This is a genomic window from Hyphococcus formosus (assembly GCF_046736345.1).
GTDB classification, from domain to species: Bacteria; Pseudomonadota; Alphaproteobacteria; order Caulobacterales; family Parvularculaceae; genus Hyphococcus; species Hyphococcus formosus.
Genome location: NZ_CP157210.1, coordinates 1,523,422 through 1,638,764 on the forward strand (window position 1 = coordinate 1,523,422; position 115,343 = coordinate 1,638,764).

94 protein-coding genes and 3 tRNA genes (2 of these 97 only partly in view) are annotated in these 115,343 nt (G+C 51.7%); 39 read left to right on the forward strand and 58 right to left on the reverse strand.

The annotated features are described in order from the left end of the window. Both ABFZ83_RS06915 and ABFZ83_RS06920 read left to right on the forward strand, forming a co-directional pair. A protein-coding gene (locus ABFZ83_RS06915; RefSeq protein ID WP_411818706.1) for an ATP-dependent RecD-like DNA helicase crosses the window boundary here: on the forward strand, positions 1-910 show its 3' portion. Its footprint begins 179 nt before the window's first position; 910 of the gene's 1,089 nt are visible here — the last part of the coding sequence; its start codon lies beyond the left edge, outside the window; it ends in the stop codon at positions 908-910. A gap of 61 nt (positions 911-971) precedes the next feature. After that, positions 972-1,358 carry a DUF805 domain-containing protein gene (locus ABFZ83_RS06920; RefSeq protein WP_411818707.1) on the forward strand — a complete coding sequence of 129 codons (387 nt, stop codon included), beginning with the start codon at positions 972-974 and terminating at the stop codon, positions 1,356-1,358. A 37-nt stretch (positions 1,359-1,395) separates the two neighbouring features. Here the strand turns inward: ABFZ83_RS06920 and ABFZ83_RS06925 are convergent, their stop codons facing one another. Next, complete coding sequence (locus ABFZ83_RS06925) at positions 1,396-2,370, reverse strand: DUF3137 domain-containing protein (RefSeq protein WP_411818708.1); 975 nt, start codon at positions 2,368-2,370, stop codon at positions 1,396-1,398. A gap of 207 nt (positions 2,371-2,577) precedes the next feature. Here ABFZ83_RS06925 and ABFZ83_RS06930 point away from each other — a divergent pair, with 207 nt between their 5' ends. Beyond that, positions 2,578-6,087, forward strand: a complete 3,510-nt coding sequence (locus ABFZ83_RS06930; protein ID WP_411818709.1) for a response regulator — start codon at positions 2,578-2,580, stop codon at positions 6,085-6,087. Here the strand turns inward: ABFZ83_RS06930 and ABFZ83_RS06935 are convergent. Next, positions 6,084-7,910: an ABCB family ABC transporter ATP-binding protein/permease gene (locus ABFZ83_RS06935; protein WP_411818710.1), complete on the reverse strand. Its 1,827-nt coding sequence runs from the start codon at positions 7,908-7,910 to the stop codon at positions 6,084-6,086. The two genes, ABFZ83_RS06930 and ABFZ83_RS06935, sit on opposite strands and share 4 nt — an antisense overlap. A 174-nt stretch (positions 7,911-8,084) precedes the next feature. On the opposite strand from ABFZ83_RS06935, the gene ABFZ83_RS06940 reads away from it, so the two are divergent. After that, positions 8,085-8,462, forward strand: a complete 378-nt coding sequence (locus ABFZ83_RS06940; RefSeq protein ID WP_411818711.1) for a PilZ domain-containing protein — start codon at positions 8,085-8,087, stop codon at positions 8,460-8,462. On the opposite strand, the gene mmsB is transcribed toward ABFZ83_RS06940, so the two are convergent. The 10 genes from mmsB to ABFZ83_RS06990 form a co-directional block, all read right to left on the reverse strand. Further along, the gene (mmsB, locus tag ABFZ83_RS06945) at positions 8,459-9,349 is read right to left on the reverse strand and encodes a 3-hydroxyisobutyrate dehydrogenase (RefSeq protein WP_411818712.1); all 891 of its coding nucleotides are present in this window, start codon (positions 9,347-9,349) and stop codon (positions 8,459-8,461) included. The genes ABFZ83_RS06940 and mmsB overlap by 4 nt on opposite strands. 22 nt (positions 9,350-9,371) lie before the next feature. Beyond that, on the reverse strand, positions 9,372-9,788 hold the full coding sequence (locus ABFZ83_RS06950; RefSeq protein WP_411818713.1) for an EVE domain-containing protein: 417 nt from the start codon (positions 9,786-9,788) through the stop codon (positions 9,372-9,374). A gap of 13 nt (positions 9,789-9,801) precedes the next feature. Beyond that, positions 9,802-10,860 carry an enoyl-CoA hydratase/isomerase family protein gene (locus ABFZ83_RS06955; protein WP_411818714.1) on the reverse strand — a complete coding sequence of 353 codons (1,059 nt, stop codon included), beginning with the start codon at positions 10,858-10,860 and terminating at the stop codon, positions 9,802-9,804. After that, a complete protein-coding gene (locus tag ABFZ83_RS06960) occupies positions 10,850-11,113 on the reverse strand; it encodes a hypothetical protein (protein ID WP_411818715.1) in 264 nt (87 codons plus the stop codon). Before ABFZ83_RS06960 ends, ABFZ83_RS06955 begins: the two co-directional genes overlap by 11 nt. Before the next feature lie 11 nt (positions 11,114-11,124). Continuing rightward, positions 11,125-12,273: an isobutyryl-CoA dehydrogenase gene (locus ABFZ83_RS06965; RefSeq protein WP_411818716.1), complete on the reverse strand. Its 1,149-nt coding sequence runs from the start codon at positions 12,271-12,273 to the stop codon at positions 11,125-11,127. 4 nt (positions 12,274-12,277) lie between these two features. Beyond that, the gene (locus tag ABFZ83_RS06970; protein ID WP_411818717.1) at positions 12,278-12,919 is read right to left on the reverse strand and encodes a DedA family protein; all 642 of its coding nucleotides are present in this window, start codon (positions 12,917-12,919) and stop codon (positions 12,278-12,280) included. A gap of 41 nt (positions 12,920-12,960) precedes the next feature. Next, positions 12,961-13,386, reverse strand: a complete 426-nt coding sequence (locus ABFZ83_RS06975; protein WP_411818718.1) for a GFA family protein — start codon at positions 13,384-13,386, stop codon at positions 12,961-12,963. Positions 13,387-13,388: 2 nt separating this feature from the next. Next, entirely contained in the window at positions 13,389-14,885 is a 1,497-nt protein-coding gene (locus tag ABFZ83_RS06980; protein ID WP_411818719.1) for a CoA-acylating methylmalonate-semialdehyde dehydrogenase, read from the reverse strand. A 195-nt stretch (positions 14,886-15,080) separates the two neighbouring features. Beyond that, the gene (locus ABFZ83_RS06985; protein ID WP_411818720.1) at positions 15,081-15,584 is read right to left on the reverse strand and encodes a hypothetical protein; all 504 of its coding nucleotides are present in this window, start codon (positions 15,582-15,584) and stop codon (positions 15,081-15,083) included. Between the two features lie 137 nt (positions 15,585-15,721). Further along, positions 15,722-16,174: a hypothetical protein gene (locus tag ABFZ83_RS06990; RefSeq protein ID WP_411818721.1), complete on the reverse strand. Its 453-nt coding sequence runs from the start codon at positions 16,172-16,174 to the stop codon at positions 15,722-15,724. A 504-nt stretch (positions 16,175-16,678) separates the two neighbouring features. On the opposite strand from ABFZ83_RS06990, the gene ABFZ83_RS06995 reads away from it, so the two are divergent. From ABFZ83_RS06995 to folB, 3 genes are read left to right on the forward strand one after another with little or no spacing between them, the layout of a single operon-like run. Next, the gene (locus ABFZ83_RS06995) at positions 16,679-17,653 is read left to right on the forward strand and encodes a calcium/sodium antiporter (protein WP_411818722.1); all 975 of its coding nucleotides are present in this window, start codon (positions 16,679-16,681) and stop codon (positions 17,651-17,653) included. A 3-nt stretch (positions 17,654-17,656) separates the two neighbouring features. Continuing rightward, complete coding sequence (locus ABFZ83_RS07000) at positions 17,657-18,418, forward strand: SDR family oxidoreductase (RefSeq protein ID WP_411818723.1); 762 nt, start codon at positions 17,657-17,659, stop codon at positions 18,416-18,418. A 3-nt stretch (positions 18,419-18,421) separates the two neighbouring features. Further along, complete coding sequence (gene folB, locus ABFZ83_RS07005; protein WP_411818724.1) at positions 18,422-18,829, forward strand: dihydroneopterin aldolase; 408 nt, start codon at positions 18,422-18,424, stop codon at positions 18,827-18,829. Here folB and ABFZ83_RS07010 read toward each other — a convergent pair. Then, on the reverse strand, positions 18,826-19,308 hold the full coding sequence (locus ABFZ83_RS07010) for a DUF3592 domain-containing protein (protein ID WP_411818725.1): 483 nt from the start codon (positions 19,306-19,308) through the stop codon (positions 18,826-18,828). The two genes, folB and ABFZ83_RS07010, sit on opposite strands and share 4 nt — an antisense overlap. 173 nt (positions 19,309-19,481) lie before the next feature. On the opposite strand from ABFZ83_RS07010, the gene uvrC reads away from it, so the two are divergent. From uvrC to ABFZ83_RS07045, 7 genes are all read left to right on the forward strand, one after another. Continuing rightward, positions 19,482-21,407, forward strand: a complete 1,926-nt coding sequence (gene uvrC / locus ABFZ83_RS07015) for an excinuclease ABC subunit UvrC (protein WP_411818726.1) — start codon at positions 19,482-19,484, stop codon at positions 21,405-21,407. A 23-nt stretch (positions 21,408-21,430) separates the two neighbouring features. Beyond that, positions 21,431-22,216, forward strand: a complete 786-nt coding sequence (gene speB / locus ABFZ83_RS07020; protein ID WP_411818727.1) for an agmatinase — start codon at positions 21,431-21,433, stop codon at positions 22,214-22,216. A gap of 92 nt (positions 22,217-22,308) precedes the next feature. Further along, positions 22,309-23,190 (forward strand): RnfABCDGE type electron transport complex subunit D, encoded by an 882-nt coding sequence (locus ABFZ83_RS07025; RefSeq protein WP_411818728.1) that lies wholly within the window; start codon positions 22,309-22,311, stop codon positions 23,188-23,190. Between the two features lie 13 nt (positions 23,191-23,203). Continuing rightward, positions 23,204-24,577 (forward strand): DUF2330 domain-containing protein, encoded by a 1,374-nt coding sequence (locus tag ABFZ83_RS07030; protein WP_411818729.1) that lies wholly within the window; start codon positions 23,204-23,206, stop codon positions 24,575-24,577. Positions 24,578-24,640: 63 nt separating this feature from the next. Further along, positions 24,641-25,189: a CDP-diacylglycerol--glycerol-3-phosphate 3-phosphatidyltransferase gene (pgsA, locus tag ABFZ83_RS07035; protein ID WP_411818730.1), complete on the forward strand. Its 549-nt coding sequence runs from the start codon at positions 24,641-24,643 to the stop codon at positions 25,187-25,189. After that, on the forward strand, positions 25,186-25,884 hold the full coding sequence (locus tag ABFZ83_RS07040) for a response regulator (protein ID WP_411818731.1): 699 nt from the start codon (positions 25,186-25,188) through the stop codon (positions 25,882-25,884). Before pgsA ends, ABFZ83_RS07040 begins: the two co-directional genes overlap by 4 nt. Before the next feature lie 4 nt (positions 25,885-25,888). Continuing rightward, positions 25,889-27,199: an ATP-binding protein gene (locus ABFZ83_RS07045; RefSeq protein ID WP_411818732.1), complete on the forward strand. Its 1,311-nt coding sequence runs from the start codon at positions 25,889-25,891 to the stop codon at positions 27,197-27,199. Here ABFZ83_RS07045 and proC read toward each other — a convergent pair. From proC to ABFZ83_RS07060, 3 genes are all read right to left on the reverse strand, one after another. After that, the gene (proC, locus tag ABFZ83_RS07050; protein ID WP_411818733.1) at positions 27,196-28,008 is read right to left on the reverse strand and encodes a pyrroline-5-carboxylate reductase; all 813 of its coding nucleotides are present in this window, start codon (positions 28,006-28,008) and stop codon (positions 27,196-27,198) included. The genes ABFZ83_RS07045 and proC overlap by 4 nt on opposite strands. 38 nt (positions 28,009-28,046) lie before the next feature. After that, entirely contained in the window at positions 28,047-28,550 is a 504-nt protein-coding gene (locus tag ABFZ83_RS07055; RefSeq protein ID WP_411818734.1) for a YbjN domain-containing protein, read from the reverse strand. A 136-nt stretch (positions 28,551-28,686) separates the two neighbouring features. Next, positions 28,687-28,929 (reverse strand): accessory factor UbiK family protein, encoded by a 243-nt coding sequence (locus ABFZ83_RS07060; RefSeq protein ID WP_411818811.1) that lies wholly within the window; start codon positions 28,927-28,929, stop codon positions 28,687-28,689. A 113-nt stretch (positions 28,930-29,042) separates the two neighbouring features. Here ABFZ83_RS07060 and lgt point away from each other — a divergent pair, with 113 nt between their 5' ends. The 4 genes from lgt (at position 29,043) to ABFZ83_RS07080 (ending at position 32,820) form a co-directional block, all read left to right on the forward strand. Beyond that, on the forward strand, positions 29,043-29,912 hold the full coding sequence (lgt, locus tag ABFZ83_RS07065) for a prolipoprotein diacylglyceryl transferase (RefSeq protein WP_411818735.1): 870 nt from the start codon (positions 29,043-29,045) through the stop codon (positions 29,910-29,912). Further along, on the forward strand, positions 29,909-31,024 hold the full coding sequence (locus ABFZ83_RS07070; protein WP_411818736.1) for a class I SAM-dependent methyltransferase: 1,116 nt from the start codon (positions 29,909-29,911) through the stop codon (positions 31,022-31,024). The genes lgt and ABFZ83_RS07070 overlap by 4 nt, the downstream gene beginning before the upstream one ends. Continuing rightward, positions 31,021-31,791, forward strand: coding sequence for a peptidoglycan editing factor PgeF (gene pgeF, locus ABFZ83_RS07075; protein WP_411818737.1), 771 nt, complete (start codon positions 31,021-31,023; stop codon positions 31,789-31,791). Before ABFZ83_RS07070 ends, pgeF begins: the two co-directional genes overlap by 4 nt. 84 nt (positions 31,792-31,875) lie before the next feature. Next, positions 31,876-32,820, forward strand: coding sequence for a ribose-phosphate pyrophosphokinase (locus tag ABFZ83_RS07080; protein WP_411818738.1), 945 nt, complete (start codon positions 31,876-31,878; stop codon positions 32,818-32,820). On the opposite strand, the gene ABFZ83_RS07085 is transcribed toward ABFZ83_RS07080, so the two are convergent. The 6 genes from ABFZ83_RS07085 to ABFZ83_RS07110 all read right to left on the reverse strand — a co-directional run bounded on the left by ABFZ83_RS07085 (position 32,817) and on the right by ABFZ83_RS07110 (position 38,689). Then, positions 32,817-33,194, reverse strand: coding sequence for a VOC family protein (locus ABFZ83_RS07085; protein WP_411818739.1), 378 nt, complete (start codon positions 33,192-33,194; stop codon positions 32,817-32,819). The two genes, ABFZ83_RS07080 and ABFZ83_RS07085, sit on opposite strands and share 4 nt — an antisense overlap. 112 nt (positions 33,195-33,306) lie before the next feature. Then, positions 33,307-34,917 (reverse strand): ATP-binding protein, encoded by a 1,611-nt coding sequence (locus tag ABFZ83_RS07090; protein WP_411818740.1) that lies wholly within the window; start codon positions 34,915-34,917, stop codon positions 33,307-33,309. A gap of 99 nt (positions 34,918-35,016) precedes the next feature. Then, entirely contained in the window at positions 35,017-35,922 is a 906-nt protein-coding gene (gene rimK / locus ABFZ83_RS07095) for a 30S ribosomal protein S6--L-glutamate ligase (protein ID WP_411818741.1), read from the reverse strand. A gap of 18 nt (positions 35,923-35,940) precedes the next feature. After that, complete coding sequence (locus ABFZ83_RS07100) at positions 35,941-36,405, reverse strand: ATP-dependent zinc protease (RefSeq protein ID WP_411818742.1); 465 nt, start codon at positions 36,403-36,405, stop codon at positions 35,941-35,943. Then, on the reverse strand, positions 36,402-37,526 hold the full coding sequence (locus tag ABFZ83_RS07105) for a CaiB/BaiF CoA transferase family protein (RefSeq protein ID WP_411818743.1): 1,125 nt from the start codon (positions 37,524-37,526) through the stop codon (positions 36,402-36,404). Before ABFZ83_RS07105 ends, ABFZ83_RS07100 begins: the two co-directional genes overlap by 4 nt. Before the next feature lie 77 nt (positions 37,527-37,603). Then, positions 37,604-38,689: a PAS domain-containing protein gene (locus ABFZ83_RS07110; RefSeq protein ID WP_411818744.1), complete on the reverse strand. Its 1,086-nt coding sequence runs from the start codon at positions 38,687-38,689 to the stop codon at positions 37,604-37,606. Positions 38,690-39,007: 318 nt separating this feature from the next. Here ABFZ83_RS07110 and ABFZ83_RS07115 point away from each other — a divergent pair, with 318 nt between their 5' ends. From ABFZ83_RS07115 to ABFZ83_RS07135, 5 genes are all read left to right on the forward strand, one after another. After that, positions 39,008-40,216, forward strand: a complete 1,209-nt coding sequence (locus tag ABFZ83_RS07115) for a pyridoxal phosphate-dependent aminotransferase (RefSeq protein WP_411818745.1) — start codon at positions 39,008-39,010, stop codon at positions 40,214-40,216. Between the two features lie 123 nt (positions 40,217-40,339). Beyond that, positions 40,340-40,813, forward strand: a complete 474-nt coding sequence (locus tag ABFZ83_RS07120) for a Dps family protein (protein ID WP_411818746.1) — start codon at positions 40,340-40,342, stop codon at positions 40,811-40,813. A 100-nt stretch (positions 40,814-40,913) separates the two neighbouring features. Beyond that, positions 40,914-41,858: a hydrogen peroxide-inducible genes activator gene (locus tag ABFZ83_RS07125; RefSeq protein ID WP_411818747.1), complete on the forward strand. Its 945-nt coding sequence runs from the start codon at positions 40,914-40,916 to the stop codon at positions 41,856-41,858. A 274-nt stretch (positions 41,859-42,132) separates the two neighbouring features. Beyond that, a complete protein-coding gene (locus tag ABFZ83_RS07130; RefSeq protein ID WP_411818748.1) occupies positions 42,133-42,804 on the forward strand; it encodes a carbonic anhydrase in 672 nt (223 codons plus the stop codon). A gap of 24 nt (positions 42,805-42,828) precedes the next feature. Then, positions 42,829-44,505, forward strand: coding sequence for a SulP family inorganic anion transporter (locus ABFZ83_RS07135; RefSeq protein ID WP_411818749.1), 1,677 nt, complete (start codon positions 42,829-42,831; stop codon positions 44,503-44,505). Here ABFZ83_RS07135 and ABFZ83_RS07140 read toward each other — a convergent pair. The 6 genes from ABFZ83_RS07140 to ABFZ83_RS07165 form a co-directional block, all read right to left on the reverse strand. Further along, on the reverse strand, positions 44,478-45,668 hold the full coding sequence (locus ABFZ83_RS07140; protein WP_411818750.1) for a M20/M25/M40 family metallo-hydrolase: 1,191 nt from the start codon (positions 45,666-45,668) through the stop codon (positions 44,478-44,480). The genes ABFZ83_RS07135 and ABFZ83_RS07140 overlap by 28 nt on opposite strands. A gap of 290 nt (positions 45,669-45,958) precedes the next feature. Beyond that, positions 45,959-46,633 (reverse strand): SDR family NAD(P)-dependent oxidoreductase, encoded by a 675-nt coding sequence (locus ABFZ83_RS07145; protein WP_411818751.1) that lies wholly within the window; start codon positions 46,631-46,633, stop codon positions 45,959-45,961. Between the two features lie 64 nt (positions 46,634-46,697). Further along, positions 46,698-46,994, reverse strand: a complete 297-nt coding sequence (locus ABFZ83_RS07150) for a hypothetical protein (protein ID WP_411818752.1) — start codon at positions 46,992-46,994, stop codon at positions 46,698-46,700. A 90-nt stretch (positions 46,995-47,084) separates the two neighbouring features. Then, positions 47,085-50,015: an autotransporter outer membrane beta-barrel domain-containing protein gene (locus ABFZ83_RS07155; RefSeq protein ID WP_411818753.1), complete on the reverse strand. Its 2,931-nt coding sequence runs from the start codon at positions 50,013-50,015 to the stop codon at positions 47,085-47,087. A 425-nt stretch (positions 50,016-50,440) separates the two neighbouring features. After that, a complete protein-coding gene (locus ABFZ83_RS07160; RefSeq protein WP_411818754.1) occupies positions 50,441-53,023 on the reverse strand; it encodes a TonB-dependent receptor domain-containing protein in 2,583 nt (860 codons plus the stop codon). Between the two features lie 75 nt (positions 53,024-53,098). After that, positions 53,099-55,912 (reverse strand): hypothetical protein, encoded by a 2,814-nt coding sequence (locus ABFZ83_RS07165; RefSeq protein ID WP_411818755.1) that lies wholly within the window; start codon positions 55,910-55,912, stop codon positions 53,099-53,101. A gap of 828 nt (positions 55,913-56,740) precedes the next feature. Here ABFZ83_RS07165 and ABFZ83_RS07170 point away from each other — a divergent pair. Next, positions 56,741-57,079 (forward strand): hypothetical protein, encoded by a 339-nt coding sequence (locus tag ABFZ83_RS07170; protein ID WP_411818756.1) that lies wholly within the window; start codon positions 56,741-56,743, stop codon positions 57,077-57,079. 329 nt (positions 57,080-57,408) lie between these two features. Here ABFZ83_RS07170 and ABFZ83_RS07175 read toward each other — a convergent pair whose 3' ends face one another. From ABFZ83_RS07175 to ABFZ83_RS07185, 3 genes are all read right to left on the reverse strand, one after another. Further along, on the reverse strand, positions 57,409-57,549 hold the full coding sequence (locus ABFZ83_RS07175) for a hypothetical protein (RefSeq protein WP_411818757.1): 141 nt from the start codon (positions 57,547-57,549) through the stop codon (positions 57,409-57,411). Positions 57,550-57,693: 144 nt separating this feature from the next. Then, positions 57,694-58,236 (reverse strand): NADPH-dependent FMN reductase, encoded by a 543-nt coding sequence (locus tag ABFZ83_RS07180; protein WP_411818758.1) that lies wholly within the window; start codon positions 58,234-58,236, stop codon positions 57,694-57,696. A gap of 27 nt (positions 58,237-58,263) precedes the next feature. After that, positions 58,264-59,139, reverse strand: a complete 876-nt coding sequence (locus ABFZ83_RS07185; RefSeq protein WP_411818759.1) for a pirin family protein — start codon at positions 59,137-59,139, stop codon at positions 58,264-58,266. 116 nt (positions 59,140-59,255) lie between these two features. On the opposite strand from ABFZ83_RS07185, the gene ABFZ83_RS07190 reads away from it, so the two are divergent. Beyond that, a complete protein-coding gene (locus ABFZ83_RS07190; RefSeq protein ID WP_411818760.1) occupies positions 59,256-60,158 on the forward strand; it encodes a LysR substrate-binding domain-containing protein in 903 nt (300 codons plus the stop codon). A 441-nt stretch (positions 60,159-60,599) separates the two neighbouring features. On the opposite strand, the gene ABFZ83_RS07195 is transcribed toward ABFZ83_RS07190, so the two are convergent. From ABFZ83_RS07195 to ABFZ83_RS07215, 5 genes are all read right to left on the reverse strand, one after another. Continuing rightward, complete coding sequence (locus tag ABFZ83_RS07195) at positions 60,600-61,079, reverse strand: hypothetical protein (RefSeq protein WP_411818761.1); 480 nt, start codon at positions 61,077-61,079, stop codon at positions 60,600-60,602. Between the two features lie 112 nt (positions 61,080-61,191). Further along, complete coding sequence (locus ABFZ83_RS07200; protein WP_411818762.1) at positions 61,192-61,413, reverse strand: RHS repeat-associated core domain-containing protein; 222 nt, start codon at positions 61,411-61,413, stop codon at positions 61,192-61,194. Positions 61,414-61,462: 49 nt separating this feature from the next. After that, a complete protein-coding gene (locus ABFZ83_RS07205; protein ID WP_411818763.1) occupies positions 61,463-61,912 on the reverse strand; it encodes a hypothetical protein in 450 nt (149 codons plus the stop codon). A 214-nt stretch (positions 61,913-62,126) separates the two neighbouring features. Beyond that, complete coding sequence (locus tag ABFZ83_RS07210) at positions 62,127-63,560, reverse strand: tetratricopeptide repeat-containing sulfotransferase family protein (protein ID WP_411818764.1); 1,434 nt, start codon at positions 63,558-63,560, stop codon at positions 62,127-62,129. A 162-nt stretch (positions 63,561-63,722) separates the two neighbouring features. Further along, positions 63,723-65,570, reverse strand: coding sequence for a sulfotransferase (locus tag ABFZ83_RS07215; RefSeq protein WP_411818765.1), 1,848 nt, complete (start codon positions 65,568-65,570; stop codon positions 63,723-63,725). A gap of 151 nt (positions 65,571-65,721) precedes the next feature. Here ABFZ83_RS07215 and ABFZ83_RS07220 point away from each other — a divergent pair, with 151 nt between their 5' ends. Beyond that, complete coding sequence (locus ABFZ83_RS07220) at positions 65,722-67,305, forward strand: alpha/beta fold hydrolase (RefSeq protein WP_411818766.1); 1,584 nt, start codon at positions 65,722-65,724, stop codon at positions 67,303-67,305. 71 nt (positions 67,306-67,376) lie between these two features. Here the strand turns inward: ABFZ83_RS07220 and ABFZ83_RS07225 are convergent, their stop codons facing one another. Both ABFZ83_RS07225 and ABFZ83_RS07230 read right to left on the reverse strand, forming a co-directional pair. Then, positions 67,377-68,780 carry an alanine/glycine:cation symporter family protein gene (locus tag ABFZ83_RS07225; RefSeq protein WP_411818767.1) on the reverse strand — a complete coding sequence of 468 codons (1,404 nt, stop codon included), beginning with the start codon at positions 68,778-68,780 and terminating at the stop codon, positions 67,377-67,379. 248 nt (positions 68,781-69,028) lie between these two features. Beyond that, positions 69,029-71,215 carry a TonB-dependent siderophore receptor gene (locus ABFZ83_RS07230; protein WP_411818768.1) on the reverse strand — a complete coding sequence of 729 codons (2,187 nt, stop codon included), beginning with the start codon at positions 71,213-71,215 and terminating at the stop codon, positions 69,029-69,031. A 550-nt stretch (positions 71,216-71,765) separates the two neighbouring features. Here ABFZ83_RS07230 and ABFZ83_RS07235 point away from each other — a divergent pair. Continuing rightward, complete coding sequence (locus ABFZ83_RS07235; protein ID WP_411818769.1) at positions 71,766-72,716, forward strand: fatty acid desaturase; 951 nt, start codon at positions 71,766-71,768, stop codon at positions 72,714-72,716. A 17-nt stretch (positions 72,717-72,733) separates the two neighbouring features. Continuing rightward, positions 72,734-73,570, forward strand: coding sequence for a sugar phosphate isomerase/epimerase family protein (locus ABFZ83_RS07240; RefSeq protein ID WP_411818770.1), 837 nt, complete (start codon positions 72,734-72,736; stop codon positions 73,568-73,570). Between the two features lie 95 nt (positions 73,571-73,665). On the opposite strand, the gene ABFZ83_RS07245 is transcribed toward ABFZ83_RS07240, so the two are convergent. Both ABFZ83_RS07245 and ABFZ83_RS07250 read right to left on the reverse strand, forming a co-directional pair. Beyond that, positions 73,666-74,172 carry an Lrp/AsnC family transcriptional regulator gene (locus tag ABFZ83_RS07245; protein WP_411818771.1) on the reverse strand — a complete coding sequence of 169 codons (507 nt, stop codon included), beginning with the start codon at positions 74,170-74,172 and terminating at the stop codon, positions 73,666-73,668. A 342-nt stretch (positions 74,173-74,514) separates the two neighbouring features. Next, positions 74,515-74,590 (reverse strand) — tRNA-Thr (locus ABFZ83_RS07250). Positions 74,591-74,674: 84 nt separating this feature from the next. Between ABFZ83_RS07250 and ABFZ83_RS07255 the strand changes: the two genes are divergently transcribed. After that, on the forward strand, positions 74,675-75,088 hold the full coding sequence (locus tag ABFZ83_RS07255) for a c-type cytochrome (RefSeq protein ID WP_411818772.1): 414 nt from the start codon (positions 74,675-74,677) through the stop codon (positions 75,086-75,088). A 3-nt stretch (positions 75,089-75,091) separates the two neighbouring features. Here ABFZ83_RS07255 and ABFZ83_RS07260 read toward each other — a convergent pair whose 3' ends face one another. Further along, positions 75,092-75,925, reverse strand: coding sequence for a class II aldolase/adducin family protein (locus ABFZ83_RS07260; protein WP_411818773.1), 834 nt, complete (start codon positions 75,923-75,925; stop codon positions 75,092-75,094). Positions 75,926-75,995: 70 nt separating this feature from the next. Continuing rightward, entirely contained in the window at positions 75,996-77,306 is a 1,311-nt protein-coding gene (gene egtB / locus ABFZ83_RS07265) for an ergothioneine biosynthesis protein EgtB (protein WP_411818774.1), read from the reverse strand. Between the two features lie 8 nt (positions 77,307-77,314). Between egtB and ABFZ83_RS07270 the strand changes: the two genes are divergently transcribed. Both ABFZ83_RS07270 and ABFZ83_RS07275 read left to right on the forward strand, forming a co-directional pair. After that, positions 77,315-78,181, forward strand: a complete 867-nt coding sequence (locus ABFZ83_RS07270; protein WP_411818775.1) for an NAD kinase — start codon at positions 77,315-77,317, stop codon at positions 78,179-78,181. Between the two features lie 178 nt (positions 78,182-78,359). Continuing rightward, positions 78,360-80,432, forward strand: a complete 2,073-nt coding sequence (locus tag ABFZ83_RS07275; protein ID WP_411818776.1) for an EAL domain-containing protein — start codon at positions 78,360-78,362, stop codon at positions 80,430-80,432. A 13-nt stretch (positions 80,433-80,445) separates the two neighbouring features. Here ABFZ83_RS07275 and ABFZ83_RS07280 read toward each other — a convergent pair whose 3' ends face one another. Then, the gene (locus tag ABFZ83_RS07280) at positions 80,446-81,846 is read right to left on the reverse strand and encodes a carotenoid oxygenase family protein (protein ID WP_411818777.1); all 1,401 of its coding nucleotides are present in this window, start codon (positions 81,844-81,846) and stop codon (positions 80,446-80,448) included. 11 nt (positions 81,847-81,857) lie between these two features. Continuing rightward, positions 81,858-83,111: a response regulator gene (locus tag ABFZ83_RS07285; RefSeq protein ID WP_411818778.1), complete on the reverse strand. Its 1,254-nt coding sequence runs from the start codon at positions 83,109-83,111 to the stop codon at positions 81,858-81,860. Between the two features lie 235 nt (positions 83,112-83,346). Between ABFZ83_RS07285 and radA the strand changes: the two genes are divergently transcribed. The 3 genes from radA (at position 83,347) to purF (ending at position 87,064) form a co-directional block, all read left to right on the forward strand. Further along, the gene (gene radA, locus ABFZ83_RS07290; RefSeq protein WP_411818779.1) at positions 83,347-84,708 is read left to right on the forward strand and encodes a DNA repair protein RadA; all 1,362 of its coding nucleotides are present in this window, start codon (positions 83,347-83,349) and stop codon (positions 84,706-84,708) included. A 101-nt stretch (positions 84,709-84,809) separates the two neighbouring features. After that, positions 84,810-85,496, forward strand: coding sequence for a CvpA family protein (locus ABFZ83_RS07295; RefSeq protein WP_411818780.1), 687 nt, complete (start codon positions 84,810-84,812; stop codon positions 85,494-85,496). A 131-nt stretch (positions 85,497-85,627) separates the two neighbouring features. After that, on the forward strand, positions 85,628-87,064 hold the full coding sequence (gene purF, locus ABFZ83_RS07300) for an amidophosphoribosyltransferase (RefSeq protein ID WP_411818812.1): 1,437 nt from the start codon (positions 85,628-85,630) through the stop codon (positions 87,062-87,064). 22 nt (positions 87,065-87,086) lie between these two features. Here the strand turns inward: purF and ABFZ83_RS07305 are convergent, their stop codons facing one another. The 6 genes from ABFZ83_RS07305 to ABFZ83_RS07330 form a co-directional block, all read right to left on the reverse strand. Next, a complete protein-coding gene (locus ABFZ83_RS07305; protein ID WP_411818781.1) occupies positions 87,087-89,852 on the reverse strand; it encodes a valine--tRNA ligase in 2,766 nt (921 codons plus the stop codon). A 105-nt stretch (positions 89,853-89,957) separates the two neighbouring features. Continuing rightward, positions 89,958-92,024, reverse strand: a complete 2,067-nt coding sequence (locus tag ABFZ83_RS07310; protein ID WP_411818782.1) for a prolyl oligopeptidase family serine peptidase — start codon at positions 92,022-92,024, stop codon at positions 89,958-89,960. A 118-nt stretch (positions 92,025-92,142) separates the two neighbouring features. Continuing rightward, the gene (locus ABFZ83_RS07315) at positions 92,143-92,661 is read right to left on the reverse strand and encodes a DUF2497 domain-containing protein (protein WP_411818783.1); all 519 of its coding nucleotides are present in this window, start codon (positions 92,659-92,661) and stop codon (positions 92,143-92,145) included. A 170-nt stretch (positions 92,662-92,831) separates the two neighbouring features. Further along, positions 92,832-94,172, reverse strand: coding sequence for a TolC family outer membrane protein (locus tag ABFZ83_RS07320; RefSeq protein WP_411818784.1), 1,341 nt, complete (start codon positions 94,170-94,172; stop codon positions 92,832-92,834). Between the two features lie 229 nt (positions 94,173-94,401). Continuing rightward, the gene (locus tag ABFZ83_RS07325; RefSeq protein ID WP_411818785.1) at positions 94,402-95,049 is read right to left on the reverse strand and encodes an RBBP9/YdeN family alpha/beta hydrolase; all 648 of its coding nucleotides are present in this window, start codon (positions 95,047-95,049) and stop codon (positions 94,402-94,404) included. Between the two features lie 97 nt (positions 95,050-95,146). After that, complete coding sequence (locus ABFZ83_RS07330) at positions 95,147-95,800, reverse strand: protein-L-isoaspartate O-methyltransferase family protein (RefSeq protein ID WP_411818786.1); 654 nt, start codon at positions 95,798-95,800, stop codon at positions 95,147-95,149. Positions 95,801-95,988: 188 nt separating this feature from the next. On the opposite strand from ABFZ83_RS07330, the gene ABFZ83_RS07335 reads away from it, so the two are divergent. The 5 genes from ABFZ83_RS07335 to ABFZ83_RS07355 all read left to right on the forward strand — a co-directional run bounded on the left by ABFZ83_RS07335 (position 95,989) and on the right by ABFZ83_RS07355 (position 102,585). Continuing rightward, positions 95,989-96,062: transfer RNA gene (locus tag ABFZ83_RS07335), tRNA-Cys, on the forward strand. A gap of 320 nt (positions 96,063-96,382) precedes the next feature. Then, positions 96,383-97,831 carry an efflux transporter outer membrane subunit gene (locus ABFZ83_RS07340; protein WP_411818787.1) on the forward strand — a complete coding sequence of 483 codons (1,449 nt, stop codon included), beginning with the start codon at positions 96,383-96,385 and terminating at the stop codon, positions 97,829-97,831. Position 97,832: 1 nt separating this feature from the next. After that, a complete protein-coding gene (locus tag ABFZ83_RS07345) occupies positions 97,833-99,053 on the forward strand; it encodes an efflux RND transporter periplasmic adaptor subunit (protein ID WP_411815900.1) in 1,221 nt (406 codons plus the stop codon). Positions 99,054-99,056: 3 nt separating this feature from the next. Further along, positions 99,057-102,254: an efflux RND transporter permease subunit gene (locus tag ABFZ83_RS07350; RefSeq protein WP_411815901.1), complete on the forward strand. Its 3,198-nt coding sequence runs from the start codon at positions 99,057-99,059 to the stop codon at positions 102,252-102,254. 255 nt (positions 102,255-102,509) lie between these two features. Next, positions 102,510-102,585: transfer RNA gene (locus ABFZ83_RS07355), tRNA-Asn, on the forward strand. 487 nt (positions 102,586-103,072) lie between these two features. Here ABFZ83_RS07355 and gabT read toward each other — a convergent pair. The 8 genes from gabT to ABFZ83_RS07395 form a co-directional block, all read right to left on the reverse strand. After that, positions 103,073-104,389: a 4-aminobutyrate--2-oxoglutarate transaminase gene (gene gabT, locus ABFZ83_RS07360; protein WP_411815902.1), complete on the reverse strand. Its 1,317-nt coding sequence runs from the start codon at positions 104,387-104,389 to the stop codon at positions 103,073-103,075. Next, a complete protein-coding gene (locus tag ABFZ83_RS07365) occupies positions 104,386-105,837 on the reverse strand; it encodes an NAD-dependent succinate-semialdehyde dehydrogenase (RefSeq protein WP_411815903.1) in 1,452 nt (483 codons plus the stop codon). The genes gabT and ABFZ83_RS07365 overlap by 4 nt, the downstream gene beginning before the upstream one ends. 90 nt (positions 105,838-105,927) lie before the next feature. Next, positions 105,928-107,115: an MFS transporter gene (locus tag ABFZ83_RS07370; RefSeq protein WP_411815904.1), complete on the reverse strand. Its 1,188-nt coding sequence runs from the start codon at positions 107,113-107,115 to the stop codon at positions 105,928-105,930. Then, complete coding sequence (locus ABFZ83_RS07375) at positions 107,105-109,258, reverse strand: hypothetical protein (RefSeq protein ID WP_411815905.1); 2,154 nt, start codon at positions 109,256-109,258, stop codon at positions 107,105-107,107. Before ABFZ83_RS07375 ends, ABFZ83_RS07370 begins: the two co-directional genes overlap by 11 nt. 54 nt (positions 109,259-109,312) lie before the next feature. Then, positions 109,313-110,713 carry a tetratricopeptide repeat-containing sulfotransferase family protein gene (locus tag ABFZ83_RS07380; protein WP_411815906.1) on the reverse strand — a complete coding sequence of 467 codons (1,401 nt, stop codon included), beginning with the start codon at positions 110,711-110,713 and terminating at the stop codon, positions 109,313-109,315. Between the two features lie 207 nt (positions 110,714-110,920). Continuing rightward, positions 110,921-113,293, reverse strand: coding sequence for a TonB-dependent receptor (locus tag ABFZ83_RS07385; RefSeq protein ID WP_411815907.1), 2,373 nt, complete (start codon positions 113,291-113,293; stop codon positions 110,921-110,923). Positions 113,294-113,338: 45 nt separating this feature from the next. Then, positions 113,339-114,262 (reverse strand): carbon-nitrogen hydrolase family protein, encoded by a 924-nt coding sequence (locus ABFZ83_RS07390; RefSeq protein ID WP_411815908.1) that lies wholly within the window; start codon positions 114,260-114,262, stop codon positions 113,339-113,341. A 133-nt stretch (positions 114,263-114,395) separates the two neighbouring features. Continuing rightward, a protein-coding gene (locus tag ABFZ83_RS07395) for a PLP-dependent aminotransferase family protein (RefSeq protein WP_411815909.1) crosses the window boundary here: on the reverse strand, positions 114,396-115,343 show its 3' portion. 900 nt of this gene lie beyond the right edge of the window; only the last 948 of its 1,848 coding nucleotides appear in the window; its start codon lies beyond the right edge, outside the window; its stop codon occupies positions 114,396-114,398.

A 115,343-nucleotide genomic window follows, 5' to 3' on the forward strand; every position in this document is an offset into this window, starting at 1 on the left:
TGCCCATGTGATGCGCCAGAAAGGCTGCGTCGGTGCCTCGACCATCCACTCATTGATCTACCGCCCGGCGAGCGATGAAGGTGACGAAGGCGAACCCGCTTTTACCATCCGCCATGACGCGCCCGCTTCGACGGCTGACCTCATTATCATTGATGAATGTTCGATGGTGGACGAAGATCTCGGCCGCGATCTTCTTTCCTTTGGCAAGCCTGTTTTGGTTTTGGGTGATCCGGCGCAGCTTCCCCCGGTGAAAGGCGGCGGCTATTTCACCGAAGGCGAGCCGGATTTCATGCTGACCGAAATTCACCGCCAGGCTGCGGACAATCCGATTATCCGCCTGTCGATGGCGATTCGCGAAGGCACCGAGTTTGATGAACAATCGGACGAATGCCGAATTTTATCCCGGCAAGAAATTTCAACCGATGCAATCATGGAAGCGGATCAAATTCTGGTCGGCGCAAACCGCACCCGCAAGCGCTATAATGACCGCCTGCGCGAATTACATGGTTATACCGACCCTTCGCCCGAAAGCGGCGAAAAACTTGTCTGCCTACGGAACAATAAAAAGAAGGGCCTGTTGAATGGCGGCCTTTGGAATGTCGATCGGCGTATGAGCCCGCGCGGCGGCCGCGTGCGTTTCTCGGTTCGCCCCGAAGAAGGCGGCAAAGCCGTGACGGTTACGGTGCCGCGCGCCTTTTTTACGGACGGTCCCGAAAATGTTCCATGGACCCAGCGCAAAGGCGCAGACGAATTTGACTATGGCTATGCGCTTACCGTTCACAAGGCACAGGGTTCGCAATGGGATAACATCGTTCTCTTTGACGAGAGCTACATGTTCCGCGAACACCGTGCGCGATGGTTATATACGGGCGTAACCCGCGCCGCAGAACGACTGACGCTCGTTCGCTAATGGCTTGCAGCAAAAACAAACATTGTTAGACTCAGCGTTTCAGCAACGAAGGGAGCGGCTCATGGATATTCAGCAGTCGGTAAAAACCGTTCTAAGCAACTATGCCAAATTTGAAGGTCGTTCCGGCCGGCCTGAATATTGGTGGTGGGTTCTAGCCTATATTATCGCCGCCGTAATTATAAATGTTGTCGGTTCGATCGTTGGGCTCGGCGAGATTTTGGTCAATTTATTTGCCCTTGCGGTTCTCATACCGAATATTGCGGTTAGCGTTCGCCGATTTCACGATATCGGCAAATCCGGTTGGTGGGTACTCATCGGTTTGATTCCACTTGTCGGTTGGATTGCCTTTATCTATTTCGCGGCCCAGCCATCTGTCGGCCCGAATGAATATGGCGAAGGCCCACAAGGCCCAGTTACGACGAGCAATCCAGACAATATTGTCGGCTAAATTGTTTGCGGAAACAGGCGTAATTGTTTCCGCAACGCTATTTCCCGCGAATAGCATCAACCGAAAAAGCTCCATCAAGACGGCCGTCGACGCGTTTTAAAAGAACGTCCATCAAGTCGAAGATCAAATCAAATTCCTTCAGGATTTTCTCGACGCGCTCCGGCCCGGCAAGCGGTTTGAACATCGAACCCATATTCAGCTTGTCACCCGTTTTCATCGCAATATAGAGCTTCCCGCCAGTAAACGCCGCACAAAGCTCTGCGCCATCAAAGAGGCGATTGAGCTCCTCAAAGCGCTCAAGCACCAGCGGGTCTAAAAGCTCCCTCGCCTCAACTTGATCCGTAGACCATGCTTCGAAGATTTTTTCGAATTTGGGTGATGTAATTCCGACTTGCTGAAAGTTTTTACCCGGCTTGCCAAAACGATTGAAAATACCAACATCGCGTTTGATCACCGTTTCACCGAGAAAGCGTTTTTTATAATCGATAACGAGCAATTGACCGTGAAAAACAGTTCTGGTGCTGCTGTTTTTGCCTGATGATTTATATTTTAGATGCGCTTCGCAAAAAACAAAATCAGCGCCATTTCGCGCCCCCGTGACCTCATCTTCCCAGCTTTGACGATTATAACTCGGCAATAGCTTTAGCCGATCATAGACCGCGCAATAATCCGGGCGGCTCATTTTCTGTCTATAATCGAATTGTAATTGCCCACAAACCCGTTCGAGCAACCCATTGGTGATATCTGCGCTCGTATGGGCCAGCCGCCACCCACAGGCGACAAAACCAAGGACCAGGATAATCCCGGCAACCATGATATTGTCGTCGCCAAAGGGAAGCTTCAAAAATGCAGCCGGGGCCAGAACCGCAACCCCAATGGCGATCAGCCCCACATGCATGACGGCCTGCTGGCGCGCATCTTCTTTGGATTTGAGAAATGGCAGGATCTCGGTTTCGTAATAGCTTGGAAATCCCGAAAATTCTTCTCGCGAAGATGGCAAAGCAATTGTCATTTTGTCCCCTCAGCTCGTCGAAAAGTGCGCAGTGCGCGCACATTAAATCGATAATAGGAAAGTCTTAACCAATCTTACCAATTTGATCACGCTAATGACGGTGTGCGCCAAAATTTTCCCCCGGTATTTTTTCGCAATCGTCCTAATTACACTTGCTATTAACTAAGATTTTTCATGCTCCATGTCTGAAAGTGGAGCAGAATACCGATGAAGAGGTTATCGCGGCAATTCGAGCGCTGGTTTAGCGCCGCCGACCAATTTGCACCTGAAATCGTTGTTGATAGACAATTGCGCGAACTGAAGCAGCAGCTTCCGCGTGAAATGATTGGCGTCGCAGTATGTTGCGTCCTCGTCTATTTCCGATTTGTGCAGGAAGCCCCGGTCTTTGTAATTACCTGTATCGGCCTACTGATCGCAGTCGTCGCCTTTGGCGCATATCGCTGGGCGTTTCTCGATATCGACTCGATGGACGCGCCGAAAAAGCGAAAGACACTGAATTCTGTCATTTCGCTCGTTTACTGCCTCTGTGCGCAGAACATCGTCAGCACGATTTATCTTTATCGCTTCGCCGATAACCAAGGGGTTATTCTGCTTGCTTTGCTGGCGCTTATCGTTGGCGTCGGTACGTCAATGGCCATCGCCGCCCTACGACGGAAATCAAGTATCCCTCTTATCATTTGCACGGTTCCCCCCGCAATTTGGATGATGATCACCGGCGATTCAACGATCATTACCATCGCCGTCATGATGATCACCGCATCGATCGTGATGCATTATTACAATACGCGAAATGGCAACGCCCTGCGCGAACTATCCTTGCACCAACAACGGAGCCAAGACATCGCCGCGCGCTCGAAACAACGCTTCCGCGATTATATCGCCTCAGCGTCGGATTGGGCCTGGGAGATAAACAGCGAACGAAAACTGGTTTATATCTCGCCCAGCTTTGAAAAAGTAACGGGCATCCCGACCGACCAAGTCATCAAGAAAAACTTTCTCCGCGCCGGTAATGCCGGGGACAATCTCGCCAACCGCGCAGACGAACGGCTCACGGAATTTCTGGAAAACGAACAACCGTTAAAAGATTTTCTCTATGACATCGAAGCTGCCGACGGGCGGATCATTAGCGTCTCAACCACGGCGTTACCGCAATATAATCGAGAAGGCGAGTTTACGGGCTATATCGGCTGGTCAAAAGATGTAACCCGTCAAGTAGACGCGGAGCGACTGTTGCGCGAGAGCGAGCAACGTTACCGTGACTTTTCTGAAAGCGCCGGTGATTGGACGTGGGAATGCGACGCAGACCTCAAGGTCACTTTTATCTCGGAGCGCGCGAACGAAGTATTGGGCGTCGATCATAGCGAATTTATTGGCAGTTACATCGCTGACGACACCTATATCGAACCTGCGGACAATTGGGACGAATATCAGGCAGCCTTGAAAGAAAAACGTTCCTTTTCGCGGGTCGTTTCGAAAGTCACGATCCCAGAAAAAGAAACGTCCTATTGGCTCGAGTCGGCTGGGGTTCCTATTCGTGATGCGAAGGGCAATTTCACCGGTTATCGCGGCGTCGCACGAAATGTGACCGAGCGCATCGAGGCACGCGCGGCTGCGGCACGCGCCCTCACAAAACTTGAAGAAATAAATTCTAACCTCGAAGAGACTGTCCGTCAGCGCACGCAGGACATCAAAGAAAAGTCTGAGCTTCTTCGCGAAGTGCTGGAATCAATGGCCCAGGGTCTTTTGGTGCTTGACGAGAATTTCTGCGTTATCGCCCGCAATGAAAAAGCGTGGCAGATGGCTGAATCAACACCCGAGCATTGGGATATTGGTGTCAGTGTTCGCGATCTGTTGGCGTACGGTATTAGTAACTCTATGTATGACTACGAAACCGTTGAGGACTATCTCGAAAGTTGCGCCGAAGCATTGGATCAAGGGGATGAGTTCCGCGCGACGCGCCGTCAAGGCAATGGCATCATAATCGAAGAAAGTACGAGACGCCGTCCCGACGGTGGCTATGTGGTCACCTATCGCGATATCACCGAAGCGCAACAGCGCGAGGATGAACTTCGCGCTCTGTCAGAAGAATTGAGCGAATCAAAAGAAGCGGCGGAAGCGGCCAACCGCGCAAAGTCAGAATTCCTTGCCAATATGAGCCACGAAATCCGTACGCCAATGAATGGCGTGATCGGCATGGCGTCCTTGTTGTTGAATTCTGACCTCACCCCGAAACAAGCGGACATGGCAAAAGTCATCGTCAGCTCAGGTGACGCCCTATTGAAGATTATCAACGATATTCTCGATTTCTCTCGGCTTGAGGCCGGGAAACTCCGCCTGTTGCGAGAGTCGTTTAATCTGCGCGAATGTGTTGAAGACGTCGCAACATTGTTATCGCTTCCGGTCGAAGAGAAGAATCTCGAACTTCTGGTTCGTTTCCATCCCGGCCTTGACCGTGTTTACATTGGTGATCCGGGCCGGCTTCGTCAGGTCGTAACCAATCTTCTAGGCAATGCGGTCAAGTTCACAGAGAAAGGTCACATTGTCATTGATGTATCCGGTCATCGCCGCGGTGAAATCTGTGACCTCAAAATTTCGGTCTCTGACACTGGTTGCGGTATTCCGCAAAGCAAGCTCGACGCAATTTTTGAAGAGTTTGAACAGGTCGATGGCTCCTCCGCTCGTAAACATAATGGTGCAGGTCTTGGGCTTGCGATCAGTAAGCGAATGATCGAGGCCATGGGCGGTAATATCGTTGCTGAAAGTACGGTCGGTAAGGGATCAACCTTCTGTATCCATGTGCCGCTTGCCGTTGACGAAAGTATGACCAAGCATCGCCCGCAAACCAAGAACTCATTCGATGGAATGTACGCATTGGTCGTGGATGATAATGAACTTAACCGCACAATCCTGAAGGAACAGCTCGGGTCGTGGGGCCTCAAGAGTGACCTCGCGGAAAACGCGGACGAAGCGCTCGACCTTTTAAGAAAGGCGGCAAGTGCGAACACCCCCTACGCGCTCGCAATTCTTGATTACCAAATGCCCGGTGCCGATGGCGTCGAACTTGCGCAGACCATCAAGAGCGATCAAGCCATCGCGGCTACGCCCCTTATCTTGTTAACGTCGGCGGGCCGCAAAGGTGATCCCGGTGGACTGATGGGTGATTTGTTCTCTGCCTATCTTGTGAAGCCTGCACGCTCGTCGATGTTGTTCGATTCTATTCTTACGGCTGTGAATGACGGTGCGGTTGCTACGCTTCGCTCGAAAACCGCGAAATTAGCGGAAAGCAAGCCGTCTCTATGTCCGTTTACAGAAGATGGCCGTCCGCTGAAGGTTCTGGTTGCCGAAGACAATATCGTCAATCAGATGGTGATAAAGGCGATGCTCGAAGAATTGAAATGTGATGTTGATCTGGCGTCGAATGGCCTGATCGCGGTCGAGAAATTCACAGAAGAGCAACCGGATATCGTTTTGATGGACATGTCCATGCCGGAAATGGATGGCGTCGAGGCCACAGGCGAGATTCTGAAAATTCAGAATGATCTCGGTGTCAGCGTTCCAATTATTGGTGTCACGGCCCATGCCATGCGCGAAGACCGCAAACGCTGCCTCGATGCAGGGATGAATGATTACACGCCCAAGCCGGTCAAGCGTGAAGCGCTGCGTGAAGTGATTGGCAAATGGACGATTGATCAGAACCAACGGGTGAAAAAGGCCTAAGCCTCGGCGAAGGCCGCAACATCGATTTGTTCGCCGGTCTGTCGCTGCCACAAAGAGGCATAGACACCATTTTTGGCTAGCAATTGATTGTGATTGCCGCGCTCAACAATTTTTCCTTGATCAAGCACGAGGATGATATCTGCACTCGCGATCGTGGAGAGACGGTGCGCGACAGCCACAGTCGTTCTGCCTTTCGCCGCTTCTTTCAGCGCGGTCTGCACGTCCAGTTCGGTTGTTGAATCGAGCGATGAAGTCGCCTCATCCAAAATTAGAATGGGTGGGTTTAGCAAAATGGCACGCGCTACACCGACCCTTTGTTTTTCACCGCCTGAAAGCTTTAGCCCGCGTTCTCCCACCGGCGTATCGAGGCCATTGGGCAGGCTTTCAATGAAGGGACCAAGCTGTGCCCGCCTCGCCGCTTCCATGATTTCTTCATCGCTAGCATCAAGTCGTGCGTAACCTAGGTTGAAGCGCAAGCTGTCATTGAACAGCACCACTTCCTGAGGCACCAAGCCCAAATTTGCGCGAAGCGAAGATTGCGTGACTTCTGCGATGTCCCGCCCGTCTATAAGGATGCGGCCTGACGCCGGATCGTAAAACCGGAATAGCAACTTCAAGATCGTCGATTTACCTGCGCCCGAAGGGCCAACCACACCGATCATCGCGCCAGCCGGCGCATCGAAACTGACATCGTCAATTCCGTTATCACGCCCCTCATGGGCGAAGCTCACATTTTCAAACGAGATCGCACCGCCACGCGGCGAAAATGTCTTCGCACCCGGTACATCCGTCACTTCGGGTTTACGGTCCATCAGTGCAAAGAGCTTTTCAATATCGACGGTGCCCTGTTTGATTTCGCGCCACGCCCATCCAAGAATATTGAGCGGACGATAGATATTCGCGAGCATCAAAATGATCGCAGTTACGTCACCAACCTGCATCGTGCCATTCACTGCGCCGACGCCTGCCAAGATCGCAACGGCCAGCAAACCGCCGGTCATGATAAATTCCTGCCCTGCATTCAGGACAGAAAGCGACTGCATGACTTTTACATATTCGCGGTTATAGGTCTTGGTTGCATCGTCAAAACGCCCGGCTTCACGATTTTCCGCCGCGAATGATTTCACCGTTTCAAAATTCGACAATGTATCAAGTGCGATACCGCGCAATTGCGTATCTGCATGATTGAGCGCGCGGCGCTGTTTGTTGCGCCACTCGGTGATCAGGATCGTATAGATCGCATAGATGCCCACCGTAATGATGGCCGCGAGTGAAAATTGCAGACCATATAAAACCGCGAGCACAATCGCAGCAAAGGCCAATTCAACCAATGTCGGTCCAATATTGAAGGCCAAAAACCGAAATAGATATTCAAGCGCACCGGCACCGCGTTCGATTATTCGGTGCAGCGCGCCAGACCGGCGGGTGACATGAAATTGCAGATCGAGATATTGCGCATGACGAAAGGCATCGACCGCCACAACCCGCGAGGCATCTTGGGTGACGGCGGCAAAAAATCCATCACGCAAAGCCGGTAGTGCATTAGCCGCAAATCGTGCACCAGCAAACAACACGAAGAATAAAACGAATGAAATTCCCGCACCCGTCCTATTTCCGTCGACAAGCCTGTTCACGCCCTCACCCATGAATACAGGCGCGACAACCGCGAGCCCTTTGGCGCAAACGGTGATCAGAAATGCGAGAGCGATTCGAAACCGCCATTTCCGAAGTTCCGGGTGGAACAGCATCCGAAACATTCTGGTTATCGACTGGCCAAAAGGCACAGGGTCAATATTAATCTCTTGTTCAGATTCTGGCGGCATGGGCCGCTAGATGGGGGCAAAATACTGCAAATACTAGTCCCACAATTGGAAATAATCGCCCATAGGGATGGTCCGCTAATGAATTCGAAAGGTGCCTGTTAATAATAATAGGGGTTTAACAAGCTGCGGTCACGCGCATGAACCCTTTATGCCGCGTATACGTAAGGCGACTGAATGGCGAAGAAGGATAAAGCACGGATAGCGAATCGGCTTGCTGCGATTTCAAGCGCTGCGCCGACGATATCTGATGGTCGTATCCCGCCCCCCAAACGACGGGGGCCGCCTCAGCGCGAGCCGCGCGAACCCGTGTTTAGACCGGGCGTCCTATTCGTATCACGCTCCCACCAGGTCCGCTGTGTCATTAGAAACCTGAGCACGAGCGGTGCCTACCTTCATGTCGAAGGCGAGCACCCGCTTCCACCTATTGTTGTCCTCAAATTTTTACAGACAGGCACCGTTAAAAAGTCGCGCGTGATCTGGCAAAATGAGACCGAGGTCGGATTGCAATTCCTGGACGACAAAAACCCTGATGAGGACAGCGCTGATTCCTAGAGCGATCCTTTGATCAATTTCATGACACCCGAGAAATCGAGATTGTCTTTGCCTGCCGCTTCCATCAACGCATAGATCGCCTCTGACTGGGCCCCAAGCGGCGTTGATGCTTTCGCTTTGTGCGCCGCCTCTTGCGCGAGGCGCATATCTTTCAACATCATCGCCGCGGCAAAGCCCGGCTGGTAATCCTTGTTTGAGGGTGCGTTCGGCACCGGCCCCGGCGCAGGACAATAGCTCGTCATCGACCATGATTGCCCGGAGGCCGTGGACGAGATATCGAAAAAGGTTTGGGCATCAAGCCCGAGTTTTTCCGCCAGGTTAAATGCCTCGCAGGTTGCGATCATCGAAATGCCCAACAACATGTTGTTACAGATTTTCGCGACCTGTCCGTTGCCCGCATCGCCCGCATGGAAGATGTTCTTACCCATTTTCTCAAGGACCGGCTTTGCGCGCTCAAAGGCATCGCTTTCACCGCCCACCATAAAGGTCAGTGTACCTGCCGTCGCCGCCGCGACCCCGCCGGAGACCGGCGCATCAACCATCGCGAAACCTTTATCGGTCGCGGCGCTGATCACTGCGCGTGCGCTATCAACATCAATCGTCGATGAGTCTATGAAAAGCGCGCCCTCTTTTGCATTGGCCAGCACACCATAATTATCGAGATAGACAGAACGGACATGCTGCCCCGCGGGCAACATGGAAACAACGACATCGGCGTCTTTGACCACATCGGCGACGCTATCCCCACGCTTGCACCCGGCTTCTACGGCACGGTCAAGCGCCGCGATCGAGAGATCCGTCGCAGTGACATCAAAACCCGCCTTGGCCAGGTTCGCGGCCATTGGCCCGCCCATATTTCCAAGTCCGATAAACCCAATTTTCGTCATGACCGTTTCCTTTAGACCCTGATTATTTAAGTCCGCCCATTTTTCGGACGTGTTTCCATTCCGCCGCCGTCACCGGTTGAACCGATAGGCGGAAATTCCGTACAAGAACCATTTCGGCAAGTTTCTCTTCGGCTTTTATATCGGCGAGCGTGACCGGTTTTGGCAGATCCTCGACCGCAACCACATCGACCACCAACCACCGCTCATCATCGGTTGTCGGGTCCTGATAAGCTTCCTTGGTGACTTTGACGACACCAACGACCCGCTTCTCGCCGCCAGTGTGATAGAAAAAAGCGAGATCACCTTTTTTCATTTCACGGATGAAATTTCGCGCCTGTGCGTTGCGAACGCCCGTCCACGGCTCGCCTTTTTTGCCTTTGGCGACTTGCTCGGCCCAACTCCAATCGTCAGGTTCGGTTTTTATAAGCCAGTAAGCCATCACCTGCTCCCCGTTACGGCAAAATCAACTCTGCGTCGCCAAGTTCATTGAAATAATAGGTGATGTCTTCGTCGGTGATCGCATCGAGCGATTCCGGGTCCCATTTCGGGTTGCGATCCTTATCAAGGATTTGCGCGCGCACTCCCTCGAAAAAGTCTTTACCCTCCATGATCCGCCGAACGACGCGGAACTCCATTTTCATGTTCTCGTCAAAATCGAGCGCACCACCGCGCTTCATCTGTTCAAATGTAATTCGCATTGATGTGGGCGACATGCGCGAAAGAATTTTGAGCGTATCATTGGCAAAATCGCTATCGTCCTTTTCAAGGGCCATCATAAGATCGTCGAACGTTTCCTTACCGCTGAATAGGCGTTTTATATCGGCGCGAATATCATTGATCGGTGCATGGCCCGGATCGCCGGCGAAACGGTCAAGCACCGCCTCGATATCGGCATGGGTTTGCTCGCTAAGCGGTGCCCCTAAAAGCGCTGTTTCGAGCGCTTCATATTGATCATGCGCCGTATAATGGGTCGCGATACCCGCAGCCATACAATCCGCCGCTTTGGCGCGCGCACCCGTCAGCGCATAATAAAGGCCAACGTCATCATGTAATCGCGGCATGAAATGCCCGCCGCCAACATCAGGAAACAAGCCAATGCCCGTTTCCGGCATAGCGAACATCGTCGAATCGCCGGCAACCCTAAAATCACCGTGTACGGATATTCCGACGCCGCCGCCCATGGTAATTCCGTCGATCAACGCGACATAGGGTTTTGGATAGTGATAGATCAGTGAATTATTGCGATATTCTTCGCGAAAGAATTCCGCAGCATGGGCCGGGTCATCTTTTGCGGTGTCGTGAAGCCAGCGAATGTCACCGCCAGCGCAAAAAGCCCGCTCGCCCGCGCCGCGCACCAATACCGCCCGGACCGATTTGTCGCTTGCCCACTGCATGAGTTGCGCACGCATGGCCTTGACCATATCCCAATCAAGCGCATTCAACGCTTTTTCGTTTTGCAGGGTGACAACACCCCAATCGCCGGTTTTCTCGAATTTGATTTTATCTGTCATTGGTTTTCTTCTTTCCGATCAGATAGACAAAGGAAAAGGCGATCAATAAAGCGCCGAAATAGAGAAATCCGGTGGCTTGCGGAATGTCGCCCGACGCGATCCGCTGGAGCGTTTCCATCATGATCGACATCGCTCCGCCAACGCTTTGTGTCGCCTCAAGTTCCGCAGCGATTTGAACAAACGCGGCGATATAGGAATATCCGATTGCGCCGCAACCCGCGAGGAAAATGAGAATGGCAACCACAATGCGCATGGCAATTTTTCCTAGGCTTGATACTCCTTGAGGAGATCGCGCGCGACGATCACGCGCATGATTTCGTTCGCCCCTTCGAGGATTTGATGAACGCGCACATCACGCAACATGCGCTCTAACGGGTAGTCTTTCAAATATCCGTATCCGCCATGAATCTGTAGCGCCTCATTGACGATGTTAAACCCAATATCCGTCACGAAACGTTTGGCCATAGCGCAATGGCGCGTGGCGTCGGGCGTTTTTTGATCCAGCTTCCACGCCGCCTGATAAAGCATGACCCGCGCAGCCTCTAGCTCCGTCGCCATATCCGCAAGCTTGAACTGAAGCGCCTGTTGCTGGTTAAGCGGCTTGCCAAAAGCTTTACGCTCATTCGCATAATCGAGCGCAGCCTTTAATGCGGCGCTGGCAGTCCCCAATGAGCAGGCTGCGATATTCAATCGTCCGCCATCAAGGCCCATCATGGCGAATTTAAAGCCCTCGCCTTCTTCGCCGACACGGTTGCTCACTGGAATGCGGCAGTCTTCGAAAGTGACAATGGCCGTGGGCTGAGCATTCCAGCCCATTTTCTTTTCATTCGCGCCGAAGGATAGCCCAGGCGTATCTTTCTCGACGAGCACCGTTGATATGCCTTTCGGCCCATCACCGCCGGTGCGGACCATCACCACATAAAGGTCGGAGACACCTGCGCCGGAGATAAACGCTTTTGAGCCATTGAGGACATATTCATCACCGTCGCGCACGGCTTTGGTTTTAAGCGCCGCCGCGTCCGATCCCGACCCCGGCTCCGTCAGGCAATAACTGGCGATCATTTCCATTGAGGTTAGCTTCGGGCAATATTTCTGGCGAAGCTCTTCGGAAGCGAAACGGTCAATCATCCACGAACACATATTGTGGATTGAGATATAAGCCGCTGTTGCGGTACAGCCTGACGATAAAGCCTCGAAAATCAACGCAGCATCAAGCCGACCCAAGCCGGAACCACCCACATCGTCGCGCGTATAAATCCCTGCAAGGCCAAGCTCAGCAGATTTCTTGATGACATCTACCGGGAAATGTTTCTCTTCGTCCCATTTCGCCGCGTTGGGAGCCAGTTCATCAGCCGCGAAACGCTGAGCCATTTCCTGAATAGCGGATTGTTCGTCACTAAGTGCGAAATCCATCGACTTACTCCTCGTCTTTTTTCTTTGCTTTGGGGTCGACCAATGGTGTCCCCTCAAAGCCCGGCATATCCGGCATCGGGTGATCAAACTCGTCGGTCATGGGCGTCATCGGCCCTTCATGTTTATTGACGTGGTTTAGCCAGCGAACAAGAATATACACTGCCAGCACCACGATAGCGATTACCGGTAGCCACACCTTTGCCTTTTCGCCGGCAATCATCCCAACCGAATGAAACAAACCAAACAAAATCGCCACATAAAGCGCGGCCGTTAATGTCAGTGTCAGGATATATTTCGGATAATAGGCCTTAAAGAAGCCCGCAGCAATATAGGTCGGGATGCGTGTTCCCGGTACGAAGCGCGCCGTCAGCATGGTCTGATAGAACTCTTTACGGATCAGATCGCCGGCGATCGAAACCCCGGGCTTTTCCGCAAATCGGTGTGCCCAATCATATCGGCGCGCCAATCGGCCCATCCAGTATTTCCACGCATCAGACCCGACAAGACCCGCGAGGATAACAATAACAATCGCTGATGTGGGTGCGGCTCCTGCGAGGGATGCGGTTGCCGCAAAAATGACCGCGCCGTCTTCTTGGATAAATGGCGAGAAAAATATTATTGCAAACAGCACCCAACTATTCATCACCGAAATGTCTAAACTCTCCAAACCGAGCAAACTCTTTCCCCTCAATATGTCTCTTTTTGCGGCAGGCCATCATTGATGGTGTAGTAGTCGCCTTTATCCGCAACGAAAATATGCTCGGAAAGGGAAATACCGCTCGTATCGTCTATAGCACCCATAGCAATTGCAATTCGGTCTTTATAGTCTTCGAGCTTTTCACCGTGCCAGAAAAGCGCCGAACCGCAATTTTTGCAAAAGCCCCTACGGGCATAGTCAGACGAGGCAAACCAACCAAGCTGGTCCTCGCCTGACGTAAATTTCAACGTCGCATAGGGCGCGATGATTGATGCCCAGAAATGACCGCTCCAACTTCGGCACTGACCGCAATGACACGCATGGGCGTGATCATCGTCCAGACCGAACTCGAAAGCTATTTTCCCGCACATGCATTTGCCTGTGCGGGCTTTCTGTTTTTCCGGTGCATCCGTCATAATCAACCCATTGTTGGAATGACAAACTCAGATCCCTGAATATCATCCGGCCAGCGCTGTGTGACCGTTTTGATTTTCGTCCAGAACTTGACCCCTTCGGTGCCATATTGATTGGTGTCACCGAAACCGGAGCGCTTCCAGCCGCCGAAGGTATGATATGAAACCGGAACCGGGATCGGCACGTTAACGCCGACCATGCCGACATTGACCTTCGCAACGAAATCACGAGCGGCCGCACCAGAACGCGTGAAGATCGCCACACCATTTCCGTATTGGTGTTGGGATGGCAGCGCTGTTGCTTCTTCGAAATTCTTCGCACGCGCAATCTGGAGAACCGGGCCGAAGATCTCATCCTGATAGGATTTGTGTTCCGGCTTTGCGTGATCGAGCAACGTCCCGCCCATGAAGAAGCCGTTCTCATAGCCTTGCAGCGAGAAGTCACGACCATCGACAACAAGCTCCTGCCCTTCGTCAATTGCCATTTGAATATAGCTGGCGACCCGGTCGCGATGCGCCGCAGAAACCAGCGGGCCCAGATCCGAATCTTCGGAAAGTGATGGGCCAATCCGCAGGCTTTCGACCTTTGGCTTTAGCATGGAGATCAGCTTGTCAGCGGTATCGTCACCGACCGGCACAGCGACCGGCGTCGCCATACAGCGCTCGCCCGCGGAGCCGTAAGCGGACCCAAGGATCTGATTGACGACATTTTCCATATCCGCATCCGGCAGGATGACCATATGGTTCTTTGCGCCACCGAAGGCCTGAACGCGTTTCCCCTTCGCCGCGCCATTTGAATAAATATATTGGGCAATATCAGACGACCCAACAAAGCTGATCGCTTTGATGCGCGGCTCATCGATGATCGCATCCACCGCATCTTTATCGCCATTGACGACATTCAATACGCCTGCGGGTGCGCCGGCTTCCATCATCAGCTCAGCAAGGCGAAGCGGCACCGATGGATCTTTTTCCGACGGCTTGACGATGAATGTATTGCCGCAAGCAATTGCGACGCCAAACATCCACATCGGGATCATTGCCGGGAAGTTGAACGGCGTAATACCAGCGCACACACCAAGCGGTTGGCGCATGGAATAAACGTCGATGTCTGGTCCGGCTGACTCTGTATATTCGCCCTTTTGAAGATGCGGGATACCGCAAGCAAATTCGATCACTTCAAGACCGCGCTGCACGTCACCACGCGAGTCCGGAAGAATTTTGCCGTGCTCAGACGAGAGCAGCTTGGCGAGATTATCCATGTCCTTTTCGACAAGCTCTTTGAATTTGAACATCACCCGCGCGCGCCGTTGCGGGTTCATCGCAGACCATGCCGGAAACGCTTTTTCAGCGGCATCCACGGCTTTGCTCATTTCCGATTGCGTTGCCAAGCTTACCTTTGCCTGAACCTCGCCTGTTGTCGGATTGAAAACATCATGAAGCCGACCGCTCTCGCCTGCTACATGTTCTCCGTTGATAAAATGTCCGAAAGTCGCTGACATGCTGAAATTCCTCGCCAATTGCGCGACACGTACCCCCAGGGAGAATCATGCACGCCGGTTAAATATTGGCGCAAACCTAGTCGTAGCGAAGGCTGCTCGCAAGTGAGTGTAATCACGCACATTCCGCTTAGCCGAGATACAAGTTAGGCCAAAAATATCGTAGATTTCGGCGGAAACCTGCGTGCGCCGGGAATGCTAGTCTACAAGGTGCAGATTTGGCGCTGCTGGCTGGATGGCGACGCGCCCACTTGCCGCACCAACCACATGGGTAATATTGGTTCCGTTCTCGGCCAATGGTGCTGTGACGACGCGAAACAGCAATTGCCGCCCGTCACATAAGGTGAGTTCGTCATCTCGAAAATGCGGTGCCTCTGTCGCCACCGCCGCATTGATGTCGGCGGTTGCCTTGTCGAGCACCGTCATCGTCCAATCATTCTCACCGCGCAAATGCACATCCGACAAGCGCGCAAGGCGCTCGCCCATAAAGGTGAAATAGGGAAAGCCGATACTCCGGTGAATGTCGACAACAAACATCCAGTCGATGTCTGGTCCCAAACCAGTCTCTTTCATCGCCGCCCAGCTCGGAAATTGTCCGCGTGCAGATCGTGCCCAAACATCAACCATGCGCCGGGTCAGACGCCGGTCCGTTGACGGCACCGCCAATTCACTTCCAAAAAGATTTGCGACATCACTAAGCATAATTATTCCAATGAAAATCGTGGTTTTTCAGCGGTAATGTGAACCCTAGGACAGATTTGTAAGCTGAGAATTTTTCCCGGCTGGAGAATTTGCCTAAAATTTTGCTGTCCCCATAAGGAACTAAGCCCCAAGCGGGACTAAAGCCCTTTCCCTCGGGCAGCGCCAAAAATGTGGCTTACGTCGATGCCGTTTTCTGAAATCGGCAAGAGGATGCTGCGAAACGCAATGCGGCGGCCATCATCAAGCCGTTTCACTTCGCTGAATTCGACCGGTGCCCGGGTCAGGGTCGCTTCATCCATCTTGACCATTGCCGCATCGAGCAGCGTTTTTTCGCGGCGCGCATCATTCATTGGATACAGGCTGGAATAGCGGGCCAATTCTTCGCCCATAAAAACAAAATACGGCAAAATATCCGAAAGGCGCATATCAACCGCAAAGCAGAAATCCCGATCTGGTCCGAGATTGAGGCTTTCGACCTCGCGTAATGAGGGAAGCCGGTCACGCGCAATCCGCAAATATTGATTGCGCACACGTTCGGTTAGTCGCCGTTCCGTGACCCGTACCGGTGCTTCCTTAACTTCTAATTTCATTTGGCCCGCCCTCTTCACCGCTCAACTATCGAGCGCAACAAAACCCTAATCACACCCAGATAAACGAGTGGTTTTTGCGATGGCGTCACTTTGTCCAAAATTTGAAGCATTTTTCCCCTTTGTCCCGGTCGGTGGATGTCGCTAAAGGGTAACGAAATGGGGTGACGCTCGCTCCGAGCACCACTATAAGAACGGCCAACGCTTACAAAGAAGGGGTTTCCACATGGGTCCAGGTTGGATGGCAGTCATTGCTATTTTCATCTTCATCGCGGTTTTCGCGCTGCTCAACGTCCTTGAAAAAGGCTCTATCGACTGATTTCCGGTGACATCGCCATCGTGCCGCACGGGGCTTTAACTGTGGAAATGTTTTCCCATATTCCGCGACTGGCAATGTTTGCGGCGAAATTCGATGGCCGCCGGTAATCGGCTTGATCGCATTATTCTGTTGTCGAATGGCAACCGCCGATAAACATTCTGAGCAATAGCAGTTCGCAAAGGCGTTTCATGATCCCAGAGATCGCAAACCAAATCGTGCTCGTCATTCTCGGCCTTGTTATCCTGCTTGTGGCAGGTGACCTTTTGGTCCGTGGCGCTGTCGGCCTCGCGACTGCTCTTAAAATTCCGGCACTTCTGGTCAGTTTGACCATCGTAGCCTTTGGCACATCTGCACCAGAATTATTCGTTTCCATTCAAGCGGTTATGACCGGAAACGACGGTATTGCCCTAGGCAACATTATCGGCTCGAACATCGCTAATGTGATGCTCGTCTTAGGCCTGCCGGCGCTTATTTACCCGATCACCACACATGTCTTGGGGCTGCGTCGGCATGCGGTGTTTATGCTGATCGCAACCGCCGGATTTCTCGGCGCGGCTTATGGCCCCGGCGAAATCAATACGACGATTGGTGCGGCGTTATTTGGCGGCATCATCATTTACGTCGCCTATCTATGGTTTCGGGCCAGTCGCGGAAAATCGGACGACCCGATCCTAGATGAGGTCGAGGAATACAAAGAAAGCGGCCTTGGCATTAAAACCATTGCGTTTTTGCTCGCGGGGCTCGTGGGGCTGCCGCTCGGGGCGCATTTGCTCGTTACGCATGGTGCCTCCCTCGCCGCAGATTTGGGCGTTCGTGACGAGGTCATCGGCCTGACCATCGTCGCTTTCGGGACTTCGTTACCGGAACTTGCGACCGTCATTGCTGCGGCCCTGCATAAAAAATCTGACGTCGCGATTGGCGGCGTTATCGGTTCAAATATCTTCAACTTGCTCGCAGTTGGCGGCGCAGCCGGCCTTGCAGGCACAGCCGTCTTCAGCGCGCCATCATTGGTTCTCGATATTCCGGTTATGTTGCTGGCGACACTTGCCCTGGCGGCCTTCGTACTGACCCGGCGGGATATCGGTAGGCTTTGGGGCGCGATATTCTTTGCGGGCTATGTCGGCTTTATCTTCACACTCGCAGCAAAAGCCAGTGGAATTTAGGCGATGACCGCCGCCCCCACAGCGCTCGTTACCGGTGCCGCGAAACGGTTGGGTCGCGCCATGGCGCTACGTCTTGGGGATGCTGGCTTCAACATCGCGGTTCATTACAACAGCTCGCGCGAAGACGCAGAAGTGGTCGTTGCAGAATTGACCGCAATGGGCCGAAAAGCGGTCGCCCTTCCTGCGGATTTGTCTGATGAAAAACAGACTGCATCGCTCATGGCCCAAGCCGGAAAAGCGCTCGGGCCAATGACGTTACTGGTCAATTCCGCGTCTGTATTCGAGCATGATGATATAGACGATATGACCCGCGCCAGTTGGAACCAACATATCGAAACCAATCTTTGGGCCCCCTTGAAACTCGCGCAGGATTTCGCCGCCCAAGCGCCAAAAAATGCGAACAACCTGATCGTCAATATTACCGATCAACGGGTTCTAAAACTGACGCCGCAGTTCTTGTCTTATACGACCTCTAAGGCCGCCCTGCAGGAACTGACAATCACCCTCGCACAGGGCCTCGGCCCCAAGGGCATTCGCGTTAATGCGATCGGCCCCGGCCCGACGCTCAGAAATGCTCGCCAATCCGAAGAAGACTGGGCCCGCCAGAACCAAAGCACTATTTTGGGGTATGGCGCGGACGCGGATGATATTTGCGACGCGTTGCTCTATCTTGTTTCCGCCAAGGCCGTCACCGGGCAGTTGATTGCGGTTGATGGCGGCCAGCACCTTGCGTGGCGTACACCAGACGTTCTGGTAAAGGAATAATTCATGGCCGAACGGCAAAAAGACATCGCCCCTTTACCGCGGACAGCCAACGCGCCGCAGCGTAAAGTTTTCGTCCGCGGATTAGTGCTCGATGCGCATATTGGTGCCTATGAGAGCGAACAAGGGGTCACCCAGCCGATCATTATCGATTTCGAGACGGAAGTGCTTGAACCCTCGAACCCGGTCAGTGACAGTCTTGAAGATGTTGTTTGTTATGACCGCATGACCCAAGGCATAAAAGCGATCATCGCCGAGGGCCATATCAAATTGGTCGAGACGCTGGCGGAACGGATTGCCGATCTGGCACTTTCGCACCCAATGGTTCTTTCCGTCATGGTACGGATCGTAAAACCGAACGCTATCAACGAAGCTGACGCTGCGGGCGTCGAAATCGTTCGGAAAAAATCCTAGGCGGGATCGCTGGCGAGATCAAAAAGCTCGTCTTCGGTATTGGTCAACGTCCACAAGATACCGCCTATTCCGAAGAAGATCGAAAGCCCACTCAACACTGAACAGACGACGAAAAGCAGCCCTGCGCCGCCGGGATAGAGCACCGCATATGAATGCTCCTGCGGATGAACATAAACCGTTACGGATTCGCCCGGATTATAATCAACAGCGCCGCCCTTTGGCATCTTCGTTAAAAGCCAGCGCTCGCGCGTCGATTCATAACTCATCCCGTCATATGAATAGACGTAACGAATATCCGCGCGCTCATCGTCGAGCTTGCTTAGCACAATGCCCTCAACTGTCGGCCATGACATACTCGCCCTCGCGCGAGCAAAATCATGCACAAAATACGCACCCCCAATGAGCCCTATGACCGCTAATGCGATAAATAGAAACAACACGATTGAGACATCAGATTTGCGTTTTATCTCAGTTGGCATTTGACCTTACGCTTTCGCATGATTAGCTCCTAAGCTGGATCGGCGCACGATTAGGGCTGATCTGGACGGGAATTCCCGGAATTCCGGATGCAGAATCGCCATTAAAGTCGATGCTGACCCAGCATTGGCTATAATACGCCTCACTAAATGAACACGCAGTTAACCAATTAGCTATGCCGACAGAAACGCCGCCAATAAATCAAAGCGACAAAGCTGAAGTGCCGCAAAAAGCCGGCGCTGCGGTCATCGCTGACTATGTGCGTAATTTGCCAACCAAGCCCGGCGTCTATCGCATGTTCAACGCGGATGGCGATGTTCTCTATGTGGGCAAAGCCAAGAGTTTGAAAAATCGCGTCTCGTCTTATGCGCGGGACTATGGTCATTCCAACCGGATACAGCGAATGATCGCTGAAACCCGCGCGATGGAATTTATCATCACCGCGACTGAGACCGAGGCGCTTCTGCTCGAAGCCAATCTCATCAAACAGCTAAAGCCGCGCTACAATGTTATCCTTAGGGATGACAAATCTTTTCCCTATATTCTGGTAACGGACCATCCCGCCCCCCAGATCACGAAACATCGCGGTGCGAGAAAACGCGACGGCAAATATTACGGGCCCTTTGCGTCAGGGACGGCGGTTAATCGCACGCTCGACGTTCTTCAAAAAGCATTCCTGTTAAGGACCTGTACTAACAGCGTCTATGAAAGCCGTACCCGCCCGTGTCTTTTACATCAGATCAAAAGATGCGCGGCCCCTTGCGTTGATTTAATCAGCGAGGAGGAATACGCAAAACTCGTCGATGCGGCGCATAGTTTCCTTTCCGGAGAGAGCGCGCAAATTCAGCGAGAATTTTCCGAAAAGATGGAAGACGCTGCGGCGGATCTCGATTTCGAAACTGCCGCAAGCTACCGGGACCGCATCCGCGCGCTTTCCTATGTGCAGGGTCGTCAAGTGATCAATCCCGGCGGGGTTTCCGAGGCCGATGTTTTTGCCATTCATTCCGAAGGCGGACATTCATGCGTACAAGTGTTTTTCTTCCGCGCGGGGCAAAATTGGGGCAACCACGCCTATTTCCCGAAACACGACAAGGAAGAAGGCCCGGACGCCATTCTCGACGCTTTCATCGCTCAGTTCTATGACCGTCGAGAGCCGCCTAATACCATTCTTGTCTCGCACCTCCCCAAGCAAGCCGAGCTATTGTCCGATGCATTGACCATGCGCGCCGACCGGAAAATCAACATCAACGAACCAAAGCGCGGTGAGAAAGCGGAACTTGTCAAAGCCGCCGTGATGAACGCCAAGGAAGCGCTTTCAAGGCGCATGGCCGAAACCGCAAGCCAGGAAAAAAGCATGCAACAGCTTGCCAAAATTCTTGGTATGAAAGAGCCGCCAAAGCGCATAGAGGTTTTTGATAATTCGCATATTCAGGGCAGCAACGCCGTTGGTGCGATGATTGTCGCCGGGCCTGAAGGGTTTATCAAAAATCAGTACCGGAAATTTACCTTCAAGCCGGGAAGCCTGCCTTCGGGTGATGATTACGCGATGATGCGCGATGTCCTCAGGCGGCGCTTCGAGCGTCTTCTAAAAGATAAGACCGCAGAGCGACCCGATTTGGTCATTATTGACGGCGGCAAAGGTCAATTAAGCGTGGTGCTCGACGCGCTGAAAGACATCGGCTTCGATCACGAACAAGAAGGCGTGACCATTATTGGCGTCGCCAAGGGACGCCGCGAAACCGAGGACGGGCGAAAGCGCATTGATCGAACCATGGGCGCGACTGGCGAACAGATTGTCATGCCCGGACGGTCGCCATTTATGTTGCCGCCGCGCGATCCGGGTCTTTTTGTTTTGCAGCGTTTGCGCGATGAATCCCATCGCTTTGCCATCGGCGCGCATCGGGCCGCCCGTAAAAAAGCCTTTGGTGCGAACCCGATCGACAGCATCCCCGGCATTGGCGCAAAACGAAAACGCGCATTGCTCAATCACTTTGGGTCCGCCAAAGAAATTGCACGCGCCAATGCCCAAGATCTGGAAGCGGTAGAAGGTGTTTCTGCCTCGCTGGCCCAGCGCATTTACGATTATTTCCATGGCGAATAGAAACCCGAAAAATAGGTGTTGAAATGAGCATTCAGCTAATTGGTTTACCTTGGGACTCCGGCTCGTCTTATGCGCGCGGACCTGCCCATGGCCCGGCAATCATCCATAGCCTTCTGTTTAGTGATGCCTCGAGCACCTATTCGCTTTCTGGTATAAATGCGAAAGAGGTGATCACCGGGTATGATTTTCAAGATCTATCCAGTGACGGAGATACGGCGCGCGCGGAAATTCGCGCAAGATTAAAAAGCGCCCTTAAAAGTGGAAAAAAGCCATTGAGCCTCGGCGGTGATCACTCGGTAAGCTTCCCTATCCTGCAAGAGCTCAAAGCCAAACATGGGCCAATGAACATTCTTCACATCGATGCCCATACTGATCTTTATGAAGAATTTGAAGGCGACCCCTATTCTCATGCTTGCCCTTTTGCGCGCGCAATTGAAGATGGCTGCGTTAACACCCTTGTTCAAATCGGCCTTCGCAGCATTTCACCGGATGCGCGCGCATTTGGCGAGATACATGGGGTCATCATGCTCGGCGCAGATGAAATGGACCAAATCCCCTTCGCCAAACTAACCGCACCGCTTTATGTCAGCATTGATCTCGACGGCATTGACCCCGCATTCGCGCCCGGCGTTTCCCATCCGGAACCGGGCGGATTATCGAGCCGCGACGTCATCAGCACACTAAAGAAATTGCCAGTTTCGCCAATTGGCGCGGATGTCGTTGAACTCAACCCGGAAAAAGACCAAGGCTTGATCACGGCCCATCTCGCCGCTCGGCTGGTTAAGGAACTGGCTGGCTACATGGCCTAGATGCCGCGAAACGATCCTGCCCCCGCCGCGTTTCTGCCTTAGTCCTGCGCTCTAAAGGATCGGTGGCAAAGCGCTTGGGGCCGGACAGCGACATGATTAATGCCTCTTTAAAGAACCAGATTCTGAAAGACCCGCGTCATTATCAAATTTTGACCCTTTCTGCGCTATTGGCCTACGGCACTTTGGCGAGTGTCTTTGAAATCAGCGGTGCGCAAATTTTCGGGATATTTTTCGCTGCGCTCGCGACGCAATATCTCGGCAGTTTCATGAATGCGGTCCGCTTTGAACCGCGCAGCGCGCTGATCACCGCCCTCTCCATCTCTTTGTTACTACGCGCCGATAGCGTCATGCCGCTTATGGCGGCAGCGGCCATTGGGGTTGGCTCGAAATTCATGATCCGACTTTATGGAAAGCACATTTTCAACCCTGCCAACGCCGCAATTGTTTTTCTACTGATTATATCTTTAACGGCTATGCCGGGCGTCGCGTGGACGACGCCGGGTCAATGGGGCACCGCGCTATGGTTTGCGGCCCTTTTGGCTGGTGCGGGATTATTCGTCACCTATCGCGCCGCTCGTTTTGATGTACCGCTGATTTTTCTAGGCACCTTTGCGGTGCTAATTTTCACGCGCGCCCTATGGCTTGGCGATCCATTCTCAATACCGCTGTTGCGCTTGCAAAATGGGGCGCTGATCCTGTTTGCATTTTTCATGATTTCTGATCCAAAAACCACGCCGGATGGATCGATAGCGCGTGCGGCCTTTGCGGCGAGCGCGGCCATCGTGACCTATATTCTTTCTTATCACTTCCATAATTCCGATGGGCTGTTTTACGCGCTGGCCATCATGTGCGTCGTCCGCCCACTGTTCGAATATTTTGACCCTGCACCACATTACCGGTGGGGTGACCGGATCAATCCGGTTCGCCTGCCGCAATTACGCCCCCGCAGCCCGCAACAAATCCCGGCAGAATAAATCGGAGAGAGACATGCCCCTATCGTTCAAGAAAACATTGTTCGCAGCCGTTTCCGCCACCGCCGCCATCACCTTGACCACCGGTGCCGTTGCTTTTTGTGGCTTTTACGTTGCCAAAGCGGATACCAAATTATTCAACAAGGCGTCGAAAGTCGCCTTGATGCGTGACGGCGATAGAACCGTCATCACTATGGCCAATGATTTTCAGGGCGACTTAAAGGAATTCGCTGTTGTCATACCGGTTCCGGTCGTTCTGGAAGAAGGACAAATCCACGTCACAGACAACGCCATCATCGACCATCTCGACGCCTATACCGCGCCGCGCCTTGTTGAATATTTCGACGATGATCCTTGTGCAGTCTATATGCGGCGAGAATTCGATATGGCGACAACGACAGCCCTGCCCGAAGCCGCCGCTCCGGTCTCGCAAAAAGATAGCTTGGGCGTCACCATAGAGGCCGAATATACGGTCGGCGAATATGACATTCAGATCCTTTCTGCCGAGCAGTCGGATGGCCTCGCCACATGGCTAACACAAAATGGATACAAGCTTCCTGAGGGAGCTGAAGAAACCTTACGCAGCTATATCAAGCAAAACACCAAATTCTTTGTTGCGAAGGTAAACCTAGAGGAACAAGCGCAAACAGGGCTGAAATATCTTCGTCCTTTACAAATCGCATTCGAATCGCCGCGATTTAGCCTGCCTATTCGTCTTGGTACGGTCAATGCAGATGGAAAACAGGAACTTTTTGTGCTCGCCCTTACGCGTACTGGCCGCGTTGAAACAACAAATTATCGCACCGTCAAATTGCCGACCGATAAACAGATACCGTTATACGTAAAAGGTGAATTCGGTGATTTTTACAAATCCATGTTTCATGAACAGGTCGAGCAGGAAAATGGCCGTGCGGTCTTTCTTGAATATGCCTGGGACATGGGTTGGTGCGACCCCTGCGCCGCTGACCCGCTATCATCGGATGAGCTTCGCGAACTCGGCGTGTATTGGCTGACCGATAATACAGTCATGCCCCGTAATCGTGGGCCACAAGCACAGAATGTATTCGTCACCCGCCTGCACGTTTCTTACGACGCCGAACATTTCCCCGAGGATCTGATGTTCAAGGAAACCGGCGACCGCACGAATTTTCAGGGGCGATATGTCCTTCGGCACCCCTATAAAGGCGATGCCCAATGCGATGCGGCAAAGCAATATCGGGCTGAATTACCAAAACGTTTTGAACAAGAGGCGCAAACGCTCGCCAATCTGACCGGATGGGAAATCGACGATATCCGCAAAAAGATGAGCGAGAATGAGCAGTCCTTCACACCGCCTGAGAAGGAAAATTGGTGGGACCGGCTCTGGGGAAATGACAAAAAAGATGGCTAGGTGCCGATAATATCGGCCTATTCGCCGTTGGATTTGCGACACGGCGCAGTTTAGAATTGCGCTATGGCAAATTTAATTACGCTCGCGCGCATGGCGCTGATCATTCCGTTCATTTTCGCGTTTCTCGCGAACGCCCCTTGGAACATGACGGCGGCGCTCATTATTTTCGTCGTAGCCTCGCTGACCGACTTTCTTGATGGCTATGTAGCCCGCGCCAGAAACGAAACCTCTGCGCTTGGTGCCGCGCTCGACCCCTTAGCAGACAAATTGCTGATCGCTGCGGCGTTCATTTTGCTGGTACGCAATGGGGTGATTATGGGCTTCGGCGTCGTCGCCGTGATCATCATCATTCTTCGCGAACTTTTTGTGAGCGGCATGCGAGAGGCCTTGGGCGCTGCGAACCAAACTCTGCCGGTCACGCAAATCGCAAAATGGAAAACCACCGCGCAATTGATCGCCGCAGGGCTTTTAATTGCCGCCGCGCCGACCGGCATCATCGGCGAAAGCCTCCGCCCGCTGGCGAGTGCCGCGTTGTGGGTCGCAGCTACGCTGACCCTTTGGACCGGCGCGGATTACGGCATTCGTTCGTTTAAAATGTTGGGGGCGCGATGACTACTTCTCCGCTAATTTTGGAAGGCGCAGCGCATATTCTGATCGTCGATGATGACGACAGAATCAGAAACCTCCTGAAACGATATTTAGCGGAGAATGGATTTCGGACATCGACTGCATCGAATGCGAGCGAAGCCCGGGGACTTATGTCGTCGGTAACTTTTGACCTCTTGATCCTTGACGTGATGATGCCCGGTGAAAGCGGATTCGACCTGACAAAATCCGTCAGGGGCATTTCAAATGTGCCGGTGCTTTTACTTACCGCACGGGGCTTACCCGAGGACCGGATCAAAGGGCTTGAGATGGGTGCCGATGATTATCTCTCAAAGCCATTTGAACCACGCGAATTGTTATTGCGGGTCAATGCCCTGTTGCGCCGGACACAGCCTGCGGCACTTGAGAAGAAAGAATTGAAATTCGGCGATTGTGTTTTCTCGCTGGGCCGCGGTGAGCTGCGCAAAAATGGCGAATTGGTACGGCTAACCGCGGGGGAAGCTGCGCTGTTGAAAGCGCTCGCGCAAAAACCGCGCGAAGCCATGAGCCGGGAATCGCTTGCGGAGCAGACGGCCTCCTCGATGGAGCGATCGGTAGACGTTCAGGTGACACGCCTGCGCAAAAAAATAGAAGAAGACCCGCGCGCACCGATTTACCTCCAGACCGTTCGCGGTATCGGCTATGCGCTGATGGCGGATTGATAAAATGATCTTGCGGTACTTTCCTAAAAGTCTTTATGCCCGCATCACCTTGATCGTCATTCTGCCGATCTTCATTACCCAATCTGTGGTCACCTATATCTTTTTCGCGCGCCACTGGGATTTGGTCACGGCAAATCTTTCCGAAAGCGTAGCCGGCCAAATCGCCCTTGTAACAACAATGTACGAAGACGCGGAGACCGATGACCAGCGCACCGCGATAAGCGCCCTTGCGCTCAACGATCTCAATATGCGGGTGCGGTTTGCGCCCGACACCACCCTTCCGGCAACCAATCAATTGGCGTTGTTTAACGTCTATAACAACACGCTGAACAAACGGCTTGAAAATGCGCTGGACCGGCCCTTTTGGCTGAATACTCAGACGTGGCCGAACGACGTAGAAATTCGCGTCGCATTTGAAGACGGAGCGTTGATTTATCTGGCACGGCGCGATCGGGTTTTTGCGACGACGGGGCGTATATTCCTATTCTGGCTAATCGCGACTTCTATTCTGATCGGGACGATTGGAATTATTTTCATGCGCAATCAGGTGCGTTCTATCTTGCGGCTTGCAACTGCCGCAGAAGCATTCGGTCGCGGCCGCGATGCGCCGAACTACCGACCATCTGGCGCAACGGAAGTACGTAAAGCGGGCTATGCTTTCATTGCCATGCGTGAGCGGATCAAGCGTCACATGGAACAACGCACGACGGTCTTGGCAGGTATCAGCCATGATCTGAAAACGCCCCTGACCCGCATCAAACTGGCGTTGGCGATGCAATCGGAGAGCGACGAAATCATCGCCATTCAAAAAGATGTAGAAGAAATGGAGCGGATGATCGAAGCCTATCTCGATTTCGCCAGCAATGAAGCGGTCGATGAAGACCCCGCGCCTTTCCGCCTTGATGAACTTGTTGCCGAGATTGCCAAAGATGTTGAGCGCACGGGCCGGCATATCGATACCGATGCCCCCCGTCCGGTAACGCTCGCGGTACGGCGCATGGCGCTAAAGCGGGCCGTTGCTAATCTCGTGAATAATAGCCTGCGATATGCGGATAATGTCTGGGTCAGCGTTGTTCGTCTGAACCGCTATGTCGAAATAATCGTGGAGGATGACGGCCCCGGCATTCCGCCCGAAAAATACGAATATGTATTCAAGCCATTCACCCGCCTTGATGAGGCAAGAAACCTGAATGAAAGCGGCGTCGGTATGGGATTGGTAATCGTGCGCGATGTCGCGCGCGCTCATGGCGGCGATGTCACGCTTGACCAATCCCCAAGAGGTGGTTTGCGCGCGACTATTCGCCTACCGCTTTAATCGGTTAGCTCCCCTGCCCGCTTGGCCGCGGCCTCCAGCGCTTTATTCATCAGCTTGCGGACGGCCTGCTCATCGCCATCGAGCACATTGAGCGCCGCCTCAGTCGTACCGCCAGGCGATGTTACCGCGCGGCGCATATCAGCGGCGCTGCGCTCATCCTTGGCCACAAGACTTCCGGCACCGCTACAGGTCGCCCGCGCAAGCGCATGTGCCTTTTCGGGTGCCATGCCAAGCGCGATCCCGGCTTCTGCCAAGGCTTCGGTCAACAGGAAGAAATAAGCGGGGCCAGAGCCGGAAATTGCCGTTACGAAATCAATTTCCTTTTCCGTATCGACCCAGACCACATCACCTGTCGCTTGCATCAAGGTCTCGATCATGGCCCGTTCTGATGCGCTTACCTGATCGACCGCATAGACGCCGGACACCCCTTTACCGATCGCGGCGGGTAAGTTCGGCATGACACGCGCGGTCTTTTCCGCACCGCCAAGAAATTCCGAAATGCGCGCAACCGATTTCCCCGCCATGACAGAAATGACGACCGCACCCTTCGCGATAGCGCTATATTGCGGCAATACGGCTTCGGCCATTTGCGGTTTGATCGCAATGACAACCGCATCGAACTGCCCGCTAATCTCTGGATTTAATAAAAGACCATGTTCTGTGCATAGCGCCTTCATCGGCTCGCCTGCACTCGGATCAAAAACAGCGGATGCGGCCGTATCGACCGCACCATTTTCAAGCCATCCGCGAAGCATCGCTCCGCCCATGGCACCTGCACCAATAAGGGCAACTTTCGGTAAGTTTGTCATCCGCGCAACCTAGCGCATCAAACCGGAAAGAAAAGCGCCTAAGCTGTCCCAGCCGTATCAAATAATGACGCTTGCAGGGCCTCGTCCGGGTTTTTACCGCCCCAGATCAGGAAATTGAACGCCGGATAAAACCGATCAATCGCTTCGCTTGCCGCTTTGATCAACGCTTCACCTTGCATATTGTCGAGATTACCTTCCGGCGTCAGCAAGGATGAATTCCGATAGACAATGGAATTGTCGTCCGCCCACAAATCGAAATGGCCCAGCCAAAGGCGCTCATTGACCATGGTCACTAACCGCGCCGCCTCATCGATTCGGCCAACCGGGGCTTTTAACTCTAGTGGTGCACCCATTTGCAAGGTTGCCAATTCGGGCCGCCATGTGAACCAGAGACCGATATCGCGCCACACACCTGGCATCATCACGTGAAGCTCGTTCGCACCGGCGCGCTCGATTTCGAACTCCAAACCGCTTGCGGCGGCTTCGAGCACTTTCAACGGGTCAACGCTCTGTTTCGGTTTACGGATCAGCTCAATGGACATAATTGCCCCTCTTCCCGGTTCACGCGACTTAGTGCAGCCGCTTGCAACTACATGTCGCTGCGATTCGGGGTGCGGACAAATGATTCGATTGGGGTCTTTTTCCTCAACCGCAAGAATAACTTACCACAGGCGGGTGTTAAGAATTCTCAAGCGCGTCGAGGCGTGCTTTCAGCTTCTCGTTTTCTTCGCGGGCGATTCGGGCCATATCGCGCACCGCTTCAAACTCTTCACGGGTAACGAGGTCCATATCCGCCAGCATATTTTGAAGCCTGCTGCGGAATACGGTCTCCGCCTCCCGGCGAACGCCATCCGCCGCGCCAGCGGCCTCGGTCATCATTTTCGCAATTTCGTCGAAAAGGGCGTTTTGGGTTTGCATGATAGGCTCCTTCTTGCCACCTATATAAGCATAGAGATCGCGGGGCGACAGGGGCCAAAAACCGCGCTATTGAGACGCAGCGCCCCATCAGATCGTACCAACGCTGCGGAAAGAATATGAGTTTACCCTATCCCAATATCGAGCCGGTTTTGTTTCAAATCGGTCCTATTGCCATTCGTTGGTATTCACTTGCTTATATTGGCGGCCTCGCGCTCGGATGGTTTTATCTGACCGGCCTGATCAAGAACAAGCCGCTTTGGGTCAAGGATTGCCCGCCGATTGATCGCCAGAAACTGGATGATGTTATTTTCTGGGTAGCGATCGGGGTCATGCTTGGTGGCCGGATTGGCTATCTGGTCTTTTATGAGCCATCGCTGTTTTTCGCGAAATGGGAAACCGTGTTGGGTTTTCTCCCCCTGCCACCAGCGCTGATGACATGGCGCGGCGGCATGTCCTTTCACGGCGGTTTGATCGGCGTCACCCTTGTCGGGATCTGGTTCGCACGTAAGCACAAAATCAACATGCTTTCGCTCGGCGATATGTTTGCCTGCGCCGCGCCGATCGGTTTGTTTTTTGGGCGTATCGCAAATTTCATCAATGCAGAACTTTATGGCCGCCCATGGGACGGCCCTTGGGCGATGGTTTTTCCGACAGACCCAGTTGGCGTTGCCCGTCATCCAAGCCAACTCTACGAAGCCGCATTAGAGGGTCTCGCCCTATTTGCGATTATCCGAATCGCCACGCATCATTTTGCGATGCTGAAGCGACCGGGCGCAACCATCGGAATTTTCCTTGCGGGCTATGCTTTGTCGCGCATCATTGTCGAGAACTTCCGCGAACCAGATGCGCATATGCCCGATTTCCCGCTCGGCCTGACGATGGGCATGTTGCTTTCGGTGCCAATGCTCTTGTTGGGCCTTTGGATGATATGGCGGACACGAACCAATAATGGTGATGCAAAAATCGGAGGCGGCGCGCCATCATGACCGCTACCCAAAATTACACCCCCATTACCCCACTTGAAGAACGACTTGTTGATCTCATCAAGTTAAAAGGCCCGATCTCAATTGCCGATTATATGACTGATGCGTTGGGGCATCCCCATGAGGGATATTATATGCGTCAAACGCCAATCGGTGCCGACGGAGACTTCACCACCGCACCAGAAATCAGTCAGGTTTTTGGCGAGTTGATCGGCCTGTGGCTGGTGGAAGCATGGCAGAGCATGGGCTCGCCGGAGAGTTTCAATCTGATCGAACTCGGCCCGGGTCGGGGAACGTTGATGGTCGATATTCTACGCGCCGCGCGCTTGCGCCCTGGCTTTGCCCGCGCAGCGCAGGTTTGGCTGGTAGAAACGTCGGGCTTGCTCCGCCTTGAGCAACAAAAGCGCCTGAAAGAAACTGAAGTCAGCCCGCTTTGGGCAGATGATTTTGGCGATATCCCGCCTGCCCCTTCCTTGATTGTTGCAAATGAGTTTTTTGACTGCTTGCCGATCCATCAATTTGAGCGGGTCAAAACCGGCTGGCGCGAGCGCCTGGTTGGTTTGGACGAGAGCGGAACGCGACTGGCCTTCACACTCGATCCGACCCCGGCGGCTCCGGAGTATAATCTGCCCGAAATTACTGAAAGCGAAATTGGCGACATTTTCGAAGTCTCACCGATCAGCCTGGATTTCGCAGGTACGATTTGCCGTACCCTGAAAGAAAATGGCGGCCATGCCCTGATCATTGATTATGGCCATATGGAGCGCGGTTTCGGCGATACGCTTCAGGCCGTAAAAGATCACGCCTATTGGCCACCGCTATTATCGCCCGGACATGCTGATATAACGGCGCATGTGGATTTCGAGGCACTGTCAAAAGTTGCTATTGAAAATGGAATAAATGCCCACGGCCCGGTAACCCAAGGACGCTTTCTTGATCGTCTTGGCTTGGCGCTACGAGTTGAAGCTCTGTGCAAAGGCCAGCCTGAAGACAAAGCGAATGAAATCCGTGCCGGCGCTACGCGCATCGCTGCGTCAAATGCCATGGGCGAGATTTTCAAGGTTCTCTCTTATTCGTCGCCGAACCTTCCGACACCCGCTGGATTAGAGACATGACACCGCCATTTCTGGTTTCGAAATTGCTCGATGCGCCCAGTCTTTCGCATGGTTTTTTCTCGCGCGATGGCGGCGTGTCACCGGCACCTTATCAAACATTGAACACCGGTCTTGGTTCTGACGATGCCGCCGAAAATGTCGACGAAAACCGACGCCGCTGCGCCGACGCCCTTGCCGTCAAACCGGACCATCTCTTAACCGGCTTCCAGACCCATTCGCCTGACGTGATGGTTGTTGACGAGCCTTGGGCGAATGGCCCGGCCAAAGTCGATGCGATGGTCACCAAAACCCCCGGCATCGCCCTCGGGGTTCTTGCGGCGGATTGCATGCCTTTCCTGTTCGCAGACGCAGAAGCGAAAATTATCGGTGCCGCCCATGCGGGCTGGCGCGGGGCCCTTGGCGGCGTGATTGAAAATACTGTCGCAGCGATGGTCGAATTGGGCGCGCAGCCCGCGAATATACGCGCTGCCGCCGGCCCCTGTTTACGGCAACCAAATTTCGAAGTGGGCTTAGATTTATTGGAAACTTTCACCGCGAAGTATCCGGACTCTATAGCTTTTTTCGCACCCGGACAGAATACGGATAAACGCCAGCTTGATCTGGTCGGATTTGGTAAATGGCGTCTCGAAAATTGCGGCGTCACGCAATTCGACGATATTGGTCTTTGTACGCTAGGCGCACCTGATCGCTTCTTCAGCTATCGCGCAATGAAGCGCCGTAATGAGCCGGATTATGGGCGGAATTTGTCCGCTATTGCATTGCGGTAAAAAACGCAACTTTACGGGTTGCACATCTGTTAAGAAAGCGTCATGAAGCGCTCGCAAAGTGGCGGCAAAAAGAGGACCGACGTTATGAAATTGATTGCGGGAAATTCTAACCGTCGGTTGGTCGAAGCGATATCCAAAAAGCTAGCCACAACACCGGCCCGGGCCGAAATAAAAACGTTCAAAGACGGCGAGGTCTTTGTCGAAATTCAGGAAAATGTGCGCGGTGAGGACGTCTTCGTCATCCAGTCCACCTCCTACCCTGCGAACGACAATCTGATGGAATTGCTGATCACGATGGACGCGTTAAGCCGCGCCTCAGCAAGTCGCATTACCGCCGTTATCCCCTATTTCGGCTATGCGCGACAGGATCGCAAAGCTGGCCCCCGTACGCCAATTTCAGCAAAACTTGTTGCGAACCTGATTACCAGCGCCGGCGCAGACCGCGTTCTAACGGTTGATCTTCACGCCGGTCAGATCCAGGGCTTTTTTGATATTCCGACTGACAATCTTTATGCGGTCAAAGAATTCGAACGCCGCATCAGACAAATCCAAAACAACAATCTCGACGATGTAACTGTCGTCTCGCCCGATGTTGGCGGCGTTGTCCGCGCCCGCGCCTTGGCGAAAAAACTCGAAGATCGCCCGCTCGCAATTGTCGATAAACGCCGCGAAGGTCCGGGCCTTTCCGAAGTCATGAATATCATCGGTGATGTAAACGGACGCGATTGCGTGATCTTCGACGACATCGTCGATTCCGGTGGCACGCTTTGTAATGCCGCTGAAGCGCTTATGGCCGAAGGCGCAAAAAGCGTGACGGCCTGCGTCACGCATGGTGTTCTTTCTGATCACGCGGAACGCCGGGTCATGAAGTCAGACGCCCTCACGCGCCTGATCATTTCCGACTCAATTGAAACGCGTAAAGAAGTCGCGGACTGTCCGAAAATCGAAGAAGTATCGATCGCGACATTGTTGGCCGAAGCCATCCGCCGCATCGCCAATGAAGAATCCGTTTCGAGCCTCTTCGACTAAGCCGACTTTTTCCCGTCCGGCTCCCAAAGCTGAATCGGATTCCCTTCCGGGTCTTTTATTGTGGCAAATATCCCGTTCGGATATTGCTCTTGATCGACGTCGACGTCATTTCCATTGGCGCGCAATTGCGCAACCATCGCGTCTAAATCCTTCACGCGGAAATTGATCATCCATTGTTGTGACATTGGGCCGAAAAACTCACTTTCCTCCGGGAAAGGAGCAAATACAGTCGGCCCCGCATTTGTGTGCCAAGGCGGCGTGTCGTAATCATTTGGCACGAGACTGATGCCAAGATTATCAGCATACCATTTGGCTAATTTTTCGGGATCTTTCGCGCGGTAGAAAAACCCGCCAATTCCGTCAACTTTTTCCATGCCTGCTCCCAACAAGTTCTGGTTGGTTCATGTTCGGACGCGACTTGGTCCGAATATATAGCAGGAAACTAGGGAAATACGAATACGCGTCGAAATCAGGCAGGATATTCCCTTAGCCGGCGGCCTGCCGCTTCAGCCAATCGCTCGAAGGGATCGGCTCGCCTGCATTGGCTGCGTCAATTGCTTGGTGCAGCGCTTCCACCAGGTCATCGACCCGATAGGGTTTTGCGATACAACCATCCATACCTGCTGCGGCGTATTTTTCGATCTGGTGTGCCATAGCATTTGCGGTAAGCGCGACAATTGGTAGACGGCGCTTGTTTTGACGGCGTTCGTCCGCACGGATTTTCAATGTCGCTTCGACCCCGTCCATGACCGGCATTTTGATATCCATCAGGATAGCGTCAAACCGTTCCTCGGACAGACGATCGAGACATTTGCGGCCGTTCTCAACGATCTCATACTCAACCTTGGTGGATTTGAGCAGGGCCTCAAGCACCATCTGGTTTGTGACGTTATCCTCGGCGACCAAAACTTTTAACGGCTTTTGCGCTTTCGGTGATCCGGTGCGGAAATTATTGCTGATGACATTGCTTACTGGCTGCTCACCGCCGCCCAGCCGTTCCATTTTTTCAGCTTTGACCGTGAGCGTAAACTCTGACCCCTGACCGACTTCGCTTTTGACGGTCAGATCTCCACCCATCAAACGCGCCAAACGACGTGATATAGAAAGACCTAAGCCCGCACCGCTCGCTGGCGTGAACTGTCGATCACCGGCCTGACGGAACAATTCGAAAATGACGTCGTAATCACTTTCCGCGATACCGACACCAGTATCTTTTACCGTAAAGATGAGCATGTCATCGTCCGATGTCACGCGCAGATCAACAGATCCGAGTTTCGTAAATTTGATCGCGTTCGACATAAGGTTGTGAAGGACCTGACGAATACGCATCGGGTCTGCATTCCAGCAACCGCTTGTCGCAGGCTCGATATCGACTTTAAGCTCGATCCCTTTTTCGAGCGCTCTTTGGGCGTGAAGCTGCTCAACCTGAAACGCAAGATCGGCCAAGTTAAAATATGTAGGCTCAATACGGATTGCGCCCGCTTCGACTTTTGAAAGATCAAGAAGATCATTGAGCAAAGTCAGAAGATCATTCCCGGATTTCGTAATGACGGAAAGCATCTGTCGTTGATTATCATCAAGCTTCGTCCCGCTTAGGGCCGATGCCATGCCGAGCACACCATTCATTGGTGTGCGAATTTCATGCCCCATATTGGTGAGGAACAGTGATTTTGAGTGGTTTGCATTTTCGGCTTCGCTGCGCGCTTTTTCTAGCTCTTCGAAGACTTTTTTCCGTTCACTGACGTCGCGAATAAAGCCGATAAAGCCAATTGCGTTGCCCTCAGCATCAGTGACAATTGACCCGACAGTTTCACCGGAAATTATCGTCCCGTCTTTAGCACGGTAATCAATTTCATAGGGCGAAGATTGTGCCTCTGCGTCACGATGAAATCGTTCTGAACCTGTTTTGTGGAAATCAGAAGAGTCGGCATACAAGAGTTCTGTCTGGCGACCACGCACCTCGTCGATCGTGTAACCAAACATTTTCGTAAATGCCGGGTTAATCGCAACAATTCGACGGTCCAAGTCTGCAACAGCCACCGCTTCTGGTGCATTTTCGAAAAGGGCGACGCACAGGTTCTCGCGCTCTATCAGCATTCTTACCTCTAGTTGTCCCCCCGATGCGACAACACTTAAGGTTGAATGGTTAATTAAAGCTAACTCTACCAGGCCGATTACACTATATATTTAGGACACTTAGCCTTTACCGCGTGTCTTTGTCTTTCCGGGCTTTGCGTTCTTTTCAATAAAGTCGATTAACTTGTCAGCAACATCAATACCGGTCGCTTTCTCAATGCCTTCAAGGCCGGGAGATGAGTTCACCTCCATTACAACTGGCCCGTGATTTGATCTTAAAAGATCAACACCGCAAAAATTGAGACCCATGGCTCTGGCCGCGCCAACAGCGGTTGAACGCTCCTGCGGGGTAATTTTGACTTTCTCCGCAGTGCCGCCGCGATGAATATTTGAACGGAAGTCGCCTTCCTTGCCTTTGCGTTTCATGGTTGCGACGACTTTGTCGCCAACAACGATACAACGGATATCTTCACCGCCGGCTTCTTTGATAAACTCCTGAACCAGAATATTCGTATTCACACCACCAAAGGCTTGAATGATAGACTCGGCCGCTTTCTGGGTTTCGCCGAGAACCACACCAATCCCCTGGGTTCCTTCGAGTAGTTTGATGATAACCGGTGCCCCGCCGATCATATCAAGGATCTCATCCGCTTGACTGGTTCGGTGTGCAAAAACCGTCACCGGCAGGCCGATCCCTTTTCGCGCAAGAAGTTGGAGGGAACGCAGCTTATCCCGCGAACGCGAGATCGCGACGGATTCGTTCACCGGATAGACTCCCATCATCTCCAGCTGGCGGAGGACGGCTGTACCGTAAAAGGTCACCGACGCCCCGATGCGCGGAATGACGGCATCAAATACTGGCAATTCCTCGCCTTTATACCGAACGGTCGGACGCAACGACGTAATATTGATGTAACAGCGTAGATGATCAACGACGCTAATTTCGTGACCGCGCGCCTTAGCCGCATCAACAATACGTTCATGCGAATAAAGTTCAGCATTGCGACACATGAGCGCTAGTTTCATCGTAATACTCCTGTCCTTTTATTGGCCAAGCAAATAAGAAGCGCCCGGATCAATCACAAACTTGCGACGCAACGCATCGCGGCCAATCAACAAGCGGAACCCCATGGCGTCCCGGTTGGTCAAAGTCAAATCTATTTTCAATTCGTGATCGCCGATCTTCAGATGGGTCTCAACGACATAGCGCTCTTCTTCCTGACCGTTTGAGCTACGAATTTTCTTTTTCCCCGCTATCGGCGCACAACAGACAACTTCGGGCGTTTTCCTGCGCTGCACCGGGTGAAGGCAAAACTCAACATGAGGTTCCCCCTCAATCAGCACTTCCTTTATTTTGAAGGCGTGGATGGCCGACGATTTTGCACCGGTGTCAATTTTTGCATTTACATGGTGAACTTCGAAATCGGGTAAGTCTACCCATTCGCGCCATCCGATCGTTGGGCGAACACGTTTTTTCTTTTTATTCTTTGGTAGCGCAACTTCGCTCATAACACCCCTTGTTCACGCCATTGCGCAATTTCGGAAGGAGTCACATCCAACTCATTCAGGATTTCATCCGTATGCTGTCCGGCTTCCGGTACCGGGTCCGGGTCTTTCGGCGTTTTGCCGTCAAACCGGGGGGCCGCAACCGCTTGCAACACGCCATTGATATCCCTGAGCGAGTCACGCGCTTTCATATGTGGGTGATCTTTTGCCTCGGACGGCGATAAAATCGGCGCGAAGCAAACATCGGTTCCTTCTAACTTATCGGTCCAATATTCCCGCGGTTTGGTCGAAAACAATTCCGCTAATCTTTCTTTCAATGCGGGCCAGTTTTTTGTTTCATACTGCGCCAGAAAATCATTGCCCTTTCCAAGGCCCAACCGTTCGATAAGTTCCATGTAAAATTTAGGTTCCAAAGGACCAATGCTGATCCAGCCGCCATCGGCACATTGATACGCACCATAGAAATGCGCACCATCAAGCATGCTTTGCCCGCGTTGGTCTGGCATGCCGCCCACCGCCCGCAGAGAATAAATGAGATTCATCATATGGGCTGACCCATCAACAATCGCCGCATCAACCACGGTGCCCTCGCCGGTCTCTCTCGCGCGCATGATGCCGGCAAGAATGCCGATGGCAAGATAAAGCGCGCCGCCCCCGATATCCCCAACCAATGTTGGCGGCGGGACTGGTGCCGCACCAGCCTCTCCCGCATACCATGCTGCCCCAGACAAAGACGCGTAGTTTATGTCGTGCCCCGCATTATGCGCGAGTGGCCCGGTTTGCCCCCACCCGGTCAGCCGTCCGTAAACCAATTTTTTGTTTCGCTTCAACGCAATCTCCGGCCCAAGCCCCAAACGCTCCATGACGCCGGGCCGTAACCCCTCAATCAGCGCGTCGGCATTATCCAAAAGCTTGAGCGCAACTTCTTTCGCCTCGTCCTGTTTCAAGTCGAGAACGATTGAGCGCTTACCGCGCTTATAGATCTCAGCCGGTGCCGCTCCTGATTTCCCTTTGCGTTCTATTAAAATCACATCCGCGCCGAGGTCAGCGAGCAACATCCCGCAAAATGGCGCAGGCCCCAATCCTTCGAATTCGACTATTTTGACACCCGAGAGAACACCCATTCAAAACCCCAAAGAAACATGCCTAGTGATTACATCACTAATGCGCATGTTTCCGACAGAGGCAAGACGCAAGCGTATTACTCAGCTGCATGAACATGATGGGTATGGCGGTTTTCCCGCAGGCGACTGCCGCTAAAGACAAACCCTTCGACGCCTGGCACATAGAGCATGTTCGTTAACCGTCCGGTCATGGCCACATACTCCCCTTCTTGTGCGCCGCGCATACAGACATGCGGCAATCCGATTACCTCACCCAATTGCGAAAGTGATTTCTCTCCCACTGAGCGAAATTGCGACATGTCATCCGGGTGCACTATTTCTTTTGTGGTCTTCCCGACTAAAACACCAGATGGGGTATTGAACGCTTTTTCCGCTGACGGGCTCGCATACACAAGCTTACCTTCAGGCGAGAATATAAGCGTTATGTCTTGCGACGCTTCAACTAATGCGCGGAAACGCTGTTCCGCCGTATGCGCATCATCAACTCGGCGCCGTAGGACCGACAATAATTTCTCGTTCTTAGTATGTAACAGGATCGACCGGTCAATCATGCGCTGCGTTGTCAATGCAAGATAGGTGGTCGCTAACGTATAAATACCGATGATCGCTGCGATTCCGAGGCCGGCCGTCCCTAATGTAATCGCGTAGGCCGCTGCTAACGGCAATAATGCCGGCAGATTAAACGCAAGAACTGCACGCCAAGATGCCCCAGCGGATACGATTGCCGCGGCGGTCATGCCCGCTATGATGAATGGTAAAATAGCATGTTCAATTGCACCGGACACGGAGAATATGGGCCCAAGCGCCCCCCATAATGCGCCGTTAAGGACCATGAACGAGAGATGCAAGCGCGCAAATCGCGATAGATTGCGTGCGGAAACGCCACTGATTTTGAATTTAAGCCATAGCCCTGCGCGTAACAGCGCGACGCCCATCACAGCGCCGACCCATCCCAAAAGGATAGTCTGCTCGACGTATGATCTGGCGATAAGAAAGATGATCAGCGCGTTTGCGATACTGGCAAAAATCGCAACCGGTGCACCACGAAATAAAAGCGCTGCGCGCTCGACCTTGATTTTGACTGACTCGACTTGCGTAAGCCCCCGTAACCGGGCTTTCCGACTCGAGACTTGAGAAACTGCCGACTGCAATTCCGCAATCATAGGCGCTCCTAAGTTGCCCCCGCCTACCCTTATGAGAACACATTAGAGAAAATCAGAAAACCAAAAGTTGTGAAATCGACCGCAAAATTCTTCCCCAACACCCTATTTATAGCATATTATTCAATAGCTTAGACAACAAATTCCTTGCGCTCATCCGCGAAATCCGTCATTTTTGGGCGAATTTTTAATACAATAATATCAATGACTTAGATTTCGACCTGAAATGGGGATTTTCGCCGATTCAAACCGAAAATCATTGGTTGCGACGCACAAAAGAGCTATGAAACCGATGCAATCCGTCATGGGAATCAACAAAAAATGAGCACCTTTACGCCTTCCGCTGCCCTCTCGCGCGTAAAACCTTCACCGACGATGGCCGCAACTCAGGCTGCCCGAGACCTCAAAGCGGCAGGCCGGGACATTATTTCCCTTGGCGCTGGAGAACCCGATTTCGATACGCCCGAATTCGTAAAAGAAGCGGCGATCGCGGCAATCCGAGACGGAAAGACGAAATACACGGCCGTAGACGGCATCGCGGAACTCAAACAAGCAATCGCAGCGAAGTTCAAACGCGACAATGATCTTAGTTATGAGACGTCACAGATCACGGTGGCCCCTGGCGGCAAGGCGGTGCTTTATAATGCGCTTGTGGCAACGCTGAACCCCGGTGACGAAGTGATTATTCCCGCGCCCTATTGGGTGTCATACCCCGACATGGTGCTCTTGACCGGTGGCAAGCCCGTGATCGTTTCTGCTGACGCGGATACTAATTTCAAATTGACCGCCGAAGCGCTGGAGCGCGCGATCACGCCCAATACAAAATGGTTCATTTTTAATTCGCCGTCTAATCCGACAGGTGCAGCCTATAGCCGCGAAGAGATAAAAGCACTCACGGACGTGCTTTTAAGACATCCGCATGTCTGGGTACTGTCAGACGATATGTATGAACACATTGTCTATGATGGTTTTGAATTTACGACACCTTCGCAAGTCGAACCATCGCTTTATGATCGTACACTGACCGTCAATGGCGCATCAAAAGCCTATGCAATGACCGGCTGGCGGATTGGCTTTGCGGGCGGCCCCGCACCGCTCATCAAGGCGATGGCCAAGGTAATGTCCCAGTCAACATCCAACCCCTGTTCGATCAGCCAATATGCGAGCGTTGCAGCCCTCAATGGTGATCAATCTTTCCTTGCCGAACGCAACCAAGCATTCAAAGAACGTCGAGATCTTGTCGTCGATATGCTGAACGACGCTGAGGGCATTGAATGCGCAACACCGGAAGGTGCGTTTTACGTCTATCCGTCCTGTGCCGGTACAATTGGTAAAAAGACGCCCGAAGGGGTGGTTATCGAGTCTGATGAGACCTTTACCAGTGAACTTCTGAAAACCGAGGGGGTCGCAGCCGTATTTGGGGCCGCATTCGGCCTTTCCCCATTTTTCAGAGTGTCGTACGCTGCCGCCACCGAGGAACTTCGTGACGCCTGCTCAAGAATTCAGCGATTTACGGCTTCATTGACCTGATTAAGGGGCCCGAACCCGGTATCGAATTTCTCGAAGTTGCGCTTTAGTATTATCAATTTGATTGAACCAAACCGGCACCTTATGTGTTGTTCAGGTTTCAAGAGGTTAGAGGAGAACTCGCAAATGTCTAAAATCGATATTGGTCTGGACGAGAACGCACGCAAATCCGTTGCGGAATCGCTGAATGCGACGCTCGCAGACACTTATGCTCTATATATGAAGACCCATTCTTATCACTGGAATGTCACCGGCCCGCAGTTCCAAACCCTGCATGTCATGTTTGAAGATCAGTACCGCGAGATGTGGGCAGCACTTGATGAAATCGCTGAACGCGTTCGCGCATTGGGCGTTTTCGCGCCTACGAGCGGCAAACAGTTCGCAGATCTTTCAGCCATCGAGAGCGCTGATACATCACCGCCAAAAGCAAGCGAAATGATCGAACGGCTTTTGACGGATCACGAAACACTCATCAAGCGTGCACGCGAAGGCCTGAGCGCAGCTGAAGATGCGGGTGACGCTGCAAGTGCAGACCTTTTAACGGTTCGTATTCAAGCGCATGAGAAAACCGCATGGATGTTGCGCGCTATGAGCCAATAAAAATCAAATACTTAAAAGGCCCGCTCAAGCGGGCCTTTTTTGTATCTCGGCACTTCTTAAAACCCATCTATAAAATGAATTTTGTAACCTAAATTAATTTATGGCCGAACTTCCTCTCACTCTTAAACAGCTCCAATATCTTTTGGCGATCAGCGACCTTAATCACTTCCGAAAAGCCGCGGAGCGATGCGGCATTAGCCAACCATCCCTAAGCGTACAAATCTCGAATCTCGAAGAGACCCTTGGCGTAAAACTCGTAGAGCGTAGCCGCTCAGGCGTTGCCCTTACCCCCATCGGTCGAGAAGTAGCAGATCGTGCGCGACGCGTGGTCGAAGATTCTCGTAGCATTATAGATTTTACCAATGACGCAAAGCATGGGCTTAGCGGCACAATTCGCCTCGGGACAAAACCGACCTTGGGTCCCTATCTACTGCCGCATGTGGTGGCCACGCTGCACAAGCAACACAAAGACCTCAGTCTTTATGTACGCGAGAATAGCCCGCGAGAATTGGAACATGAATTAACCGCTGGGGTTCACGACCTGATCCTGGCTCAATACCCCGTCGAAAGCACAGAACACGTTTCGTTTGAGTTGTTCCGTGAACCACTTTACCTGGCACTGGCGAGTGACCACCCCCTCGCCGAACAGGCGCGAGAGAAGAAAGCCCTTCCTATTAGCGCATTAAAGGGCCTCGATATGCTGTCGCTGAACCCGCTTTATCACCTCAATGATCAAGTTAACGCCTTATGCCAAGAGCATGGTGCCCATTTCCTGCGCGATTACGAAGGGACAAGCCTTGATGCACTTCGCCTAATGGTCGGTATGGGAATGGGGGCAGCGTTCTTGCCAGCGCTTTATGTGCATTCCGAAATTAAAGCCCGTTCCGAAATCGTAGTTGCGCGGATAAAAGGCAGACGTATCTATCGCACTATCTGTCTTGCCTGGCGAAAAAGCGCAGGCCGCGCTCGTGCGTATAGAGAACTTGGCCAAGTCATTCGCAATGTCGTTGAACGCAAATTCGATGATTTAACCGTACCGCGATGACCCGAAATTGATATTGGTAAACCAATTGTGATGATTGATAACCCTATCCTCGACTCCTCAGTTTAATAGTTTTTTTCTATCAAAATTTATCGTTCTTCCCGATTGCGCAAGTGCAATGATTTCACCATCTTGCACCGCACAATGGAACGCTTTTTTCCACCCTCTGCCCCCCTCGAAAAGCGTTTCACCTGGCTCCGTTCCCGCACAGAATGGAGCCAGGAACTGTAGCATTTAAGCCAGTTCATCTGGGTAGTAACAAAAGGGTACTAGACTTATGCCGCAATTCGCAGCCGGTGTTGTGAAATTCCAAACTGACGTTTACCCAAACAAAAAAGATCTTTTCGAAGAGCTAAGCAAAGGCCAATCACCTGAGGCGCTTTTCATTACCTGCTCTGACTCGCGTATCGAAACCGCGATGATCACGCAAACAGAACCGGGTGAACTTTTCATTTGCCGTAACGCAGGCAATATCGTCCCTCCCCATACTAATTCCACTGGCGGAATGACCGCTTCAATTGAGTTCGCGACGGCCGTCCTGCGCGTTCCGCATATTGTGGTTTGTGGCCATACAGAATGTGGCGCGATGAAAGGGGCGATGAACCCCGATTCGGTCGAATCCCTTCCGCATGTGAAAGAATGGCTTGGCTATTCAAAAGCCGCCGTCGACATTGTGAAAGAGATTGCTGGCGACGCATCGCCAGAAGAGCAAATGCGTCTCCTTTTAGAGCGCAATGTTGTTCTTCAATTGCAGCACTTGAAAACACACCCGACCGTCGCCGCACGGCTCGCAAAAGGTGATCTGCAACTTCATGGCTGGCTATACGACATCAAATCCGGTGGCGTGACTGCCTATGATGAATCGAAAGACGCCTTTTTGAACGTCACCGAACGCTATGCATCAGAAATGGCCGCATTAGCGACAGCCGACAAAAATTGCGCGGCATAATTTAATCCGCTTCGGAGAACTGCAATGAAACTCATCGACACTTCGCATTTGCGCGGTGACGTCTTTGGCGGCTTGACCGCAGGGATCGTCGCGCTACCCCTAGCCCTCGCCTTTGGCGAGGCCTCCGGTGCCGGACCAATTGCAGGTCTCTGGGGAGCCGTCTTCGTCGGCTTCTTCGCGGCCCTGTTTGGCGGCACAAAAACACAAGTATCGGGCCCAACCGGCCCGATGGTTGTTGTTTTCGCCGGTGTCTTTTCTTCGCTTTCGGGCGAGCCGGCACTCGTTTTTGCGTCCGTTATTCTGGCCGGTATATTCCAGATATTGTTCGGCGTATTTCGGTTCGGCCAATATATCCGCCTTGTGCCCTATCCGGTCATTTCCGGCTTTATGAGCGGCATTGGCTGCATCATTATTGCGCTCCAACTCTCTCGCCTATTCGGTCACGAGCCAGAAGCATCGGGGACGATCCCTGCTCTTGCGGCGATCCCCGGCGCAATCGCAAACCCAAACATCGCGGCGCTTTCGATTGGTCTTGTCACATTGGGTGTGATTTTCACCTGGCCGAAAAAGCTCGGTAAATATGTGCCGGGCGCACTCGCGGCGTTGATCATCGGTACACTGCTCAGCCTCGCCCTGAAAGGCGCACCTATCCTAGGGGATATTCCGACGGGCCTGCCTTCTTTCGTGGTTCCTGCCTTCTCGCAGAGCACGTTCTTCGTGGTTGTCGAAGCCGCCTTTATCCTCGCAATTCTCGGCGCTATCGACAGTCTTCTGACCTCGCTCGTCGCCGACAACATGACCCGCGACCGCCACAACTCCAACCGCGAGCTTATCGGTCAAGGTATCGGTAATACGGTTGCTGGTTTCTTTGGAGCGATCCCCGGTGCCGGTGCCACCATGCGGACGGTCGTCAACATCCGAAGCGGCGGTAAAACCAACATTTCAGGCATGCTGCACTCGATCATTCTGGTTGTGATCATCCTTATCGCCGCGCCATTGGCATCACAGATTCCGCACGCAGTGCTTGCAGGTATTCTTGTGAAGGTTGGCTATGACATTCTAGACATCGCCTATCTGAAACGCGCCCATAAGGGACCGCGTTGGGACCTCGCCCTGATGGCATTGGTCCTTGGCCTGACCGTATTTGTTGACCTGATTACCGCTGTTGGTGTCGGTGTTGTTCTTGCGGCTCTCGCCTTCGTTAAAAAGATGGCGGACGATCAGCTCGTCGCCTTTGGCGAAGCGCAGCCGCGCGTCACGACACCAGAGGAGCGTGATCTCCTGTCCGCGTCAGAGGGCCGGGTCACAATGTTCGATTTCGGTGGTCCGCTTAGCTTTGGTGCTGCGGCGGATCTTGGCCACCGCGTGCGCGAGCGCGTGAAAGACCACACAAGCGCAATCGTTCTCGATTTCTCTCGTGTTCCATTTATCGACGTTTCCGCCGCACGCGCGGTTGAGACGATCGCCTGTGACGCGAAACAGTCGGGCAAGCGGGTATATATTAGCGGCATGACCGACGAAATCCGGGAAGTCCTCTCCGGCCTAAACGCCGATCACTGCATCGAAGACAACACGCGTTATGAAAACCGTATCGATGCGCTTCGTGATGCTGCAAAGTGGGTCAAGAGTGACGATGCGAGTGAGGCGAATGCTATCGCCTCACCCGGCTCAACTTATTCAGCAGGCGCTGGGACGTCCTGACCCATTAGATAACCGAGCAGCGCCACATGCCGCGCTGTTCGCATCATTGCATCAATATCAGCCCATTCACCGGGGTGGCCGCGTTGGCCGCCCCGTTCGCCGCCAAGGCCGATCGCGGGCGTACCATTTGCGATCGCGATATTGAGATTTGCAGAGCCTGCATCGCTCAGCCTCGGTTCCAGCCCCAATCGTTTTGCAATCTGTACGGACCAACGAACGAGGTCGCTTTCCAACGCACCGGGAATCTGACCACCCGGCGTCATGTTCTCCGGCACCATCTCCAATGAAATCGAAGTTTCATCAGAGACTTCGCTCAGAATCTCGCGCACATCGCTTTCAATATCGGCGATAATCGGTGCATCCAGCGATCGGATATCGAGCGAGAACCACCCCTCAGGCGGCTTGTGATTAAACACCTTTCCGCTGTTCAAGATCGCAACATTCACGCGTGTCATCCGGTCTTCGAATTCGCTTGGCTGCGGTAGCGCGAAAATGCGATCCACGGCACGGGCAATGGCCAGATTGATATTTGGCAACCCGCCACGCAATGTATGTCCCGGCGGTCCTTCCGCAACAACTTTCCACCAATGGATACCAAGCGCACCATAGCTGATGCTGCTTCCGTCGCCTAAAACATCGACAAACAATAGCGCATCTTCCTGATACGCATCATAAAGCGCGCGCATGCCGTCAAGGCCGGTTTCTTCTTCGGCAACCGCCGCAAAGATAATATCGTGTTTTGGCTTCAGATTGACGTCGATCAATGCCTGTGCTGCTGCCAGCATCGCAACCGTTGTCGACGACGTATTCGAGCCCGGCCCTTCGACACGGCGGCCAGAAACATTCAACGGCGCACCGAGCTGGCGCTGATGTTCTGCGACTGTTTTCAAATCATCCAAGGTCGATACAAAAACAACCGCTTTGCCAGAACGCCCTTTTATGCGACCGATAACATTACGGTCTTTCGTGACCTTCACATTTTTCAATCCAATCGCGCGCATTTCTTCGGCCACTTTCGCGGCGCGTTCATGCTCTTGGCCCGAGGGCGAAATGATGCTGCCAACGTCGACGAGCATTTGCGTCGCTTCGTCTTCGAATGCCGCAACATCACGCTCAATTGCGATCAGCCTTTCATCGCTGAAGGCTTCGGCCGCATTGGCCATCGTTTGGGGGCTTCCAATCGCGGCGATCAACCCCGCGATTACTGCGTAGCCCCCTTGCCTCACAGATGGAAAAGTAAATTTCGAAATCATTCCTCGCCTTTCAAATCATACTGATGAGGCGATGTGCGCATAAATGCTGCGGAGAAGTCAAATGTTTCGATAATTTCCTAAATTCAATGGCTTATTTGTTACGCTATGCGCACATTTTGTGAATCAGTAATGATTGCAAAGCCTGGAAGATTTTTCACATCATACCTTTGTCGGCGTGCCAATCGGAAACGGCCGCACCGCTACCACGGAATTTCGTCACCATTGTAGTCCAGGAACGTCCCGGTATCTTCCGCGGTGAGCTTGTCCAAAACGGAAAGCATTTTCTCGGCCCCCTCGTGGGGCGTCGAGGTATAGCGGCCACGCGCATATTTCTTTGTCAGCGGCGTTTCAATCGTACCCGGATGAAGTGCTGTGATTATCGCATTCGGGTGCGACCTCTTTATCTCGACCGAGGCGCATTTCACGAGCTGGTTGAGCGCCGCCTTGGAAGCGCGATAGCTCATCCATCCGCCAAGCCTGTTATCTTCGATTGACCCGACACGGGCAGAAAGAAACGCAAACACGGCTCTTTCGTCTTTAGCCAAAAGCGCCGAAAAATGTTTGATGAGGAGTGCCGGACCAATAGCGTTCACAGCGAAAGCTTCCGCCATCGCGTCAGCTTTTATCACCGAGAATGACTTTTCCGGCGGCGTGCCGCATACCTCCAGCGCGCCCGTTGCCACGAATATGAGATTAAACCGAAGCCCCCTGTTGTCTAAAATGGCGGCAATATCCCGGATTGATCGTTCATCGCGTATATCAAGCCCATGTTCACGCCGACTGATAACGTGAACATCGGCGATATTTTTTCGGAGAACATCCGCGACAGCGGAGCCAATACCGCCAGATCCACCGATGACGAGCGCCCTAGACAATTTCTCAACCTGATCCTGATTTATTTCGTCCGCTCACTGATTAGAAAACTCGCTGAAACCCAGACTATGGCGCGCCCCAAAGATCGTCATATCGGGCGGTGCCGTCATCGCGTTTGAATTTGTCTCGGTGGGTATTCCGGCGCGCATTATAGAAAGTGAACCCGGTAAAACTCGCGCCTAGGGCAACAAGAACGTGAAGCACGATCAATTGTCCGTATATGGTCCAATATCCTAGCCCAAAGCAGAATATTGTCGTCCACATGATGCTCAAATAGGTCATGAGCTGAAAACGCTGCGCCTTAGGCAGGTTCGACAGCGGATTTTTGTCGCTGTCCATCACGGAATTATAGATTCTCGACATAGAAAGCCTCCTTATCCGGGACTTTCTACGCCTTAACTAGAGAATTGGATTGCAAACAGCGGCCCGCAAATTCTTCGGGCCGCCACTGGGCTAGAACGATATACGCAGACCGGCAGTGCCGCGCATGCGAAGACTATCGCCGAAATATTCCAATCCGGTTTCAACTGACCCTTCAGCATAAAGCGCAAATTTGCTGTCGGACCAACGATACGTTCCACCGATGGAAACGCCGCCCATCAGGCTTTCAACTTCATTGAAGATCGGCACATCGGCCACCTGTATTTCGACATTATCCGTAGCGGCATAATACAAATTCAAGACCCCATAGAGGTGGAGATCTGAGGCCCGACCACCACTACTATGCCAGCTTTTTTCGTAATCGGTTGATAGCCCCAATCTGGTCCGAAAACTGTCATTGGTATCGCCGATAACTTCTGCGCCAAATACATCCGTAAACCGATCAGCTTTGATCCCGGAATAAACAAGCTGTGCTTGGGGCGTAAGGGTCCACCCCGGGGCCACCGAGAAACGGTGCCCAGCCTCGATGCCGGTCGAATATCCGAGCGCATCAATATCCTGCGCTAATGTCGTAGTGGCGGTCGATGAGAACAAGTCACTCTCATACCAAATTGCTTGCGCTTGCCCGTCGATATAAAGGCCATTGCTACCATACAAGGTTATCGCGCCACCGACGCCCCAACCTTCTGATTTGATTTCGCCGTTCCCGTAAATCGACACGGCATCGCTATCAGTATTGAGATATTGAGCCGATAATTCCGCGACGACGACCCGATCATCGTTGTTTAAGACATGCCAGTTCGCGCCGACTTGTAGCCGCGTTGTCTTGGCTTTGTATGACACGCGGCTCGTCGCCGTTGTCGGGCTTACGCGGTTGAACTCCCCTTCTAATCGCCCCCATACACCCGCGCTAACACTTGCAACTTGAAACGGTGTCGCGTTCTCTGTTCCCTCGGCCCAATTCCGATTGCCGACACGCTGCTGCAAAGTGGGTAATTCGCTTACGCCAAGGAGTGTTCGTGCGTAGGCGTCATATATTGGAATTCCGGCTTGATACAACGGACCGGGCTCTGGCTCCGGTTCCGGCGTTGGCTCGGGTTCGGGTGCTGGCTCTGGCTCTGGTTCTGGTTCCGGTTCTGGCTCCGGTTCCGGCACAAGGCTTGACCGCAAATACCAATCACCGTCCGAAGGATCCGCAACGCCGTTTTGATGTAAGCTGTAAGCATAGGCGCCGGCGGTAACCACTTGTTGGCCCTCTAGCTCATACTCACCCAGCAGCGAAAAGGTTGCATCCGACGCCCCGGCAATGTCGATGATCTTGATACCCTCAACAGTCGCCGCACCTGTGCCACCGACATTAGTCACGCTAACATTGGCTGTACCGGATGCATCACCGGTTATCACCAGCAAATCAGTTGGCGAGCTGTCATCACCGAGTTCCGTTTCGATCTCGATGAGCCCGCCAGTTCCCACATAATTGCCATCTATTGTAAGAGTGCCGATCGAGTTACCGGGCGCAATGATGCCATTCTCAAAATGGAAGGTCGAACCGACAGTCCCCACGCCCTGCAACCGTCCGTCATTGACGTTGGTGACGCCGCCAAGAACATTGTTCACCGTCAACATGCCCGCATCGATGTTCACGCTACCGGTGAATGCTGAATTATCGACGTTGAAAATTGTGTGTCCGCTGCCGGTCTGATTGATCGTACCGCTACCAGAAAATGGCGTCGAAAAATCGTAGTCCGCGGCGGTGTGATTGAAATTTACAGTTCCGTCGCCAACACCAAAAATGATCGACGCCGCTTCCACCGAACCCGGATTGGTCGCGGCCTCACCTTCGCGTCCGCCAATATTGAGGATACCGGCACCGTCCGAACCGGACGCTAGAATGATATTCGCAGCACCGCCCATTGCGCTGACCATACCGCCGTCAGCGACCGTCAACTTACCGACGCTCGTATAACCGGGGTCAGTACCGCCGAGGCTAATATCGCCCGCAGTCGTAGAAATAACAGAAGATGCATCAGCAACGATTGCATCGAGTTCACGACCATTCGATGGCGCGAAACTTAACTGCGTTGCAGAAAGTGAACCTCCATCAAGGACCGATAGATCACCGTCATGAAATTGGTAATGGCCACTCGATTCCCAGGCTGATCCCGTTCCCGAAATCAGCACACTGTCGCCCAATCCGGTATTCACCAAATTGCCGCCAACATCGACCGTACCCGTTTCAAAGCGGCCACCATCAAGAATGCTATAGCTTGCCTGCCCGCGAAATCCGGAACTGACCCGGCCCGTCGTGAACAAAGAACCGCCACCTACAATTTCGACGGTTACATTACCGCCCGACCCAACAGTGTTACTGCTAAAGCCAGTTGTACTCATCGCATTGAGCTCGCCGCCATTCTCAACCCTGACTAGGGTCGTTGAATTGCTGCCGTTTGAGAATCCAGACCCGACCCCAGCATCAATGACAGTCCCGACCCCGCTAACGATCAGGCTTACCGAAGCGTCGTCGTCACCGCCAATGAAAAATCTGGAACTGGGGCCACCACCATTTTGTGCCCCACCCTCGAACCGGAGCATTCCGCCATTATGATAGAGCCTTCCCTGCGGCCCCGCTTGGCCAGCAAAAATCAAACTGCCGTCACCGACCGTACGTACAGCATTAGAACTCGATAAATCTGCATTGACCGTCAGCGTATGCCCGCCCGTCGTGTCGATATAAATCTCTTTGCTAACCGTTGGAATTATCGCGGTATCCGCAATCGACACATCGCCCGCCAAGCTAATCGTGCCATTTGGGTCCGCGTCACCATTGATGCTGTTAATGGCGTTGATGAATTCCGCTTCGGATGAAACTACGTACGTTGCCGCGTGTGCAGACGTCCCCGATACGGCCATCGCTAGTATAATAGCAGAGTGGGCAATACCTGAGTACAATTTCTGAAGGCCAACTTTTTCTTTGTTGGTATTATTATCGTACTTTTCCGCCATGCACATTATACGACTCCACGTCTCGGTTTTACTTAATCTTCCCCGCACACCGGATTCACTTTTCATTAAGGAACCGGATAACCTGCATTGAAAGATTGCTTCCAATAATCCAATGTTTACAGTCGCTTGCACCACATATATGTTAAGGATTAGATACCAAAAACGAATGTATTGTTATGTTAAAATTGAACAGAATTGCGCGATACAAAGTATGCGTGAAGTATAGTTTTCTCGGTTTCATTTCCATACTGATGTAATAATGAATGCCGCATATTGGGACATAATGGTTCAATGTCCCATCTTTTGGATTGCGTTTCGTAACCACCATCACGACCGGGCCCGCAACAAAACCCTACAATTTCAGACACAAAAAAGGGCTTGCTCATGACTGAGCAAGCCCTTCTACCGAGAAATATTTTTCTACGTTAGAACTTGATGGTAAGTCCTGCAGAAATTGACCGTCCACGATCATAAGTCTGGAATTCAGTTCTGCCTTCCGGTGTTGCATCGCTAAGCTGGAATTCCTCATGACGTGTTGCGAGGAGATTCCGGCCACTCAGGCTGATGGTCGCATCGGTGCCCAAGAGAACAACATCAATTCCGTATACGGCGTCAAGCTGTATGCCTGGTGTTTCGTAGACTGTCGGAATACCACCTGTCGGGCTTCCCCGTTGAAGGATACGTTCGTCAACCCAACCAAAGAGGACGGTAAACCGGTCATTCTCGCCTTCCCAACCAACTTGAGAATTCACGATGTGTTTCGGCGTACCCTGAAGCGGCTGTCCGGCAAGGCCGAACAATGTCGCATCTTCTGCAAAACCTGAAAGTGGGTTGATGACAACGTCGCCAGCTTCAACCTTAATTTCAGACTCGGTGAAGGTGTAGTTCACTGAGAAGATCCACTCACGGCGCTCGAACCAATCATTCCAAAGAATGTCGAAGCGCGTTCTGTATTCTGCTTCGCCACCAAATAGCTCAGCTTTCGGTGAGTTGATGAAGGTCGTGTCGAAGCTATCACCAGTCGTGGTAAAGAGGATTTCTTCAATCGGATTGTCGATTGTTTTATAGAAACCCGCCAGCGTAATGAATTGATTACGCCCAAGGTAATATTCGAAACGCGCGTCGTAGTTTCTAAATTCGCTGTCAACAAGGAACCTGTTGCCGCGATATGACCGGTTTGTTTCCGGATCAAAGAACAACGACTGAGCAAGTTCGCGGAATTGCGGACGTGCAATAGTGTGTGAGTACCCTACCCGGAACTGCATATTATCGGCAAAGTTCCAAGTGACCGTCGCCGTTGGAAGCCAATAATCATTATCCAGCGTCGTTGTAGAACCGATATTGCCGAAACGATCAGAGGTTTGGACAATTTGTTCTGCAGTTTCGTAACGCACACCAACATTCGCTGTGACCGTCGGAATGAGTTCGAAATCTGATTTGAAGTAACCCGCATGGGTCGTCATAGTCGCATCATATAGATCCGGCGTGAACGACGCATCCGAAAGGAAGAACCGAGACGGGTCGATATTGTCTGGCGAGAACAGATAGTCAGGACGTGCTGACTGAACATCTTCCGGAAGCGAGTTTCCGCCTGCGAAACGGAAAGAATAAATGTCGTAATCCCGTTCGTTGTCAGAGTATTCGTAACCAACAGAAACACTTGCTGCCCGTGGACCAGCAAATGGAATTTCGTAGCTAACATCCAGACCGCCGCTGAAAACGTCGTCGGTCAGGTATGAAAACTTCGTGCTTTGCTTGTTCGCGAATGAATAAACAGGATCAGAATCGACCGTATCGCGGAAGCGCATCAGGTTCCATTCATATGGAGAGTCCCGATTAGAGCGCGCAAACGCCGTACGCCATGTAATGTCGATATTCTCACCAACGCGCTGATCGCCAGAAAGCTGACCCATATAAAGCTGACGCTGAAGGAAGGTATTCGATTCTATCGTTACGAGCTGTGAACCCGGCTGAGAACGATCGACACCTTCGTCAATCTGGGACTCTTTCAACGTTGAGTGAATATATAGACCCGTTGCGGTTACAGCACCGGTATCCCACTCAAGCGTAGCTGCAGCGAGACCGTTTACAGTCGCATCCATGCTTGTGGATTTTGTCTCAAAATCCGTATTCAGTGTACCAAGAATTGTTTGGCGTAGACCGTCACGGTTTGTCCATTCCTGATCGTAGCCGACAACACCAACAAGACCGAGACGAAGACCATCATTGAGGTCAATCGCGGTACCGGCATTGATAGATGCATCAAAGTTCGGACCAAGTGTTCCGTTTTGGATAACCGTAAGTGGCGAGTTAACGAGGCTTTCGCCGATCACTTCAACCTGACTGTCATCGAGGGACGCAAGAGGTGTTCCCGAGTTGACAACATCGGCAAGCGGATCAGGAAGGCTGCGAAGTCCGTCATCGTAACCCAAGAAATCGAGATCGCTACCGTTTACGAAAAGCCCGTTTTTCCCAGTGGTGATGAGATTTGCACCAATGCCGCCTTTGATGTTGAGGAAGCTCTCATCAGGAACACGAAGCGTGTTCAGGTCGATGACGCCGCCACCAAATTCACCGGAGTAATCCGCTGAATAGGTTTTCTGAACGACTGCACCCGCGAGAACGTTAGATGGGAACAGGTCCAATGGCACCGTACGACGAAGCGGTTCCGGGCTTGGCAGCACAGAGCCGTTGAGGCGCGCAGAAGAGTAACGGTCACCAAGACCGCGAACATACGCAAAACGGCCGCCGACAACGCTAAGGCCGCTCAACCGCGTTAGAGCAAGCGCCGCGTTTTCGTCCCCGCTACGCTCAAGGTCATCAGCTGAAAGGAAGCTTGCTACCTGAGATGTCGCCCGCTGTGGTTCAGGAATATTCCGTCCCCGAACAACAATGACGTCCGATATACTGTCTTGTAATTCTTGCGCGTCCTGTGCGTTCGCCGCCTGAAACGTGGCCAGCGACGTGCAACAGAGCAAAAGCGCTTTAATCTGTTTAGCTAGTGGCATGATTGATATCCCCGAAAATCTAAAAACAAGTGAGCGACGCTCCGGCGAAAACCGGAGCGTCGCATTTTTCAATACTTAACAAGGCGTACTTGCTTCGAGGCCGCAGCTCCAATCTGCCCACCAACGGTCATTCGCATCTTTGACCGCACCGATATAATCAGTGTCTTCAAAGAATGGATCGCCGAGTGTTGTGAGATCGAACGCAGTCGCGGCTGCTTCATTCGGGCCGTTAATAAAGACATTAATCAGGCTGTTTGAAACATTCGTAGAGTTGTTTGCGTCAGCGTTAACCGAATCCACTGCCGCAGGCGTATCTGGAGACGCGTTGGTCAGTGACACACAGTCAAAGAGAACTGAGTTGAACGTTGGATCGGTCAGACCTGAGTATGATGATGGGTCTGTATCACCGGCTGTATCTTCCCACCGCAAGCAGCTTGAGTCGTAAGCAACGACACCGTTCAGGAAGCGACCAATGTGACCGGTATTGATCCGGAATGCGTTAGACCGTGCACCGACGACTGTGAAGTTGGCAATCGTTGGGTTTGTCTGAGGCGTAACCGGGTTGTCCGCAACATCGAGCGTGCTCGACATTTCGAATGCGTTATCGCCACCAGTCGCACGCTGCGTGATGATCAGATACTGAAGGTTACCAGTCCAACCGTTATCGGTATCGAGTGAGTCATCGTCGTTACCGGTCAGAACAATGTTCTTAAGGTTCGCCGTACCGCCGAACATTTCGATGCCATCGTCAGAGTTGTTGTGGACCTGAACATACTCGATTGTAGTACCAGAACCGACACCAGCCATCGTAAGACCGTTCAGCTCGTTACCTTGTTGGTTGATCGCGAAGCCAGCGTGCTTGATTTGCGTGTAACGGATTGAACCGCTGCTGTCTGTCGCGTCCGAACCACCATAAGATGCTTCAGGGTTGGTCACGCCTTCAACAACGTTCGTGCACTGGTTGGTGCCCGGTGTTGCGGCTGTCTGACAACGGCTGATCGGTGCGTCGCCAAGAACGACGATACCGCCCCACTCTGAGATCGCATTTTCAGGATCAGCTTGTGTGTCTTCAAGGTCAGCCTGTGACGTGAAGATTACTGGGTTTTGACGAGTACCGTTTGAGAAGATTTGCGAACCACGGTTCACAACGAGGTAGTCTGCGCCGCTGTTACCAAAGATAACCGCACCCGGCTCAATCGTTAGAACGGCTACGTCACCATTTGGCGCAGTACCGTCAGCACCAACGTCAACACCAATGTCTACGCGACCTTCGAGCTCGTAGTAGTTCCCGCGTGTAAGTGTCAGGTCTTCAGTTTGAACACCCGCGACCGCACAAACATTTTTGCCGTCGATTTCACCTGTCCGCGTTGTACCCGTTGGGCAGCTTGGTGCCGGGAAGAGCGCGAATGTCCAACCAGCGGCCCAGTTATTGGTCTCTGATTCCATCGGGCTGAACGCACCGATGTAATCGGTGTCTTCAAAAAAGCTGCCTGGAAGTGTGGTCAGGTCAAACGCCGTAACGCCCTGCTCGTTTGGCCCAGGGAACATCATTGATGTCAGCGAGCTTGCACCAACAACATTGTTCGCATCGGCATTGACTGAATCAACCGCCGCCGGAACGTCTGGGCTCGCATCTGTAAGCGCGGCACAGTCGAAAAGAACAGAGTTGAATGTTGGGTCCGTCAAACCTGAATAGGAAGATGGATCCGTATCACCGGCTGAATCCTGCCAGCGGAAGCAGTTTGTGTCGTAAGCGACAACACCGTTCAGGAACCGGCCAATGTGGCCTGTGTTGATGCGGAACGCATTTGAACGACCACCAACGACTGTGAAGTTCGCAATTGTCGGATTGGTTTGCGGCACCACAGGGTTGTCTGCGCCATCAAGCGTGCTCGACATTTCGAAACCGTTGTCGCCGCCATCGTCGCGCTGTTTAATTGCGAGATACTGAACGTTCCCTGTCCAGCCATTGTCTGTATCCAGCGAGTCATCATCGTTACCCGTAAGAACGATATATTTCAGGTTCGCCGTACCACCGAACATTTCGATGCCATCATCTGAGTTGTTGTGGACTTGAACATTTTCGATCGTTGTTCCGTCACCAACACCAGCGAGTGTCAGGCCGTTTAGCTCGTTGCCTTGCTGATTGATCGCGAACCCCGCAAAGCGGATCTGCGCATAGCGGATGATACCGCTGTCGTCATTTGCGTCTGAACCGCCATAAGAAGCCTCTGGGCTTGTGACGCCTTCAACGACGTTTGTGCACTGGTCGGTGCCCGGTGTCGCAGCCGTCTGACAGCGGCTGATCGGTGCCTGACCGAGAACAACAACGCCGCCCCACTCAGAAATGTTTGAGCCGCCTGTGTCAGATGCGTCTACGGCCCGGCGCTCGATGTCGTTTTCACTGGTGAAAATGATTGGCGCGTCTTGTGTACCATCAGCGACGAGGCGCGAACCGCGGTTAACAACGAGATAGTCAGCGCCACTTGCGCCGAAAACCGTCACACCCGGCTCAATCGTCAGGGTGCCGGCAGAGCCGCCCGGCGTCGCGCCGTCAGCGCCAACATCGATACCAACATCGACACGGCCGTTTAACTGATAAGCAACGCCGCTGACATATGGCAATGTCAGGTCGCCGAGAATTGAGCCAGAAATATTACAAACCGTCAGGCCGCCAACGCTGGTGCCTGTTGTGAAACCAGTAGGACATTCGGCTGTGTTGCCATTGCCGCCGCCATTGTTGCCGCCGCCATTGTTGCCGCCGCCCGGAGGTGTTCCCGGATTTGTCGCACCCGGTGATTCGATGTTTTCGCCCTGCGTACAAGCAGCAAGAGCGAGAACGCCGACACCGGCTAAAAGAGTTTTTTGAAAATGTTTGAAGACGCGCATTTAAAGACCCCCGCGAGGTTACATGCATAGGAACTGGGACAGCCGTTGCCCCACGCAACGACACAGCGACGCGGATAGCGCAAAGGTGAAACGCTTTTGTGACAGAAAAAAAAGCTTTTATGACAACTTCGCAAAAGAGAATTTGAGCGCGCCAAAAGCGCACGACGTTCACCAGCGCAACAAAAACAGAAGCCAAACCCCGACGCTTCGCCCTCGATAAAACCTAAGGAAATACGGGGAATTTTATATGACAGATTTTTGAATGGCGCAGATAGTGCGCCCACTGAGCTATTGGCGACACTATCCAATAAATTTTTTTTCGAATTTCAACTTTGAACAACCCGAGGTGTAATTCCGCGCGCCAGATTTCAACTATCAGTTGGCATTGCCGATTCATTTTGACAGGTCGACCGATTTTCTCCCTCACTGCCCGACCGCGATTCCCAAATTGAACCCAAGGCCGGCAGTCGTAACAAATGTGACTTTGGTGCCTATTAACCAGACCCGACCAAACCGACACGCCTGTACCGACCGAGGCCCTATTCTGGCCAAGGCTGGCGCAGCCCTCCCCATATCGGTTTTGGATTTTCGCTGGTGACCATGCTGCTTTTCACGGCATCCGGAAGCGTCGCCAAACTCCGCCTCGGTAGAGACCTTTCGTGCGGAATATGGCCCCGAAGGGGTGTGGCATCAAAGTTGAGGCCATCAACTCCACCACCACATTGCCGCGATCAATTGTGAAGGATAGCCTGTTCACGTCGAGAAAATGTGGAGTCAGAGTATTCAGGAGGCGAGCACACGCCGCGGCATATAGGGACCGAAGCAAATATGGATCAAGCATCGATAAGTTATAGGGATGTAGAGCTGGATCACCCCACCCTATCAACGCTCGTAAACGTGTTTGAAAAGATGATCGGTTATCCGGAAGCTATTGATAATTCAATGTACGATTTGACGTCATTCGATAAGTTCAAAGCGTTGACGCAAAAGTTAAAAGATGCCGCAGAGCGCGAAGAAAGCGTTTCAACCATTCCAATGTCACAAAGCGAATGGACGACATATGAGGTTTACGCTTCACATGCATATGACTTGAAAGATGACCTAACAGCAGACGAGGTTGCTGTCATGGATGACATCAACGCCTTTAAAGGCGTCATCTTCAAATAGGATGCAACGGCATCAGCCCTTATTAATTTTGCACTTTTCAGAATTTGGTTTTGTCGCGATTTTTGCCGCTTCTATCAGCCAACTTTGACCAAGCAAGACCCAAAATCACGGACAACACGCCCAAAAAAACCGCAAACGCTGCCTTTAAAGGAGACAATATTTCGAGCTTAATCATTAGCACGAAAAACATTAGGATAAGGATTATTGCTAAAACATCGACTACACGGCAGCGGCGCATAAACACTCTCCCAACATAATCTTCCGCAGCGGGGAATTCTGACGCATTCCCAGCAAGCGTAGGGCGGGATGAGCGTGTGCGATATCCGCCATCATAGTTCGCCCAGATGCGCTGACCGCCAGTCTTCAGCCGGAATGGCGATCGGCCGGCCGTATTCCTTTTCCAATCCTGCCAGGTTGATCGTGAAGAAATACGTTGCACCGAGAACATAAAGGCGGAGGTAGTTCGGCATACCCTCATCATGCCCATTTCCGCGCTCTTGGTAAAGATGATCGGCGGGTATCGCATATGCTCAACCTGCCCCACCGGCCGATGGCTGCTACTGACCGCAATCACTGAGCCGTTGCGGTCAGGACATATCTACTACCCCGCGCGATTACAGATCCGCGATAGGTCGTAAAGTTTCCACGATTTGCTCGGCAAGGGCCTCGTCGATTGGCTGGCCTTTTTCTGCATCAAACCGGTCATAGAATGAGCCAACGGAAAGAGTGGACAAAATTGTGCCGCCAAAAAACTGCGCGGAAGCCGCGAATGCTGCCAGCACTGATGCGCCGCCCATACCGCCGGGGGATGCAGAGAAAGCGACGATCTTTTTGTCATTATAGACCTTGGCGTCTATTCGCGAGACCCAATCAAATATGTTTTTATATGCCGCCGTATACGAACCATTATGCTCCGCAAAGGAAACAATAATGACATCTGCGGCTTGAATTTTACCAAGGAACTGAGTGGCCGCGTCTGGGATACCGGTGTCGAGTTCGCGATCAGTGCTATAGATCGGCATTTCAAAATCATTTAAATCGATGATGTCGATTGCAGCCGAGGGTTTCGTATTGCCAAGCGTTTGGGCCGCGTATTCAACGAGCCCTTTGTTGATCGATTGTTTTGAATTCGACGCAGCAAATGCAAGTATATTCATGGTGGTTTCTCCGTTTTCTATGTTGCTTTAGTCAGCGATGGTTCCAAATTCTCCGGCCCTGAAGGCCTTTGTGACGGCCTCAATATCGGCCAATGTACTCATGGCGAATGGCCCTCTTTGTACGAATTTCTCTTTGATGCTTTGCCCTTCGATAAGAACAACCTGCCCGCCATCCGGGCTCGATAGCTCAACCGCAGTGGCGTCTATTGCTTGCAACGCAAGGGCTTGATTAGGCGTCAATCGGGTGGCTACGCCCGCAATCGTGACGAGCGCGTCGCCTGAGACAGGATGCACCCACACGCCATGCCCCTTTGGTAAATGATGGACGTAACGCCCCCCGCTGTTGAACTGCGCATCCAGAATTGTCAGGGGTAGAACCGGTGACGAGACGCCCTTTGTTTGATTGCTCTGCCCTAGCACCACACGCACACGGTGGTCATCACCCTCAATCACCGGCATGTCTTTCACTTTCACATGAAGCGAAGACGGATCATCGAACTTTTGCGTTGCGGGTAAGTTGACGAATAATTGCAGGCCATGGGTCTTTGAACCGATTGTCGGCTTTTCATCGTGAAGACCGCCCTTACCGGCTTTCAGCCAATAAAGGTCACCGGGCAGGAGATCAATGTCATTGCCGAGTGAGTCGCGATTGTTGAACACGCCAACACTGTCTTCGAATAATATGGACACGGCGGAGATGCCCGCATGACCGTGTGGACCGAATGTTGGCTCGGTCATGGTGTAATGATCCACCATGATCAAAGGGTCCATCAGGCCGGCAAACGCTTCGTGTTTGAAACCCAGCGCATCGAACCCCGCTCCAATCCTGATCGCGCGGGCATCAACAGGCGAACCGATCACCGCGCCTCTAGACTGGCCATTGTTTGTCCTTTGAATGTTCATTTCCGTCGTCCTCTTCGGTTTTCATCAACATATTCGATACAATGGGATTGAAAACTGCTAGGATTAGAACTTATCGTTCTATTTTTGGAACGTATAAGCGGATTAGGACCGTCCCGATGGATCTAAATGACTATTTCTATTTTGCGCAGGTCGTCGAAAAGCGCGGCTTCGCAGCGGCCAGTCGCGCGACCGGCGTCCCCAAATCACGCCTAAGCCGACATATACAACAGCTAGAGGAACGGCTCGGGGTTAAACTCATCCAACGATCGTCGCGTCAGTTCCACGTGACAGACATCGGCCAGGCTTTTTACGATCAGGCGCGCGCGGCGCTCGATCATATCGAAGCGGCCGAAGCGGCCATCAACAATCAATCAAAAGAAATATCCGGACGCGTCACAATTTCTTGTTCCGCGAGTACTGCGCAATTTGTATTGAAGGAGATTCTTTCAAATTTCCTATGCGACAATCCCGGCGTTGAAATCGCGCTACAGGTAACAGGACAATCTGTTGATTTGATCGAAGAGGGAATTGACTTCGCAATTCGTGGGCACACAAATGATCTACCAGATTCAAGCCTAATCCAGCGTTTATTGGCTAACGTCCCTTGGGGGCTATTTGCCAGCCAGAAATTCCTTGAATTACATGGGCACCCTGCGACCCCCGATGATCTTAACGGTTTGAATGGTCTCAAACTAGGCTGGATATCGCATCAAGGAATTTGGTCACTAACCGGACCCGACGATCTGTCGGCCTCCATCCCCTACAATACGCGACTGGCGAGCGATGACATGGTGACCCTAAAAAACGCGGCGATGCGCGGGCTCGGCATCCTTGCAGTTCCCGCTTATACCTGCCGCGACGAGGTCAATTCCGATCAATTGGTGCGCGTATTACCTGATTGGATCGCCGCCGAAGCGAGGCTAACCCTCCTTATGCCGTCACGGCGCGGAACCCTGCCCGCGGTGAAAGCGCTGGTGGATTATCTGAGCAAAGAAATCCCGACCTACACACAGCTATGATCACTCAACCCGCCCTACCGGCCGAAGGCCCCTACTGAAGTTATATCGCGGTACGGAATTTATCGCCTCCAAATTTTGGAGATTCCCCACAATAACAAGAAATAACCTGCTCCCCCAAGCAAATTATAAGTTAATGCTGTCGGAATATTTGCGGGCTCACGGAACGCAAAAAACAAGAACAGCAATTGCGCGTAAGCTACGCTCATAAGGGCCGTGCTGAGTGCAAATTTCATAATTCGGTCCTTTAGTTAGATTGGATTCCTACCAGAATGCCATTTAGCCCACAATCTTTCAGCGCGCTTACATAACCGCCAAAACCAATAGCCGATGGATCTGTATATAAGAACCTCCCTGTTTCCGGGTCGTAATAATTGGTTTTTAAAACAGATATGTTTGCACGGATGCCTAATGCCGCGACGAACAGAGGCGACGCCACTAATTTCACAATGCCAAACTTATTTCGAAAACTTCTTGCACCTCATTATTTTTATTCTCGCGATTAACAAAGGAAAATTCAACTTCTTCAATTCCCATGATGCCTTCTGAATTATTTTGAATATTTGAGTTAGAAACCGGTAAATACACTACCTTATCAAAAGGACTGCGATGAGTTGCAAACCTCAGAAATGCACCATGCGGTATATCATTAGTAGATGTTCGCACTCTTATATAGGAATATATATTATGCCGTGCGGGAACAAATCCGTACACAAGCTTTTCCATTAAAGCACTACTGTTCATAGCGCTCGAAATGCTTCGCACTACAAGATTTCGAAAAAGCGCCTCTGATATTTCATCAAAATCATCGTATTGATCAGACTCTTTCTTCCAAGAAAGATCAATAGTTTCAAAAACTGGCACTAACAACACAAGTGCTTCTCTAAAATTGCGCATCAAGTGATTAATTTTATACGTTCGCATAGATCACCCCATCACAAAAAAACACTTCACTAGACAAATATATCACGAGTGAAAACTCATCTGCACCGGATGAACGCTCACCATTGAATCAGTCTTTTCTGGTGTTACATCATTACCCGACCATGATGACAGCCGCCTGCGCAAAAACACCGTCAGGGTCCACCCGATTGTTAGAATCATTATGCAAAAAAGCATAAAATTCCATCTGGTCCGCATAGCCGATGGGGTCTGTAGTTAAGAACCTCCCTGTTTCCGGGTCGTAATAACGGGCTTTATAATAATACAAGCCCGTCTCGGGGTCGAGCTTTTGACCCGTGAACCGGCCCGCGCGCAAAGACGCGCAAAACTAAATCAGGAATCACATTAATTCATCAGCATCCCTACTAGCATATTTTTCTAGTAGGTAGCTGACCGTCAGCGAGGACTAGTATTCCGCTTACGTCCAAGAGCGCACGCCCTACACCGGAAGAAACTTTCCCACTTAAGTAAACATATCTACCGTTAAATGACGAAAGACTCACTTGACAACTTTCGTCAAAGCTTTGCAGTTGTATGGAATTCACTACAACACCGAGTTCCGCCATTTTTTTATCTGCATAAAGTAAAACTGGATAATTCTTTTGGTGTCGAATTATCACTCCAGAAACCAGCACTTCTTCGCCGACCAATTCATTGCCAGAGGAAATCAACTCGTAAAAAGAAACAACTATTTTATGGCCATTTAGTGGCTGCGCAGAACCAAACACCTTGGCATATACCTTCTCTGGTAGAGTGTCATTCAACGAAAAGACAAGTGCCGTTATAGAGATCATAAGGCTTAGACTATATTTCATGTTCAGTTACCTCGAAATCAGATCAGACCCGTAATCGCACAATCTGGCCTGAAACGCACGATCTGCATTTGGGTGCTCCATCTGGAAACCGGACGACGCCCCACCCGCAACGCGACAGATTTATTTCACGTTTATCGCTAGTTGGCCCCATGACAGGCATGAGAAACGTCACAAAACGCGTATTTGCCTGTCACAATTCAATTACGTAACTGCCCTAACGCAATTGAGAAATCGCATCGGGGCCAGACATCAATGGCGTCAAGAATTTTTTGTAGTGCTGCCAACGACCGACGGATGATGTGTAGATAGGTTTCCGAACCTGCATCTGGCTGGGCGTGTAAACAAGACGACTGTTCTTATAAAATGCCAAACAACTTTCATTCCAACTCAAACCACAAAACTGAAGCAAATTGCGGACATTATGTTCCGGTTGCTCAATCAGTGACTCGTATTCAATCTCGAAAATATCATCCTTTTGATATTCGTTCCAATAATTGAACAGCCGTAAATACTGGCGATAATAGTGCGCTAAATCATCAAGCCGATTGCAATAATTATGTCGGTGAGAAAAAACCTGAAAATAATTGGAAATACACGTATCGAGCCGGTTGCGGCGACAATGAATAATTCGTGCACGTGGCATCAGAATTCGTATTAAGCCAATCAACAAAAAATTGTGAGGGTTTTTATCAGTAAATTTGGCACACTGCGTCGCCTCATTCGCCAAGTTCGAAAAATATAATTCGGTTGCGCGGCGGAAAAATGCTTCCGGTACGGTTTGAGCCAAGGTCGTGTCAGTTCTAACGGCTACTTTTTCAAAATAACTTTTGACATCTGCAAGTGCTTGTCTCTCACCAGCGCCAAAAACATCCGGATGGGCGGATAAAATCTGTTCTATTAGTGTTGTGCCTGATCGCGGCATGCCAACGATAAAGATTGGTCGACCGTCATCGACCCCATAGCGCGCAAGGGCCGCTACGCGCTCATGGCTATATATCTTCATTGTTCTATCGATAAGCCGTTCATGGTCTTCGACGCTATAAGCACCAACCGCCGCTTCTGCGAGGCTGTTCTGCGCCTCATTGCCACGCTGATATGCCAGAAATGCCGCGTCGTAATCCCCGCGTGCCTCCGCTGAACGTCCAAGCGCAAATCCGAGATCCCTTTTTTCCTCAAATGTACTGCTTGGGTTTTCCAATTTTTGATAAAGATTGGGGTTGGATAGTAAGTTTGAGCACGCATCAATCTTTGATAATAAAAGCAAAGCGGCGGAATTATCGGGTGAACGCTCTAAAGCCTGCGTAACAACACGATTGGCCGCGTCAAAATCACCTTGCGCCGCGAATATTTCCGCATAGAGCGTATCAATGCGGACGGTCTCTCGTACGTGCGCCGGTAAGTCGTCCAGCACCAGCTTAGCCTCATCCGCTCTATTTAATTCAATAAGCGTATGGGCTAGCTCGCTTCTAGAGGTCACTGATTCCGGTCGCAGGAGCATAGCTTCCTTCAACAATTCAGTTGCTTCTTCCAATGCCCCAACGTTCCGCGAGGCAATCGCATTTCCAATAATTGCATCGGAATTAGTGGGATCAAGAACGCAAGCTTGCTCGAATGCTACCTTGGCATCTTCATATTTATATAACTTCAATAAAGCTGATCCCATGAGTAAAAATATGGTAGCAGACCCTGTATTATCGGTCAGAAATTCTCTCAAAACCTGAACTGCGCCCTGATAATCCCCGCATTCCAGCGCTGCCTTTGACTTCAGAATTATTTCATTTTCCTGATTAATTGTTCCGCACTCCTCTCTTTACTCAATATCGCCGTATATCCCTCTACCGTTTTCGAATTCCTGGATGGGAACTGCCAATGCTTCATCGAGTATTTTTAAATAAGGAGCGTAATTATTCCTACGTTCTAACGATGACCTGTATATGGGCTGTCGAACCTGCCAATTACTAGGCGTCATCACTGCACGATCTGTGTTATAAAATTCAGAACATGCCTCTTCCCACTGTAACCCACAGCTTGATATCAGGCGTTTACTTTCAGATTCAAAATCTGTGACCAACGTGTCATATCTAAGCGTAACAAGCGTCTCTCCCAATAGGTCTTTATAATGGCTCATGATCTTGTAGTAGCTGAGATAGTAATGGGCGGCGTTCTCCAGCGACATTGAAAAGCCGTGATTACCGGTCAAGTTTTGAAAATAACACGACAAACACACATCTATTGGATGGCGCACACAATGAATAACTTTCGCTTCGGGAAATATTGTGCGGATCAACCCCGTATAAAGAAAGTTAAACGGCATCTTATCGGTGAAGACCTTATGCTCACCGAAAACATTTTTGATGTGATCAATATATCGGTTTCGTAGGGCTGTTAGAGAATGCGTTGAGTGTTTTCCGTTTTTGTCAAAATATCGTCGCATTAAATCCGGTTTATCCCCGAAGCCAAATGACTTCACGAAAAAGTCCACCTCACCACATCCAAACACCTTGCTATGACTGGAGATTATCTGCTCAGTTAAGGTGGTGCCGCTTCTGGGCATACCAAGGATAAAAATTGGGCAATAATCTTCGGCGATGTCTATAGAAGAAAGTATACCCAAATTATCAGGCGTATTGTCCGCTATCTGGTTTGAAACAAAATGCTCAATCTTACGTCTATCATATTTTGTCCGCTGCGCCTGTCGTTCATTTGCTTGCGAATAATATAAATAAGCGGACGGATAATCTTTGTTACTATCGAAATAGCTTCCGAGAGAATAGAGCACGAAAACTTTTTCAAACTCCTGCGCGCTCTCATCGTTGACGAATTTCTTCGCCCTACCAAGAATATCTTCCGTAGGCTTCGGTCGACGCATTCGCACAAGGCTTCCAAGGGCGATACCATTTTGAGGAGCGCGCTCTAATACTTTGAGATACCCGGCATGAGCTTGCTCAAATTCTCCAAGCTCTTCATATAAAGCCGCTTGATTATGCATAAGCTCGACGTCCGTAGGCGAATTGACTAAACCTTCCTCACATCGCTGTAGCGAATCATTCAACCTGCCTATTCTCCGAAGCAATAAAACATAGTTTATTCTTGCTTTTCTGTCGGTCGGATCGCGCTGTAATATGTAGTCGTAATACATAATTGCGTCTTGCAGTTTTCCCGATTTATCATAGGAATCTGCGAGCCTCAGCGCGACATCGAGATCATCCGGATTATTCTCTAGCACCGATAAAAATTGCTCAGCCGCCTCAACATGAAGCGATCTCGCCGCAAAGCAACGCCCCCTTAAAATACGCGCATCAGATTCTTCCGCGCCCAATCGCGCGACCTCATCTAAATGCCGCTCTGCCTCGTCGAACGATTTATCGTTAAAACAAATCCGCGCCAAATTCATGTGAACACTTGGCTGGTCATTGTCTACAAACAGAGACGCTTGCAACAACTGACGAGCCTCAGCGACACGATTAAGTTTGTACATAGCCATTCCGAAATGATGCAACGCGTCCTGATTACGCGGAGAGACATCCAAGATCGCTCGATAAATTTTAATAGCATCAAGGTACTGACCGCTCTCCTGAGCGACCATTGCCTGCAATAATTGCCGCTTATTATCTGAATCTATCTTTGTAATTTGGAAGATCCTTTCGTATTCGGCCACAAAATGAAAAAACCTACTTCTTGATTGCGTTTCACTATAGATTGAAAAATATTATAGTCTTCGCGGGTCTTGAGGGTAAACAGATTTTTAATTCAATCCAATACGTGCACCGATTACTTTTCACATAACGCAATATACGGGATGAACGGGGATGAGAATATTTTCGTTGTTTTGTTTATTCATCCTCCTCGTGATCGGCATTTTTGTCACGATTGTTTTCGCGCGCCTCCATACGCGTGGTCCGGCTTTGGTCTCGGCACATTCAGACATACCGATAACAGAAGTAAAATGTCCGGAACGGTATCCCTATGCACGGTGCGGCTTGATTTCCGCCCCTCTCGATTATCAAAATCCAGCGGAAAATTCGATACAAGTAGCGTTCATTTACCACCAACCCGCATTTCCCTCTTTCGGGAGAAAAAAGGCCGTTCAGATCGTTCATGGCGGTCCCGGCGGAGCAATCAGCGCCTCACTCGATACATGGAATTTTACCGAATTTCGCATGCGCCTAATGATCGGTAACCGGGCGTTACTTGGCATTGATCCACGCGGTGTAGGTTTATCAACGAAATTTGACTGCTCTATTCTAGAAGAAAAACATTATGCTGAACCCGGCGTTATAAATACCTGTGCTGAACAGATTGGGCCGAACAGGATTCATATCTCAACAGCAAATACTGCACGTGATTTCGATCTCGTTAGACGATCGCTTGGTTTAGATCAGCTCGATATTTATGCTTTTTCTTATGGCACTAACCTTTCAACAGTTTACGCTTCGATGTACCCGGATGCCGTTCGCACGCTCGCCTTAGATGGTGCGTACCCATTGGTTTATCCTGATTTTCATCCGTCGTTTTATTCCGCAATGAGAAGGCAATTCCATCAGGCCTGTGATCGAAGCGGTGAATGCAATGGAGACGAAGCACTAAATGCCCTCACCTGGGCAGTAAAGGAGTTGCGTAACAATCCGCGCCCTCTCGATTTTCCCAACAAAGAAGAAACTTCCTATCTGGACCAATACGATCAACTCAACCCAAGCCTACTAGCAAGTCTGGTACTTCGGCAGCCTAATATCGATAAGAGCCGTGGGGCCGCGTCGACTATCTGGCGCGTTCCGGTTATTGGGGCCTTGATAAAGGCTCAAAAATCTGGCGATTGGAGTGACCTTGAATCGATAGCCATGCGTGCTGTCTCTTATAAAACAGGTGAAAATCTAAATTCGAGCGGGCATTCATTCACTGTCGCGTGGGCGGTCGATTGCCCGGAGATGACTCATCCGTGGAATGATCAATCCAGCATAGCGGATCGGAAGGCTGAATTGACCGATGCCGCTAGCAAGTTACCTGCCGACAGCTTTGATCCATTTACGGTCGACGAATGGGTAGCGCGGCCATCGGAACTGAATCATTACGGTTATTGTATATTTTGGCCATCACCGCCGGAAAACCGCCCGACTGAGGTCCGGCACCGACTTGGCGAAACGCGGAAAGACCTTCCGGTTTTAGTCATAAACGGTGACTATGACATGGCCACCCCCTTAGAAGACGCCATATTGGCCAATGATCAATTCGAAAATAGTCAGTTCGCGAGATTCAAAAATCACAAACATGTCGTCTTACCACGAAGCGATTGTGCTTTTCGTCTTTGGAAAGAGTTTTTGAAAAACAAGCGCGTGGAAGATAAAAATATGTGCCTTGATGCCGATCCCTTGGCGGTCTCAATATCAAGCAAATAGTTGTGTTGCCTTTCGTTGCTAATTCAGTGTCGAATAAGTCCGTGAATTAGCATGGCGGAGTCGAATATCGACTAAGATCTTGGATTGTGATGACGCACAACAAGGGGCCAAAGGAATAGCAACGCCACCAAATTTGGTATTGCCATCATGCCCGTCAATAAATCCATTAAAAGCCAAAACGCATTTGTCGCAACAACATTGCTTTCAACAAAGGTACTGAAACCAAGCGCTCCGAATAATGTTGACGCGATCCAAAACCACCGAAACGTTGTAACCGATTTCACACCAAAAACGTAAATGCTACAGCGCTCTCCGTAGATACTCCACCCAAGGATCGTCGTCCAAGCAAACAAAAGCAAACAAACAGATACAAGCGTTTCACCAATTCCAGGGAGACCCGCTTCAAATGCGGCGGCGGTTAAGGCCGCTCCAGTCTTACAGTTAGCACTGACTGCCGCGTCGGCGGACGGTGTCAACATTGAACAACCAACATCAAAAATTCCAGACGTTAAAATCGCTAACGCGGTCATGGAACAAACGACAATCGTATCAAATAACACGCCGGTTGCTGCGTAGGTCCCGTGACGTGAAGGATTGTCCCCTTTCGCAGAGGCATAAATCATCGGCGTAGTTCCTTGCCCTGCTTCGTTAGAGAAAAAGCCGCGAGCCGCACCGCGCTGTAGCGCTAAAAGAAACATCACGCCAGAAAAGCCCCCTATCGCGGCGTCATATCCGAACGCGCCCTGAATGATGGATATAAATGCATCAGGCAGTCGATCTGCATTCAAAAAAATTATGGTACAGGCACCCACTATGTAAGCGATCGCCATGATCGGAGTCAGCAACAGTGCCGCTTTGGCAATTCTGCTTATACCCCCAATAATTACGACACCGGTTGCGAATGCCAGCACAACACCGATGAACAGGTTCGGCAATCCGAACGAAGCTTTAAAAACATCTGCAATGGAATGCGCTTGAATTGCAGCACCGGTACCGAGTGATGCCAAAACACCGGCACTTGCAAACAATAAGGCGAGTACTTTCCCGGTTCGACCGATTCCTTTTTCCATATAATACATCGGCCCACCTTGATATTCTTGGTTTTCTCCCTTTTCTCGAAACATCACAGCCAGAACTGTTTCCGTGTAGCTGCATGCTGCACCGAGCAATGCCGTCATCCACATCCAGAATATTGCGCCGGGCCCGCCCATACTTAAAGCGACCGCAACGCCGGCAACATTTCCTGTTCCTACAGTTGATGATAGCCCGGTCATTAGGGCTTCAATGGGCGAGATATCCCCATCACCAATCGTGCGTTTTCCATTTTGATGGGCACGAAATAAACCGCCGATGGAGGTAATCGGAAAAAACCGCAAACGAATGGTCAGAAAAAGCCCAAACCCGAACAATAAAATGAGTAGAGGTGGTCCCCAAATAATACCGACCACCGTTTCGATCACGCTCACCAGCATCATATAATAAGTTCCCCGGCAAATGACGCCGATAAAACGCGCTCATGTCTGCATACTCGTCGCATGCATAGCTATTGAGACATGACACACGGCAACAGGCATGTTTTCAAGAGCCAAAACTTACCCGCTCGAAAAAGTGGGTGGAGGCCCCCACGAAGGCGACAACTCAATCAGCGGATTGTTCGCTCGTAGTGAGTTTCCGCGCAAATGAAGGGCGCAGGCTTTGAACCGCGCCGCTTCTTAGTCCCTGCTTAAAAGGCAACTTGCAAACGCGCCTTGACCGTGCGTGGATCTTCGAAAACAAATTCACTGTATCGAACACCGGTAGAGGTAAAGATATTAAGCTCATCAGTGAAATTAGTGACCGTGACATTAAGATTTACATTTTCGGTAATCTCGTAGGCAACGCCCGCGTCAAACGTATGCCTATCCGGCACGAGGAACCTAAAAGCATTATCCGATCTATGATAATACGAACCATAGTAATTAAAGCCTATATTGGCGGATAACCCTTGCAGAACACCTTCGAGAAATTGGTACTGAACAAAAGCGCTGCCTAAATGACGCGGTACGTGTGCAACTTCGTTTCCTACTATATCAGGATATTCAATATCATGCGTGATCTTGGCGTTTTGATAAGAATACGTAGCGACGATATTCACGCCTTCGAAAATTTCACCCAATGCTTCAAACTCAAAGCCGTAATTTCGTTGTTCTCGTCCCCCGACTTTGAAATCATCGCCTGGCCCATTTAAGGGATCAGGTGCGCCTACGCCTTTTCTTTCGATGTAATAGGCAGCGGTGTTAACGCCCAGAGCACCCTCGAAAAACTCAAATTTGAATCCGCCTTCAAATTGTTGGCCCGTTTCTGGATCGATGACCCCACCGTCACGCGTCGTTCCCGTTTGGGGAATAAAGCCCTCAGTATAGCTAAGATAGCCATTAACCTCATCCGAAAATTCATACACTAGCCCAACGCGTGGGGTGAATTTGGTGACCGTAAAGTCTGCGCTGACGTCAAATGTCCCGAACTCTGGGTCGATCGTACCGACCAGGTCACGAACATCCCTATATACGATTTGGGAACGTGTTCCCCGCCCACCTACCAAAACGGACAGCCGATCTGTCAGGCTGAGTAGTAGCTGGCCACCAATCGCGAAATTCTCGCGCTCTTCTTTCGTAAAGCCAGCGAGTGGCGATTCGAAACCCGGATCACTGGTATCGATAAATGAAAAGTCCGGATTAAACTGATCCACAGCACCTAGGTAAACATAGGCGTGACGCGGATCATCTCTTTGAATTTTTCTGTATTCAGAATTGATGAGGAATTTGTGATTTCTTCCAAATAGCTCGAAATCTCCACCGAACCTAAGTTCTGCATCATAAGTCTCAATTGCTTTATCATGAGACCGATTATAAACACCGGTATAAAGCGTCGCTGGAAAATAGTTATAGGTGTACACCGCTTGCGCGTCAGACTCCGTATTTGAATAACCAGCTTGCGCTTCTAGTTTTAACCCAGAAGCAAATTCATGAGTGAACCCGCCTAAGAACTGAAGGTGATCAATCTCGTCTCTATTGTAATCTGGTAAGCCTAGAAACACATTCCTATCAAGCTCATAAGGGAGAACAATATCACCCTCGGAATTTTGGATAAGTGTGTAGGACCTGTTTGGTATCAGCACTTCGTTTTGATAAAACATAATAACATTTGCTGACGTCGACGGACTAATCTCCCATTCAATTGCCGGCATAACAGCAATTTTTTCGCTATCGGCACCGTCCTGAATAAATCCACGATCCTGCCAGGCACCGGTAAGACGGTACTTCAGATCTCCATTGGTCGTCAGAGGACCACCACTGTCGATTTCAACACGCTTAAAATCATAAGAGCCATACGTCGCAGAAAGCGCATGACGAAATTCACTTAACGGCTTTTTTGTAACCGTGTTGATGGTACCGCCATAATTATTGACGCCGTAAATGATGGCCGTCGGTCCCTTTACAACCTCCACGCGCTCAATGCTGGAGAAATCAGGTCGAAAAACGCTCAATGTAGAAAACCCATTGATTTTGGACCCGTTATCGCCGCTGATACGAAAGCCCCGGGCGACCAAACTGCTACCGCCAAGATTGGCAAAATGACCAGTTCCATCATTGGAATTGTACACGCCAGCGACATACTTATCGATTTTCAAAATATCGTCTGGCTGTGTGGTGTTTATTAGGTCGTCTGTAATAACCGTAATGCTCTGAGGCGTGTCCTGTATCGGCAGGTCAAACTTCGTGGCACTGGACCCGTCCGTCGGTCTGAAAAATCTCTTTTTACCAACGACGACAATTTCGTCACTTCCAGACGTCAGGTCATCGGCGGCCTCCTCCTCTACCGTAACGTCGGTTGGCTGCATCGCTGACGCCTGACCACCAAATCCGGTCACAATCGATATGGCTGCCGTCGTCGTAAGCAACTTCGACTTTCCCATCCATCGAGTATTCGCTTGAAAATACGCCATAATGCACCCCTCAATTATTAACTGCGCTTAATAGCATTTGTTTATGCAGTGAATATGATCAGTCTCCTGATATTTCGCAAGAAAATCAAAGATGCATCGTTTTTTTAATATGCACGTTTCGAAAGATCTTTCTGAAATTAGAGCGCTGAGAAAATAATCTCTACCACAGGGGTCAGAAGTCCTGATATTGGCTTCATTGCTGGCTTTTCGCCGTGTTGACAAGTGCGCTTAGAGTGAGGCTAAAACATGATACTCTACGAGAGCTAGATACTCTTGGGTTGGCTGAATCCGTTACCTACCCAGAACAATATCGCGTAGAGAAAACGAATTATGATGAGGCTTAAATTTTCTCTTGTTAGCGGACGTCTGTTTTCGCTCCGATCAAGTTGCGGAACGAGCGCCTGAAGTTCGAAAAATTTGCTCGCCTAAATCGAGAATGGTTTGCCACCACCTAAAGGCTTTAAGGAGCTGTCGAATGGAACATTTCGCAAAGGACCTTCAAGTAATATCTCCTAAGCGCTTGCGAGATCTTAGTCAGAAATCCAACAAAGAAGGCTGGATCAAAACCGGCTCGCATATAGGCGCAATAATTCTGAATACCGCACTTCTTTCTCATTTCTGGGGGCATTGGCTTGGCGTCGTCTTTTTTGTCATTCAAGGCGTTCTATTGGCATGCCTATATGCGGGTATTCATGAATTCTCTCATCGTACTGTGTTTAAAACCAAAGAGCTAAATGACCTTTTTGGGCGATTGTTCTCGTTTACGATTTTGGTTTGCAAATCATTAGACCGATCGGAACACATGGAACATCATCGGTATACGCAAGACCTTAAAAAGGACGCAGAACTAATCGGAACCAAACCTTTCACACTTACCACTTACCTCCTTTACGTACTCGGCCCATCCTATTGGTTCATTCGCATCAGGGAACTCGTCTATTTGACATTGGGAATTAACATTTGGCCCTACCTTTCAGAGAAACAGTACAAAGATGCCCAACGAGAAGTGCGAGAAAATATGGTGGGGTATTTGATTATTCTGATCATTTCAGTTTGGTTTCAATCATGGGCGGCGATTCAGTTTTGGTTACTTCCGCTTTTCATCATGAAATGGGTTCATCAGCTTCAGAACATCACAGAACATACAGGAATGCCCAATGAAGCGGGAATTCTAATAAATACGCGCACCATAAAAACGAATGCTGTAATGCGATGGTTGATGTGGAATATGCAATATCATACTGCCCACCATCTCTATCCTTCCGTACCGTTCTTTCGCCTACCCGCGCTTCATCAAGAAATATTTGGAACATTGGAGAAAGAACCGCCAACAATCACTTATCAGGCGTTCCAATGGCACATGATAAGAAAACTTATCGCGGACAAGTCCTCACGCTTCTGTGGACGTGATGTGGCAACCTATTAGGTTGGGTTGATTGATATATGCAAACGCTGAAAGTTTATCAGTCATTATGGGCAATGCAGGATGCAAGCGGCGTTCCGATCACTGACAAAGAACGCATCCTGGATCGTATTGCAGACGCTGGCTTTTCTGGCGTCTCCATCGATGTTGACATCAACGAAGTTTCTGACGGCGTTTTATACAAGCCGTTACTGGAACAACGAAACCTAGAATGTCAGGTAAATATCTTTCCCCGCAATGACAATGAGTTTGTAGAGCTAATCAAGTTTGCTAAGGAGATGGATGCACGTTTCTGCGTGACCGTGGGAATGGTTTTTCCGCTAAATGTTTCGGGAGCCATTCCGATCATCCGCAATTGGATAAATCTCGCGGCGGATGTTGGTATGCCGCTCCTATTTGAGACCCATCGCAATTGCATAACTAACGATATGTTTTTTACGCTGGAATTGCTGGATTCTATCCCAGAAATGAATCTTTGTGGCGACTTCTCTCATTATGTTTTAAATAGAGAATTACAGCCGCCCATTGGGAAAACCTTTGAGCAGCTCTTTGATCGCCTTATTCAGAGGTCGTTCAGCTTTCAAGGGCGCGTTTCAAGCCATCAACAAATTCAGGTACCAATTAACTTCCCTCAGTACAATGACCACCTAAAGCTTTATCATTGGCTTTGGAAACGCGGAATAGAATCTTGGCGGCGACGGATGAGCGATGACGACGCCCTCGTATTTTTGTGCGAACTCGGCCCGCCTCCCTATGCCATTACAAACGCCGATGGCGAGGAACTATCTGACCGTTGGGCGGAAGCCCTGACCATTAAGTCTCGGGTCGAACAATACTGGCGCGCTTGCGAGCCCTGATCGCGCTCGGTCTATAGACTACGACAGTGAACAATGAACCAAACCATGAATTCCGCACAGAAACGGTATTTCTGTTCGACGGTCAATGAGGCACGCTACGTGGAATTCAGCAATTCCTGCAGTGGGTACCCGGTGAATTTTTTGACCTGATCTAATAAAATGATTGTTTCTAATTTCACGACTGCCGGATTTTCTTCAAGCAAACGATCAGCCGTGTCCCTATAGGCCTGCATAGTAGGACATACGAAATAAAGAATATAATCGATTTGCCCACTCGCCTGTTGAGCGCTCACAATGGTATCCGTTTTTTGGACAAATTCTCGAAAAAGTCGTTCGTTCTCCTGACCATGATTATCGAATTGAATCATCGTCAGAACTGACACGTGGGGGGCTAGCGCACGTAAATTCACGTCGGCATGATACCCGTTAATAACCCCACCTTCTTCAAGTTTTTTGACCCGATTAAAACAAGGGCTCGGAGAAAGTCCCACCTTACTCGACATCTTGGGATATGAAATTCGCGCTTCCGTCTGCAAGGTCTCCAATATTCTTATGTTGAGTTTATCAATCTTTATACGTACGTTACCTTGATTTTTCTGCATATTTCAAATTTATATCACCCCCGGCGACACCACATGGTTAGAGATATCAGGTGGCCTTGTTACTTTGGACAAGCTCAATCATGTTTCTACCATCGCACAGGCTATAGGATTCAGCAATTCCCGCCATAGCCCTGCCTAGCGAGCACCAGTAACTCTGACCGGCACCTTTTGCGCCAAAAGGTTCAACCATTTCGCGGAAGCCCCCGAATCACCGAGGTGGCTACATATACGAGGTCTATCGATGTCTTTTGAATATTCAAGGAATTGAACCAATCACCGACCCCAGACGATCTTGATGGGCCCAGACCTCGCGGCGCGATCATCAATTCATTTTTGGGAAAATGGTGCCCCCACACGGACTCGAACCGCGGACCTACTGATTACAAATCAGTTGCTCTACCAGCTGAGCTATAGGGGCGCGGGCGCTTCGATAGAGGATTGCATTGCGTCTGACTAGGGGGGTAAAGGGGGTTGTTGCAAAAAAAACGGAGTTAACGGCCCCATGAAGATGTATTTAAGCCTTTTCGCCCTGCTCGCGCTTGCTGGATGCGGCGAAAAAGCCGAGGAAAAGTCAGGTTCTGCGCAGACTGCCGCGGCGGCGGCACCGGAAACTGCCGAATCACGGGGCCGGAAAGCATTCAATGAATGTGCGGTATGTCATTCGGTGCGCGAAGGTGATTCCCACCGCGTTGGCCCTAATCTCTATGCTGTGGTTGGCACGCCTGCGGGCGCTCGCGAGGGCTTTGCCTATTCAAAAGCGATGAAAGAAAGCGGCGTGGTTTGGGATGATCAGGCGCTTGATGCGTTCATGAAGAACCCACGGGATTTCATTCCGAAAAACCGGATGGCCTATGTGGGCCAGCGCGATGACGCCAAACGGGCCGACATCATCGCCTATCTCAAGACCATGCAATAGGGCTTAGACGTCAAAGCCGGGATTGGCGCGATTGAGCTTTCGGATAAGTCCCGGCCAGGCGAGATTGTCGCCAATCCCCGGTACAAATGCCGGTGCCCCCTGTTGCAGGACTTTCGCGCCCATTTCTGCCGGTTCTTCAAGCGGCTCTTTCGTGTCGGACTGCGCCAGAATTTGCGCGCGGCAGGCTTGTTCAAGGAAATACATCCGCAAGAACGCCGTTGCGCAATTCGCGCCAACCGTCAGTGTACCGTGATTGCGCAAGATCAGGAAATTGTGGTTCCCCATATCGGCGACAATGCGTTCGCGCTCGTCATGGTCGGTCGCAATGCCCTCATAGCCGTGATAGGCGATGTCATCATGCACGATCATTGCAAATTGGGTATAACGCTTTAGGCCGCCTTGCTGCGCTGATACAGCAACCCCATAGGGCGTATGCAAATGAAGAACCGCATGGGCATCATCGCGCGACATGTGAAGCGCTGAGTGAATGGTAAAGCCGGCCGGGTTTGAGAAATATGGCGTCTCGGCGACGACCTGCCCTTCGACATCAACCTTGACGAGCGACGTTGCTGTCATCTCGTCGAAAAACACGCCATACGGATTAATTAGAAAGCGTTCCTTGCCGCCCTCATCCGGGCAACGCACGGAGATATGCGTGAAGATCATATCATCCCAGCCATAAAGCGCGGCCAAGCGATAAGTCGCCGCCAGGTCGCAACGCAATCGCCACTCTTCGTCGCTGACCTTACCCTTGAGCGACGGAAGGGTCTGCGGGTCCGGGACATTAAATCCTGATGTTTGACCGACTGCTTCTGCTCGCTCGGTTTGCGCATTCATGACCGTTTCTCCTTCGAAAAATGAACGTATTTTTCGCGAGAATAACCGCAGCCCGGCAATAATGCATGTATCAATTGCAGTCGCGCGCCAAGCGGAAGCCGGAAAACTGCCAACGCGCTTCGGGCGGGAAGAAATTACGGTAGCTCACGCGGATATGGCCTTCGGGCGTGGCGCAAGACCCGCCCTTCAGGACCATCTGCCCCGACATGAACTTGCCATTATATTCGCCGACGGCACCGGGCGGTACAGCAAAGCCCGGATAGGCCACATAGGGGCTCGCCGTCCATTCCCACACGTCACCGAAAAGCTGTAACAATCGATCGTCGTTTTCGAGATTGCTGGCAGGCTTTGGCAAGAATGGTGCGCCGCCTTTTAAGAAGCGTCCTTCAAGCGGGAATAATGAGGCTGCTGCTTCCCATTCAAATTCGGTCGGCAATCGCGCGCCAATCCAACTCGCATAAGCGGCGGCCTCATAGGAGCTGACATGGCAAACCGGGGCATGCGGATCAATTTCCACCTCACCAAAGAGCGAGTACCGATACCATTTATTATCGGTTTGGGATTTCCGCCAATATAACGGTGCGGTCCAACGGTCGCGGTTTATCACTTCCCATGCATCTGATAGCCAATGCAATGGTTCTTGATATCCGCCATCTTCGATGAACTCGATAAATTCGCCATTGGTCACTGGCCGGTTCGCAAGTTCAAACGGATGTAAATAGACTTTGTGGCGCGGTTGCTCATTGTCGAAGGCGAATCCGTCACCGTTCCATCCAATGTTGCAAACACCGCCTTCCATTTCACGCCACTTAAGCGGAGCACCACCGCCCTCACCTTCGCGCGCGTCTTTATATATGGCGGGCTTCATTGCGTTCTGGAAAAGCCCGTGCTGGAGATCGGTTAACAATAATTCCTGATGCTGTTGCTCATGCGAGCACCCCAAAAGGATAAGTGGCTCAATGGCCGCAAATGTCTTTTCATCTGCGTCTTCCACGAGCCGGATCAATGCGTCATTTACGAAACTGCGATAGGAAAGCACATCTTGGAGTGATGGGCGCGACAGCATCCCGCGCTTGCCGCGTTGGTGCATCTCGCCGATTTGATTGTAATAGGAATTGAATAAATATCCGAAATCAGGGTGAAATGGGCTGTAATCTTTGGCGTTCGGCACCAATTTGGCGTTCGGCACCAATATGAAGGTTTCAAAGAACCAACTTGTATGTGCGAGGTGCCATTTTGCCGGGCTTGCGGCCTCCATTGACTGTATCATGCAGTCTTCCGGGCTCAGCGGCTTGGCGAGCGCTTCGCTATCGCCCCTGACGCGGGCGAAAGTTTCGAGTACACTGGCCGAATTCTGAGCGGTCGGAAGATCAAGGGGCATAAGCGTCTATGAAATTTTTTGGTCAGGGTATGGCTCGGCGCATCATAACCCGAAAACACCCCAGTGACGCAAATCTATCCCTCACAATGCCGCGAGAGTTACCAACGGCAAAAGAATTGCGGCTGGCTTTTTTCGCGAGTGATAAGCCAGAAGCGGCGGAAACCGGGAAACAACTCGAAAAACGCTATGGCAATCATAGCGTCGAGGATTGCGATGTCATCGTCGCTGTCGGCGGCGATGGCTTTATGCTGGACGTCCTGCGTGCGCATATGACCTGCGAAAAACCGATTTACGGATTTAATCGGGGTACGGTCGGTTTTATGATGAACGATGCAGAGATTGACGGCCTGAAAGAACGAATCGCACAATCAGAACCGACAAATATTCATCCACTGACCATGAAGGCCACCACCATTACCGGTGAAGTGAAGACCGCAAAAGCGATCAATGAAATTTCATTGTTCCGTGAGACGCGCCAATCGGCGCGTATTCGCATCTCAGTCAATGGTCGGGTGCGTATGGAATCGCTGACCTGTGACGGCGTGCTTTTGGCAACGCCAGCCGGGTCGACTGCCTATAACCTTTCGGCGCATGGGCCGATCCTGCCGATCAGTGCGCATATGTTGGCCCTGACGCCGATCAGTGCCTTTCGCCCTCGCCGTTGGCGCGGCGCTTTGTTGCCTCATGACGCGGTTGTGGAATTCGAGACGTTGGAAAACGAAAAGCGACCTATTTCTGCCGTGGCCGACAATCAGGAAGTTCGTGACGTCACCCATGTTGAAGCGCGCGAAGCACGTGATATTACCATGACGCTTTTGTTCGATCAGGGGCAGTCCCTCGATGAGCGAATTCTGAGCGAACAATTTGATTATTGATTAGTAAGAACCTGCGTTCTTGGTTAACTAGTGGTTTACGCGCATCCATGAATCGCCACATGGTAATTCTTCTTAAGACTCCCCGGTTCTGTTCAGCGAGAATTAACCCGCGCCAAGGAGTATGGACAGAATGTTAATTGGGGATCGCGGCCAGTTTGGCTGACGGAAGGGCTTTCGGATGGGCGCACAGGCAGTACGGCTTTCCAACGTTGATATCGATAACGCGTTGAAAAACAACAACTTCGAAGTGTTGTTTCAACCGATATTCGATCTAGGAAATGGTGCGCTCGCGCGCGTCGAAACCTTTGTGCGCTGGCATCATCCCCAATTGGGCATGCTGCCGCCTGGTGCCTTCATTTCATTCTTCGAGAGCCAGGGCCGGATGAGCGAGCTCACCCGATTCGTTCTGGCCAACGCACTTAGCGCCTATAATGAATGGCGCGGCCCCTATGCGCCGGGCCTCTCTGTCAATCTCGCCCTTAGCGATTTGAGCGATGATGCCTTCGCTTCGCACTTCATCAAACTATTGCGCGATTATAATTTCCCGCCGGATCTGGTGACCCTAGAATGCCCGATGCCGCCGGTGGATATGCCGATCGACGTGGCGTCAGGACATTTCAAGCGTCTGGCCGATACGGGCGCGCGCCTTGCCATCGAAGTGCGCGGCCGCGCGAATGATCTTCTTCGCACATTGGATCCCTTTCCGTTCGATGAGATCAAAACAGGCGGTTCCGCGATTTTACGCTTCGCCCGCACCGTGAGAGGCCCCGGCCTTTCCGCGATCGCCGATCTTCTGGATATCGCGAGCACAGCAAATGCTGCGATCACTGCCGTAGGGGTTGAGGATCAGGCATCGCTTTCTGCATTGCGTGGTCTGGGCTTTACCGCTGCGCAAGGCAACCATCTCGGTAAAGTTGGTGACATCAAAGAATTCCGGCCGCACCGCATCAATGATGTGCGCGAGCTTTTGGGGCTTGAACCCTTAAGCGCCGAAAATCTGACGGCATTATTCCGCACGGCCGCGCCCGAACCACAAACCGCTGCGCCAGCCGATGAAGCCGAAGCATCGCAGCCGCAACCGGAACAGGAAGATGCATTGATCGAGCGCTTGAATGAGCGCGTTGCCCGCTATGATAAAGCGGCTACGGCACCTGAGCCTGAGCAATCGCCGACCGAAGAACCAGCGGCCAAACAGGTTGAGAGCGACGAAGACAAAAAACTCAAAGCCCGCGAGAAAGCCAAGGCCCTTGCCCTCGCCAAACGGGCCAAAGCGAGAGCGGCACGGAAAAACGCAGCAATCGAACGGGCGAAAACCAAGGCGGGCCTTCGCACCGCGACGGAAAACGACGATGCGTTATTCGATGACGTTACGGCGGCTAGCCCTGTGCCGCGCGATATGCAAGAGAAACTCAGCCGGGCGTTTACCGCAGAAACACCGTCTTCGGCTGAGGAATCCGCGATGACGAATGCACCGGAGCGCGAGCAACCGACCGAACCGGATGTTCAATCCGCTGACACCGGATCATTGCTTTCTGATGAGCCAGCCGTGCAAAAATCTGCAATTAACGCAGATGCTCAAACACGCGAAGCTGCTGCGAGCGAAAAACCCGCAGAAGTTGAAACGCCCGATTTATCAGCGACTTCGCAAGAACAAACGCCGGAAGCGCAGCCTTCCCAGCCAAGACCGACCCCATTTGTCGGCGGCATGGACAAGCCGGTATCCCTTTCCGTCGGCGCTGGTTCGGCGTATTTTCTGAAGGGGATCAGCGTTGGATCGCCAGCCCTGCCGGGTGCGCCGAATACGCCGATACCACCGGCTGAATTAAATATCGAAAGATCGCCTATGGCGAATAGCGACGATAACAATGGGGCCAAGCCCGAAAACGCAGAGCAACAACCGCTAAGTACGGTTGAGCGTGCGGTTGCGTCGCTTTCTGAAGAGGAAACGCCTTATATCAAATCGGCGGAGGACGAACCAACCGCCGAGGAAGAAACGCCGATCGAAGTTCCTGCGCAGGAACCACAGACTGCACCGAGTGCGGATGAAACAATCGGCGATTTGCAAAATGATCTTTTTGAAAATGAAGATTTAACAGGCGTTGCCACGCGGCGGCGTAAACCATTTTTGCAACGGAAAGTTATTCGGTTCTCGCCCTATTTCTGGCCGCGGAGTTGGCGACGCGCGATGCATCGACGCAATATGGATAAACTCCATAAGCAAAGCGAAGAACACGCAACTGCCGCGGAATAATTCCGTACCAATACTATACAGCCGGAGCCCAAGTCCCATGAAAGCCGAGCGGCACGCGCTGCGGTAGCTTTACTTTGGCGACGGGTTCAGCGCTCATATCACTTGTGTTGATAATGTGAACCTCTGACTTACCAGCAAGATCGCTTGTAAATGTGATCAGATGGCCTTCTTCGCCGTCATCATTGGCGACAAAAACCGGCTCCGAGCCGAAAACACCCTTGGGAAAGTAGTGCCGTTCGCTTTTTCCGGTTTCGAGGTCATATTTGACCAAGCCGGAGAAACGTTGCTCGATACAATCGTCGAAAATGACATGGTAGGAATGTTTCGTCTTACGACCCGCCTTTAGCGTATCAACCACCGGAAATTCCGAAAGCGCATCATCGATCTGTTCTTCGCGCCCCTCCCCGGTTTGCATATTCATCCGCCAGATAAAGGGCTGCGCGCGTAAAGCCAATACATCTGCCATCGCCGCGAAAGGACCATATTGAGGGTCAGGTTTAAATCCATTCGGTACCATTTTACAGGCAGCCATCACCACCTCGGTCCCGTTCGGCGTTTCCTCCTCCCACGAATTAATCACATGATAGATATAGCAGGTCGGAAATTCGAACCATTTCGGCTCACCGCCTTTTCGAGGAACCACCGCAATACGCGTCGGCTGATCCGCCACGTGAATTTGCCATAGCCGGTTGCGAATAGCCGCTTCTGAAAATATCACCGGCAGATCATGAAGGATCGTATAGTTCTCGGTCATGCCCATATCATGGGGCAAACGCGGACCGGGCAACGCGATCTCCTGGAAATGGGTCAAAGCACCATCGGCTGATACCGTACCGGTCCACATCTTTGGCTCATAGAGGGCGTAATCGAAAAACACCAATTCGCCCGTTACGGCATCGACCTTTGAATGCGCCGAGACATTGCGCGGTAATTTCCCGCCGAAATTCTCAATCGCGATTGTTTCCAGCGTATGCGGATCAACGGCAACGGGCTTTCCCGATATATACCAAAGCGCAAGCAATTTTCCGTTGTGATAGATGACATCCGTATTCGCCGTATCGCGGTAATTTACAGTGCGACCGGCGACATCAATCGACCGTTCAAAAATGCCGGGCATCCCATCCGCACCGCCCGACGATAAATCTTGGGTCTGTACAAACCGGTTGCGATAGCGCGCATTGCCGTTTTCAAACCAAACTCCATGCAACATGCCGTCACCGTCAAACCAGTGATGCATACCCGCTGGTGGGCTTGCGGGATTGGGCCCATTGCGAAAATACCCCCCATGAAGGGAATTCGGGATTTCGCCGACGACCTCAAGGTTTTGCGCCGAGACCTCTTCGGCGACGGGCGCGTAAAGGCCCTTGAGATAAGGGTTTTGTTTATTCGGGTTGATGGGTGTCATGTCGTTCATGACCGAGGATTTTAACGGTCCTCGAAAACATTGACCACCTTTTGATACAGGTCCTCGGCAATGATTGGTTTTGCCAAAATTGCGCTCAATCCTGCTTCGCGATAATTTTCCAGATCTTCCGCGCGCGCAGCGGCCGTCAGAACGATAATCGGTGCATTGGCGCTAGGCTTATCGCTATTTCGAATAATCTTGGACGCGGTGACCCCGTCCATATCGGGCATTTGAATATCCATAAGAATAAGATCGCATTCATTCTCAGCGGCAACTTTGACCGCTTCAACCCCATTACTGGCGGTAATGATACGTGTCGCGCCAATCTGATTGAGGAATGCTTTGATGATCATCAAATTGGCATCGTTGTCGTCCACAACAAGAACCAGCTTGTCATCGAGAATATGCGTGATCTGATCGGTAAGGGGCGCATCCGTTAAAACCTCTTTTGGCTTCGGTGCAGCAAACTTTTTCACCGGTATTGTCAAAGTAAAGGTGACACCGCTGCCAATTGCGCTTTTCGCCGTTAACGAACCACCCATCTTTTCTGTCAGTAGACGCGCCAAAATCAATCCGAGCCGATGACCTTCGGCACCGGACATATGACGGTTAATCAAATATTTTTGCGGGCAGAAATAGGCTTCCGCCGCATATTGATCCATGCCGGCGCTATCATCACGGACAGAGATGATAAAATCACCCTGCTCCGAATTTCTTGGGTCCGGCCGATAATCGTAAGCGATATAAACACCGCCTTTATCAGTTTGCGTCAGGCACTGGCTAATACAACTGGAGATGCTTTGAATAACGCGAACATCGTCAAACTCGTACCAAAAATGCGAAAGCTTGCGCGTGTCAAAAACGAGATCCAGATCCTTTTGCGCGGCATGTTTTTTATGCCGGCGGGTCAATGACTCCGTCAGCTTGTTCAAATCAACAGGGCTCGTATCAAGCGTTAATTCCTGAGATTGGAGATCTAACAGGTCGAGAATATCAATAAGAGCTGTATTGAGGTTTCTGGTTCCCTGATGCAGCACCTCCACCAATTCTTGTTGTTTGGGTGTGAGGTCTACAGATTGGAAATCCATCATCTGCAAAACGCCGACAATCTGATTGAGCGGGGTTCGCAATTGATGCGCCGAAACCGACAAAAGAGCGGAATCAGCCAGCCATTGCTGTCTGGTTTCTTCAGCTTTCCTTGCGCGGGTAACAATCCAGCCGACCAGGCTACCGCCCAGTCCAGAAAGCGCTACGAGTATTATCGTCAGGATCATGTTTACAAAACACTTCCCTATCGCGCCGCACCCCCACCTTAGCGACCCTTCTGGTTAAATATCTCAACGGATAGGATTAATTCTGCCCGCTATATCTATTTATTGGTGTAATGCTAAAAATTTGCTACTAAATGCAATTAACGGCCAGACCACTATGACTGCGCCAGAATCCCGTATATTGCGGCATTCAAACTGGTACCCACGCCACTTAATATAGTTAACAAAAAGAGAACCGATGGCTCGGAATTCCGATAGTTACGTTTGCCAATCATGTGGCGCTGTGTATGGAAAATGGTCAGGCCGCTGCGATGCGTGCGGCGAGTGGAACACCATCGAACAGGAAGCCACGGAAGCGGGCCCACCGGGAAGCCTGAGCAAAAGCGGGGCGTCAACCAAAGGCAAGAAGCTAGAATTTTCATCGCTTTCAGGAACAACAGCAGAAGCGCCGCGACTGGCGACTGGAAATGCTGAATTTGACCGCGCTTGTGGCGGCGGTCTTGTTCCCGGCTCTGCGCTTTTAATCGGTGGTGATCCCGGCGTCGGCAAATCAACCTTGTTGTTACAGGTTGCATCAGGCCTCGCAAAAGGCGGCGCGAATGTCGCTTATATTTCCGGCGAGGAAGCAACTGCGCAAATCCGCCTACGGGCAAAACGCCTGGGCGTCGAGAAAGCACCGGTTAACCTCGCCTCCGCAACATCGCTTCGCGATATATTGGCGACACTGAAGGCTTCAAAGCCCGACGCGGTGATCATCGATTCAATTCAAACTTTATGGTCCGATGCCCTGCCCGCCGCGCCCGGCACCGTCACACAGGTCCGCTCTTGCGCGCAGGAACTTGTAAGGTTCGCAAAGTCCTCTGGCGCAATCTTATTGCTCGTTGGGCATGTCACAAAAGACGGTCAGATCGCAGGTCCCCGCGTGGTCGAACATATGGTCGACGGGGTGCTCTATTTTGAAAGCGAACAGGGTCGCGATTTCCGTATTCTCCGCGCCGTCAAAAACCGTTTCGGTGCGGCGCATGAAATCGGCGTCTTTGAGATGTCTACCGATGGCCTGCGGGAAGTGGCGAACCCGTCGGAGCTGTTTCTCTCAAGCGGCGATACGCCCGTCTCAGGTGCCGCCGTTTTCGCGGGGATCGAAGGCACGCGGCCTGTCCTTGTCGAAATTCAAGCGCTGGTTTCTCCCTCCAGCCTCGCAACGCCGAGGCGTGCAGTGGTCGGCTGGGACTCTGCGCGATTATCAATGTTGCTTGCGGTGTTGGATGCCCGCGCGGGGCTCGATTTCGGGCGAAATGACGTTTTTCTTAATGTCGCTGGCGGCCTTCGGATCGCTGAGCCCGCAGCGGATCTTGCCGCCGCAGCCGCGCTTTGTTCGTCTCTTTTCGATTCGCCTTTACCGCGCGATTACGTCGTATTTGGCGAGGTCGCATTGTCCGGGGCCGTTAGACCCGTCAATCAATCGGACGCACGCCTTAAAGAAGCCAAGAAACTCGGTTTTTCAGGCGCACTGGGCCCGGCGAGCGGTACAAATAACGCCATTCGCCTGAAAGAGGCCGCAACCCTAGCGGATTTGGTCGGTTGGGCACGCAATCCTTGATCAAAGCAGTTGAGAAATCACCCCATCAAGGCTATCAAAAACAAAGGGGAAGAGTACGACTCGCCCTAATGTATTCGGGGCGATGATAGGCGGGTTCTGTAATGTTTGATCTACTGGTTCTCGTTGTAGTCGGACTATCGACTGCGTTTGCTGTGTTACGAGGCGGATTACGCGAACTTTCGACCTTGGTCGCACTCGCAATTGGTGGCGGAGCCACACTTCTTTTTCTTGAACCAGTTCTGGCGATTACCGGTCAGGCCGGCAGCTTTTTCGGCACGGCAATCATCGCGGTCATCCTGATCGCGATTTTCTTTGTGATCGCCCATATCGGACTGCATTTGACGCTCAAGCGCTTCCCGCTGGAAGGCCGCGCAAAGCTCATTGATCGAATTGGCGGCGGCGCATTTGGTTTCTTCCGGGGCTTGGTCCTGATTGGCCTCGCCTATTTGGGGTACACCTACTATCTCGACGAGTCGAAACAGCCCGAAGAGGTCAGAACCGCCCTCACCCAGCCAATCGCAGCGGGCATGGCGAACTGGTTTGAAAGTTTCACGCCTCAGGATGCCGATCTTGACGCACCAGAAAAACCGAAAAGTGATGAAGATGCTGTTGACGCGGCGGTCAGCGGGTATCAAAGAAGCGACAGAAACGGTCTGAATGAAATTGTCACAACGGTGACAACAACGGATCCGGCGATAAGCGCCACCCAAACACCTGAGGAACAGCCTGCGGCTTCGGATGAGCTAGATCCGATAGCCGACATTCTAAATGAGGAAACGCCGCAATGAGCTTTGTCTTTGAGGAAAATAGCGACACCTCGCTCTCCCTCGCAGAACGTGCGGCAAACTACCTGAAAAAAGAAGCTCCCCTCTACCGACAAAATCAGGCCGAATTGGAAGCCATCGTCGGCCCGCCCAAGATGATCGAAGAATGTGGCGTATTTGGCATTATCGGCACCAATGACGCAGCCACCCTTACCGCGCTCGGGCTTCACGCCCTGCAGCACCGCGGCCAAGAAGCCGCCGGCATTGCCAGCTATGACGGCAAGCATTTCCATAATGAACGTTTCATGGGGCTGGTCTCGGACAATTTCTCCGATGCGGCGACCCTTAATGGCCTCCCCGGGAATGGCGCTATTGGGCACACGCGCTATTCGACCCAAGGCGAGACAGTTCTGCGAAATGTCCAACCCCTTTATGCGGATCTTGACCGCACCGGAATTGCGATTGCCCATAATGGCAATCTGACGAATTCGAAAACCCTTCGCGCCGACCTCGTGCGCCGCGGCTGTATTTTCCAGTCGACATCCGATTCCGAAATCTTCCTGCAATTGACCGCTCGGTCGCAATATATCTCGGTCACCGATAAATTGATCGAGGGGCTGAAACAGGTTGAAGGCGCGTATGCCCTCACCGTTTTAACGCCGGAAGGCCTAATTGGTGCCCGCGATCCGGTTGGCATCCGCCCGCTCATTCTTGGTGATCTTGACGGCGCGCCGATCCTCGCATCGGAAACCTGTGCCCTCGATATAATCGGCGCAACATTTGTCCGGGACATTAACCCTGGCGAGGTTGTGGTCTGCCGCGCTGATGGCACGATCGAAAGCCGTCAGGTGTTCCCGAAAAAGGAACATGCGCGCCCGTGTATTTTTGAGCTTATCTATTTCGCCAAGCCCGATTCGGTCGTGGACGGACAAAGCGTCTATGAATTACGCAAACGTCTTGGGGAGCAGCTCGCATTAGAAGCGCCTTGCGAGGCCGATCTTGTTTCGCCAATTCCGGACTCCGGCGTTCCCGCAGCGATTGGTTTTGCCCAACATACGGGCCTGCCCTATGAGATGGCACTGATCCGAAGCCATTTTATTGGCCGAACCTTTATCGAGCCTGAGCAGCGCATTCGTGAAGCCGGCGTTGCGCGCAAACATTCGCCTAACCGTAGCCTTATTGAAGGCAAGCGTGTCGTCCTGATTGATGATTCCATCGTGCGCGGTACGACGTCGCGCAAAATCGGCGAGATGCTACGCAAGGCTGGCGCAAAAGAAGTTCACATGCGGATTGCCTGTCCGCCAATCATCCACCCGGATTTTTACGGTATCAACACACCATCACACGCCGAGCTTTTGGCGGTGAACCGCACCGTCGAAGAGATGCGCGAATTGATCAATGTGGACAGCCTCGCCTTCTTGTCGCTTGATGGTCTTTACAAGGCATTCCGCAAAGGCAAGCGTGACGACGCCGCACCGGCCTTTACCGACCACTGTTTCACTGGTGATTACCCGACCAAATTGACCGATCGCGATGCAGAAGCGCGCGATGCTATGATCACCCAACTCTCCTTCCTTGCGGAAACGAGCTAAAACATAGCGGCGGCGAAGAGGCTTAAAGCCCCTTCAACCGATCAAGCGCTTCGTTAAGTTTCGCAATTTGCGCTTCAAACCCGGCTTTACGGGAATGTTGTTCCTCGACCACTTTCGCGGGCGCACGCTCAACGAAGTTTTTATTCGCAAGCTTTTTCTCAATGCCTGCGATTTCGCCCTGCGCTTTTGCAATCTCTTTTTCGAGACGGGCTTTTTCTTCATCAATGTCCATAAAGTCGGCAACGGGCAATGCCGCAATACCGTTACCATGAACGATCTGTACCGCCCCTTTTGGCGGCGCGTCGGCAGTAGTTATTTCCGCAAGCCTCGCCAATCGGGTCAACACATTATCATGACGGGCAATCAGATCTTTGTCCGGGCCAATATAGACCAACGGAATTTTCGCCCCCGCTGGCACGTTCATTTCCTGACGGACAGAGCGAACATTCGTGATTAAATCGACAACCCAGCTCATTTCGCTGGCGGCGTCCTGGTTTTCCAGCGACGCATCATAACTCGGCCATTTCGACGTAATCAGCGCCTCACGGTCAGCAAATGATGTCCACAATTCTTCGGTGATGAACGGCATAAACGGATGCAATAACGTCAGTATGCGATCGAGTGCCCACGCTGCCGCTTTGCGGGTTTCGGCCTTCGCCCCTTCATCATCGCCCATAAAGACGGGCTTTGCGAGTTCCAGATACCAATCGCAGAAAACATTCCAGACGAATTTGTAAATCGCACCAGCCGCATCATTAAACCGGAAGGCTTCAATCTCACGCGTTACATCCGCAGCGCATTGATTGGCTTCGTGCACAATCCACTGATTGATCGTTTCATTCACCGATCCCGGATCAAAAGCAGGGTCCGGCTTGCACTCATTCATTTCGCAAAAACGTGCGGCATTCCATAGCTTGGTGCCGAAATTGCGATACCCCTCTACGCGCTGTTCCGACAATCGAATATTTCGGCCCTGTGCCGCCTGTGCCGCGAGCGTGAAACGCAATGCGTCAGCGCCATATTTGTCAATGAGCAATAAGGGGTCGATGACATTGCCCTTTGATTTGGACATTTTCTGTCCGTGCTCATCGAGAACCAATGCGTGGATGTAAACATCTTTAAACGGAACCTCATCCATGAAATGAAGTCCGTCCATCATCATGCGCGCAACCCAGAAGAAGATAATGTCATGCGCCGTAACGAGCGTTGATGTCGGGTAATAACGTTTCAGCTCAGCCGTTTCATCGGGCCAGCCCAGTGTCGAAAATGGCCAAAGCGCAGACGAGAACCACGTATCCAGAACATCTTCATCGCGGCGGAGGATATGAATCGCCTCGCCTTTATTGTCCGCTTCCAGCAGCATTTCATTCGCTTCATCGCGCGTGAACATGCCGTCTGCCACATATTTGGCAATCGCTTGCTTGTTGGCTTCTTCTTCGTTCTCAGCAACAAAAATACTGCCGTCAGGCCCGTACCATGCTGGAATACGATGCCCCCACCATAGCTGGCGGGAAACGCACCAAGGCTCAATATTATTCATCCACTGGAAATAGGTCTTCGACCAGTTCTCCGGAATAAACCGTGTACGCCCTTCTTCAACCGCTTTGATCGCAGGCTTCGCCAATTCTTCCGCATTGACATACCACTGATCGGTCAGCATCGGCTCGATGACCACATTCGAGCGATCACCAAAGGGCTGCATGATCTTTTTGTCTTCGACTTTGATCAAAAGGCCTTGTGCCTCAATATCCGCAACAACGGCCTTGCGCGCTTCAAAGCGGTCCATGCCATGATATTTCGCCGGGATATAGCTCGCATCAAGCATCGCGCCTTTTGTATCGAGCAGCTCATAGAGTTTAATGTTGTTTCGGCGTGCGACCTGATAGTCGTTGAAATCATGTGCGCCCGTAATCTTCACTGCACCTGAGCCAAAATCCGGGTCCGGATATTCATCCGTAATAATCGGAATATAGCGATCAGCCAGCGGCAACAGGCATCGCTTGCCAACAATTGGCGCATAGCGCTTGTCGGATGGATGAACCGCAACCGCGCCGTCGCCCAACATGGTTTCAGGGCGTGTCGTGGCGATTGAAATATAATCCCGTGTTTCCCACTCGGTTGGTTCGCCATCTTCGTCGAACGCAATCGGAAATTCGTAAGTTTCACCATTTTCCAACGGATATTTGAAATGCCAGAAATGTCCATCGACTTCCTTGTTCTCGACTTCGAGATCAGAAATCGCGGTTTCGAATTTAGGGTCCCAATTAACAAGCCGCTTATCGCGATAGATCAGTCCCTCTTTGTGGAGCTGAACAAACACCTTCACAACGGCCTTGGAAAGCCCCTCGTCCATCGTAAAGCGTTCGCGTGACCAATCGCATGTGGCCCCGAGGCGTTTGAGCTGGTTGATAATCGTGCCGCCGGATTCTTCTTTCCATTTCCAGACGCGTTCAACAAACGCGTCACGCCCCATATCGCGTCGGGATGGTTCCTGGTTTTCCATAAGCTGGCGCTCGACCACCATCTGGGTCGCGATCCCCGCATGGTCGGTGCCCGGCTGCCAAAGAACGGACTTTCCGCGCATTCGCTCAAAACGCACCAGAATATCCTGAAGCGTATTATTGAGCGCATGGCCCATATGAAGGCTGCCTGTCACATTTGGCGGCGGAATGACGATGGAATAAGCATCTGCGCCCTCTTTCCCGGAGGGCTTGAATGCACCGGACTTTTCCCATTCCTCATAGAGGCGGGCTTCGGCGGCGGTGAAATCAAATGATTTTTCGAGCATATTCCTGCGTCTTCTCACATATCTTTTCTGTGCGCCCGCAAAATTTCGGGCGAGTATTCGGGTTTATCGCCCGACTGCGCTTTGCTCAACCGCTTTTGGCAAATATCAATCGTTCTCTGGAGCGAGCCCGGTATGAGCACACAAAAACGCCCACATATCGGTATATTCCTCGATGATTTTGTCCGTAGGCTTGCCTGCGCCATGGCCCGCCCGGGTCTCAATCCGGATAAGATGCGGCGCGTCACCAATATCCGCCGCCTGAAGCGCCGCCGCATATTTAAAGCTGTGGCCCGGCACCACCCGGTCATCGGTGTCTGCCGTCGTTACCAATATTGCCGGATAATCGGTGCCCGGGCGAATATTATGATAGGGGGAATAGGCTTTTAGGTTGCGAAAATCCGCCTCTTTCGCCGGATCGCCATAATCATCGACCCAAAAGCGCCCAGCCGTGAACTGGTTAAAGCGGAGCATATCCATCACGCCCACCGCCGGCAGAGCGGCCGCAAACAGGTCAGGTCGTTGATTGACGACCGCACCGACCAGCAATCCGCCGTTAGAACCACCTTGGATGGCTAATTTATCTTTGGTCGTTAGGCCCTGCTCTATCAGATATTCCGCAGCGGCGATAAAATCGTCAAAGCTATTTTGCTTGTTCAACAGCCGACCAGCATTGTGCCAGTCTTTGCCATACTCCCCGCCGCCACGAATATTCGCGACCGCCAAGACGCCGCCCATTTCCATCCATGCCAAACGGGTCACGGAAAATCCCGGTGTCAGCGAAATATTGAACCCGCCATATCCATAGAGCAGCGTTGGTGCACCCTTCGAAAGAACAGCGTCTTTATGATGCGCAATAAACATTGGCACGCATGTTCCATCCTTGGACGGATAAAAGACTTGCCGGACCTTGTAATCTTCCGGGTCGAAAGGCGCGGCACTCGATTTGAATAAATCGTAATCGCCTTTTTCAACGTCATACCGGTATATCGTTGGCGGTTGGTTGAAGCTTTCAAAAGAGAAGAACGTCTCACGATCTTTCGGCTCACCAGAAAACCCTGTCACTGTGCCAACGCCGGGTAACGGAACAACACTTAACTCATCGCCTGCAAGGGAATATTCCCGCACGACAGATTTCACGTCTTCCATATAGTTCGCGAATATCCGGCCACCGACTATTGAAACGCCGGAAAGCACACCGACCTGCTCGCCAATGACATCAAACCAATTCGGGTTGTCGGATCGCAAATGCGCGGAAACCGACACAACGCGTCCTTTGGGGGCATCCTTGTCCGTGAAAAAGAAATGCCGTTCATCGGCACTGCCAATATAGCTGTAATTATGATCAAAGCCGGACACCAGCGTTACGGGCGTTTTATCTTCCTTATGCAGATTGATTAAAACGACCTCGTAACGATCATCGGTTCCGGTCCATACTGTGATGACTAGCGCCGAGCCGTCGCTGCTCACCACCGCAGAGAAACCATGTGACGGCTCTTCGGGACGCGCATAAATGAGCCGGTCATTATCGGCGCTTTCGCCAATTTTATGAAAGTAAACCGCTTGATTGAGGTTGAGGCTTTGAAACTCTTCGCCGGGCGCGGGCTTTGGATATCGCGAATAATAAAATCCGGAACCATCTTTTGCCCAGCTCACGCCGGAAAACTTTACCCATTCAATTGTATCTTGCTTTACCTCGCCGCTATCAACGTCAATGACCTTGATCGTATGCCAATCAGATCCGCCTTCCTGCACCATATAGGCGAGCAAGCGCCCGTCCGGCGACGGTTTATAAAACGCCAGCGCGGTTGCGCCGTCATCCGACCATTCATTGGGGTCGATCAAAATACGCGGCGAAGCCTGACCATCTTGGACATGCAAAACGAACTGATTTTGCAACCCATCATTTCGGCTAAAGAAATAACGTTCGTCGCGCTTTATGGGCAGTGAGAATTTTTCGTAATTCCAGAGATGCCGCAACCGGCGCTCAATCGCTGGCCGATTTTCGAGGGTCTGAAGATATTCATTGGTAACCGCGTTTTGCGCTGTAACCCACTGTGCCACGTCTGCATTATCGCGAACGTCATCTTCAAGCCACCGATATGGATCAGGAACGACCTCCCCGAAAATCTCATCAGTGTGATCAAGTGTTTTACTCAATGGGTAGGAAATCATCAGAAACTCTTTTTGAACGCCTTCCCTAGTTAGGAAGCCCGAACCGGAATTGGGAGATTTGGCCGAAAAAAAAAGCCGGCTAAGAAGCCGGCTTTTACGAAATTTATAAAAGCGGCCTTTAGCGGCGACGTCGCGCCACGCGCTGAACTTCTTCTTCAACCTTCTCCTCGACGATCGCCGGAAGGTTCGCGTCGAGCCATTCTTTCACCATCGGGCGAAGCATTTCGACAACGATATCTTCGAGTGTGCGCCCCGGCCCCTCTGAAATCCGAACCGATTGCGAGAGATTGCGGAATGCCTGACTGGCAACTTCGGCGGTCGCTTTGTCGAGAATCTCTTCTTCGCCGTTGTCGCTCATCGTTTCGGCCACGTTTTGCTTCATCATGTTTATGCTCTCATTTTCAGCAGGTGCAGCCTCTTGTGCGGCATCCTCCTGAAGGTCTTCGGCTTTGGTCTCTGATTCGTCCGTGGCTGGTTGTGTCTCGACCGGTTGCGGCGCAGCTTTTAAAGTCAATTCCGGCTTTTTCGGCTCTTCAGCCGTCGTTGGCGCAGCCTGCTCTTCCTCATCCTCGGAAATAATCCGGCGAATTGAGGCGAGAATCTCTTCCATGCTCGGTTCTGGTTGGGCGTTTTCCATTGACCAATAATCCTTTGGGGGTCAATTACGACAAATACGGTAGTTTTTAAACCGCTGAAACTCCGTTTTCAGGCGCTTCGCAAGACTTATCAAGACCCATCATACAGACGCGGCGCTTTTCCGCAAAATATCTGACCCAAGCACTTTGCCCGCCGAAGCCAAAGCGATTGTTAATTATCGTTATAAAGGTCAAACGAATCAGTTTCGCCGATTTCGCTATCAATCCCGATTGCATCGGGGGTCAGTAGCCCTATCACCGCAAGCAGGCCAAAAGCCGCGGCCTGTGCATCGCGCTGTGCACTGACCAGCGATACTTGCGCGTTCAGATTTTCCTGCTCAGCATTCAGGACATCAAGCGTTGTCCGGCTGCCGACCAACGCCTCACGGCGAACCCCTTCGAGGGCCAGATCATTAGCCACAACCGCAGCCTCAGCCGAGCGGACGATTGCGCGCGCTGCCACCAGACGTTCCCACGCGGAAATTGTCTGCGTATCGACCTGCCTTTCGGCAGCGACCAACAATGCGCGATCGCTTGAGTGATTGGCTTTTGCTTCGCGAATTTTAGAAAAATTCAAACCACCCAAAAATATCGGCGCAGACGCACGTGCACCAAACGTGAATTCTTCCGTATTATCGACAAACAGGCTCGGCTCTTCTGCATACTGATATCCAGCCGTTAGCGACACGGAAGGCAAAATGGCACCGCGCGCAATTTTAACCTGACGGCGTGAAATTTCTGCCTGCTCGCGCGCGCCCACAAGCGCGGGCGCGTAACTTTTGGCGAGGTTCTGCGCAGCCTCTAATGTCTCGGGAAGTTGCGGCAGCTCGGTCACAGGTTCCAGATCCGCGGGCACCTGCCCAACCAATTGCGCATAGGCGGCGCGTGAAATTGCCAATTCGCTTTGCGCGCTCGAAAGGTTTGCGCGCGCCTGTGCCAGACGCGCCTCAGCCTGCGCGACGTCGGTTCGGGTGATTTCGCCAACCTCAAACCTGCGGCTTGCCATTTCCTGCTGGCGCAAAAGAACTGTGACGTTTTTCTTGTTTAATTCGTACACCGCCATATTACGCTGAACGTCGAGATAGGCAGCAGCGACGTCGTTCAAAACTTGTTGCTCGGTTGCAATCAATTGCGCTCCGCCCGCCCGTATCCGTGCGCCCGCCTGTTTGATTGCGTTGTAATTTCTAAAGCCCGTGAAAATCGGCTGCTCGGCGGTTACCCCAGCGGTTTTTGTGTCCAGCTTGGTCTCTGTCGTCGTCGGCGTTCCGGTAAATGTCGTGGTTTGATCGCCATCGGATTTGTTATACGCTGCCGTCGCAGAAAGCTGCGGCAATGCACCGGCCCATGCTTGGGCCCGGCTTTCCTTGATTGCACGAAGGCGCGCCCGTTCAGCCCGGATTGTCGGGTTCGTCTGATATGCAAGCGACAATGCGTCTTTTAGCGTCTCGGCACCGGCAGGCTGAACAGTAGCCACAGCGGCAATCGCAACAAGCGGTAATGAAAATACACGCAACGCTCTACTCCTTCGGTCAACGATATTCGACATCCCGCGACGAGACGCGAGATGTCTAAACGCTATTGGTCACACTCTATCCCAGAGTCATTGACCAAACCTCAAGAGGTTTGAGCACCTTAGAGGGTGAACATCGTGTTAAACTAGGGCACGAAACTCCCAGCTCTCATCGAAATTAGCTTAAATCTCAGTCCCGAAACGAAGAAATTGGTGCTTCAACCTGAATAAATCAGTTGATTTCGGATGCTGAAATCTCGGCTATGGCTTCCCACAGCTCTGGAAATTCTTCATATCCGTCGCTTGCCAGAAAATGTCCGCCACCCGGAATTTCGCGGACCGAAGCATCGAGTGAAACAGCGAGTGATGTCGTTAATTCGGGCTCAACATAAGGATCATTGTCAGAAACGAACACCGTGCGATATTCGGCAATCTGCTTGATCGTCTCGGCATTAAATCCTTTGGGAATAATAAAGTCTTTTAAAGCCGGTATTGCTGGCAATTCGTTTTCAAAGCTAGACACCAAAATCAGCCCGGAAATTTTCTTATCTGGGTGCTTATCGAGAAATCTCAGCGTAGAAATACCACCCAGACTATGAGCAACGATAATCGTGTTTTCATCGAGCTGATCAATTTGCGTTAATAGCGCCTCGGTCCATCTTTCCGCAACCGGATCAAACGAATTCGGCATCTGAATTATTCGGGCTTCTCCCCCATTATTTTCGACATTTTCATGCAGCCATCCGAACCAGTGGTCTTCGGGGCCAGCCATATATCCATGAACAATATAGACTGACTTACCCGTCAAATCTGCGCCAATGCGTTCAGTTGATCCGGAGCAACCCGCCAAAGCAAAGATCGCCGTCGCAATTAACGGCATTAAAACCAGCTTCGTCCTTGTCAGTATATTCATGGGCAATAATCTGATCTTTAGAAAAGTGAGCCTCGCCTAAAATAGCTCATCACACTCTGTCGTGTTAAAATACGAAGGATTTCACCGCCTCGAAGCCCGGCAGGATCGCCCGGGTCGACGCATCAAATTTCTCTGTGCAGGCAAAGGCATCACCATTATGGCGGTAGACCACCCCGCGTGACACACCGTCTTTGCGCATAATCGCGACCAATCGGCCACCATCTTTGAGCTGTGCCAACAAAGCGTCTGGCCGCTTTTCAATCGCGCCATCGATAAAGACGAGATCATAAGGCCCCTGACTGGCCGCTCCTTGGTCGCTCGGCCCGGTAATTACAGCCGCATTGCTCACATCAACAATATTCAGGTTTTCCTGCGCCGTTGCGGCGAGCGTTTCGTCGCTCTCAACCGCGACAACCATATCGACGAGCTGCGCAAGGATTGCGGTTGAATACCCAGACCCGGCGACGGCATTGAGAACGAGTTCCCCGGCTTTTGGCTCGGCAATCGCTGCCAATTTCGAAAAATCGCGCGCCGTCAGCAGTGTTCGGCCCGGTGCGTAATCAATTTCACGCTCTACATAGGCCTGATCTCGCAGACCAACCGGCAGAAAGATTTCACGCGGCGTTGTTTCCATTGCCGTTTGAAGCCGTAAATCGGTGACGTCATTCGTGCGCACCTGGCTATCAACCATCCGCCGCCGCGCTTCGTTAAAATTCATGTCAGGCCCTCGATCGTCCATTAAATCCAGATGGGGCATACAACTGCGCGCGCCGCCATGCAACGCGCCAAAATCACTTCATTCGCCAATATTTAGAAATCCCCTTTGACCGGAGCGATTCTCCGCGCTAAGAGGTCGTCCCTCGCCCAGCCGTGCCTTTGTCACCACATGACGGCTGAGCGCGCTTCGGCCACGTGGCGGAGTGGTGACGCAGCGGCCTGCAAAGCCGTGTACGCCGGTTCGATTCCGGCCGTGGCCTCCATTTTCTCCTTGAAATTCAATCGCCAAACTTCGCGCCCGAGCGCGAAACGGGATTGGACCCAATAGCATTCGCGCGACAACGCAACTTTTTGGCGAATCTATCTGAAATCAGACGCAAATCTTTGTCTTTTTGCGCTATTTTTCACTATTATTTTATCCACCCCCCTTTCAACCGGGGTTAAGTTAATGCGGGCCAAGTGCCGTTCGCCGCAAACCTCGAACGACCCGCCGATTGCTGCTTGCGGATCAGGCTCCTAAGACAGAAGACAACTTGTAACGAGCGGATTGCGTTCGAGAGTCAGATTTAAGGGAGAAAACTCCATGCGATATGGGGGCGTTGCGCTCATTGCTCTAATGACCGCTTCATGCGCTAGCGTGAATCAAGAATTGCTGGAAGCTCAACTGCCGGAAGCGCCGTCTGCGTGGACCGCTGATGATTCGGTTAGCGCCGCACCGACTGGTGATTGGGTGGCAGCGTTCAATGATCCGCTACTGCGGTCGTTGATTTCCGAAGCGATGGAAAACAACAACAATCTTCTCGCGGCGGCAGCGAATCTCGATCAGGCGCGCGCCGGTGCCGGGATCAGCCGTGCGGCCCTCCTCCCGACCGTTGGTGCTAATTTCAATGCGCAACGAAGCGCGATTGTTACCGACCCGACTACAGCGGCGCAGGCAGGTGGCGGAGCCACAACCGGCAGTAGCCGACTTTACATCAACAATTTCTCGCTTGGCGGCTCGTTAAGCTGGGAGCTTGATATTTGGGGCCGCATCACGGACGAAACGCGCGCCTCTTATCGCGATGCGAAAGCTGCACAGGGCGATCTTTATGGCGCGCAATTGTCCATTGCCGCCCGCGTTGCCCAGGCGTGGTTCGCTCTGATCGAAGCGCGCCAGCAACGCGAACTCGCGGAACGGGACACCGAAGCCCGTGAACGCAATCTTCGGGTGACCGAACGCCGATATGATCGCGGCGTCTCCTCAAGTCTTGATGTTCGTCTTTCGCGCTCAGCGCTCGGCAGTAGCCAGGCAAATCTCGCATTGCGCCAGCGGCTTGAACTCGAAGCCTCGCGCGCGCTCGAAGTTCTACTTGGCCGCTATCCCGCTGCCGAACTTGAAGCCGCAGAAACATTGCCGGTTCTGCCGGAACTCGAAGGTGCCGGTGCACCGGGCGATATTCTCGCGCGGCGGCCTGATCTCGTCGCCGCTGAAGCGCGGATGGAAGCGGCCGGCCTACGTGCTCGGGCCGCGCGCAAACAATTCTTGCCGCAGTTGACCCTTTCCTCGCGCGCCGGAACGTCCGGGCCGGATTTTGCCGACCTCACCGACCCGCAGCGCCTTGCGGGGAACATGGCCGCCGGTCTTTTCCAACCGCTGTTCCAGGGTGGCCGCCTGATCGCCAATTCAAAACGCGCCCGCGCCGCAGCGGAAAGTGCATTGTTCGGTTATGTGCAAACCGTTTTGTCAGCCTACGAAGAAGCGGAAAATGCGATTGCCGCCGAGACATTATTAGCGGCGCGCGAGGACGCGCTTCGTCTCGCCTATGAAGAAGCGGCAGCCGCAGAAGAGCTAACCGAACGTCGCTATTCAAGCGGCGCAGCGACAATCTTTAACCTGTTGGATGCGCAAACGCGGCGTATTTCATCTGAAAGCCAGTATATTCAAGCGCAGCAACAACGCGTTTCAAATCGCGTACAGCTTTATCTTGCGATCGGCGGGGACTTCCTGACGCAAGAAAAACTCGCAGCGCTTGCCACAGACACCGGAGAATAAAATGGCGCGCAAACTCTATACGATTGCAGGAACGCTGCTGATATTCGTGGTCCTGTTCCTGATCGTCACCATCATGGGCAAAATGCGCCCAGAGGTAGAGCAAGAAACGCCCGTCGCGACAGCACCGGCGGTTTTCTACACGGTTGCGGCATCCCAAGCCGTTACACTTGATGTAGAAGTTCAGGGCGAAGTCCGTCCGCGCACAGACATAAACCTGACCGCGCAAGTGTCCGGTCGCGTCATTTCGACGTCGCCTTCTTTTGTGAATGGCGGTGCATTCGACGAAGGCGATATGCTCATCAAGATCGAAGATACGGACTACCGCGCGGCCGTAGCGGCGGCGAAAGCCCGAGTGGCCCAAGCGGAACAGACCTTGCGCCTCGAAGAAGCCGAAGCCGATTTGGCCCGCCGCGATTTTGAAGAACTCAATCCGAACGAGACGCCGTCTGAATTGACGTTACGCATCCCGCAATTGGCGCAGGCCCGTGCGAATTTTGAGGCCGCGCGCGCTGAGCTAAGAGCTGCGGAAATCAATCTGCAACGGACGGCTATTCGCGCGCCATTTGAAGGTCGCGTAAGAGAGCGCATTGCCGGTGTGGGTCAGTTCGTGTCCCCCGGCATGCAGCTGGGACGAATTTTCTCAACGGACGTTGCGGAAATCCGGCTGGCGTTGACGGACAACGACCTTGCCAAGCTTGGATTGCCCCTCGCTTTCGTCGAAACGGACGAAAACCCGGGCCCGAATGTTGCGCTGACGGCGCGCCTCGCCGGGCAGGAGCATTATTGGCAGGGCCGGATTGCCCGAACCGAAGGCTCTATAGACGCGACCACCCGTCAGGTTATCGCGATTGCGGTTGTAGATGATCCCTATGGAATGGGTGCAGATAACGGAACGCCGCTGGCGATGGGTCTTTTTGTGGACGGTACGATCACCGGCAAACCTTATCAGAACGCCATCGTTCTACCGCGTTCCGCGCTTTACGGGCGTGACCGGGTCTATGTGATCGACGAAGAAAACCGTTTGATAGAGCGCCGCGTGGAAATTGTTTCCTCCGACCGCGACACACTAACCCTTGCAAGCGGCATTAATGATGGCGACCGGGTTGTAACCTCCCCACTCCGCGGCGCGGACGAAGGTGACGAAGTGGTCCCGACCTTGCCCGACGCGAGTAGCGAAGCCCCGGTTTCGGCGGCAACGCGAAATGTCACATCAGGAGAATAAGCTGTGAACGGACTTATCGCCTGGTGGGCCAAAAATTCGGTAGCAGCCAATCTTCTTATGGTCGCCTGTATCGTCGCAGGGGTGATGGCCTTTTTGCGGCTCGAACGGGAGGTCTTCCCGTCTGCTAGTTTCAATGGGGCGACTGTTAGCGTCTCTTGGCCCGGTGCCTCACCGCTTGAAGTTGAAGAACAAATTGTTCTTCGCATCGAGGAAGCCATTGCCGATGTTGACGGTGTCGAACATGTAACCGCCACCGCACGAGAAGGCGTTGGTAGGGTAAATATTGAAGGTATTGATACGGTCGATGCTACGTTTTTCCTCAATGAGATCAAAAACCGCGTAGACGGAATCTCGACCTTCCCGCAAGACGCCTATCCGCCGGTTGTAAGCCAATGGCGATCGCTCGACCCTGCGCAATTCATCGCTCTCTATGGTGACGTAGAAACTCGTGAACTATACCGGACTGCCCGCGATCTTCGCGACGAGCTTTCCCAAATCCCTAACGGATCGCCCCTCGTCGATATGTGGGGGGTCGTTCCCGAGGAAGTTTCAATTGAGGTTTCCGAAGATAGCCTTCGCCGTTACGGCCTGACCTTTGACGATGTATCGCGGGCTATTCGCGGCTCTTCGCTTAATCTGAGTGGCGGCCAGGTCAGAACCGACACCGGAAATATACAGGTTGCAACGCGTAATCTTGCAGATACCGCAGAAGAATTTGAAGAAATCGTCATTCGCCAAAACCCGGACGGTTCAACCATCCGTATTCGCGATGTCGCAACCGTTATAGATGGTTTCGCCGATGTAAAAGCGCGCCGGGAGATGAATGGCCAGCCAACGGTCAATCTCGCGGTCAATGCGCCTGAAACGCTGAACATTGTTGAGCTCTCCGAAGCGGTCAACAAATGGATGGACGAAAAAAACGAGGAATTAGGCGATAAGGTCACGCTCTATAACTGGTTCGACTTTGCGGACGTCTATTTCGGTCGTATGGATCTGGTTTCGACAAATGCCTTTATCGGCTTGGGGCTGGTACTAATCGTTCTGCTACTTTTCTTGCGCCCAGCGGTTGCGTTCTGGACCACCGCCGGGATCGCCGTTTCTTTTGCCGGTGCATTTATCTTCATGCCGCTCGTGGGCGTCTCGCTCAACATGTTGTCGCTCTTTGCATTCTTGTTGGTGATCGGCGTGGTCGTTGACGACGCGATTATTGTCGGGGAAGCCATTCACAATCGCGTCGAAGAAGGCGGCAAAGGCGTAGACGCGGCAATCGTCGCGACACAATTAGTCGCAAAACCGGTTTTGTTCGCTGTACTGACAACCATGATCGCCTTCTTGCCATGGCTATTCATTTCGGGCGGCACGTCACAATTTACCAAGCATATTACCTTTACAATCATCTTTGCGCTTTTCTTCTCGCTGGTGGAATCCTTCATGATTTTGCCGTCGCACCTTTCTCATATGAAAAAGCAAAACAAGACTGGTGCATATTACCGTTTCCAGCGGACCTTCGCAGAAGGACTGATGAACTTCGCGGATGTCGCCTATCGCCCGCTAATCAAAACCGCACTCAAATTTCGATATTTCACGGTCGCGTTCTTTATAAGCGCGTTTGTGATCGCTGCGTCTTTGATGGGCCAAGGATGGATAGCCTTTAAATTCATGCCTGAAGTTCAAGGGACGTTTCTATCCCTGACCGTACGCATGCCCGAAGGATCACCATGGAACCGGACACAGCAAGTCTTTGAAGAGGTTGAGCGCGCGGCGGAGAAACTGAAAGCTGAGCTCAACACGCCAGAATTGGAATTCGTTGAATCCGTGTTCATTGGCGCGGAAGAAACCGTCGTTGAGTCATATGTGACAATCGTAGAGGCAGATAAGCGAAAACAATCAACGAAGGAAATTGCTGAGCTTTTCAGATCGAAATTGGGAGAAATTCCCGATGCTGAAGAAATCAACATTGGATACACCCTCAATGATGGCGGGCCTGACCTCACCTTCGGCATTGAGTCTGACAATCTTGAAGAGCTTCGTTTAGGCGTTATTGATCTCCAGAACTTCCTAAGGTCGTTCTCTGAAACCTATGACGTCAGAAACAATCTCCAATCGGCCACACCCGAATTGCAGGTCAGCTTGAAGCCCGGTGCAGAACGATTTGGTCTGACGCTCGCCGAAGTCTCGCGGCAGATCCGTCAGTCCTTCTATGGCGAGGAAGTGCAACGCCTTCCCCGCGGCGGTCAGGACGTTCGCGTGATGGTGCGATATCCCCGCTCCGACCGCGAGTCGCTCACCACCATTGAAAATATGCGCATACGGACACCCGATGGTCGCGAAATTCCGCTCACCGCCGTTGCAGATGCTGAATTTGCCCCAAGCTTTAAGCGGATTGATCGCCGCGACCGTCAGCGCTCGGCGCGGGTCACTGGCGAGCTTTTGGAGAATGCCGACCGCGAAGCGATCATGAAAAAATATCGTGAGGATTTTGTCCCGGAATTCCATAAGCGCCACCCCAATGTCACGCTCGGACAGCGCGGCGACGCCGAGGAACAAGCGGAATTTATGGGCGAATTTCTGGCGCTCTACACGGTCGCTTTATTCGCCATGTATATGCTCCTCGCGATTGCCTTTGGCTCCTATTGGCAACCGGTTCTGGTCATGTCCGCGATCCCGTTTGGCTTTATGGGCGCGGTTTTCGGCCACGCGATTTTCGGGCTCGATTTCGCGATGTTCTCATTTTTCGGAATCGGGGCGGCCGCCGGCGTTGTGATCAACGATAATCTCGTTCTGATCGATTATGTGAACCGGCTCAGGGCTGGCGGAGAAGGCGCATTCGCAGCGCTCGTGCGGGCTGGGGTTGGCCGCTTCCGGCCAATTCTATTGACCTCGCTGACGACCTTTATCGGCCTCTTGCCGATTATGTTTGAGCGCTCAACCGATGCACAATTCCTGATGCCAACGGTCGTGTCTCTGGCATTTGGGGTCTTTTTCGCGACCTTTGTCACCCTGCTCTTCGTGCCCGCCATGTATGCTGTGGGCGCTGATATTGCCCGGTTTTATCGGTGGGCCTGGACCGGCGAGCCGCAAATTCCGCTGGGATATGGCGCATCCTCAGAAAGTGAGGATGATGCGTCTCGTCCTGCGCCCGAATCAGGTATTGATGCGGACGGACATCACGAAAAGCCTAGATTTGGCCCCGCTGAGTAAGGTGTCCGGCCCCATCAAAATTAACCATATATTAACCCCTTGATGAGACCTTAATGGCATCTTCTCCCGAGAAGATACCCCACCATACCCCACGACAGTGAGTACCGGCCGCGTTCCCCCAACGCGGCCGTCTCAGTTCAGTTGTGGGTTTTTCTCCCCAATCGGCGGAAATCTTTCAGAAAAAATGAACTTTATCGCAAAAAGATAGTGGATTAACTGAGACGGCTTTGTTATATCCGCCGCCACCAACGGTGATCCCCGATAGCTCAGTTGGTAGAGCAGCTGACTGTTAATCAGCTTGTCACTGGTTCGAGTCCAGTTCGGGGAGCCATTTTTCCTTCAAAAAGAAAAGCGTAAAGCCTAGCGCCAATCGATTTTTCTTATCCGGTTTTCCAATTTTACTTCCCACCTCTCTATTGTGGTCAGTCGTGCCGTTTTCCGAATTTTAGAGACAATTGCACTATGCAAGTTTGATCGCTCCATAAGGAGCGGCTATCGGCCTATTGCCACTCCGTCTGCCAACGCTCGGCGCGGATGGCGACAACATATTCGTCGATGGGCAGCCGACATCGTTAGCGAGGAGCATATTATCATTCCGCGAAAATATTCTCAAAATGATTGCCCAAAGCGGTCGAATGCAGTGCTTGCTAAAGTCAGCATGATTATGCCGGATGCACCTGTCTCTCCCGATCCTTCGGGATGGTAGCTTGCGAAAAGTGACCACTTAAAAAAGATCCCAGAGAAATGCCGCGCGTATATACCAACTCCGAAGGGTATTCTCCGCCTGCCCTTTCGTGCATTCCTTCAACCAATGGTGTCTATTTCGCGCAGTCGATAAATGCCGCTGTGAATGTCGATATTCCCTCATCAAGCAATTCGTCAGTTATTGTCAGTGCCGGGAGGAACCGGAATACATTTCCATCCATTCCGCAACTGAGGACGATAAGCCCCTTCTCGTAGCATCTTGTGAGGACGGCCTTGGTCAATTCAGCGTTCGGCTTGTTCGCATTACCATTATGCACCAACTCGATTGCAATCATTGCCCCGCGGTCAGAACGGATGTCACCGATAAGATCGGGGTGCTCGGCCTGCAATGATCGCAATGCTTCACCAAATTTTTGGCCAATATGGATTGCACGCTCTGTCAAATTTTCATCATTGATAACATCGATGACCGACAGTGCGGCTGCGCAGCCGATTGGGGATCCCGCATAAGTTCCGCCTAATCCTCCGGGCGCTGGTGCGTCCATTATTTCAGCCTTGCCAACAACCGCGGCAAGCGGGAAACCACCTGCAAGACCTTTGGCAAGCGTCATTAAGTCGGGTTCTATTCCTGCATACTCGGATGCGAAAAGTCGGCCCGTACGAGCGAAACCGGACTGAATTTCATCAATGATCAGCACTATCCCAAATGCGTCACAACGTTCACGTAAGCCCTTTAAAAATTCGTTTGGTGCCGGATAAAAACCGCCCTCACCTTGAATCGGCTCAACAATTATTGCCGCGCAGTCTTCCGGCGCAATATCGGTTTTGAACAACATATCAACTGCTGCGAGGGAATCCTCGACAGAGATATTATGATAGGGCTTTGGAAAGGGCGCACGCCAAATGTCACCCGGGAATGGACCAAACCGGTTTTTATAGGGCGCTACCTTTCCGGTTAAGCCGAGCGTCATCAATGTCCGGCCATGATAACCGCCATCAAACGCTATTACGCCGCGCCGCCCGGTGTGAGAACGCGCGATTTTAATTGCATTTTCCACGGCTTCCGCACCAGTGGTCACAAACATGGATTTTTTTGGCGATTGTCCGGGTGCAATCTTAATTAATGCCTCGGCTAACAATACCGCGCTGTCATATGGCGTAACCATGACACATGTATGGCTGAAACGTTCGAGTTGTTCATTCACCGCCTTCATAATCTTGGGGTGCCGATGGCCCGTATTACAAACTGCGATCCCAGTGCCAAAATCTATAAAACGCCGACCCTCAACGTCCCAAACTTCCGATCCCTCAGCGCGCTCGACGTAAAGAGGCGCAATATTCCCCTCGCCTCTCGCGATTGCCGCTTCTTTACGGGATTGCCATTCGGCATTGCCTGGCAATTTAGCTGTTTTAATTTCCGCAACGCTCATCGGTCCAGACCTCCCATGCAGAGATATTTAATTTCCAGATAATCATCTATTCCGTATTTTGAGCCCTCGCGGCCCATACCGGATTGTTTTACGCCGCCAAATGGGGCCGCGGCTGACGATATTACACCCTCGTTTACGCCGACCATCCCATATTCGAGCGCCTCACCTACGCGCCAAGCACGGCCGAGATCGCGCGTATAGATATAGGCTGCGAGGCCATATATTGTTTCATTCGCATACTGAATGGCCTCGTCTTCTGTACTAAATGGAATAATTGTCGCGACAGGACCAAATATCTCTGATTGCGCAATCTCGGACTGGTTTAAAACATCTGTAAGTACGGTCGGTTGGAAAAATAGCTCACCAGCCTCATGACGACTGCCGCCGACAATGCACTTCGCGCCATCCTTCACAGCATTGTCGACAAGCCGCTCAACTTTTTCGATGGCGGTGCGGTTGATGAGCGGCCCAATATCTACGCCGGTTTCGTTGCCAGCCCCAACTCTGAGGTTCTTTACACGCTCAGCAAGCTTTTTAGAAAACTCTGCAACTATTGAGTCGTGGACAAATATTCGATTTGCGCAAACGCAAGTCTGCCCACCATTGCGGTATTTCGATGCCATAACACCATCGATCGCCGCGTCAAAATCGGCGTCCTTAAAGACAATGAACGGCGCATTACCACCCAGTTCCATCGACGCCTTCTTTACCGTTGCCGACGCCTGTTTCAGGAGCAATCGGCCCACGCCAGTCGATCCCGTAAACGAAACCTTTCGCACCTTTGGATGTGTCGCCAATACCTCCCCAACGCCCGCTGGTTTGGATGCGGGCACCACATTAAAGACACCCTCCGGCACACCGACCTCTTTCGCAAGCGCGGCCACTGCCAAGGCAGAGAGCGGCGTGTCTTCTGCAGGTTTCGCAACCATCGTACATCCGGCGGCTAATGCCGCCGCTGCCTTACGCATCAACATTGCATTCGGAAAATTCCAAGGCGTAATTGCCGCGCAAACCCCTACTGGCTGTTTCAATACAATTGTACGCGCACTGGGAGAGGCGTTTGGAATTACCTCGCCATAGACCCGGCGCGCTTCTTCAGCAAACCATTCAACATATGAAGCACCATAGCGTATTTCGCCCAATGCTTCTGCCATTGGCTTGCCCATCTCTGTCGACAATAACGCCGCGAGATCCTCTTCCCTCTCCAGAATGGCGCTCCGCCATTTCTTAAGGACCGCAGCTCGCACATCTGCGGTTTCATGTGCCCAACCTTTAAACGCAGCAGCCGCCGCATCGATCGCTCGCTCCGCATCTCGCGCAGAGCAATCAGCAACCCGCGTAATTTCTTTCCCGTTCGCCGGGTTAAAAACCGGGAATGACTCTCCGGTTTCAGATTCAGAAAATTCGCCATTGATAAAAGCGGCAGTTTGAAGAATAGAAACGCCCATGGTTCAACCTGTAATTCATTTTGTAAGATAGGTTCTGCCCCTGAGCGACGCGCTCAAACAGGGCCAGTATAAAGTTTGTATAGAACCAGTTTATGGTGTTGGCTGCGCTTCATCGAGCCGCTTGGCTGGCGGCAACATAACCAGCATACTTAATGCCATCAGAAGAAGTGCCGCGTTTATTAACCCAGGAAAATTACCGCCTGAAGCAAGGAACTGCCCCGCTAAAAACGGCCCACTCGCAAGCCCTAATTTTGAGACAAATCCGGCTGCGGCAGCGGTGCGTCCCGCTTTGTCAAATTGCGCCGCCATCCCAAGAAGATAGGCAACGACCGCCCCCCAGGTGATTCCCGTGCCGCAATTTGCAATCATATAGGCCGCCGGCTGTGCACTTAAATGAAATACAGCAGTACCGCCAAGTGTGAGAAGCATACCCGCAAACATGACGGGGAATCGCCCGTATTTAACGCCCAGAACGATAACAATTGCAGGTCCGGCCAGTGCCACCCACGTCGCCAGACCAAGTGCTGTCGATACATAATTTCGATCAAGTCCGAAACTGATTCCCAAACGAATTATGTAGGCTAATAGCCCCATATTGGCGGCTTGGAATAAGAAAATAGCGATTAACGTCATGACTAATGGCCGCCATGCAACGCCATCACTTTTTACCGTCACCTTTTCATTTGGTGGATACCGGCCGAGAAACGGTAACATAGCGAGGGCTACAGCGCTAAATAATGCGAGGGCGATAAACAATGGCGCAACACCGTAAATTGGTACCAGCCGCGGAAGCACCATGACCCCTAACCCGCCAAGGCCAAACTGAACAAAAAGTAGTACGCCAAAAGTTCTGTCGACCTTGTTTGTTCGCGCAATGACCGCGTAGGAAACGCCCACGAGGAGCCCCCCAACAATACCGTGGATTAGCCGCACCAATAATAGAATGTCTGCTGACGTGATAAACATCGACGCAAGATCAATCGACACCAACGTCAATAGAGAAATGATCGATACAAGTCGCCAGGGTACTTGCTTGACCACCAAGACTGCACCCAAAGCGCCAAATGCTGCGCCATAAATATTGGCAGCACCAATATTTCCGGCGGCGCTTTCAGAAATACCAAGCCCGGCGACAAGCCCGTCAACGATGGCGGCCATAATGTTGACGTAGAACAACCCCGCGGTCGCAAGAAATGACAATATGATGCTTGCCAAAAAGCCATCCGGCGCGGCAGTTGGAAGGCGTCGATTTCTGTCTAGTGTATCGTCATTTGTCATTACTTGTCTCACAAAATGGTTGGCGCTCGTTTGACGCCTGCGCTGCACGCCGCCACGCAAACGCGCCGCCGTCACTGAAATAATAATAGGTAGAACCGTTTGGCATTAGCGCTGCCGAGAGGCCGCCATATCCCGACATTGCAGGTATCCATATCTCGCCGACGCAGCCCAATGCGGGTCCCGCATTCCACGCCCAGAATCCATTTTTATAACGCTGTTCGGGAATAACGGCCGGTAGCCCGTGGTCTAGTGATGTGCGTTGCAAAGCAGCAGATAACATTCCCTCATCTAAGAATGCTTCTCCGTCAACAACGCCACCGTTTTGAATGAAGTCGGCAATCAGCGCTATATCATTCCGATGCATAGTCATTCCCCAACCAGTAAATGGTTGACGCTCGGGCCCCAGTGTACGCCTCGTATTCAATAGCAATGGGCTCGTACCGATTTTCGTGAAGATCGGAACAAGTAAATCCTCGTAAAAGTCAGCAGATTGATTTTGTGTTTGCTCACGCAAATAAGCGTTGATCGCGGCCCCTAGTGTATAGGTATCACCCGTTCTGTAGACGAATTTTTCACCCGGATCACTCCGTCGCTGAAAACTTGAACATGCTATCGCAATTTTATCCGCGTGCGTTTCGGCAAGAAAAAACGCACGCATTTCCGGGGAAGCCTCGTCTACGTCATATTCATCAGAATTATATATTCCGGTCGCCATGTTGAGCGCATTGGAAAAGGTGACACCAGACCATTTTGATCCACTACATTCCGGCACGTAATCCGCTACAAGCGAAGCCATCGCCCCGGGATATAGTTTTTCCATCCGCATCGAAGCTAATCCGGCAATGATTGATTTTGCCCAGGAGTATGATGGTAAATCGATAACCTCGCAAAACGGGTATGGGCCATATCGCGTCGGGCATTCGCTTACATAGTGCATTCCATTTTCGACATAACCGAAGGCTGTCATCGATTGTGGCGGCACTTCTATTGGAGATCCAAATTCACCAGTCTCGAGATCGTCAAGCTCGGTGATTGGAAGAGTAGCCAGCCGGCTTCTTATTTCATCTCTATAGGTATCGATTATATCCTGCGTATTCGAGATTGGTGTTTTTTCAATGCTCGCCTTATTCGCGCCCCACATATCAAACTGGGTATATGCGCAAGTTTCGGACCCAATCTGGTAGACTAGATTCCCTACATCTCCATTATTTGAGATTTGTAATGCGGCGAGGCCGTTATGAATGCAATTTGCGTTTCGCTCTTGCAGTGCGAATGGAAACCGCAACTGAAAAACGCCATCCGGATCACGCCAAATTTTTCCCGGTTCAATTATCCATTCCCAATCCGGATGATTGCTGAGTTGAGGCCCTCTGATGGTGGGAATGAAATCATTTCCATGTTGCACGAATGAAATCGCCACCGAAGGAATCGCGCGGATGGTTTTGCTTTCCGCCACATAACCAAACTCATCCTTTAAAAGGCGGAAATGGTCAGCCGGCCCACCGGTTATGCGCAAGATTCCTTGCAATCGGTCTGTCGGCGGCCCAAACGACTTTGGAGGTGCAAATGCTGCGGTAGAATATGGTTCAGCACTCACTTGGCCATTTAAAAAGGCATCTGACGCGATAGTTGACGCCACCTTCCCTGACGTTGCATCAACCGCAATATTATCAACCCAACACGTGTCATTGTCGGCATTCCCTTTAATCCGCACACCGATATAGGCTGACGGATCGCTTGTTTCGATATTTACCGTCCTGTGCACAGCGTGAAGCGTGTTTCCGTCATCTTGACCGTCCGCAATTCTACCGATCTCAACCCAAGTTTTTTCGTCCGTGGTAAATTCGAGAATGCAGGCATCCTCGCCTTCGAGGTCCGATGCTGCAAAAAACGCCGAAACAATAACGCGCTCAGCGGCCCCTAAGCTAACCTGTCGGAACGCCGCCGCATTCCGCGTAAGGCGCATGGATATGTTTCCGGAATATTCCGTCAGACGGACATCACCGCGACCAGGCTGTGCAACCCAATCCTCCGCGCGACTATTTTCGAAATCATCAAAGAGGAGCGACTGAGCACCTGCGGATGCCCCGAAAAGAAACGTACACATTAAAAATGAGAGGATGTACACATATTTAGTCATCATACATCCTCTCCGGATTGAGATCGAAAGTCCGAAACAACCAAAATATCGAGAAATTTACCCAGACAATGCCTGCGACAAATCCCCGAGGTGATTTTCGTAATGCCGCCATTTTTGAATTGACGACGAATATATAGGTCGGCGCACTTGAGCCGCACTTGCCGTTGCTGTTGGTGATTTATTTTCATGGAATTCAAGGCACTGATCATCCCACGTAAGCCCCAAATGATCGATCAAATTGCGGATCTGTGTCTCCGGTTCAGCCACCAATGTCTCATAGGAAACGGTCGTGATCCGATCACTGAGCAAGTTTTCCCAATGCGTCATAAGATGTGCCTTGGCTCGAATGTACCGCCCAATATCATTGAGGTCATAGGAGAATGGATAGCCCATCCGAAATAGCGTTTTGTACATTGCAAAACCCACATCCATTTCATCGCGCAGAACATGAATAATCCGTGCGTTCGGCAAGGCTTTCGCGATCAGACCGATATACAGAAAATTCAAAGGCGTTTTATCGACGACATATTTGGCATGGTCACTACGCTCTTTTACGGCTTTATGGTATTGCGCGCCCATCGCTTCGAAATCCGCATCGATAGATTTTTCGATCAACGTTTCTTTGCCAGCGGATCCGCCTGCATGGCGTGTCAATGAAAGCGCGAAGTCATTAACCTCACCAACGCTTTCGACCTCGGGATGGCTACTTAAAATACGGTCGATAAGGGTCGTGCCCGAACGCGGGAGACCGACAATGAATATATTGCCATCTCCGTCGTGCCCGCTTTTGTCTGTGTTCAAGAAATTTTCGTCAAAGGTTTTTTCGATCTTATCTAATGCGACTAAGTCATTTTCCACGCGATATTGCATTAGATTACGGCGCGCAACCGCCCCGCGTTTTAAATAGGCAAAGCTTTCATCATACTCGCCTAAATCTTCCAATTCTTTTGCCAACGCATAGCATACCGCAAATTCGCCGCGCGGATTGCCGCCACGATTGAGCAAATTCTTTAGTTCTGCAACGTGATTTTTCTCTTTCGTTTGTGTGCGAATTGTTGCGCGATTATAGGCGGCATCAAAGTCCGTTGGTGATTTTGCAATAACATCATCAAAGCGTGTCTCCGCCGCAACCAAATTACCGCAGGCAATTTCCGCACTCGCCAAATTATAAGCGATCCCCGAATCATTCGGGGCAATGACTTGTGCCTTTGTTAGCGCATTATAGGCGGCATGATGATCCCCAAGCTGCGTCAACAATTCAGCAATTCGCGCTAGCAATTGAGCATCGCGTTGGTGAATTGCGCGCCATTCAAGCCCAGAAATGACATCGCGGGCATCGTCTATTGCGCCAGTAGAAATAAGGGCCTCCGCATGCATTAAATGCGCGAGCGGAGATACGTCCTTTATGGCTACCGCCTTTTCGGTATGCTGAAGCATGTCGTCAAACAGTCCCAACATTTGGGATGCTCGCGCCAGCATGAGACGCGCAGTAATATTGTCAGCATCTTCGAGCAAAACTTCTGCGCATATTTCGGCGCAGCGATTCGCGTCTCGTTGTCGCAAATATCTATCAGCCTCGCGAAGTTTCGATTGATGGTCTTTTTGGCGCAAGGTCATAAATAATACGGTGCTGCGGGCAGCTTCCTGCCCGCAGCCTCTTGTTGCTTAGAAGGACAAGCCTAGCGTAAAGCCAACTGTACGCGGAAGGGAAATCAATTCCTTATTCCCGTTCCCATAATATCCAGCAGCTGGCGCTGTGCCCATATAGACTTCCGTAAATACGCCAGTCACACCCTCTTCATTGAAGATGTTCTTGACCCAAAGTGAGGCGCTCAGCGGTCCCTTCGTTGCTGTCAATGTTGAGTTCCAGATCGTAAACCCTTCAAGCGGCACATTGAAAGTTGGTGAAACGCCAACGCCGTTCCGGGTTTCCGATTGATAGAAGCCGTCAACGCGCGCGAAAAGCGACCAATCCGGGGTTAATTGCGTCGTGTAATCAAACGCCCAATTGATCATATGCTCTGGTGCGCCCGGCAAAGTCGCACCGTCCTCAGCCAAAAGCACACCATCCGGTGAGAAGAAATCACCTTTTAGCTCTGCGTCGACATAGGCGTATCCCAGTCCATAATGGAATGCATCACCAAGATAGCCGTCAATTTGGGCCTCAAGTCCGTAGGTACGCGCCGCATCGCCATTCTGAACGGCGAAGAAACCCCAATTCGTTGTCGCGGTATTTAGCTGCGGATCATCCCAATCCACATAGAAAACGCTGAGATCATAGGTAAGACCATTCGCATTTCCTTTGATACCTGCCTCATAATTGACAACTGAGTCAGCAGTATAGACTTGCCAGTCCGGGTTTTCAGCGAACGTACCAGAGAGCGGCACAGCGTTCGATCCGCCGCGGCGATAGCCTTCAGAAACTGTCGCATACACCATATTGTTCTCAGCAAATCGCCAAGAGAGATTTCCTTTGAACAAAACATCGTCTTCCGATGTTTCGAAAAACGCATCGGTTGGCGTGAACAACCCTGCATAAAGAGGTAGATCAATAAAGGTGTCGTTCTTCGATTTGTTATCGAAATATCGGAAGCCACCGGTCAGGTCGAGATCAGGCGTGATGTGCCATGTGAGCTCGCCGAAGACCGCCAGCTCTTCAAAGTTCTCGTCTCTGCGATAATCAAAGTCTTTGTCACCGGAGACTGCACCCGCGAAGGCCGGCAGATACTGATCCCACCATTGCTTGAACCCGCGTAGATAGCTCTCTTGCGTCGAGACGATATCCTGGTTCCGATAAAATCCGCCGATAATATAATCGAATGCCCAATCCGTTTGCGAGACCAGTCGCACTTCCTGAATGAACGCACTGTCTTCGTACGTGCGAACGGCCGACGCCATTGGACGCGGATAATTGTAATAGAACGACAGGAAGCCTGCCTGCGCATAGAAGCCTGTGTTTTCGCTGACGCTGTCGCCTTCGTGGTCATAATAAGATGATGACGACGTCAGCGTCGCAAACCCTAGATCGATATTTGCTTCCAACGCAGAAACATGAAGATCCCGTGTCGACGGTTCTAATTGAATAGAGCCATTTTCATATTCTTGATACTCTCGACCGAAACCATCGACACCCACAGTTTGTTGACGTCGACCACCGACATCATCTGATTGACGCGCATGATATGCACGGAAACTAACTGCATCCGTAGGTTCCCACAACAATGTTGCACGGAGCATCCATTGTTCGAGATAATCTGCATCTTTAACTTCGCTATAGGATGCAGCCGGATCGAGAATTCCATTCGGCGCAACCGGAATACCGCTTGCGTCGAGGTCATAGACGTTCACATAGTCAGTAATGCCAGGATAATCCGCCCACGTACCGACAACGCGCAAGGCAGCTGTCTCACCAATTGGCAGATTTAACACACCGTCGAGCGTATAACCTGCACTCCCAGAACCTTCGGTATGTGAAACCGTTCCGGCGGCGGAACCACCAAATTCGCCCAATTCAGGATCGCGCGTGATATACCGGATCGTACCGCCAAGCGAACCCGAACCGTAAAGCGTTCCTTGTGGGCCACGAAGAACCTCAACGCGCTCTAAATCACGCAAAAGGAAATTCGCGAAAACTGGCGTTTCGTTGATATATGTTGAAACAGACGCGACAGACGAAACCGCGTAATCGCCGAGTGCGTTGCCATCAATGCTCAAACCACGAATACGCACCTGATTAACAGTGCCCGAATTGCGCGCACCGCGATCAACAACACCCACCCCTGGAACTGACCTTAGTAATTCAGCGCTATCGAAGGTTTTAGCGGCATCGATTGCATCACCGCTAACGGCCGTGATGTTGTAGGGAACGTCGGTTACGCTCTGCTCACGCCGTGTTGCCGTCACCGTAATGACATCACGCTTTGCGGTATCTTCGTTTTCTTGCGCAAAAGCAGGCGTCAACATGCCCGTTAAAGCGGAACTTCCCATCAAGGCTAGCATTGCTGCCGACTTGAAATTCGAATTGTAGCTCTTTTTCATTTTAGACCCCTCTAAAGTCATTACTCATTTACCGTTGCTCGCCCCTTATTCGATTACTCTGAGCTTCCTATTTGGCTTTGCGCCGGTTATTTCTCCTGCCCCATTCTGATCGTTTGATTTTCCGCTACGCGGCATCGCAAGCTGCCCGAGATCCGAAAGCGCTGCGCGGCGATGTTCAGCGTCTGCATGCATTGGAAAGGCAAGCGGCGCGTCGCGAAAACTTTTCATGACCTGTCCAAGCCCATGCCAGCCACGGTCCCGCGCCCGCCGAACTTGTTCAAAATCTAATTCAAGCGGGATAACTTCTGCGCCTGTACCGCATTCGTGTAACAACTCACCACCGGGCCCATAGAAAACCGAGCGGCCATTGCCTTGTTCGCCTGCGACATTCACATCAATAAAATAACACTGATTAACCGCAGCATTCGCGCGCGCTATTGACAGCTCAACATCGCGGTCAATTGTATTCGTCATTGTAGGTAGCAAAATGACTTCTGCCCCCATGGCCGCGAGCGTTCGAATCGCTTCCGGGAACCACATATCGTAGCAAATTGCGAGGCCTATCCGCCCCTTACCCGGCACGTCAAAAACCGTGTAATTCTTTCCGTATGCTACGTTTTTCTCATAAGGAAGAAATGGAAAGAGCTTGTCGTGTTTCGCAACGATCTCGCCATCCGGATTAAACACAGGCGCAACATTGAAAATTTCGCCATCACGTTTTTCGTAATAAGACCCTGGCTGGAACCAGATTCCCAACTCTTTTGCGAGCGCCGCACACCTTTGTTCGGTTGGGCCTTCCGGGGCTTCAGCGAAAGCCGTATCAGCACCGTGAATGACCAACTCGCCTAGGGTCACGAGATCTATCCACGGAAACCGCTTCGCAGCAGACCGCACTTCGCGCTCTACAAGGTCGAAGTTGCCATTTTTTCGACCAGCCGTTTGTATCGCTGCGATGCCAAAAGTCGCCATTCTGCTTGCCCGCTCCCGTTTCGTTGATCAAAAACGCCAAAATGCGCCCTTGATACGTAGCTTCACAGAATTGACATGATAAAATTAGGGCCAGATGGGCCGAATGAATGGAGCCAGATTGAAATTCGGCACTTTAATCACTAGGCTTCGCGATGAGCGCGCCATCTACGCGCTCGCCCGCATCATTTAACCAGTTTAAACTATCCCCCGCCACGGATACGAAAAACGATGCCTCTTCCCCATAGGCCCAGTTTTCCCATCGCCGCACCCACTTTTCACCTTCGACACGCCATACCCCACGGTCTTGATCTTCGTTGGCGTAGCCAGCCTTACCGATCATTTGGCCATCGGGTAAAAGTTCAATCGTGCACGGCTCACCGTAAACAGTTTTGTAAAGCAAGGTCGCCCCGGAAAGCATCTGCTTAATCTGTTCGCCAGCGAGTAACCCGGACAACTCCCCTTGACCGGCACTTTCCTTATTTAGGCTGCGCATTACATCAGAAAGAGCTTTAATACCGGGCCTGATATTTTTAGTGGGAATACTCGTCACCCCCAGCCGGAACATATTTTGCCGCAAAGCTGGCTGTGCAAAATACTGGCTCGCCGGCTCTATAAGTACGCCATATCGCTCCGCCGCAGAAACAAGTCTCGCCGTATCCAGTTTTTCCGGCCCTGTCACCCAATACGCCGTTCCCCCTGCCACTGGCGGGATAGCGATCGATAGTGGGCGGTAATGATTTAATGCATCGCGTAATGCGATCAGGCGCTCTTCAAACACGCGCGCAAGGCGATTGAGCATGGAATCATAATGACCAAGAGATAGAAAGATTGCCGCAGTACGCTGATTATTGGGCGAAGGACGCCGCGTCATCAAATCCCGGAGTCGACGGGCGGCGGCCACAACATCCGGCGGCCCCACTAAAAACCCTAATCGCAGGCCCGGGGCCAGCACTTTTGAAAGAGATGCGGCATAAATAACATTCCGGCCTTCATCAAGAGCGTAAAGCGCGGGAACAGATTCATGTAGATAATTTAGCTCGCACTCAAAATCATCTTCGATAATTATGAAATCATCGTTCTG

What these genes read in the sequence shown, in the direction of transcription:
- ABFZ83_RS07165 (WP_411818755.1), bottom strand. Translation starts at nt 55,912, where the DNA reads ATGCGCGTCTTCAAACATTTTCAAAAAACTCTTTTAGCCGGTGTCGGC.
- ABFZ83_RS07280 (WP_411818777.1), bottom strand. Translation starts at nt 81,846, where the DNA reads ATGAACGACATGACACCCATCAACCCGAATAAACAAAACCCTTATCTC.
- ABFZ83_RS07380 (WP_411815906.1), bottom strand. Translation starts at nt 110,713, where the DNA reads ATGTTGGGACTGTTTGACGACATGCTTCAGCATACCGAAAAGGCGGTA.
- ABFZ83_RS07160 (WP_411818754.1), bottom strand. Translation starts at nt 53,023, where the DNA reads ATGCCACTAGCTAAACAGATTAAAGCGCTTTTGCTCTGTTGCACGTCG.
- ABFZ83_RS07025 (WP_411818728.1), top strand. Translation starts at nt 22,309, where the DNA reads ATGATTAATGCCTCTTTAAAGAACCAGATTCTGAAAGACCCGCGTCAT.
- ABFZ83_RS06960 (WP_411818715.1), bottom strand. Translation starts at nt 11,113, where the DNA reads ATGCGCATTGTGGTTGCCATTCTCATTTTCCTCGCGGGTTGCGGCGCA.
- ABFZ83_RS07235 (WP_411818769.1), top strand. Translation starts at nt 71,766, where the DNA reads ATGGAACATTTCGCAAAGGACCTTCAAGTAATATCTCCTAAGCGCTTG.
- folB (WP_411818724.1), top strand. Translation starts at nt 18,422, where the DNA reads ATGGCCGAACGGCAAAAAGACATCGCCCCTTTACCGCGGACAGCCAAC.
- pgeF (WP_411818737.1), top strand. Translation starts at nt 31,021, where the DNA reads ATGACACCGCCATTTCTGGTTTCGAAATTGCTCGATGCGCCCAGTCTT.
- ABFZ83_RS07100 (WP_411818742.1), bottom strand. Translation starts at nt 36,405, where the DNA reads ATGAGCGAAGTTGCGCTACCAAAGAATAAAAAGAAAAAACGTGTTCGC.
- ABFZ83_RS07295 (WP_411818780.1), top strand. Translation starts at nt 84,810, where the DNA reads ATGTTTGATCTACTGGTTCTCGTTGTAGTCGGACTATCGACTGCGTTT.
- ABFZ83_RS07375 (WP_411815905.1), bottom strand. Translation starts at nt 109,258, where the DNA reads ATGATGACTAAATATGTGTACATCCTCTCATTTTTAATGTGTACGTTT.
- mmsB (WP_411818712.1), bottom strand. Translation starts at nt 9,349, where the DNA reads ATGACGAAAATTGGGTTTATCGGACTTGGAAATATGGGCGGGCCAATG.
- ABFZ83_RS07040 (WP_411818731.1), top strand. Translation starts at nt 25,186, where the DNA reads ATGACTACTTCTCCGCTAATTTTGGAAGGCGCAGCGCATATTCTGATC.
- ABFZ83_RS07385 (WP_411815907.1), bottom strand. Translation starts at nt 113,293, where the DNA reads ATGAAAAAGAGCTACAATTCGAATTTCAAGTCGGCAGCAATGCTAGCC.
- lgt (WP_411818735.1), top strand. Translation starts at nt 29,043, where the DNA reads ATGAGTTTACCCTATCCCAATATCGAGCCGGTTTTGTTTCAAATCGGT.
- proC (WP_411818733.1), bottom strand. Translation starts at nt 28,008, where the DNA reads ATGACAAACTTACCGAAAGTTGCCCTTATTGGTGCAGGTGCCATGGGC.
- ABFZ83_RS06935 (WP_411818710.1), bottom strand. Translation starts at nt 7,910, where the DNA reads ATGCCGCCAGAATCTGAACAAGAGATTAATATTGACCCTGTGCCTTTT.
- ABFZ83_RS07120 (WP_411818746.1), top strand. Translation starts at nt 40,340, where the DNA reads ATGTCTAAAATCGATATTGGTCTGGACGAGAACGCACGCAAATCCGTT.
- ABFZ83_RS07170 (WP_411818756.1), top strand. Translation starts at nt 56,741, where the DNA reads ATGGATCAAGCATCGATAAGTTATAGGGATGTAGAGCTGGATCACCCC.
- ABFZ83_RS07245 (WP_411818771.1), bottom strand. Translation starts at nt 74,172, where the DNA reads ATGCAGAAAAATCAAGGTAACGTACGTATAAAGATTGATAAACTCAAC.
- ABFZ83_RS07185 (WP_411818759.1), bottom strand. Translation starts at nt 59,139, where the DNA reads ATGAACATTCAAAGGACAAACAATGGCCAGTCTAGAGGCGCGGTGATC.
- ABFZ83_RS07220 (WP_411818766.1), top strand. Translation starts at nt 65,722, where the DNA reads ATGAGAATATTTTCGTTGTTTTGTTTATTCATCCTCCTCGTGATCGGC.
- ABFZ83_RS07105 (WP_411818743.1), bottom strand. Translation starts at nt 37,526, where the DNA reads ATGGGTGTTCTCTCGGGTGTCAAAATAGTCGAATTCGAAGGATTGGGG.
- ABFZ83_RS06920 (WP_411818707.1), top strand. Translation starts at nt 972, where the DNA reads ATGGATATTCAGCAGTCGGTAAAAACCGTTCTAAGCAACTATGCCAAA.
- ABFZ83_RS07130 (WP_411818748.1), top strand. Translation starts at nt 42,133, where the DNA reads ATGCCGCAATTCGCAGCCGGTGTTGTGAAATTCCAAACTGACGTTTAC.
- ABFZ83_RS06925 (WP_411818708.1), bottom strand. Translation starts at nt 2,370, where the DNA reads ATGACAATTGCTTTGCCATCTTCGCGAGAAGAATTTTCGGGATTTCCA.
- ABFZ83_RS07045 (WP_411818732.1), top strand. Translation starts at nt 25,889, where the DNA reads ATGATCTTGCGGTACTTTCCTAAAAGTCTTTATGCCCGCATCACCTTG.
- speB (WP_411818727.1), top strand. Translation starts at nt 21,431, where the DNA reads ATGAGCATTCAGCTAATTGGTTTACCTTGGGACTCCGGCTCGTCTTAT.
- ABFZ83_RS07305 (WP_411818781.1), bottom strand. Translation starts at nt 89,852, where the DNA reads ATGCTCGAAAAATCATTTGATTTCACCGCCGCCGAAGCCCGCCTCTAT.
- ABFZ83_RS07010 (WP_411818725.1), bottom strand. Translation starts at nt 19,308, where the DNA reads ATGCCAACTGAGATAAAACGCAAATCTGATGTCTCAATCGTGTTGTTT.
- ABFZ83_RS07000 (WP_411818723.1), top strand. Translation starts at nt 17,657, where the DNA reads ATGACCGCCGCCCCCACAGCGCTCGTTACCGGTGCCGCGAAACGGTTG.
- ABFZ83_RS06950 (WP_411818713.1), bottom strand. Translation starts at nt 9,788, where the DNA reads ATGGCTTACTGGCTTATAAAAACCGAACCTGACGATTGGAGTTGGGCC.
- ABFZ83_RS07225 (WP_411818767.1), bottom strand. Translation starts at nt 68,780, where the DNA reads ATGATGCTGGTGAGCGTGATCGAAACGGTGGTCGGTATTATTTGGGGA.
- ABFZ83_RS07190 (WP_411818760.1), top strand. Translation starts at nt 59,256, where the DNA reads ATGGATCTAAATGACTATTTCTATTTTGCGCAGGTCGTCGAAAAGCGC.
- ABFZ83_RS06995 (WP_411818722.1), top strand. Translation starts at nt 16,679, where the DNA reads ATGATCCCAGAGATCGCAAACCAAATCGTGCTCGTCATTCTCGGCCTT.
- ABFZ83_RS06990 (WP_411818721.1), bottom strand. Translation starts at nt 16,174, where the DNA reads ATGAAATTAGAAGTTAAGGAAGCACCGGTACGGGTCACGGAACGGCGA.
- ABFZ83_RS07155 (WP_411818753.1), bottom strand. Translation starts at nt 50,015, where the DNA reads ATGGCGGAAAAGTACGATAATAATACCAACAAAGAAAAAGTTGGCCTT.
- ABFZ83_RS07030 (WP_411818729.1), top strand. Translation starts at nt 23,204, where the DNA reads ATGCCCCTATCGTTCAAGAAAACATTGTTCGCAGCCGTTTCCGCCACC.
- ABFZ83_RS06975 (WP_411818718.1), bottom strand. Translation starts at nt 13,386, where the DNA reads ATGACGGATGCACCGGAAAAACAGAAAGCCCGCACAGGCAAATGCATG.
- ABFZ83_RS07390 (WP_411815908.1), bottom strand. Translation starts at nt 114,262, where the DNA reads ATGGCGACTTTTGGCATCGCAGCGATACAAACGGCTGGTCGAAAAAAT.
- ABFZ83_RS07055 (WP_411818734.1), bottom strand. Translation starts at nt 28,550, where the DNA reads ATGTCCATTGAGCTGATCCGTAAACCGAAACAGAGCGTTGACCCGTTG.
- purF (WP_411818812.1), top strand. Translation starts at nt 85,628, where the DNA reads ATGATCGAAGAATGTGGCGTATTTGGCATTATCGGCACCAATGACGCA.
- ABFZ83_RS07180 (WP_411818758.1), bottom strand. Translation starts at nt 58,236, where the DNA reads ATGAATATACTTGCATTTGCTGCGTCGAATTCAAAACAATCGATCAAC.
- ABFZ83_RS07260 (WP_411818773.1), bottom strand. Translation starts at nt 75,925, where the DNA reads ATGAATGCGCAAACCGAGCGAGCAGAAGCAGTCGGTCAAACATCAGGA.
- ABFZ83_RS07125 (WP_411818747.1), top strand. Translation starts at nt 40,914, where the DNA reads ATGGCCGAACTTCCTCTCACTCTTAAACAGCTCCAATATCTTTTGGCG.
- uvrC (WP_411818726.1), top strand. Translation starts at nt 19,482, where the DNA reads ATGCCGACAGAAACGCCGCCAATAAATCAAAGCGACAAAGCTGAAGTG.
- radA (WP_411818779.1), top strand. Translation starts at nt 83,347, where the DNA reads ATGGCTCGGAATTCCGATAGTTACGTTTGCCAATCATGTGGCGCTGTG.
- ABFZ83_RS06930 (WP_411818709.1), top strand. Translation starts at nt 2,578, where the DNA reads ATGAAGAGGTTATCGCGGCAATTCGAGCGCTGGTTTAGCGCCGCCGAC.
- ABFZ83_RS07270 (WP_411818775.1), top strand. Translation starts at nt 77,315, where the DNA reads ATGAAATTTTTTGGTCAGGGTATGGCTCGGCGCATCATAACCCGAAAA.
- ABFZ83_RS07085 (WP_411818739.1), bottom strand. Translation starts at nt 33,194, where the DNA reads ATGGAAAAAGTTGACGGAATTGGCGGGTTTTTCTACCGCGCGAAAGAT.
- ABFZ83_RS07070 (WP_411818736.1), top strand. Translation starts at nt 29,909, where the DNA reads ATGACCGCTACCCAAAATTACACCCCCATTACCCCACTTGAAGAACGA.
- ABFZ83_RS07115 (WP_411818745.1), top strand. Translation starts at nt 39,008, where the DNA reads ATGAGCACCTTTACGCCTTCCGCTGCCCTCTCGCGCGTAAAACCTTCA.
- ABFZ83_RS07205 (WP_411818763.1), bottom strand. Translation starts at nt 61,912, where the DNA reads ATGAAATATAGTCTAAGCCTTATGATCTCTATAACGGCACTTGTCTTT.
- ABFZ83_RS07275 (WP_411818776.1), top strand. Translation starts at nt 78,360, where the DNA reads ATGGGCGCACAGGCAGTACGGCTTTCCAACGTTGATATCGATAACGCG.
- ABFZ83_RS07110 (WP_411818744.1), bottom strand. Translation starts at nt 38,689, where the DNA reads ATGATTGCGGAATTGCAGTCGGCAGTTTCTCAAGTCTCGAGTCGGAAA.
- ABFZ83_RS07080 (WP_411818738.1), top strand. Translation starts at nt 31,876, where the DNA reads ATGAAATTGATTGCGGGAAATTCTAACCGTCGGTTGGTCGAAGCGATA.
- ABFZ83_RS07370 (WP_411815904.1), bottom strand. Translation starts at nt 107,115, where the DNA reads ATGACAAATGACGATACACTAGACAGAAATCGACGCCTTCCAACTGCC.
- ABFZ83_RS06955 (WP_411818714.1), bottom strand. Translation starts at nt 10,860, where the DNA reads ATGACAGATAAAATCAAATTCGAGAAAACCGGCGATTGGGGTGTTGTC.
- ABFZ83_RS07175 (WP_411818757.1), bottom strand. Translation starts at nt 57,549, where the DNA reads ATGCCGAACTACCTCCGCCTTTATGTTCTCGGTGCAACGTATTTCTTC.
- ABFZ83_RS07345 (WP_411815900.1), top strand. Translation starts at nt 97,833, where the DNA reads ATGGCGCGCAAACTCTATACGATTGCAGGAACGCTGCTGATATTCGTG.
- ABFZ83_RS06980 (WP_411818719.1), bottom strand. Translation starts at nt 14,885, where the DNA reads ATGTCAGCGACTTTCGGACATTTTATCAACGGAGAACATGTAGCAGGC.
- ABFZ83_RS07310 (WP_411818782.1), bottom strand. Translation starts at nt 92,024, where the DNA reads ATGATTTCCTACCCATTGAGTAAAACACTTGATCACACTGATGAGATT.
- gabT (WP_411815902.1), bottom strand. Translation starts at nt 104,389, where the DNA reads ATGAGCGTTGCGGAAATTAAAACAGCTAAATTGCCAGGCAATGCCGAA.
- ABFZ83_RS07240 (WP_411818770.1), top strand. Translation starts at nt 72,734, where the DNA reads ATGCAAACGCTGAAAGTTTATCAGTCATTATGGGCAATGCAGGATGCA.
- ABFZ83_RS07365 (WP_411815903.1), bottom strand. Translation starts at nt 105,837, where the DNA reads ATGGGCGTTTCTATTCTTCAAACTGCCGCTTTTATCAATGGCGAATTT.
- ABFZ83_RS07325 (WP_411818785.1), bottom strand. Translation starts at nt 95,049, where the DNA reads ATGCCGTTAATTGCGACGGCGATCTTTGCTTTGGCGGGTTGCTCCGGA.
- ABFZ83_RS07340 (WP_411818787.1), top strand. Translation starts at nt 96,383, where the DNA reads ATGCGATATGGGGGCGTTGCGCTCATTGCTCTAATGACCGCTTCATGC.
- ABFZ83_RS06965 (WP_411818716.1), bottom strand. Translation starts at nt 12,273, where the DNA reads ATGGATTTCGCACTTAGTGACGAACAATCCGCTATTCAGGAAATGGCT.
- ABFZ83_RS07315 (WP_411818783.1), bottom strand. Translation starts at nt 92,661, where the DNA reads ATGGAAAACGCCCAACCAGAACCGAGCATGGAAGAGATTCTCGCCTCA.
- rimK (WP_411818741.1), bottom strand. Translation starts at nt 35,922, where the DNA reads ATGAAACTAGCGCTCATGTGTCGCAATGCTGAACTTTATTCGCATGAA.
- ABFZ83_RS06940 (WP_411818711.1), top strand. Translation starts at nt 8,085, where the DNA reads ATGGCGAAGAAGGATAAAGCACGGATAGCGAATCGGCTTGCTGCGATT.
- ABFZ83_RS07285 (WP_411818778.1), bottom strand. Translation starts at nt 83,111, where the DNA reads ATGATCCTGACGATAATACTCGTAGCGCTTTCTGGACTGGGCGGTAGC.
- ABFZ83_RS07330 (WP_411818786.1), bottom strand. Translation starts at nt 95,800, where the DNA reads ATGAATTTTAACGAAGCGCGGCGGCGGATGGTTGATAGCCAGGTGCGC.
- pgsA (WP_411818730.1), top strand. Translation starts at nt 24,641, where the DNA reads ATGGCAAATTTAATTACGCTCGCGCGCATGGCGCTGATCATTCCGTTC.
- ABFZ83_RS07135 (WP_411818749.1), top strand. Translation starts at nt 42,829, where the DNA reads ATGAAACTCATCGACACTTCGCATTTGCGCGGTGACGTCTTTGGCGGC.
- ABFZ83_RS07150 (WP_411818752.1), bottom strand. Translation starts at nt 46,994, where the DNA reads ATGTCGAGAATCTATAATTCCGTGATGGACAGCGACAAAAATCCGCTG.
- ABFZ83_RS07255 (WP_411818772.1), top strand. Translation starts at nt 74,675, where the DNA reads ATGAAGATGTATTTAAGCCTTTTCGCCCTGCTCGCGCTTGCTGGATGC.
- egtB (WP_411818774.1), bottom strand. Translation starts at nt 77,306, where the DNA reads ATGCCCCTTGATCTTCCGACCGCTCAGAATTCGGCCAGTGTACTCGAA.
- ABFZ83_RS07140 (WP_411818750.1), bottom strand. Translation starts at nt 45,668, where the DNA reads ATGGCCAATGCGGCCGAAGCCTTCAGCGATGAAAGGCTGATCGCAATT.
- ABFZ83_RS07090 (WP_411818740.1), bottom strand. Translation starts at nt 34,917, where the DNA reads ATGCTGATAGAGCGCGAGAACCTGTGCGTCGCCCTTTTCGAAAATGCA.
- ABFZ83_RS06985 (WP_411818720.1), bottom strand. Translation starts at nt 15,584, where the DNA reads ATGCTTAGTGATGTCGCAAATCTTTTTGGAAGTGAATTGGCGGTGCCG.
- ABFZ83_RS07195 (WP_411818761.1), bottom strand. Translation starts at nt 61,079, where the DNA reads ATGCGAACGTATAAAATTAATCACTTGATGCGCAATTTTAGAGAAGCA.